The 113,464-nt window shown below is 72.0% G+C and carries 108 protein-coding genes, 1 pseudogene and 1 riboswitch (2 of these 110 cut by a window edge); of the genes and pseudogenes, 28 read left to right on the top strand and 81 right to left on the bottom strand.

Annotated elements, in window-relative coordinates:
- The 18 genes from lspA to C2L59_RS27655 all read right to left on the bottom strand — a co-directional run.
- Positions 1–23: the 5' end (the start) of a signal peptidase II gene (gene lspA, locus C2L59_RS27565; RefSeq protein WP_233223731.1), read on the bottom strand. The gene continues 520 nt to the left of window position 1, outside the view; the window shows 23 of its 543 coding nt (coding positions 1–23); it begins with the start codon at positions 21–23; the stop codon falls past the left edge of the window.
- A 131-nt stretch (positions 24–154) separates the two neighbouring features.
- Positions 155–760, bottom strand: coding sequence for a hypothetical protein (locus tag C2L59_RS48225; RefSeq protein WP_199199276.1), 606 nt, complete (start codon positions 758–760; stop codon positions 155–157).
- Between the two features lie 16 nt (positions 761–776).
- Positions 777–2,111: an aminotransferase class V-fold PLP-dependent enzyme gene (locus C2L59_RS27575; RefSeq protein ID WP_103352433.1), complete on the bottom strand. Its 1,335-nt coding sequence runs from the start codon at positions 2,109–2,111 to the stop codon at positions 777–779.
- A 39-nt stretch (positions 2,112–2,150) separates the two neighbouring features.
- A riboswitch (SAM riboswitch) is annotated at positions 2,151–2,265 on the bottom strand.
- Positions 2,266–2,343: 78 nt separating this feature from the next.
- A complete protein-coding gene (locus C2L59_RS27580; protein WP_103352434.1) occupies positions 2,344–3,822 on the bottom strand; it encodes a potassium/proton antiporter in 1,479 nt (492 codons plus the stop codon).
- 96 nt (positions 3,823–3,918) lie between these two features.
- Complete coding sequence (locus C2L59_RS27585) at positions 3,919–4,602, bottom strand: helix-turn-helix transcriptional regulator (protein WP_103352435.1); 684 nt, start codon at positions 4,600–4,602, stop codon at positions 3,919–3,921.
- Positions 4,603–4,723: 121 nt separating this feature from the next.
- Entirely contained in the window at positions 4,724–6,349 is a 1,626-nt protein-coding gene (locus C2L59_RS27590; RefSeq protein WP_103352436.1) for a penicillin-binding transpeptidase domain-containing protein, read from the bottom strand.
- 74 nt (positions 6,350–6,423) lie between these two features.
- Positions 6,424–9,591, bottom strand: coding sequence for an isoleucine--tRNA ligase (gene ileS, locus C2L59_RS27595; RefSeq protein ID WP_103352437.1), 3,168 nt, complete (start codon positions 9,589–9,591; stop codon positions 6,424–6,426).
- Positions 9,592–10,200: 609 nt separating this feature from the next.
- On the bottom strand, positions 10,201–10,773 hold the full coding sequence (locus tag C2L59_RS27605; RefSeq protein WP_103352438.1) for a hypothetical protein: 573 nt from the start codon (positions 10,771–10,773) through the stop codon (positions 10,201–10,203).
- 115 nt (positions 10,774–10,888) lie between these two features.
- Complete coding sequence (locus C2L59_RS27610) at positions 10,889–11,743, bottom strand: DivIVA domain-containing protein (protein ID WP_103352439.1); 855 nt, start codon at positions 11,741–11,743, stop codon at positions 10,889–10,891.
- Between the two features lie 52 nt (positions 11,744–11,795).
- Positions 11,796–12,071, bottom strand: a complete 276-nt coding sequence (locus C2L59_RS27615) for a YggT family protein (protein WP_013224824.1) — start codon at positions 12,069–12,071, stop codon at positions 11,796–11,798.
- Between the two features lie 115 nt (positions 12,072–12,186).
- Complete coding sequence (locus tag C2L59_RS27620) at positions 12,187–12,789, bottom strand: cell division protein SepF (protein ID WP_103352440.1); 603 nt, start codon at positions 12,787–12,789, stop codon at positions 12,187–12,189.
- A gap of 97 nt (positions 12,790–12,886) precedes the next feature.
- Positions 12,887–13,597: a YggS family pyridoxal phosphate-dependent enzyme gene (locus C2L59_RS27625; protein ID WP_103352441.1), complete on the bottom strand. Its 711-nt coding sequence runs from the start codon at positions 13,595–13,597 to the stop codon at positions 12,887–12,889.
- The gene (gene pgeF, locus C2L59_RS27630) at positions 13,594–14,298 is read right to left on the bottom strand and encodes a peptidoglycan editing factor PgeF (protein WP_103352442.1); all 705 of its coding nucleotides are present in this window, start codon (positions 14,296–14,298) and stop codon (positions 13,594–13,596) included. Before pgeF ends, C2L59_RS27625 begins: the two co-directional genes overlap by 4 nt.
- 179 nt (positions 14,299–14,477) lie before the next feature.
- On the bottom strand, positions 14,478–15,782 hold the full coding sequence (gene ftsZ / locus C2L59_RS27635; RefSeq protein ID WP_103352443.1) for a cell division protein FtsZ: 1,305 nt from the start codon (positions 15,780–15,782) through the stop codon (positions 14,478–14,480).
- A gap of 243 nt (positions 15,783–16,025) precedes the next feature.
- Positions 16,026–16,781 (bottom strand): anti-sigma factor, encoded by a 756-nt coding sequence (locus C2L59_RS27640; RefSeq protein ID WP_103352444.1) that lies wholly within the window; start codon positions 16,779–16,781, stop codon positions 16,026–16,028.
- A gap of 11 nt (positions 16,782–16,792) precedes the next feature.
- Positions 16,793–17,398, bottom strand: coding sequence for an ECF RNA polymerase sigma factor SigK (sigK, locus tag C2L59_RS27645; protein WP_103352445.1), 606 nt, complete (start codon positions 17,396–17,398; stop codon positions 16,793–16,795).
- Complete coding sequence (locus C2L59_RS27650; protein WP_103352530.1) at positions 17,391–18,125, bottom strand: DUF1365 domain-containing protein; 735 nt, start codon at positions 18,123–18,125, stop codon at positions 17,391–17,393. The genes sigK and C2L59_RS27650 overlap by 8 nt, the downstream gene beginning before the upstream one ends.
- A complete protein-coding gene (locus C2L59_RS27655; protein WP_103352446.1) occupies positions 18,119–19,387 on the bottom strand; it encodes an NAD(P)/FAD-dependent oxidoreductase in 1,269 nt (422 codons plus the stop codon). Before C2L59_RS27655 ends, C2L59_RS27650 begins: the two co-directional genes overlap by 7 nt.
- An 82-nt stretch (positions 19,388–19,469) precedes the next feature.
- On the opposite strand from C2L59_RS27655, the gene C2L59_RS27660 reads away from it, so the two are divergent.
- Both C2L59_RS27660 and C2L59_RS27665 read left to right on the top strand, forming a co-directional pair.
- Positions 19,470–20,735, top strand: a complete 1,266-nt coding sequence (locus C2L59_RS27660) for a cyclopropane-fatty-acyl-phospholipid synthase family protein (RefSeq protein WP_103352447.1) — start codon at positions 19,470–19,472, stop codon at positions 20,733–20,735.
- Positions 20,735–21,496 carry a DUF1295 domain-containing protein gene (locus C2L59_RS27665; RefSeq protein WP_103352531.1) on the top strand — a complete coding sequence of 254 codons (762 nt, stop codon included), beginning with the start codon at positions 20,735–20,737 and terminating at the stop codon, positions 21,494–21,496. Before C2L59_RS27660 ends, C2L59_RS27665 begins: the two co-directional genes overlap by 1 nt.
- On the opposite strand, the gene C2L59_RS27670 is transcribed toward C2L59_RS27665, so the two are convergent.
- On the bottom strand, positions 21,483–21,989 hold the full coding sequence (locus C2L59_RS27670) for a DinB family protein (RefSeq protein ID WP_103352448.1): 507 nt from the start codon (positions 21,987–21,989) through the stop codon (positions 21,483–21,485). The two genes, C2L59_RS27665 and C2L59_RS27670, sit on opposite strands and share 14 nt — an antisense overlap.
- Before the next feature lie 76 nt (positions 21,990–22,065).
- Here C2L59_RS27670 and C2L59_RS27675 point away from each other — a divergent pair, with 76 nt between their 5' ends.
- Entirely contained in the window at positions 22,066–22,533 is a 468-nt protein-coding gene (locus tag C2L59_RS27675) for a MarR family winged helix-turn-helix transcriptional regulator (RefSeq protein WP_103352449.1), read from the top strand.
- A complete protein-coding gene (locus C2L59_RS27680) occupies positions 22,520–22,954 on the top strand; it encodes an OsmC family peroxiredoxin (RefSeq protein WP_103352450.1) in 435 nt (144 codons plus the stop codon). The genes C2L59_RS27675 and C2L59_RS27680 overlap by 14 nt, the downstream gene beginning before the upstream one ends.
- Before the next feature lie 40 nt (positions 22,955–22,994).
- Here C2L59_RS27680 and C2L59_RS27685 read toward each other — a convergent pair whose 3' ends face one another.
- Entirely contained in the window at positions 22,995–23,525 is a 531-nt protein-coding gene (locus C2L59_RS27685; protein ID WP_103352451.1) for an ABATE domain-containing protein, read from the bottom strand.
- 80 nt (positions 23,526–23,605) lie between these two features.
- Here C2L59_RS27685 and C2L59_RS27690 point away from each other — a divergent pair, with 80 nt between their 5' ends.
- A complete protein-coding gene (locus C2L59_RS27690; RefSeq protein WP_103352452.1) occupies positions 23,606–24,775 on the top strand; it encodes an MFS transporter in 1,170 nt (389 codons plus the stop codon).
- Here C2L59_RS27690 and C2L59_RS27695 read toward each other — a convergent pair.
- Complete coding sequence (locus C2L59_RS27695; protein ID WP_103352453.1) at positions 24,772–25,662, bottom strand: LysR family transcriptional regulator; 891 nt, start codon at positions 25,660–25,662, stop codon at positions 24,772–24,774. The genes C2L59_RS27690 and C2L59_RS27695 overlap by 4 nt on opposite strands.
- A gap of 83 nt (positions 25,663–25,745) precedes the next feature.
- Between C2L59_RS27695 and C2L59_RS27700 the strand changes: the two genes are divergently transcribed.
- Positions 25,746–26,600 carry a DMT family transporter gene (locus C2L59_RS27700; protein ID WP_233223727.1) on the top strand — a complete coding sequence of 285 codons (855 nt, stop codon included), beginning with the start codon at positions 25,746–25,748 and terminating at the stop codon, positions 26,598–26,600.
- Here the strand turns inward: C2L59_RS27700 and C2L59_RS27705 are convergent.
- The 17 genes from C2L59_RS27705 to C2L59_RS27785 form a co-directional block, all read right to left on the bottom strand.
- Complete coding sequence (locus tag C2L59_RS27705) at positions 26,597–27,427, bottom strand: NAD(P)H-binding protein (protein WP_103352454.1); 831 nt, start codon at positions 27,425–27,427, stop codon at positions 26,597–26,599. The two genes, C2L59_RS27700 and C2L59_RS27705, sit on opposite strands and share 4 nt — an antisense overlap.
- Positions 27,428–27,504: 77 nt before the next feature.
- A complete protein-coding gene (locus C2L59_RS27710) occupies positions 27,505–28,338 on the bottom strand; it encodes a cell division protein FtsQ/DivIB (RefSeq protein WP_103352455.1) in 834 nt (277 codons plus the stop codon).
- 4 nt (positions 28,339–28,342) lie between these two features.
- Positions 28,343–29,740, bottom strand: a complete 1,398-nt coding sequence (murC, locus tag C2L59_RS27715) for a UDP-N-acetylmuramate--L-alanine ligase (protein WP_103352456.1) — start codon at positions 29,738–29,740, stop codon at positions 28,343–28,345.
- Positions 29,733–30,857 (bottom strand): undecaprenyldiphospho-muramoylpentapeptide beta-N-acetylglucosaminyltransferase, encoded by a 1,125-nt coding sequence (gene murG / locus C2L59_RS27720; protein ID WP_103352457.1) that lies wholly within the window; start codon positions 30,855–30,857, stop codon positions 29,733–29,735. The genes murC and murG overlap by 8 nt, the downstream gene beginning before the upstream one ends.
- Positions 30,854–32,356 carry a putative lipid II flippase FtsW gene (ftsW, locus tag C2L59_RS27725; RefSeq protein ID WP_103352458.1) on the bottom strand — a complete coding sequence of 501 codons (1,503 nt, stop codon included), beginning with the start codon at positions 32,354–32,356 and terminating at the stop codon, positions 30,854–30,856. Before ftsW ends, murG begins: the two co-directional genes overlap by 4 nt.
- Complete coding sequence (murD, locus tag C2L59_RS27730) at positions 32,343–33,749, bottom strand: UDP-N-acetylmuramoyl-L-alanine--D-glutamate ligase (protein WP_103352459.1); 1,407 nt, start codon at positions 33,747–33,749, stop codon at positions 32,343–32,345. Before murD ends, ftsW begins: the two co-directional genes overlap by 14 nt.
- A 1-nt stretch (position 33,750) precedes the next feature.
- Complete coding sequence (gene mraY, locus C2L59_RS27735) at positions 33,751–34,833, bottom strand: phospho-N-acetylmuramoyl-pentapeptide-transferase (RefSeq protein ID WP_103352460.1); 1,083 nt, start codon at positions 34,831–34,833, stop codon at positions 33,751–33,753.
- Entirely contained in the window at positions 34,830–36,332 is a 1,503-nt protein-coding gene (gene murF, locus C2L59_RS27740; protein ID WP_103352461.1) for a UDP-N-acetylmuramoyl-tripeptide--D-alanyl-D-alanine ligase, read from the bottom strand. The genes mraY and murF overlap by 4 nt, the downstream gene beginning before the upstream one ends.
- On the bottom strand, positions 36,329–37,873 hold the full coding sequence (locus C2L59_RS27745) for a UDP-N-acetylmuramoyl-L-alanyl-D-glutamate--2,6-diaminopimelate ligase (RefSeq protein ID WP_103352462.1): 1,545 nt from the start codon (positions 37,871–37,873) through the stop codon (positions 36,329–36,331). The genes murF and C2L59_RS27745 overlap by 4 nt, the downstream gene beginning before the upstream one ends.
- 206 nt (positions 37,874–38,079) lie before the next feature.
- On the bottom strand, positions 38,080–40,008 hold the full coding sequence (locus tag C2L59_RS27750; protein WP_103352463.1) for a penicillin-binding protein 2: 1,929 nt from the start codon (positions 40,006–40,008) through the stop codon (positions 38,080–38,082).
- Complete coding sequence (locus C2L59_RS27755) at positions 40,008–40,712, bottom strand: hypothetical protein (protein WP_103352464.1); 705 nt, start codon at positions 40,710–40,712, stop codon at positions 40,008–40,010. The genes C2L59_RS27750 and C2L59_RS27755 overlap by 1 nt, the downstream gene beginning before the upstream one ends.
- Positions 40,709–41,656 (bottom strand): 16S rRNA (cytosine(1402)-N(4))-methyltransferase RsmH, encoded by a 948-nt coding sequence (gene rsmH / locus C2L59_RS27760; protein ID WP_103352465.1) that lies wholly within the window; start codon positions 41,654–41,656, stop codon positions 40,709–40,711. The genes C2L59_RS27755 and rsmH overlap by 4 nt, the downstream gene beginning before the upstream one ends.
- A gap of 214 nt (positions 41,657–41,870) precedes the next feature.
- Positions 41,871–42,302, bottom strand: a complete 432-nt coding sequence (gene mraZ / locus C2L59_RS27765) for a division/cell wall cluster transcriptional repressor MraZ (protein WP_103352533.1) — start codon at positions 42,300–42,302, stop codon at positions 41,871–41,873.
- Between the two features lie 532 nt (positions 42,303–42,834).
- A complete protein-coding gene (locus tag C2L59_RS27770) occupies positions 42,835–43,566 on the bottom strand; it encodes an ESX secretion-associated protein EspG (protein ID WP_103352466.1) in 732 nt (243 codons plus the stop codon).
- A complete protein-coding gene (locus C2L59_RS27775) occupies positions 43,563–44,120 on the bottom strand; it encodes a PPE domain-containing protein (RefSeq protein ID WP_103352467.1) in 558 nt (185 codons plus the stop codon). The genes C2L59_RS27770 and C2L59_RS27775 overlap by 4 nt, the downstream gene beginning before the upstream one ends.
- 14 nt (positions 44,121–44,134) lie before the next feature.
- Positions 44,135–44,737 carry a DUF3558 domain-containing protein gene (locus C2L59_RS27780; RefSeq protein WP_370444787.1) on the bottom strand — a complete coding sequence of 201 codons (603 nt, stop codon included), beginning with the start codon at positions 44,735–44,737 and terminating at the stop codon, positions 44,135–44,137.
- Positions 44,715–45,065 carry a hypothetical protein gene (locus C2L59_RS27785; protein WP_103352468.1) on the bottom strand — a complete coding sequence of 117 codons (351 nt, stop codon included), beginning with the start codon at positions 45,063–45,065 and terminating at the stop codon, positions 44,715–44,717. The genes C2L59_RS27780 and C2L59_RS27785 overlap by 23 nt, the downstream gene beginning before the upstream one ends.
- A 294-nt stretch (positions 45,066–45,359) precedes the next feature.
- Here C2L59_RS27785 and C2L59_RS27790 point away from each other — a divergent pair, with 294 nt between their 5' ends.
- From C2L59_RS27790 to C2L59_RS27800, 3 genes are all read left to right on the top strand, one after another.
- Positions 45,360–46,427, top strand: coding sequence for a MoxR family ATPase (locus C2L59_RS27790; RefSeq protein WP_199199277.1), 1,068 nt, complete (start codon positions 45,360–45,362; stop codon positions 46,425–46,427).
- Positions 46,428–46,452: 25 nt separating this feature from the next.
- Entirely contained in the window at positions 46,453–47,727 is a 1,275-nt protein-coding gene (locus tag C2L59_RS27795) for a DUF58 domain-containing protein (protein WP_103352470.1), read from the top strand.
- Between the two features lie 70 nt (positions 47,728–47,797).
- On the top strand, positions 47,798–50,353 hold the full coding sequence (locus tag C2L59_RS27800; protein ID WP_103352471.1) for a DUF3488 and transglutaminase-like domain-containing protein: 2,556 nt from the start codon (positions 47,798–47,800) through the stop codon (positions 50,351–50,353).
- A 387-nt stretch (positions 50,354–50,740) separates the two neighbouring features.
- Here the strand turns inward: C2L59_RS27800 and C2L59_RS27805 are convergent, their stop codons facing one another.
- The 3 genes from C2L59_RS27805 to C2L59_RS27815 form a co-directional block, all read right to left on the bottom strand.
- Complete coding sequence (locus C2L59_RS27805; RefSeq protein WP_103352472.1) at positions 50,741–51,145, bottom strand: DUF3040 domain-containing protein; 405 nt, start codon at positions 51,143–51,145, stop codon at positions 50,741–50,743.
- Positions 51,146–51,396: 251 nt separating this feature from the next.
- Positions 51,397–52,623: a DNA polymerase IV gene (dinB, locus tag C2L59_RS27810; RefSeq protein WP_103352473.1), complete on the bottom strand. Its 1,227-nt coding sequence runs from the start codon at positions 52,621–52,623 to the stop codon at positions 51,397–51,399.
- A gap of 106 nt (positions 52,624–52,729) precedes the next feature.
- Positions 52,730–53,455, bottom strand: a complete 726-nt coding sequence (locus C2L59_RS27815; RefSeq protein ID WP_103352474.1) for a methyltransferase domain-containing protein — start codon at positions 53,453–53,455, stop codon at positions 52,730–52,732.
- A gap of 106 nt (positions 53,456–53,561) precedes the next feature.
- On the opposite strand from C2L59_RS27815, the gene C2L59_RS27820 reads away from it, so the two are divergent.
- From C2L59_RS27820 to C2L59_RS27840, 5 genes are all read left to right on the top strand, one after another.
- Positions 53,562–54,455, top strand: a complete 894-nt coding sequence (locus tag C2L59_RS27820; RefSeq protein ID WP_103352475.1) for a ParA family protein — start codon at positions 53,562–53,564, stop codon at positions 54,453–54,455.
- Positions 54,456–54,458: 3 nt separating this feature from the next.
- Positions 54,459–55,268 carry a DNA-formamidopyrimidine glycosylase family protein gene (locus C2L59_RS27825; RefSeq protein WP_103352476.1) on the top strand — a complete coding sequence of 270 codons (810 nt, stop codon included), beginning with the start codon at positions 54,459–54,461 and terminating at the stop codon, positions 55,266–55,268.
- Positions 55,269–55,393: 125 nt separating this feature from the next.
- Positions 55,394–56,440 carry an adenosine deaminase gene (gene add / locus C2L59_RS27830; RefSeq protein ID WP_103352477.1) on the top strand — a complete coding sequence of 349 codons (1,047 nt, stop codon included), beginning with the start codon at positions 55,394–55,396 and terminating at the stop codon, positions 56,438–56,440.
- 467 nt (positions 56,441–56,907) lie between these two features.
- Positions 56,908–57,468, top strand: a complete 561-nt coding sequence (locus C2L59_RS27835) for a GNAT family N-acetyltransferase (RefSeq protein WP_103352478.1) — start codon at positions 56,908–56,910, stop codon at positions 57,466–57,468.
- 65 nt (positions 57,469–57,533) lie between these two features.
- On the top strand, positions 57,534–58,571 hold the full coding sequence (locus C2L59_RS27840) for a quinone-dependent dihydroorotate dehydrogenase (protein WP_103352479.1): 1,038 nt from the start codon (positions 57,534–57,536) through the stop codon (positions 58,569–58,571).
- Here C2L59_RS27840 and C2L59_RS27845 read toward each other — a convergent pair.
- The 7 genes from C2L59_RS27845 to rimO all read right to left on the bottom strand — a co-directional run bounded on the left by C2L59_RS27845 (position 58,543) and on the right by rimO (position 65,697).
- Positions 58,543–59,949, bottom strand: a complete 1,407-nt coding sequence (locus tag C2L59_RS27845; protein ID WP_103352480.1) for an amidase family protein — start codon at positions 59,947–59,949, stop codon at positions 58,543–58,545. The two genes, C2L59_RS27840 and C2L59_RS27845, sit on opposite strands and share 29 nt — an antisense overlap.
- Positions 59,950–60,338: 389 nt before the next feature.
- Positions 60,339–61,331 (bottom strand): hypothetical protein, encoded by a 993-nt coding sequence (locus C2L59_RS27850; RefSeq protein WP_103352481.1) that lies wholly within the window; start codon positions 61,329–61,331, stop codon positions 60,339–60,341.
- Between the two features lie 31 nt (positions 61,332–61,362).
- Positions 61,363–62,202 (bottom strand): PspA/IM30 family protein, encoded by an 840-nt coding sequence (locus tag C2L59_RS27855; RefSeq protein ID WP_103352482.1) that lies wholly within the window; start codon positions 62,200–62,202, stop codon positions 61,363–61,365.
- Positions 62,203–62,436: 234 nt separating this feature from the next.
- Entirely contained in the window at positions 62,437–62,895 is a 459-nt protein-coding gene (locus C2L59_RS27860; RefSeq protein ID WP_199199278.1) for a helix-turn-helix domain-containing protein, read from the bottom strand.
- 99 nt (positions 62,896–62,994) lie between these two features.
- Positions 62,995–63,498, bottom strand: coding sequence for a CinA family protein (locus C2L59_RS27865; RefSeq protein WP_103352535.1), 504 nt, complete (start codon positions 63,496–63,498; stop codon positions 62,995–62,997).
- A gap of 133 nt (positions 63,499–63,631) precedes the next feature.
- Positions 63,632–64,273: a CDP-diacylglycerol--glycerol-3-phosphate 3-phosphatidyltransferase gene (pgsA, locus tag C2L59_RS27870; RefSeq protein ID WP_103352484.1), complete on the bottom strand. Its 642-nt coding sequence runs from the start codon at positions 64,271–64,273 to the stop codon at positions 63,632–63,634.
- A complete protein-coding gene (gene rimO / locus C2L59_RS27875; protein ID WP_103352536.1) occupies positions 64,270–65,697 on the bottom strand; it encodes a 30S ribosomal protein S12 methylthiotransferase RimO in 1,428 nt (475 codons plus the stop codon). Before rimO ends, pgsA begins: the two co-directional genes overlap by 4 nt.
- A 97-nt stretch (positions 65,698–65,794) precedes the next feature.
- Between rimO and C2L59_RS27880 the strand changes: the two genes are divergently transcribed.
- Positions 65,795–66,304, top strand: coding sequence for an amino-acid N-acetyltransferase (locus C2L59_RS27880; RefSeq protein ID WP_103352537.1), 510 nt, complete (start codon positions 65,795–65,797; stop codon positions 66,302–66,304).
- 90 nt (positions 66,305–66,394) lie between these two features.
- Positions 66,395–66,829 carry a phospholipase gene (locus C2L59_RS27885; RefSeq protein WP_103352485.1) on the top strand — a complete coding sequence of 145 codons (435 nt, stop codon included), beginning with the start codon at positions 66,395–66,397 and terminating at the stop codon, positions 66,827–66,829.
- A 9-nt stretch (positions 66,830–66,838) separates the two neighbouring features.
- Here C2L59_RS27885 and C2L59_RS27890 read toward each other — a convergent pair whose 3' ends face one another.
- Both C2L59_RS27890 and C2L59_RS27895 read right to left on the bottom strand, forming a co-directional pair.
- The gene (locus C2L59_RS27890) at positions 66,839–67,273 is read right to left on the bottom strand and encodes a hypothetical protein (RefSeq protein WP_233223728.1); all 435 of its coding nucleotides are present in this window, start codon (positions 67,271–67,273) and stop codon (positions 66,839–66,841) included.
- A gap of 40 nt (positions 67,274–67,313) precedes the next feature.
- Entirely contained in the window at positions 67,314–69,809 is a 2,496-nt protein-coding gene (locus C2L59_RS27895) for a DNA translocase FtsK (protein ID WP_103352486.1), read from the bottom strand.
- Between the two features lie 156 nt (positions 69,810–69,965).
- Between C2L59_RS27895 and C2L59_RS27900 the strand changes: the two genes are divergently transcribed.
- The 4 genes from C2L59_RS27900 to C2L59_RS27915 all read left to right on the top strand — a co-directional run bounded on the left by C2L59_RS27900 (position 69,966) and on the right by C2L59_RS27915 (position 73,877).
- Complete coding sequence (locus tag C2L59_RS27900; RefSeq protein ID WP_233223730.1) at positions 69,966–70,781, top strand: 1-acyl-sn-glycerol-3-phosphate acyltransferase; 816 nt, start codon at positions 69,966–69,968, stop codon at positions 70,779–70,781.
- Between the two features lie 34 nt (positions 70,782–70,815).
- Positions 70,816–71,430, top strand: a complete 615-nt coding sequence (gene wrbA, locus C2L59_RS27905; protein ID WP_103352488.1) for an NAD(P)H:quinone oxidoreductase — start codon at positions 70,816–70,818, stop codon at positions 71,428–71,430.
- A 49-nt stretch (positions 71,431–71,479) separates the two neighbouring features.
- A complete protein-coding gene (locus tag C2L59_RS27910; protein ID WP_103352489.1) occupies positions 71,480–72,427 on the top strand; it encodes a DMT family transporter in 948 nt (315 codons plus the stop codon).
- Between the two features lie 67 nt (positions 72,428–72,494).
- Positions 72,495–73,877, top strand: a complete 1,383-nt coding sequence (locus tag C2L59_RS27915; RefSeq protein WP_103352490.1) for an amino acid permease — start codon at positions 72,495–72,497, stop codon at positions 73,875–73,877.
- On the opposite strand, the gene C2L59_RS27920 is transcribed toward C2L59_RS27915, so the two are convergent.
- Positions 73,855–74,451: an SEFIR domain-containing protein gene (locus C2L59_RS27920; protein WP_103352491.1), complete on the bottom strand. Its 597-nt coding sequence runs from the start codon at positions 74,449–74,451 to the stop codon at positions 73,855–73,857. The genes C2L59_RS27915 and C2L59_RS27920 overlap by 23 nt on opposite strands.
- Positions 74,452–74,596: 145 nt before the next feature.
- Here C2L59_RS27920 and C2L59_RS27925 point away from each other — a divergent pair, with 145 nt between their 5' ends.
- Positions 74,597–76,912, top strand: a complete 2,316-nt coding sequence (locus C2L59_RS27925) for a tetratricopeptide repeat protein (protein WP_103352492.1) — start codon at positions 74,597–74,599, stop codon at positions 76,910–76,912.
- On the opposite strand, the gene C2L59_RS27930 is transcribed toward C2L59_RS27925, so the two are convergent.
- The 11 genes from C2L59_RS27930 to thyX all read right to left on the bottom strand — a co-directional run bounded on the left by C2L59_RS27930 (position 76,897) and on the right by thyX (position 90,183).
- Positions 76,897–77,388 carry a hypothetical protein gene (locus C2L59_RS27930; RefSeq protein ID WP_103352493.1) on the bottom strand — a complete coding sequence of 164 codons (492 nt, stop codon included), beginning with the start codon at positions 77,386–77,388 and terminating at the stop codon, positions 76,897–76,899. The two genes, C2L59_RS27925 and C2L59_RS27930, sit on opposite strands and share 16 nt — an antisense overlap.
- Positions 77,372–79,717: a TIR domain-containing protein gene (locus C2L59_RS27935; RefSeq protein WP_103352494.1), complete on the bottom strand. Its 2,346-nt coding sequence runs from the start codon at positions 79,715–79,717 to the stop codon at positions 77,372–77,374. The genes C2L59_RS27930 and C2L59_RS27935 overlap by 17 nt, the downstream gene beginning before the upstream one ends.
- Entirely contained in the window at positions 79,714–80,598 is an 885-nt protein-coding gene (locus C2L59_RS27940; RefSeq protein ID WP_158263116.1) for a TIR domain-containing protein, read from the bottom strand. The genes C2L59_RS27935 and C2L59_RS27940 overlap by 4 nt, the downstream gene beginning before the upstream one ends.
- Positions 80,599–80,706: 108 nt before the next feature.
- Complete coding sequence (locus C2L59_RS27945; RefSeq protein WP_199199279.1) at positions 80,707–82,350, bottom strand: substrate-binding domain-containing protein; 1,644 nt, start codon at positions 82,348–82,350, stop codon at positions 80,707–80,709.
- A 321-nt stretch (positions 82,351–82,671) separates the two neighbouring features.
- Positions 82,672–84,369, bottom strand: a complete 1,698-nt coding sequence (locus C2L59_RS27950; RefSeq protein WP_199199280.1) for a ribonuclease J — start codon at positions 84,367–84,369, stop codon at positions 82,672–82,674.
- The gene (dapA, locus tag C2L59_RS27955; RefSeq protein WP_199199281.1) at positions 84,366–85,442 is read right to left on the bottom strand and encodes a 4-hydroxy-tetrahydrodipicolinate synthase; all 1,077 of its coding nucleotides are present in this window, start codon (positions 85,440–85,442) and stop codon (positions 84,366–84,368) included. Before dapA ends, C2L59_RS27950 begins: the two co-directional genes overlap by 4 nt.
- Before the next feature lie 91 nt (positions 85,443–85,533).
- Positions 85,534–87,009 (bottom strand): serine/threonine-protein kinase, encoded by a 1,476-nt coding sequence (locus tag C2L59_RS27960; RefSeq protein WP_103352497.1) that lies wholly within the window; start codon positions 87,007–87,009, stop codon positions 85,534–85,536.
- Positions 87,010–87,225: 216 nt separating this feature from the next.
- The gene (locus C2L59_RS27970) at positions 87,226–87,660 is read right to left on the bottom strand and encodes a hypothetical protein (protein WP_103352499.1); all 435 of its coding nucleotides are present in this window, start codon (positions 87,658–87,660) and stop codon (positions 87,226–87,228) included.
- A gap of 5 nt (positions 87,661–87,665) precedes the next feature.
- Positions 87,666–88,907, bottom strand: a complete 1,242-nt coding sequence (locus C2L59_RS27975) for an Nramp family divalent metal transporter (protein ID WP_199199282.1) — start codon at positions 88,905–88,907, stop codon at positions 87,666–87,668.
- Between the two features lie 128 nt (positions 88,908–89,035).
- Positions 89,036–89,431: an ACT domain-containing protein gene (locus C2L59_RS27980; protein ID WP_103352501.1), complete on the bottom strand. Its 396-nt coding sequence runs from the start codon at positions 89,429–89,431 to the stop codon at positions 89,036–89,038.
- Positions 89,431–90,183, bottom strand: a complete 753-nt coding sequence (gene thyX / locus C2L59_RS27985) for an FAD-dependent thymidylate synthase (RefSeq protein ID WP_103352502.1) — start codon at positions 90,181–90,183, stop codon at positions 89,431–89,433. Before thyX ends, C2L59_RS27980 begins: the two co-directional genes overlap by 1 nt.
- 119 nt (positions 90,184–90,302) lie before the next feature.
- On the opposite strand from thyX, the gene C2L59_RS27990 reads away from it, so the two are divergent.
- Together C2L59_RS27990 and C2L59_RS27995 are read left to right on the top strand one after the other, a co-directional pair.
- On the top strand, positions 90,303–90,815 hold the full coding sequence (locus C2L59_RS27990; RefSeq protein WP_103352503.1) for a toxin-antitoxin system HicB family antitoxin: 513 nt from the start codon (positions 90,303–90,305) through the stop codon (positions 90,813–90,815).
- 12 nt (positions 90,816–90,827) lie between these two features.
- The gene (locus C2L59_RS27995; protein WP_103352504.1) at positions 90,828–91,742 is read left to right on the top strand and encodes a DUF4097 family beta strand repeat-containing protein; all 915 of its coding nucleotides are present in this window, start codon (positions 90,828–90,830) and stop codon (positions 91,740–91,742) included.
- A gap of 174 nt (positions 91,743–91,916) precedes the next feature.
- On the opposite strand, the gene C2L59_RS28000 is transcribed toward C2L59_RS27995, so the two are convergent.
- Both C2L59_RS28000 and C2L59_RS28005 read right to left on the bottom strand, forming a co-directional pair.
- Positions 91,917–92,915 carry a polymorphic toxin type 15 domain-containing protein gene (locus tag C2L59_RS28000; RefSeq protein WP_103352505.1) on the bottom strand — a complete coding sequence of 333 codons (999 nt, stop codon included), beginning with the start codon at positions 92,913–92,915 and terminating at the stop codon, positions 91,917–91,919.
- Between the two features lie 206 nt (positions 92,916–93,121).
- Positions 93,122–94,336: a winged helix-turn-helix domain-containing protein gene (locus tag C2L59_RS28005; RefSeq protein ID WP_103352506.1), complete on the bottom strand. Its 1,215-nt coding sequence runs from the start codon at positions 94,334–94,336 to the stop codon at positions 93,122–93,124.
- Positions 94,337–94,439: 103 nt separating this feature from the next.
- Between C2L59_RS28005 and C2L59_RS28010 the strand changes: the two genes are divergently transcribed.
- Positions 94,440–94,997, top strand: coding sequence for a GNAT family N-acetyltransferase (locus tag C2L59_RS28010; RefSeq protein WP_103352507.1), 558 nt, complete (start codon positions 94,440–94,442; stop codon positions 94,995–94,997).
- Positions 94,998–95,063: 66 nt separating this feature from the next.
- Here the strand turns inward: C2L59_RS28010 and C2L59_RS49330 are convergent.
- A pseudogene (locus C2L59_RS49330) lies at positions 95,064–95,525 on the bottom strand (GtrA family protein); the annotation flags it as partial.
- Between the two features lie 87 nt (positions 95,526–95,612).
- Between C2L59_RS49330 and C2L59_RS28020 the strand changes: the two are divergent.
- Positions 95,613–96,131 carry a hypothetical protein gene (locus C2L59_RS28020; protein ID WP_103352508.1) on the top strand — a complete coding sequence of 173 codons (519 nt, stop codon included), beginning with the start codon at positions 95,613–95,615 and terminating at the stop codon, positions 96,129–96,131.
- Between the two features lie 59 nt (positions 96,132–96,190).
- On the opposite strand, the gene C2L59_RS28025 is transcribed toward C2L59_RS28020, so the two are convergent.
- The 12 genes from C2L59_RS28025 to C2L59_RS28080 all read right to left on the bottom strand — a co-directional run bounded on the left by C2L59_RS28025 (position 96,191) and on the right by C2L59_RS28080 (position 108,754).
- Complete coding sequence (locus tag C2L59_RS28025) at positions 96,191–96,649, bottom strand: tetratricopeptide repeat protein (RefSeq protein ID WP_199199283.1); 459 nt, start codon at positions 96,647–96,649, stop codon at positions 96,191–96,193.
- Positions 96,646–97,386, bottom strand: coding sequence for a 4-hydroxy-tetrahydrodipicolinate reductase (gene dapB / locus C2L59_RS28030; RefSeq protein WP_103352510.1), 741 nt, complete (start codon positions 97,384–97,386; stop codon positions 96,646–96,648). Before dapB ends, C2L59_RS28025 begins: the two co-directional genes overlap by 4 nt.
- On the bottom strand, positions 97,383–98,747 hold the full coding sequence (locus C2L59_RS28035) for a pitrilysin family protein (RefSeq protein ID WP_103352511.1): 1,365 nt from the start codon (positions 98,745–98,747) through the stop codon (positions 97,383–97,385). Before C2L59_RS28035 ends, dapB begins: the two co-directional genes overlap by 4 nt.
- A gap of 78 nt (positions 98,748–98,825) precedes the next feature.
- Positions 98,826–101,078, bottom strand: a complete 2,253-nt coding sequence (locus C2L59_RS28040) for a polyribonucleotide nucleotidyltransferase (RefSeq protein ID WP_103352512.1) — start codon at positions 101,076–101,078, stop codon at positions 98,826–98,828.
- Positions 101,079–101,310: 232 nt separating this feature from the next.
- Positions 101,311–101,580, bottom strand: coding sequence for a 30S ribosomal protein S15 (gene rpsO / locus C2L59_RS28045; RefSeq protein WP_003084034.1), 270 nt, complete (start codon positions 101,578–101,580; stop codon positions 101,311–101,313).
- A gap of 143 nt (positions 101,581–101,723) precedes the next feature.
- Positions 101,724–102,227 carry a 2'-5' RNA ligase family protein gene (locus C2L59_RS28050; RefSeq protein WP_103352513.1) on the bottom strand — a complete coding sequence of 168 codons (504 nt, stop codon included), beginning with the start codon at positions 102,225–102,227 and terminating at the stop codon, positions 101,724–101,726.
- Positions 102,227–102,700: a helix-turn-helix transcriptional regulator gene (locus tag C2L59_RS28055; RefSeq protein WP_091315600.1), complete on the bottom strand. Its 474-nt coding sequence runs from the start codon at positions 102,698–102,700 to the stop codon at positions 102,227–102,229. Before C2L59_RS28055 ends, C2L59_RS28050 begins: the two co-directional genes overlap by 1 nt.
- Positions 102,701–102,797: 97 nt before the next feature.
- A complete protein-coding gene (locus C2L59_RS28060) occupies positions 102,798–103,766 on the bottom strand; it encodes a bifunctional riboflavin kinase/FAD synthetase (RefSeq protein ID WP_199199284.1) in 969 nt (322 codons plus the stop codon).
- 27 nt (positions 103,767–103,793) lie between these two features.
- Entirely contained in the window at positions 103,794–104,699 is a 906-nt protein-coding gene (gene truB / locus C2L59_RS28065; protein ID WP_103352514.1) for a tRNA pseudouridine(55) synthase TruB, read from the bottom strand.
- 169 nt (positions 104,700–104,868) lie between these two features.
- Entirely contained in the window at positions 104,869–106,191 is a 1,323-nt protein-coding gene (locus tag C2L59_RS28070; protein ID WP_103352542.1) for a nitrate/nitrite transporter, read from the bottom strand.
- Positions 106,192–106,362: 171 nt separating this feature from the next.
- Positions 106,363–107,682, bottom strand: a complete 1,320-nt coding sequence (locus C2L59_RS28075) for an MATE family efflux transporter (RefSeq protein WP_103352543.1) — start codon at positions 107,680–107,682, stop codon at positions 106,363–106,365.
- 82 nt (positions 107,683–107,764) lie between these two features.
- Positions 107,765–108,754 (bottom strand): bifunctional oligoribonuclease/PAP phosphatase NrnA, encoded by a 990-nt coding sequence (locus C2L59_RS28080; protein WP_103352515.1) that lies wholly within the window; start codon positions 108,752–108,754, stop codon positions 107,765–107,767.
- A gap of 25 nt (positions 108,755–108,779) precedes the next feature.
- On the opposite strand from C2L59_RS28080, the gene C2L59_RS28085 reads away from it, so the two are divergent.
- Positions 108,780–109,811, top strand: coding sequence for a TRM11 family methyltransferase (locus tag C2L59_RS28085; protein ID WP_199199285.1), 1,032 nt, complete (start codon positions 108,780–108,782; stop codon positions 109,809–109,811).
- A 3-nt stretch (positions 109,812–109,814) separates the two neighbouring features.
- Here the strand turns inward: C2L59_RS28085 and C2L59_RS28090 are convergent, their stop codons facing one another.
- Both C2L59_RS28090 and C2L59_RS28095 read right to left on the bottom strand, forming a co-directional pair.
- Positions 109,815–110,960, bottom strand: a complete 1,146-nt coding sequence (locus C2L59_RS28090; RefSeq protein ID WP_103352517.1) for a flotillin family protein — start codon at positions 110,958–110,960, stop codon at positions 109,815–109,817.
- 20 nt (positions 110,961–110,980) lie between these two features.
- Positions 110,981–111,208 (bottom strand): hypothetical protein, encoded by a 228-nt coding sequence (locus C2L59_RS28095; protein WP_103352518.1) that lies wholly within the window; start codon positions 111,206–111,208, stop codon positions 110,981–110,983.
- A 154-nt stretch (positions 111,209–111,362) separates the two neighbouring features.
- Between C2L59_RS28095 and C2L59_RS28100 the strand changes: the two genes are divergently transcribed.
- Both C2L59_RS28100 and C2L59_RS28105 read left to right on the top strand, forming a co-directional pair.
- Positions 111,363–111,905 (top strand): TetR/AcrR family transcriptional regulator, encoded by a 543-nt coding sequence (locus C2L59_RS28100; protein ID WP_103352519.1) that lies wholly within the window; start codon positions 111,363–111,365, stop codon positions 111,903–111,905.
- On the top strand, positions 111,902–112,519 hold the full coding sequence (locus C2L59_RS28105; protein ID WP_103352520.1) for a class I SAM-dependent methyltransferase: 618 nt from the start codon (positions 111,902–111,904) through the stop codon (positions 112,517–112,519). The genes C2L59_RS28100 and C2L59_RS28105 overlap by 4 nt, the downstream gene beginning before the upstream one ends.
- Here C2L59_RS28105 and C2L59_RS28110 read toward each other — a convergent pair.
- Together C2L59_RS28110 and C2L59_RS28115 are read right to left on the bottom strand one after the other, a co-directional pair.
- A complete protein-coding gene (locus C2L59_RS28110) occupies positions 112,516–113,277 on the bottom strand; it encodes a DinB family protein (RefSeq protein WP_103352521.1) in 762 nt (253 codons plus the stop codon). The genes C2L59_RS28105 and C2L59_RS28110 overlap by 4 nt on opposite strands.
- A gap of 19 nt (positions 113,278–113,296) precedes the next feature.
- A protein-coding gene (locus C2L59_RS28115; RefSeq protein ID WP_199199286.1) for a hypothetical protein crosses the window boundary here: on the bottom strand, positions 113,297–113,464 show its 3' portion. Its footprint extends 159 nt past the window's final position; only the last 168 of its 327 coding nucleotides appear in the window; its start codon lies beyond the right edge, outside the window; it ends in the stop codon at positions 113,297–113,299.

Genomic DNA, 113,464 nt, shown 5'->3' on the forward strand with positions numbered 1-113,464 from the left:
CCGACCCGCCGCTTCGGCAGCAGCGGCTTCGCCGGGACCTCCGGGTTCTCGGGCGCGTCGGCCGCGGGATCGGGGGCGGCCTCGGCGGCCGCGGCGGTGTCGGGTTCGGAGTGGCTGGGCTCGGTGCTCACCGGTCCATTGTCCACGGCGCTGGTCAGCCCGCGTCGGCGGCGGTGTCGTGACGGCCGCGCAGCAACGCGGCGAAGGCGGCGGCGAGCAGGATCACGGCCGAGCCGAGCACGCCCACCAGGTCCGCCGAGAGCACCACCGCCACCAGGGCGTACGCGGCCGCGGTGAGCAGCAGGAACCGGCTGCGTTCGAAGGCGGCGAGCAGCAGCAGGCCGAGCGTGGCCAGCAGCGGGCCGCGCAGCCCGTCGCCGAGCCGGAACTGCCACGACCCGACCAGGTCGAGCAGGGGGACGGCGAGCAGCGCACCGGCCGTGCCCAGGACGAACCACCCGGGGCGGGCGGGCCGCCGGGCGAGCGCGTACCAGACCGCCGTGCCGGCGACCGCCACGCCGAGCGCGACCAGCCACGCGGGCCCGGCCGGCAGCCCGCTGCCGCCCGTGTGGAAATCCAGGGGCATCCGCAGCGCGCGGCCGTACTCGATCGCACCGGGCGGAACGGCCGGTGCGAGGAGGAGGTTCGCGGACGCGCTCTCGGCCCGGCTGCGGCGCGCCAGCAGCTGCGCCGCGGCCAGGCCGATCTGCACGAAGCTCAGCAGTGCCAGCGGAAACCAGAAACGCGGCCCTCTCCCCATCGACCCAGGCTAACGCTCAGCAGAAGGGCGGCAGCTCCCGCGGGTCGCCGACCGGCGCCCAGCGGCCGTCCACCTTCGCGTACTTCCAGCGAGCCCCCCGCGCGACGATCTGCCGCAGCGCCAGCACCACCCGGTCGACGTGTTCCTCCGTGCTGCCGAGACCCAGGCTGACGCGGACCGCCTGCTGCCCGTCGCCGCCGGTGACGCCGATCAGGCGCTTGGCCGCGATGTGGGCGCAGAAGGCGCCGTCGCGGACGCCGATGCCGTACTCGGCGGACAGCACCGCCGCGAGCCAGCCCGGGTCGAACCCGTCGACGACGAAGCTGACCGTGCCGACGCGGTCGACCGGGGCGTCGAACAGCCGCAGCTCGGCGCAGCCCGGGATGCCCGCGAGCCCCTTGCGCAGCCGGGTGAGCAGCGCCTGCTCGTGCGCCACGACCGCGTCCCAGTTGCCGCTCAGGGTTTCGCACGCGACGCCGAGCGCGTACACGCCGACGGTGTTGGGCGAGCCGGCTTCGTGGCGCTCGGGCCCGGTGTTCCAGACGACCGCGTCCTCGGTGACGAGCTTGGTGGCGCCGCCCCCGGCGAGGTAGGGCCGGGCCGCGCGCAGCCAGTCGGCGCGGCCGATCAGCGCGCCCGCACCGAAGGGCGCGTACAGCTTGTGACCGGACAGGGCGACGTAGTCGACGTCCAGGTCCCTGATCGAGATCCGGCGGTGTGGGGCCAGCTGGGCGGCGTCGAGCGCGACGCGGGCGCCGTGCTTCCGCGCCACCGCGGCGATTTCCGCCACCGGGAGCAGCTCACCGGTCACATTGGACGCTCCGGTGACGACGACCAGCCGCGGTCCCTGCGGGGCGGCCGCGAGCGCTTCGTCGACGGCGGCCACCGCGGCGAGACGGGTGCGCGGGGTCGGCAGCCGGCGGACGTTCGGCCCCGGCCACGGCAGGAGCGCGGCGTGGTGCTCGGTGTCGAACACGATCACCGTGGTGTGCCGCGGCAGGCTGCGGGCGAGCAGGTTGAAGGCGTCGGTCGTGTTGCGGGTGAACACGACGGTGTCGGTGCGCCGCGCGTCGACGAAGCGGCGCAGAACATCGCGGGTGCGCTCGTAGAGCTTGGTGGACACCTGCGACGCGAAGCCGGCGCCGCGGTGGACGCTGGCGTACCAGGGCAGGAACTCGTCGACCTTCGCGCGGACGGCGTCGAGACAGGGCGCGCTCGCGGCGTGGTCGAGGTTGGCGTAGCCGATGTCCCCGCCGGTCACCAGCGGGACGCGCAGCGCCGCCCCGGCGACGGCCGGGATGTCCTGCGGCGCAACGGTTTCGGTCTGGGTGCGGTCGATGGCGAGAGTCATCGGGGTGCCTCCTCGGCGATCCGGGGGACCCCGGCGAGGGGCCCGCGCTTGCCCGTCGCACGGCGCGACCGGCCCGGTCTTCACCCGGGGCACCCCACCGCGGTAGGAGGGTTGCCGGCCAGCAAGCCGGGGCTTCGCGCTGGCACTCATGACCTGGTTCGAAAGGTAACCGAAAGGGCGCCCGGCGGCCAACCCCCGTCGCACATTCTGAGACGCCGGTCACAGAGCGTGCTCAGAGCCCGGACTCGCCCCGCCAGCGGGCCAGGCGCCCGGCCCGGTCGACCGCGCGTAGCCGGCGTTCGACGGCGTCGCGGACGGCGCTGGTCGTCACGACCAGCAACTGGTCGTTCTCCTGCAGCCGGCTGGTCTTCTGCGGCGTGAAACCGGCGCCGGCGCGCACGACCAGGCTGATCGTCGCCCCGACCGGCAGGCGCAGCTCGGACAGGTACACGCCGTGCAGCTTCGACCCCGGCTGGATCCGGACCTGCAGCAGCTCGGCGCCCAGCTCGTCCAGCGGCGCGGAGTCGACCTCGATCTCGTGCGCCTCGGACTTCTTGGCCAGCCCGAGCTTGCGCGCGAGCGGCCCGAGCGTCGCCCCCTGCACCAGCGTCAGCACGATGACCAGCACGAACACCGCGTCGACCAGCCGCTGCGCGCCCGGCAGGCCCTGCGAGAGCGGGATCATGGCGAGCACGATCGGCACGGCCCCGCGCAGCCCGGCCCACGACAGGAACGCCTGGTCCCGCCACGGCAGCCGGAACGGGAGCATGGACAGCACGACGGAGATCGGCCGCGCCAGCAACAGCACGACGGCCCCGGCGACCAGACCCGGCACGATCGCGTCGAGCAGCCGGCCCGGCGAGGCGAACAGGCCGAGCAGCACGAACAGCCCGATCTGCGCCAGCCAGCCCAGCCCCTCGGCGAACGACAGCGTGTCCGACCGGTGCGGCAGCCGCGAATTGCCGAGCACCAGCGCGGCGACGTAGGTGGCGAGCAGCCCGGACGCGTGCAGCAGCTGCCCGGACGAATAGGCGACGACGCACACCGCGACCGTGGCGAGCGGGTAGAGGCCGGTGGCCGGCAGCGCGGCCCGGCGCAGCGCGAGCCCGCCCAGCCAGCCGAAGGCGAGGCCGATGACCAGGCCCGCCCCCAGTTCGTAGACCACCAGCAGCGGCAGCGTCCAGTCCACAGTGGTGCCTTCGGCCAGCACCACGACGGCGATGTAGGCGGGCGCGTCGTTGATTCCCGACTCGAGTTCGAGCGCGCCGGTGAGCCGTTTGCCGATGCCGGCCGTGCGCAGGACGGAGAACACCGCGGCCGCGTCGGTGGACGCGAGCACGGCGCCCCACAGCAGCGCGAGCCGCCAGTCGAGGCCCAGCAGCCAGTGCAGGGCCGCGCCGGTGACCGCGACGCTCACCACGACGGCCACTGTGGACAGTGCGATGCCGATGCCCAGCGCGGGTTTCACCGCCGACCACCGGGTCGTCAGCCCCCCTTCGGCGAGGATCATGACGAGGGCGGCGAGCCCGAGTGACTGGGTCAGCTCGGGGTTGTCGAACCGGATGCCGAAGCCGGCTTCGCCGAGCAGCACGCCGATCGCGAGGTAGAGCAGCAGCGAGGGGAGGCCGAGCCGGATGGACACGCGCACGGCCAGCACGGAGGCGAGGAGCACGATGCCGCCGACGCCGAGCAGCACGGGGAGTTGGTCCATGCCGCCTCCTCCCGGGTGCCGTGAGGCACTCAGAATAGTGAAGCGGCCGGGTTAACTCGTTCGTGTACCGCTGCCCCGCGACGGACACCCGGTGTGTTAAGGCCGGACCAACGCGGGAAGATCGACGCCCAGGGCGGCGAACGGCTCCCCCGCCGTCGGCAGCACCTTGACCGCGCGGTGGCCGTCGCGGCTCACCCAGCCGGCCTCGACGGCCCGCTCGAGCAGGGCCGCGGGCAGCGCGCCGGCCAGGTGGTCGCGGCGCTCCGTCCAATCCAGACAGTCACGCAGCAGCGGCCGCCGCCCGGCGGCGACCGGCACGCCGAGCTCGCCGAGCACTTCGCGCCCGCGCGGGGTCAGCGTCAGGCCGTCGGCGGTGGCGACCAGGCCGGTGGCCAGCATGCCGTCGCGGAGCGCGACGCCGAGTTCACCGGCGAGGTGGTCGTAGCAGGTCCGCGCGAACCCGAGCCGCCGCGCCCGCAGCGACGACTTCAGGCCGGTCACCGGCCGGTGCTCGGCGTGCTGGGCCAGGTGCTCGATCAGCTCGGCCACGCGCGGGTCGGCGATCCGGACGTAGCTGGCCCGCCCCTGCTTGACCCGGACGACGAACCCGGCGCCGGCCAGCCGCGTGACGTGCTCGCTCGCCGTCGACAGCGCGATCCCGGCGGCCTTCGCGAGCTCACCGACGGTCCAGGCCCGCCCGTCGAGCAGCACGAGGCACATGGTGGCCCGGCTCGGATCGGCGAGCACCGCGGCCACCTCGGCCAGCGCGATCGTCTCCATGCCCCCACGCTACGACCCCGACACTTCGCCCGCCCCCGAACCGACAAGGTCGGCTCGCGCACCCGGACAGTCGGCTCGACCGGCCGACCCCCTGGGTACGCGAGCCGACCGGCTGGGTACGTCAGAGGGCCTTGAGGAACTTGGTGGCCACCTGGACCGCCGGGCCCGAGTCGTTCGAGTTCTCCAGGACCACCGCGAACGCCACCGTGCCGCGGTAGCCCACGAACCAGCCGGTGGCTTGCTTGCCGTCGCCGAACTGGGCCGTGCCCGTCTTGCCGTAGACCTCGCCCGCGGCCGCGGCGGCGTGCCCGGTGCCGCTGGTCACCACCGCGCGCATCAGCTTCCGGACCTGGGCGAGCACCGGCGCCGGGGGCGGCGAGTAGCCCTTGACCACCGTGGTCTCCCGGTCGCGCCACAGCCTGGGCGTGATCGCCGTGCCGGCCGCCACCGTCGCCGCCATCACCGCGCCGCCGAGGGCGCTGGCCTGGATGCGGCCCTGGCCGAACCCGTCCTCGACCTGCTCGTCCTTGCTCGCCGCCGGCTCGACCTTCCCCAGCTCGGTGTCGATGCCGGGAACCTCGAAGTCGGCGTTGAGGCCCAGCTCGTCGGCGGCCTTCTGCAGGCCGTCCGCCGGCAGGGCGAGCGCGAGCTGCCCGAACGTCGTGTTGCAGGAACGCGCGAACGCCGTCTGCAGGTTCGTCGCGCCCAGCTCGAAGCCCTCGTTCTTGACCGTCCGCGTGCCGATCGTCGCCACTCCCGGGCAGTCGACCGGCGCACCGGCGTTGAGCCCGCTCTGCTGGATCGCCGCCACCGACGTCGCGATCTTGAACGACGACCCCGGCTCGTACAGGCCGTTGAGGGCCTTCGGCGCGTTCCCGGCGGCCGCGTTCTGCGCGACGGCGAGGATGCCGCCCGACCCGGTGTCGAGGGCGACGAGCATCGCCGAGCCCCGGTAGCCGTCCACCGCGGCCTGGGCCGCGTCCTGCGCCGCCAGGCTCAGGCTCGACACCACCGGCTTTCCGCCGGCGGCGGAGGCCTGCCCGAACAGCGTCTCGACGTTCTTGCCGGCCGCGTCGACGCGGGCGACGGCGAAACCCGCGCCGGCCGGGGCGGTGACCTGCCCGGTGAGCGCCGTGCGCAGCAGCGGCGCCGGGTTGCCGTCCACCGGCCGGACGCCGCCGGTCCCGTTGATGACCAGCGGCTTGCCGTCGCGGTCGGCGACCGCGGTGGTGTCCTCCGCAGCCGTGCTGATCACCAGCCGCTGGCCCGCTTCCAGCTTCGGGTGCAGCAGCGACGGGGCCCAGTGGACCAGCCACTTCCCGCCGCCCTGCGCGAGCTCGAACGGGACGTCGTAGGTCCAGACCCGGCCCGGCTTCAGCGTCCACGACAGGCTGAACGTGCCGCCCGTCTTCTTCGCTCCGGCCGGCGTCGGCTGCAGGACGGTCAGCTTGGCGGCCACCGACGCCGGGTTCAGCGTGTTGCGCGTGCTGCGCAGGGCCACCGCCGCGGCCGCGTTGTCGTCGGTCAGCCGGGCGGCCGCGTCGGAGTTGTTCTCGGACAGGTCCTGCAGGTACTCGGTGATCGCCGAGTTCGGGTCGAGCGCGCCGGGGCTCGCCACGGCCGTCGCCCCGGCGGCCGCCTCCGGCGTCGATCCCCCGCTGTCGAGCAGGAACAGCGCCGCCACGACGATCACGACGACCAGCAGCGCGCCGCCGATCAGGATGCCGCGTCTCCGGCCAGGACTCATTCCGGTTCCCCTCCCCCAAGGAGCCACCCGCGGGTGGCCGGTCGAGTCTGCACCCTACCGGCCACCCCGGGCAATCAGGCCTTCACGACCGCCGCGGTCACCTTCGTGCCGTCGCCGACCGTGCCGGCGAAGCCCTCGCCGGCCGGGCCGTAGGTCACCGACGTGGAGAGGGTCTCCGACGCCAGGAACTCCTGGTGCACCTGCGCCGCCTCGACGACCTCGGCCGGCGCGTCGATGGTCAGCGCGATCCGGTCGGCGACGTCGAGCCCGGCGTCGCGGCGGGCCTGCTGCACGACCCGGACCAGGTCGCGGACCAGGCCCTCGGCCGCCAGCTCCGGCGTCACCCCGGTGTCGATCAGCACCAGCCCGGACCCGCCGGGCAGCTCCGCCGCCGCGCCGCCGCCCTTGGCCACCAGCCGCCGTTCGAACTCGCCTTCGCGCAGCGCGACGCCCGCCGCGACCACGGTGCCGCCCTGGAACGACCAGTCGCCCGCCTTGACCGCCTTGATCACCGTCTGCACGTCCTTGCCCAGCCGCGGCCCGGCGGCGCGGGCGTTCACCACGACCTCGAACCCGCCGTGCGCGGCGACGTCGGTGGTCAGCTCGACCGCCTTGACGTTCACCTCGTCCCGCAGGATGTCGGCGAACGCGGAGAGGGGTCCGGCGTCCTCGGCCGCTACGACCAGCGACGACAGCGGCAGCCGCACCCGCAGCTTGTTCGCCTTCCGCAGCGACAGCGCCGACGACGCCACCTGCCGCACCCGGTCCATCGCGGTGACCAGCGCCGCGTCGGCGGGCAGGTCGTTCGCGTTCGGCCAGTCGGTCAGGTGCACCGAACGGCCGCCGGTGAGGCCGCGCCAGACGACCTCGGTGGTCAGTGGCAGCAGCGGCGCCGCCACCCGCGACGTCACCTCCAGCACGGTGTGCAGCGTGTCGATGGCGTCCTGGTCACCGGCCCAGAAGCGGTCCCGCGAGCGGCGGACGTACCAGTTCGTCAGCACCTCGAGGAAGTCCCGCACGGTCTGGCAGGCGCCCGCGACGTCGTAGCTGTCCATCGCGTACTCGACGTCGGTGACCAGCTCGTGCGTCTTCGCCAGGACGTACCGGTCGAGCACGTTCGGCGAATCCGTGCGCCACTTGCCCTCGACGCCTTCGGCGTTCGCGTACAGCGCGAGGAAGTAGTACGAGTTCCACAGCGGCAGCACGGCCTGGCGGACGGCGTCGCGGATGCCCTTGTCGGTGACGACGAGGTTGCCGCCGCGCAGGATCGGGCTCGCCATCAGGTACCAGCGCATGGCGTCCGAGCCGTCGCGCTCGAACACCTCGTTGACGTCCGGGTAGTTGCGCAGCGACTTGGACATCTTCGCGCCGTCCGAGCCGAGCACGATCCCGTGCGACACGCAGGCGCGGAACGCCGGCCGGTCGAACAGCGCCGTCGCGAGCACGTGCAGCAGGTAGAACCAGCCGCGCGTCTGCCCGATGTACTCCACTATGAAGTCGCTCGGGTAGTGGTGCTCGAACCAGTCGGCGTTCTCGAACGGGTAGTGCACCTGGGCGTACGGCATCGACCCGGAGTCGAACCAGACGTCCAGGACGTCCTCGACGCGGCGCATGGTCGACCGCCCGGTCGGGTCGTCCGGGTTCGGCCGGGTCAGCTCGTCGATGTAGGGCCGGTGCAGGTTGTCCAGCCGCACGCCGAAGTCCGCTTCCAGCTCGTCGAGCGAGCCGTAGACGTCGGTGCGCGGGTACTCGGGGTTGTCGGACTGCCACACCGGGATCGGCGTGCCCCAGTAGCGGTTGCGCGAGACCGACCAGTCGCGCGCGTTCTCCAGCCACTTGCCGAACTGGCCGTCCTTGACGTTCTCCGGGTACCAGGTGATCTGCTGGTTGAGCTCGACCATCCGGTCCTTGAACTGCGTCACGGCGACGAACCACGACGACACCGCGCGGTAGATCAGCGGGTTGCGGCAGCGCCAGCAGTGCGGGTACGGGTGGTCGTAGGTCTCGTGCCGCAGCAGCAGCGCACCCTGCTGTTCCGCGGATCCGGTGCCGTTCTTCAGGTCGCGGATGATGTTCGGGTTGGCGTCGAACACCTGCTGGCCGGCGTAGTCCGGCACGGTCGCGTCGAACCTGCCCTGCGCGTCGACCGGCGTCACCGGGGCGATCCCGGCGGCGTCGGTGACGACCTTGTCCTCTTCACCGTAGGCGGGCGCGATGTGCACGACGCCGGTGCCGTCTTCGGTGGTGACGTAGTCGGCGGCCAGCACCTGGTGCGCGTGGTCGGCGCCGAGGAAGTACGGGAACGGTGGGGCGTAACGGGTTCCGAGCAGCTCGGCGCCCGTGTGGCGCGAGACGACCGCCGGCTCTTCGCCGAGTTCACGCGCGTACGCGGCGACGCGCGCTTCTGCGAGCAGGAACCGCTTGCCGGGGAAGTTCTCGCTTTCCACGACGACGTAGGGCACCTCGGGGTGCACCGCGGTGGCCATGTTGGACGGCAGCGTCCACGGCGTCGTCGTCCAGATCAGCAGGTAGGTGCCGTCGAGGTCGGTCTCGTTGCCCTCCAGGCGGAACCCGACCGTGACGGCCGGGTCCTGCCGGGTCTGGTAGACGTCGTCGTCCATCCGCAGCTCGTGGTTGGACAGCGGCGTCTCGTCGCGCCAGCAGTACGGCAGGACGCGGTAGCCCTCGTAGACGAGTCCCTTGTCCCACAGGCGTTTGAACGCCCAGAGCACCGACTCCATGTAGGTGACGTCGAGCGTCTTGTAGTCGTTGTCGAAGTCGACCCAGCGGGCCTGGCGGGTGACGTACTCGCGCCACTCGTTCGTGTAGCGCAGCACGGACTCGCGCGAAGCCTCGTTGAACTTCGCGATGCCCATCTCTTCGATCTCGGACTTCTCCGTGATCCCGAGCTGGCGCATGGCTTCGAGCTCGGCGGGCAGGCCGTGGGTGTCCCAGCCGAAGCGGCGCTCGACCTTGCGGCCCTTCATCGTCTGGTAGCGCGGCACCAGGTCCTTGACGTACCCGGTGAGCAGGTGGCCGTAGTGCGGCAGGCCGTTGGCGAAGGGCGGGCCGTCGTAGAAGACGTACTCGTTGTCGCCGTGCTCGCCCGCGGGCCGCGCGTCGATGGTCGCCTGGAACGTCCGGTCCGTCTCCCAGTAGGCGAGGACCTGCTTCTCCAGCGCGGGGAAGGACGGCTGCGAGGGAACGCCTGCGCCGTCGTCGAGCTGGGCCTGGGGGTACATCCGGATGCTCCTCGGTTCGTCGCTCTCGTACGGACGACCGGCTCCCGGTCACCCACACGGGGACGAGACGCCTGGCGGCGTTCCGCGGTACCACCCCGCTTGCCCGGCACCTGCTCCCGGGCCGCTCGTTCGACGGCTGTCACGGGCCGCACCCGTCCGGTTCTACTGAGAGCGTGAAGCTCGGTTCTTCCGGAGGCTCCCCGGTGATGGCCGGATCGACGCCTGTTGCTTACCAGGTTAACCGGCCCGCGCAACCGGGTTGTCACGAGGGGCACGTACCCCGGCGAGGGCGCGGCCGTCACGACCCGGCTCGTGGAGGCGGGCTAAGTGCGCCGTCGTGCGCAGGCCCACCGCGCGCTCACCCTCACCTCGGACGGCGCGGCGGCCCTGGAGACCCACCTCCGCCTGGGTGACCTTGCCGCCTGACGGACAGCCCGGCCGGTGCACGAACTCGTCACCTACGTGATTGAGCCCGTAATTCGTGTGATTGAGCCCGTAACTCGCGAGTTCCGGCTCCAATCACGCGATTCACGGCCCGAATCACGCGAGTTCCGGCGGGAATCACACGTGACCCGCGGGGCATCACGCGTGATTGGCGAGGCATCACGGTCAGCGGTGGGTGGCGACCAGGGTTGCGTCGGGGGTGCAGGTGGCGCAGGGGGTGAAGCCGAGCTGGCGGGCCTCGCCCACGCCGATCGGGATCAGGTCGCGGGTGCCGAGCCAGGCGCAGGTGCGCAGGTGGTAGCGGGGGTGCTCGTCGATGACCACGACTTCGTCCTCGAGGTCGGCCAGGACGGCGACGTCGGACTCCGGGGTCTCTTCGACGCCCGGCTCCGGATCGGCCTTTGTTTCGGTCTCGGCCGAAGCGTCGGCGGGTTCCTCGGTGGGTTCCTCGGCCGGTTCGGGGGTGTCGGCCGGGTCGCCCAGGTCGCCGGCCGCCGGGATCAGGGTGGTCTGTTCCTCCTCGGCGGGCTCAGCCGCAGGGGAAGAAGCTGCTGGAGGATCCGCGGCGACGGGGGCCGCGGAACGGCGGCGACGGCGCAGCCAGTCGGCGACCAGGATCAGCCCGGCGAGCACCGAAAGCCCGATGGAAACCCACGCCCACAGCGAAGAAGCGGTGATCAGCGCCGTGACGAGCAACCCCAGAGCCGCCAGCACGAGGACCAGCACGATGTACAGCACGCTGCATTACAACACGAACCGGACGGACGCGGTCCACGACCCGCCCACCTGTCACCCCGGATCGGCTCCGCACTCCGGACCCACCCCGCCACCGGGGTGGGTCCGGAGGACAAACTCAGCCGGCTTCGGCCCGCGGGCCGAACGAGTAGCCCTGGCCGCCGCTCGTCGAACCGGACGATTGCCCCGAGTTCGAGGACGCCGACGCCGGGGCCGCGGAGCCGCGGTCGTCGAGTTCACGCAGCTGGGACTCGAGGAACCCGCGCAACCGCGTGCGGTATTCCCGCTCGATCGTGCGCAGCTCCTCGATCTTCTTGCCCAGCCCGCTCTTCTCGGAGTTCAGGCTGTTCATCGTCTCGGTGTACTTCCGCTGGGACTCGCGCTCCAGCGTGGTCGCCTTGTCGCGCGCCTGGCGCTCCAGGGTTTCGGCCCGGGTCCGCGCGTCGTTCAGCATCGTGTCGACGCGGGTGCGGGCCTCGTTCACCATCGAGTCGGACTTCGCCCGGGCGTCCGAAAGCAGCTGCTCGGACTTGGTGCGGGCCTCGGCCAGCATCCCGTCGGACTCGGTCTTCGCCTCGGCGGTGAGCCGGTCGGCCATCTCCTGGGCCAGGCCCAGGACCTTGGCGGCCTGCACGTTCGGCTCGGTGCTGTCGGCGACCATCGAGTGGGCCTGCGTCTGCTCCATGGCCGACTGCGGCGGCGGCACCGGGGCCAGCCGCCGCGACGGCTCTTCCCGCATCGGGGGCGCCCCGACGTTCGCCTTGGCGCTTTCCAGCTCGCTGCGGGTCGACTCGAGTTCCGCGTCCAGCTGTTCCATCTGCTGGCGCAGCTCGTTGTTGTCCTCGATCAACCGGGCCAGCTCGGTCTCCACCAGGTCGAGGAACGCGTCCACCTCGTCCTCGTTGTAGCCCCTCTTGCCGATGGGCGGCTTGCTGAACGCGACGTTATGCACGTCAGCGGGGGTCAACGACATCAGATCACCTCACGCACTCCATGGCCTGCAGGGTCCACCCAAGTTTCCCCGATCAACTTGGAGTCGCCAGTTGCATCGCGAAGAACACAACCAACAGCAGCACCATAATCGACAAGTCCAGTCCGACGCCGCCGATCCGGACCATCGGAATGATCCTTCTGAACAAGCGGACCGGCGGGTCCGTCACTGTGTAGATGGTCTCGAGCGTGACCGCAACCCCCCCGGCCGGATGCCACTCACGCGCGAAGGTCCGGACGAGTTCGACCACGATCCGCGCCGTCAGCAGCAGCCAAAAGGCGAACAGCACGTACCAGACGACCAGCCACACAGCTTCCACGTACCTACTCTAGCCGGGCGTCCTCCTCGAAGACGCAGTTGAGGGGGCCGACCCCGGATCGGGTCGGCGAAGTCACGTCTGCTTGCGCTCAGCGGTACGGCCGACTTCAGCCCCGCAAAAACAATCCGCCCTCGGCAATCCGCCGGCGGTCTTCCGCCGTGACGTCCACATCGGGCGGTGAGAGAAGGAACACCTTGTTGGTGACCTTGTCCATCGACCCTCTGAGCGCGAACGCCAAGCCGGCGGCGAAGTCGACGAGCCGCTTCGCGTCCGCATTCTCCATCTCGGTGAGGTTCATGATCACCGGGATGCCCTCGCGGTAGTGCTCCCCGATCGCCCGCGCCTCCGCGTAGCTCGTCGGGTGCAGCGTCGTGATGCGGCTCAACGGGTCACGCACCGGCTGGCGGACGACCGGTTCGGTGACCGGTCGCAGGCGTGCCACCGGCTCCGGCTGCCGGTCCATGGCGAGCGCGCCGTGGACGGCCGGCTCGGAGCTGACCACGGAGCGTGACCGGCTGCGGCTGACGGGCTCGTCGTACGTGTCGTCGACGTCGCGATACCGTGAACGCGACGACCTCGGTGCCGGCTCCTCGTAGGAGTCGTAGTCGTCGTCCGCGTAGCCGCGGCGGTAGTCGTCTTCGACGTCATAGCCGTCTTCGTCAGCGGGCACCATCCCGAAGTAGGCCTTCAGCTTCTGCAGCGCGCTCATGCCTCTCCCTAGCCCTAGCCGCTCCCGCACCGACTGTTCTCCACGCCGTCAGTGCCCCGCGCGGGCGGCCACGAAACGTGACGACCGCGCGAGCTCCCTACGGCGAGGCTAAACCGCGTCCACCGAGCAGCGCGGTTCCGACACGCACACAGGTGGAGCCGTGCGTGATCGCCTGCTCGAGATCATGGCTCATCCCGGCGGACACCTCTGCGGCATTCGGGTGATCTTTGCGGAGGGCCTCCCCCGCGCGAGCGAGCCGTTCGAAGGCCGCCGCCGGGTCCGCACCCAGCGGCGCGACGGCCATCAGGCCGCGAAGCCGCAGCTCTTCCGCCTGCGCGATCCGGTCGGCTAGTTCGTTCAGCTCGCCGAGCGGGCAGCCGCCGCGCCCGGGATCGTCGTCGAGGCTGGCCTGGATGAGCACGTCGAGGGGTTCATCACGTATCTGGGCGGTTTGAACCGCACGCACCGCTTTGGCGAGCGCGTCGGCGAGCCGCGCCGAATCGACGGACTGCACCACGTGGGCCCACCCGGCCACCGACCGCGCCTTGTTCCGCTGCAGCCGGCCGACCATGTGCCACCGCAGCCCGGGGACCTCGGCGGCCTTCGGGCCGGCCTCCTGATCGCGGTTTTCCCCGACGTCGGTGACGCCGAGCTCGGCCAGCAGCGCGACGTCGGACGCGGGGAACGTCTTGGTGATCGCGATCAGCCGGACCTCGTCGCGAGCCCGCCCGGCCGCGCGACACGCGGCGGCGATCCGGCCCTCGACCTCGGCCAGGTTCTCGGCCAGCTCGGCCTTGCGGGAAGTCACGCTTCGACCCAGGTGATGCCGGCGATGCGCCCGGTGGTCCCGTCGCGGCGGTAGCTGAACAGCGTTTTGTCCTCGTTCGTGCACCGCGGGTCGACGCCGATCTTGCCGACGCCCAGGTCGGCGAGCTGCCGCCAGAGCCCGGCGCGCAGGTCGAGCCCGGGCGTGCCCTTGCGGGTCTTGCACGCGCTGCCGGGGACGTGTTTTTCGACGTCGGCGGCCATTTCGGCGGGGACCTCGTAGCAGTCGCCGCAGATGGCCGGGCCGAGCAGCGCCTCGATCCGGTGCGGCTGCGCGCCGGCCTCCTGCATGGCCTCGACCGCCGCCGGGACGACGCCGACCCGCGTCCCCACCCGGCCCGCGTGCACCGCGGAGACCACCCCGGCCTCGGCGTCGGCCAGCAGGATCGGCACGCAGTCGGCGACCAGCACCACGAGCGCGACGCCCGGGGTGGCCGTCACCAGCGCGTCGGTCGCTTCGGCCGCGGCGGTCTCGGTGCCGTCCACGATGGTCGCCGTCCGGCCGTGGACCTGTTCCATCCAGGCCAGCTTGTCCTCGGCCAGCCCGAGCTCGGCGGCCAGGCGCTTGCGGTTGGCGTAGACGTTCCCCTCGTCGTCGCCGACGTGGTCGCCCAGGTTGAAGGTGTCGTAGGGCGGCCGCGACGCGCCGCCCGCCCTGGTCGTCACCACTCGCCGAACCCGCACGAAATCCTCCTGAAAGTCGCTGAGCCCCGTCCCCGAGCGCCCCAATGTGGCGTTGGTTGCGTCCAACGCACCGAACGCCACATTGGGGCGCCGGCCACCTGTCAACACGAGCGGCCGAAACCGCTGAAGGCCGCCACCCACGACTCTAGTTCGCGGGTGGCGGCCTTCAGCGCTGGTGGCTAGCGCCGCATGAACGGCGGGACGTCGACCTCGTCGTCCGACGGATCGTCGTGCACCGGCATCGCGCGCCCGGGCAGGCTGCCCTGCGTGGCGTTGGAACCGAGCGGCGAGTAGCCGCGCGAACCGCCGCCGGGCTGCGGGAGCCCGCCGGACGGCTGGTTGCCGGCGGACGGCAGCGGCGAGTGCGTCCGCGGCGGCGCCACCGGGTAGCCGGAGCTGCCCGCCGACGGCACCGGGGTGGCGCCCGACGGCGGCGACGACGGGTTCGAGACCTGCCCCGCCGCAGCCGAGGCCGTGGTCGACGACGCCCGCGAGCCGGAGCCGAAGGTCGACGGGTCCAGCTTCTTGTGCGTCGGCGCGCCGGCGTCGAAGCCGGCGGCGATCACCGTGACGCGGACCTCGTCGCCGAGGGAGTCGTCGATGATCGTGCCGAAGATGATGTTCGCGTCCGGGTGCGCGGACTCCTGGACCAGCGACGCGGCCTCGTTGATCTCGAACAGGCCCAGGTCGGAGCCGCCCGCGATGGACAGCAGCGCGCCGTGGGCGCCGTCCATCGACGCCTCCAGCAGCGGCGAGTTGATCGCCTTCTCCGCCGCCTGGATGGCCCGGCCCTCGCCGCGCGCCGAGCCGATGCCCATCAGCGCGGAGCCCGCACCGGACATGACGCTCTTGACGTCGGCGAAGTCCAGGTTGATCAGGCCCGGCGTGGTGATCAGGTCGGTGATGCCCTGGACACCGGAGAGCAGCACCTCGTCCGCGGAGCGGAACGCGTCCATCAGCGACACGCCGATGTCGCCGAGCTGCAGCAGCCGGTCGTTCGGGATCACGATGAGCGTGTCGCACTCGTTGCGCAGCGACTGGATGCCGTCTTCGGCCTGCTTGCCGCGCCGTTTGCCCTCGAAGGTGAACGGGCGGGTCACCACGCCGATGGTCAGCGCGCCCAGCTTGCGGGCGATCTGCGCCACGACCGGCGCGCCACCGGTACCCGTGCCGCCGCCTTCACCGGCGGTCACGAACACCATGTCGGCGCCCTTGATGACCTCTTCGATCTCTTCGCGGTGGTCTTCGGCGGCCTTCTGGCCGACCTCGGGGGCGGCGCCCGCGCCGAGGCCACGGGTCAGCTCGCGGCCGATGTCCAGCTTGACGTCGGCGTCGGACATGAGCAGTGCTTGTGCGTCGGTGTTCACCGCGATGAACTCGACACCCTTGAGGCCGACCTCGATCATGCGGTTCACGGCGTTCACGCCGCCACCGCCGATGCCGACCACCTTGATCACCGCAAGGTAGTTGTGCGGGGGCGTCATCGAAGTCCGCCTTCCTGATCGTTAATACCCGTACAGCCCGCCGGCCGGTGATCCACTCTCAACCTCAACCCCAGCTTGAGAGTTATGTCAACTGCCGACGTTAGGCAGGACGGTAGGCACCAGGCACGCTCTAATCCAGTAGGCACGCCGTGTGTCGCAAAGGTGTTTTGCCACAACACGTTCGAGCGCGCAAGAGCGGGGAGCCGGGAACACCGCCCCGGCCCGATCTGCTATGGCGCAAGATCAGGCCGGCATCGGCATGCTCATCAGGACGTCGGTGGGGCTCCCGGTGGGCGATCCGCCGGCCTGCTCGAGGCTGACCGCGACCTTGTCGGCGTCGCCGACGCCGTCCGCCACGACCAGGGACCCGTCCTCGGTGGCCTGGATGACCCCCGCCGAGCGCGGCGCGGCCGAGCCGGTGATCAGCCAGGCCTCGTAGACCTTGCCGCCCGCCTGCGCGGGCAGCCCGGCGTCCATCACCATCACCCGGTTCAGCGTCCGCGAGGAGACGACCGTGACGCCGCCGCCGCTGGGCGCTTCGCCGTGCCCGGTCTTCGCGTCCGGCGCGGCGAGCAGCGCCGCCACCGGCTCGAACCGCTGCTTGGCCTGGTCGAGCCGGCTCTGCGCGGACTGCAGCTCCTGCTGCTGGGTCAGCGCGATCCCGCCGAACACGCCGCCCGCGGCGAGCCCGACGACGGCGGCCGCGGCCGACACGACCACCGCCCACCGCGGCGCCCGCGCCGACCGGCGGGACCGCTCGGGCGAGCCGGGCCGGGTCCGCGGCGGCAGCTGGCGGGTGGCGTGCATGGCCGCCAGCACCCGGTCCTTGAACTCCGGCGGCGGCTCCTCGGCCATCGCCGCGCCCAGCCGGGCCGCGGTCGCGCGCAGCTCGGCGACCTCCTGCGTGCAGGACTCGCACTGCTCGAGGTGGCGGGCGAACTCCGCGCGCTCGACGTCGTTGACGGCGTCGAGCGCGAAGGCGCCGGCCAGGGTGTGCATCTCCGGCGTGCTCAAGCGGTCACCCCCAGGCAGTCCCGCAGGCGGATCAGCCCGTCCCGCAGCCGCGTCTTGACGGTGCCCTGCGGCGTCGACAGCACTTCGGCCACCTCGCGATACGTATAGCCCTGGTAGTAGGCGAGCAGCACCGATTCGCGCTGCAGTTCGGTCAGGAAGGACAGGCAGCGGCGTACCTGGGAGCGTTCGAGCCGGGCGGTGACGGATTCGGCGACCTCGTCGAACGGCCGGCCGCGGGCGGCCTCGAAGGTCGCCTTCTGCTCCCGCTCGGTGCTGGCGCGCGCCGAGCGGACGCGGTCGACCGCGCGGCGGTGCGCCAGGGTCATCGCCCAGTTCAGCGCCGAGCCGCGCTCGGGCGCGTACCGGGTCGCGGTGCGCCAGAGCTCGACGAGCACCTCCTGGGCGACTTCTTCGGACTGGGCCGCGTCCCGCACGATCCGCCGGACGAGCCCGTAGATCGGCCCGGCGAGCTGGTCGTAGAGCAGCTCGAAGGCCCGCTCGTCCCCCTTCGCGACGCGCACCATGAGCTCCTCGGCGGTGGGACCGGCCGGGGTTTCGGAGGGCACCGGCGCCAGGGGGCGCGGGCGGGCCGGCTCATCCATGCAGCTGTCCTCCGGCGTTCTGCGGGGTGCGCGGCACGACCGCGGCCTTCCGCAGCCACAGCGTGACGCCGTGGCGGCGGATCAGCGCGGACACCCGCTGCGGGAGCAGGGGCCGGGCCAGCACGAGCCGGGCCAGCCACCGCGGGTTCACCGGGCGGCGAACTCCCCGCAGCGTAGCGACCAGCGGCGTGGTGGTGCCGCGGCGCAACGCCACGGTGAGGTCGAGCAACCCTTCCGGGCGAGGCAGGCGCATCCGGTACTCGCCGTCCATCTCCTGGAACGGCGAGACGTAGAACTCCTTGGCCGCGCGGGCGCGCCCGGCGTCGTCGGGGTGCAGCAGGTAGGCGTGCCGGCCGCCGTAGGTGTTGTGCACCTCGGCGACGACGCACGCCAGCCGGCCTTCGGGGTCGTGGCACCAGTAGACGCTGATCGGGTTGAACACGTACCCGAGCACGCGCGCGGCGGCCAGCATCACGACCCGCCCGCCGCGCAGGTCGACACCACGCTCGGCCAGCCACGCGTCGAGCTTCTCGCGGATGCCGCGCGGGTCCGTGGCCGCGAAGTGGTCGCGGCGGTCGAACCGGGCGAAGGGCCGCAGCCACCACGGCAGCCGCGGGAGGTCGTCCAGGTCCACCCGCCACAGGTACACGCGGTGGGCGAAGGCGTGCGGCGGGTCGATCCGCCGCACGTGCGCGACCGTGGCGTCGTAGAGCGCGTTCGTCACCAGGTCACCCCGAGGCTTTCGGCGGCGCGGGCCCCCGCGGAACAGCCGTCTTCGTGGAAGCCCCAGCCGTGGTAGGCGCCCGCGAAGGCGAGCACGCCGTCGTTGAGTTCCGGCAGCCGCCGTTGCGCGGCCACGGATTCCGGCGTGTAGACCGGGTGCTCGTACCGCATCCGCGCAACCAGGTGCGCCGGTTCGGGACCGTCGCCGGGGTTGAGGGTGACGACGTACCCGGTCGGCTCGTCGAGGCGCATCAGGCGGTTCATGTCGTAGCTGACCCGGACCGCGCCGGTCGGCGCGCCGCAGGCGGGCGCGCGGTAGTTCCAGCCGGCCCGGGCGCCGGCCAGCGACGGCAGCACGCTCGTGTCGGTGTGCAGCCAGGCTTCGTTGGCCGAGTACCGGAACGCGCCGAGCACCTCGCGTTCGGCGCCGGTCGGGTCGGCCAGCAGGGACAGCGCCTGGTCGGCGTGGGTGGCGACGACGACCTTGTCGACGCGGTGCGGCGTGTCGGCGTCGTCGCGGATCTCGACCCCGCCCGCGGTCCGCAGCACCGACCGCACCGGCGTGGACAGGTGGACGGCGGTGAGCTGCTTCGCCGCCAGCTCGACGTACGCGCGGGAACCACCCACGACGGTCCGCCACGCCGGTGAATCCTGCACCGAGAGCATGCCGTGGTTGCGGAGGAACTCGAACAGGTACCGAGCCGGGTACCGGAGGGTGTCGGAGCGGCCGGCCGACCACACCGTGGAGACCAGCGGCAGCATGAAGTGGTCGACGAAGTAGCGGGTGTAGCCGCCGATGGCGAGGAACGCGCCGAGCGTGACGTCCCCCGCGTCGTTCGCCGCCAGCAGCCGCTTCGCGTGCCGGTGGAACCGCTTCACCTCGGCCAGCATCCGCAGATACCGGCCGCGGAAGGCGTTGCCGCGCTGGGCGAACAGCCCGGGCAGCCCCTTCGCGCCGGCGTACTGCAGGCCGCAGCCGTCGCAGCGGATGCTCATCGACATCTCGGTGTCGCGCGTGGCCACCCCCAGCTCGCCGAACAGCTTCAGCAGGGTGGGGTAGGTGCGCTCGTTGTGGACGATGAAGCCGGAGTCCACGCCGACCGTGCCGCCGTGGGTGCTCGGCACGTCGTGCGTGTGCGCGTGGCCGCCCAGGCGGTCGTCGGCCTCGAACAGCAGCACCTCGTACTTGCGTTGCAGCAGGTAAGCCGCGGTCAGTCCGGCCACTCCGCTGCCGATGACGCCGATGCGTTCTCCCGTGATCTCCACACCGGTCCTTCGGGACCGCGGCCCGGCCGGATTGGCGGCCCGGGCGACCAATCCACGCGGGCGGGGAGAGCGAATCCCGGGCATGCCGAACACCACCGCGCACCGTCTCGCCTCGTTCGCCGAAAAGCTCCTCGGCGGACCCCTGCCCGTCGGCCTCCGCACCTGGGACGGCACCCGCGCCGGCCCGGACGACGCACCCACCGTCGTGCTCCGCAATCGCCGCGCGCTGCGCCGCCTGCTCTACGCGCCCGGCGAGCTGGGGCTCGCCCGCGCCTACGTCACCGGCGACCTGGACGTCGAGGGCGACCTCGCCGACGGCTTCCGCCGGATTTGGGCCCTCACCCGCGCGGGCGAGCTGAACCGCGTCGAGCTGGGGCCGCGCGACTGGGCCGAGGCCGTCCGGCTGGCCGCCCGGCTCGGGGTCGCGGGGCTGCCGCCGAAGCCGCCCGCCGAGGAGGCCCGGCTGTCCGGGAAGCTGCACAGCCTGCTGCGTGACCGCTCCGCGATCGCCCACCACTACGACCTGGGCAACGCCTTCTACCAGCTGCTGCTGGACGAGTCGATGGCCTACTCGAGCGCCTACTTCACCGCGGAGGCGCAGAGCCTCGAACAGGCGCAGCACGACAAGCTGGAGCTGATCTGCCGCAAGCTGGGGCTGCGGCCGGGCATGCGGCTGCTCGACGTCGGCTGCGGCTGGGGCTCGCTGCTGGTCCACGCGGCCAAGCACCACGGCGTCGAGGCCGTCGGGATCACGCTGTCGGCCGAGCAGCTGCAGCACGTCCGCGGCCGGCTCGCCCAGCACGACCTCGAAGACCGCGTCGAGGTGCGCCGCCAGGACTACCGCGAGCTGCCGGACGCGCCGTTCGACGCGGTGGCGTCGATCGAAATGGGCGAACACGTCGGCGAGGTCAACTACCCGGCCTACGCGGCGACGCTGCACCGCATGGTGAAGCCGGGCGGGCGCGTGCTGCTCCAGCAGATGTCGCGCGGCACCGTCGCCCCGGGCGGCGGCGCGTTCATCGAGCGGTACATCGCACCGGACATGACGATGCGCCCGGTGGGCCGGACGCTGGACCACCTGGAGTCGGCCGGGCTCGAGGTCCGGGACGTGCACGCGCTGCGCGAGCACTACGTGTGGACGGTCCGGGCCTGGGCCGCCACCCTGGAGGAGAACTGGGCCGACGTCGTCGCGCTGATCGGCGAGACCGGCGCGCGGGTCTGGCGGCTGTACCTGGTGGGCGGGGCGCTGGCGTTCGAGGAGAACCGGATGGGCGTGGACCAGATCCTGGCCGTGCGGCCCGACGAGCACGGCCGGTCCGGCCTGCCGGCGACCCGGGAGTGGTCCTGATGCCCCAGCTGCTGGTCACGGCCGTCGTCACGCTGGTGGCGGTCGCGGTGACGTTCGGGATCGCGCGGGCGCGCGGGCGCTACGACACGATCGACACGTTCTGGGGGCTCGGGTTCGCGCTCGTCGCGGTGGTGGCCTTCCCGTTCGGCGACGGTCCGCTGCCGCTGCGGCTCGTGGTGACCCTGCTGACCGTGGTGTGGGGCGTGCGCCTTTCGGTGCACCTGCACCTGCGCAACCACAAGCTGCCCGAGGACCCGCGGTACGCGCGGATGGGCCACGGGCCGCTGAAAATGTTCGTGCGCGTGTACTTGTTCCAGGCGGTGATCCTGTACTTCGTGTCGCTGCCGGTGCAGTTCGCGGTGGACGGCACGGGCATCGGCGTGCTCGGCGGCCTGGGCATCGCGGTGTGGGCCCTCGGTTTCGCGTTCGAGACGATCGGCGACGACCAGCTGCGCCGCTTCAAGGCCGACCCGGCGTCGAAGGGCAAGGTGCTGGACACGGGCCTGTGGCGCTACACGCGGCACCCGAACTACTTCGGCGACGCGTGCGTGTGGTGGGGCCTGTACCTGCTGGCCTGTTCGACGTGGCCGGGCGCGCTCACCATCCTTTCCCCGGTGGCGATGACGTTCACCCTGGCCCGCGGAACGGGAAAACCCATGCTGGAGAAGGGAATGGCCCGCACGCGCCCGGCGTACGCGCACTACGTCGAGCGGACCAGCGGGTTCTTCCCGTTGCCGCCGAAGAAGGTCACTCCCCGGTAAGCCCGTCGGTGAGCTCGCGCAGCACGTCGAGGTGCCCGACGTGCCGCGCGGTCTCCTCGATCATGTGCGTGAGGACCCAGCGGACGTTGAAGGTTTCGCCCTTGTGGGTCACCTGGTCGTCGAAGCCGTGCTCCGCCACGATCTCGCGGCTGCGCGCGCATTGTTCCTCGTAGTCGCCGAGCAGGGTGTGGAGAGTGGTGCCGGGCGGAATTCGGAACTCCGCGTCCGGATCCTGTTCGAGCTTCTCCTCCCAAGTGTCCTCCGCACCGTCGACGACGACACCGAACCAGAACCGTTCGTTCAGGGTGAGGTGCGCAACGAGCCCGGCGACGGTCATCAGCTCGCTCGGCAGGTGCACCTGCCGGGCCTGGTCCTCGGTGAGGCCCCCGGCCTTCCACGCGACGGTGGCGCGGTGGTGGTCGAGCAGGCTGGTGAGGATGTCGCGCTCGCCACCGGTGAGCGGCACCTTCGGGCGCTGGGGTCGTTCGGTCATGGGCGGAACTCTGCCAGAGGGGTCCGACACTCCAGACACCTTGCTCACGATGTAATCGTGGACTAGGTTTACGGACGTGCCGGACGAATTCCTTCTAGACGAGCAAACCTGCTTCGCGCTCTACGCGGCGTCGCGCGCAGTAACGGACGCCTACCGTCCCCTGCTCGGCGAGCTGGGCCTCACCTACCCGCAGTACCTGGTGCTGCTGGTGCTGTGGGAGTCCGACGCCCGGCCGGTCAAGGAGATCGGCGAGGCGCTGCACCTGGACTACGGCACGCTTTCCCCGCTGCTCAAACGACTCGAGGCCAACGGGCTGATAACGCGGGCCCGCCGGCCCGCGGACGAACGCACCGTGGTGATCAGCCTGACCGACGAGGGCCGGGCGGCGCGCACCCGCGCGGCGGACGTCCCGTCGGAGATCGGCTGTGCACTGGGCCTGGAGGACACCGAGCGGCGGCAGCTCATCGCCACCCTGCGGCGGCTGACCGCGTCGGCCACCGCGTACGCATCCGATCATCGAGGAGGCTCTTATGCCCAGCCGTGACGCGACCACCCACTGGGTCGGCGGACTGCAGAACGGAAAGGGCGAGGTCACCCTGGACTCGTCCAACGCCGGCACGTTCAGCGTGTCGTTCCCGACCCGGGCGGGCAACCCGGACGGCCAGACGAGCCCGGAGGAGCTCATCGCGGCGGCGCACTCGTCGTGCCTGGCGATGAACCTGTCGGGCGTGCTGGAGGCGCAGCAGATCACGGCGGACTCGATCGACGTGAGCGCCGAGGTCACCCTGGGGCCGGCCAAGGGCGGCGGCTTCGAGATCAGCGGGATCGCGATCACGCTGCGGGCGTCGATCCCCGGCGTGAGCGCGGAGCAGTTCGCGGAGTACGCGGAGACGGCCGAGAAGACCTGCCCGGTGACGAAGGCACTGGCCGGGACGACGATCACCATGGACGCGGCGCTCGCCTGACGCGGGACGGCCCCTCGCCGGACCGGCGAGGGGCCATGCGTCAGGAGACCTTGGCTCGATAAGTCGACTTCTTCGCCTGGTTCCCGCACACGCCCATCGAGCACCACCGGCGCGTTCCCGGCCGGCTCGTGTCCAGGAACAACGCCCCGCACCGGTCCCCCGCGCACCGGCGGACGCGGGCGAACTCCGGCGACGTCACCAGCTCCAGCGCGTCCCGCGCCACCAACGCCAGCATCGCCGACGCCGGATCCGGGGCCTGCCAACGCAGTTCGCCCGACGCTGTCAGCGAAGGCGCCGGCACCGGCATGGCTGCGAACCGGTTCAACCGCTGCCGCGACGACGGCCGCAGCGAACCCGTCAGCAGCTCGTAAACCGCTTCGCGCACGCCGCGCGCGTCACGCACCGAAGCCGGCAGGACGGGCGACGAAAACGGTCCGAACTGGTCGATCCACGCACCCCAAGCCGGCTCGTCCGGCAGTTCCTCCGTCTCCGCCGGCGTCCCGCGGTAGCGAAGCGTCCGGATGAAGTCGAGGCACAGGCGGCCCGCGCCGGAGCGGAATCTGTCCGTCATACGCGTCACAGTACGCCGGAACCGGTTTGACTGGTACCGTCGGGAACCGATCAAACCGGTTCAACCTCCTGGGGGCACGCATGACCGAGACCGAGCAGAAGGCCCCGCCCGGGTGGCTCGTGCTGCTGTTGGCCGTCTCTTGTGGACTGACCGTCGCCAACCTCTACTACGCCCAGCCGCTGCTCGCCGAGCTGCGCCAGACCTTCGGGGTCGGCGAGGCCGCCGCCGGGGGCGTCGTCACCGCCACGCAGATCGGGTACGCCGCCGGGATGCTGCTGCTCGTGCCGCTCGGGGACCGGCTCGAGAACCGCGGCCTGGTCGCGACGCTGCTCGCCGTCGCCTGCGCCGGCCTCGTCGTCACCGGGATCGCGCCCGGGTTCGCCGTGCTGCTCATCGCTTCGCTCGCCGTCGGCGCCACGTCGGTCGTCGTGCAGATCCTCATCCCGTTCGCCGCCGACATCTCGCCCGACGGCATCCGCGGCCGGATCGTCGGCCGGGTGGTCAGCGGGCTGCTGTTCGGCATCCTGCTCTCGCGCGTGATCGCCAGCTTCCTCGCCGAGATCACCGGCTGGCGGGTCGTCTTCCTCATCTCGGCCGCCGCGATGGCCGTGCTCGCCCTCGTGCTCCGGTTCATCCTGCCGCCCCGCGCGCCCAAGACGGACGTCCCCTACGGGCAGCTCCTCCGCTCCACCTTCGCCATGGTGCGCAAGCACCCGCCGCTGCGGCACCGCGCCCTCTACCAGTCGGTGATGTTCGGCGCCTTCAGCGCGTTCTGGACGACCATCGCCTTCGTCCTCACCGCGCCGCCGTTCAACTACTCCCAGCTCGGCGTGGGTCTCTTCGCCCTGGCGGGCGCGGCCGGCGCCGCGGTGGCCCCGCTGGCCGGGCGGTGGGCGGACCACGGCCGCGGCCGGCCGCTCACGGCGGGCGCCTTCGTGCTCTGCGCCGCGGCCTTCGCACTCGCCGGCTTCGGCGCGCACAGCGTCATCCTGCTGGCGATCGCCGCCATCGCCGTCGACACGGCGGTCCAGACGACGCTGGTCGTCGGCCAGCACACGATCTACCAGCTCGACCCCTCGGCCCGCGCCCGCATCAACAGCGTCTACCTGGGCACCTTCTTCATCGGCGGCGCGATCGGCTCCCAGGCGGGCTCGATCGCCTACCACCTCGGCGGCTGGACGGCGGTCGTCGTGTTCGCGGGCGTGCTGCCGCTGCTCGGGCTGGCCGGCATGGCCCGCACCCAGGTCTAACCCGCCAGCAAGCCCAGCACCAACGCCAACGGCGGCCACGCCTCCCGCCCCCGGCTGGTGCAGGCGAACGCCCGCTGCCGCACGTCCGGCCCGGCGAGCGGCAGCAGCGTGACCCCCGGCTTCGTGGGCCGGCCCGCCGGCAGCAGGCCCACCGCCGGGGCCGGGCCGGTCGCGATCAGGTCCTCCACCAGCTCCAGGCTGTCCGCACGGTGGGTCACGGCCGGCGTGAACCCCGCCATCGCCGCCAGGCGGCGGACCACGTCCTCGTCGGCGCTGTTGCGGGAGTTGACGATCCAGCCGTGGTCGCGGAACGCCTCGAAGACCGCCACCGTTCCCTCGCCGCGGACCCGGTCCGCGTCCGCGGCCGGGACCCCCAGCCCCCACCGCGCTGTCCACAGTGGACGTACCGCGACCGCGGGGTCCACGCCGGCCGGGGCGAGGTCGTAGTCGTAGGTGAGGGCCAGGTCGATGTCGTCGGCCAGCAACGCGGCGAACGCCTCCAGGGGCTCGTACTCGCTGATCCGCAGCTCGACCCGCGGGTGGTGGGCGGCCAGCGCCGCCGCGGCCGGCAGCACCGAGCGCCGGACCGCCGTGGCGAACCCGGCGACCCGCACGGTGCCGGCCGGCTCGGCGTGCGGGTCGAGGTCGGCGCGCGCGGCCTCCACCGCGGCGAGGATCGTCACGGCGTGCTCGGCCAGCCGCCGGCCCGCGGGGGTGAGGCGCACGCGCCGGCCGTCCGGTTCGAGCAGGGGCACGCCGGTTTCCCGGGCCAACACGGCGATCTGCTGCGACACCGTGGACGTCGTCGTCCCGAGCACGTCCGCCACCGCCCGCATCGAGCCGTGCCGGGACAGCTCGAGCAGGAACCGGAGCCGGCGGGTGTCCACGCGGTCATTGTCCACGAATCGCGAACGGTATGTCCACGATCACCACGTGGACACGAACGGTCCGGCTCGGCTTTGCTGGTCCCGTGCCGTCCACGTCCCGCGCCGGAGCGACCCTCGCCGTCGCCGCCATGCTCTGCGTCCAGCTCGGTCTCGCCGTCTCGGTCGGGCTGTTCGACCGCGTCGGGCCCGAAGGGGCGGCATGGCTGCGCCTGGCGTGGGCCGGGGTGCTGCTGCTCGTCGTGGTCCGGCCGCGGCCGTCGTCGTTCCGCGGGAGCACCTTCCTGACCTGCTGCGGGCTGGGTGTGGTCACGGCCGGGATGACCATGCTGTTCATGGAAGCCGTCGCCCGGCTGCCGCTGGGCACGGCGAGTGCGCTGGAGTTCCTCGGCCCGCTGGCCGTCGCCGTCACGCGGGGCCGCGGCGGCAAACGGCTGTGGCCCGTCCTCGCCGCGATCGGGGTGCTGTTGCTGACCCGGCCGTGGCACGGCGGCGCGGACTTGGCGGGCGTCGGCTTCGCGCTCGCGTCCGCGGTCTGCTGGGCCGCCTACATCCTGCTGACGCAGCGGGTCGGCGACGAGGTGGCGGGCGTGCGCGGGCTCGCGGTGTCGATGCCGGTGGCGGGCATCGTGGCGACGCTCGTCTACGGTCCGGGCGTGCTCGGCCACCTGACCTGGCCGTTGCTGCTCATCGGCCTCGGCCTGGCGGTGCTGCTGCCGGTGGTGCCGTTCGCGCTCGAAATGCTCGCGCTGCGGCGGCTGACCGCCCCCGCGTTCGGGACGCTGATGAGCCTGGAACCGGCCATCGCCCTGGCGATCGGGTTCCTCGTGCTCCACCAGGTCCCGGACGCGGGGGCGGCGGCGGGCGTGGTGTTCGTCGTGGCGGCCGGGATCGGCGCGGAGCGGACGGGGACGCGGGAGCCGGTCAAGCAGCCGGCCTAGGCGAACACGTCCCGCCGCGCGGCCACCCACTCCGCGTACGTCGTTCCCTTGCGTCCCAGCAGCTCCTCGACGACGCCGGTCGGCACCTGCGGGTTCCGCAGGGTCTCCGCGAACCCCTCGAGCAGCCAGCCGACGGCCGTTTCCGGGACGCCGTAACCGATCCACTGCGCGCGTTGCTCCGCCGGCGTCAGCTCGCGGAAGCGGATTTCCCGGCCCAGCACCGACGCGAGGGTCTCGACCTGGCCACGGAGGCTGATCGCCTCGGGTCCACTGAGGACGTAGGTGACCCCGACGTGCCCGTCCGAACCCAGCACCCGGGCGGCCACCGCCGCGATGTCGCCGAGGTCGATGGGGGTCTGGGTGGCGTCGCCGTAGGCCAGCGCGACCTCGCCCGCCCGGACCAAGGGCGCCCAGTCGAGCGTGTTGTTCATGAACACGCCGGGCCGCAGGAAGGTCCACGCGAACCCGGCGTCCCGCACGGCGGCCTCGACGGCGGCGTACTCGTGGCCGCTGGAGCCTTCGTGGTCGTCGCCGACGCTGCTGCCCGACAGGGCGACGACCCGCTCGACGCCGGCTTCCGACGCCAGCTCGCAGAACCGCCGGACGGTCCGCGCCATCGGCGCGAGGTACACCGCCGACACGCCCTCGAGCGCGCCCGGCAGCGTCGACGGCCTCGCCAGCGAGCCGACGACCACCTCGGCTTCGGCCGGCAGCCGCGCGCGTCCGGGGTCGACAGTCAGCGCCCGCACCGGCACGCCGGCGGCCAGGAGTTCGTCGACCACCAGCCGCCCGACGCTGCCGGTCGCACCCGTCACCAGGATCGTCATGAGCACCCTCCTCTTTCTCGTATGCCGTACGAAATAGTACGGCATACGAGAACCCGGACGCACACGAAATCGGACCTTCAGGAGGTGATGGTGGGCAGCTCGGGCGCCGCGACGTCGTAGACCTTGCCGTCCTGGGTCAGCAGGGCCGCCAGGACCTTCGCCTTGCGGTCCGTCTGCTCCGCGGTTCCCCAGCGGACGATCTTGCCGCTGGCCAGCGTGAACTCCACGCTCGCCGGCGTCTTCGCCGTCGCCGTCGTGACCTGCTTGAGCAGCTGCTCCGGGATCACTCCGAGGACCGCCGTCACCGCGCGGGTCACCGGGTCGTCCGCCGACACCTTCGGCAGCTTGAGCTCCGGCAGGCCCGCCGGGCGCGCGGCGACCGTCTTGAACACCACGCCGCCGCCGTCGACCAGGTGGACGCCGTCGCCGCCCGGGCCGCTGTCGAAGAACGCGATCGCCGTGCGCTCGGTCACCGTGATCTCGACCGTGTTCGGCCACGACCGCGACACCTCGACCGTCGCGATCCCCGGCATCGCCGCCACCCGGTCGCGGATCTCGTCGGTGCTCAGCCGCAGCATCGGCTTGTCGGCCGGGACCGCCGCCACCGTGCGGATCTGGTCGGCCGGCACCGTGCGCGAGCCGCTGACCGCCACGTCCTGCACCCCCAGCATCGAGCTGAAGAACAGCAGGTACACCGTGGCCACCACGGTGAGCACGGACAGCAGCGCGACCCACCGGCGGCGGATCTCCACCTGCCGGTTGGGCCGGCTTCGCGGCGAAGGCCGCGCGGCGACGCGGGTCCGGCGGCGCTCTTCCTCGGAGCGCCGCCCCCGGCGTTGCCGGGCCAGGGCGGCACGATCCGGTGTCTCCGCCTCGGCGGAGGACGGACGGCGTTCCCTGGTCGGACTCATGGCCTCAGCGCTTGTCCAGCTCGGCGAGGATCTCCGGACCCAGCTGCGTCACGTCGCCGGCGCCCATGGTCACCACGAGGTCGCCCGGCTTCGCCAGCCCGGCCACCAGCGGCGCGGCCCGGTCGAACGCCGGCTCGTAGTGCACCGACGCCGTCACCCGGTCGGCGATCAGCGCGCCGGTGACACCCGGTTCGGGCTCCTCCCGCGCGCCGTAGACGTCAAGCACGACGACCTCGTCGGCCTGCGACAGCGCCTCGGCGAACTCCGCCGAGAACGTCTTCGTCCGCGAGTACAGGTGCGGCTGGAACACCACGATCACCCGCCCGGACCCGGCCGCCGTCCGCACCGCGCGCAGCTGCGCGGACACCTCGGTCGGGTGGTGGGCGTAGTCGTCGTAGACGCGGACGTCGCCGGCCCGGCCCTTGAACTCGAACCGCCGCCGCACGCCGCCGAACGCCGCCAGCCCCGCGACCATGCCTTCGACCGGCGCGCCGAGCTCGATCCCGGCCAGCAGGGCCGCGAGCGCGTTCAGCGCCATGTGCTCACCCGGCACGGCCACCCGGACGTCGACCGGCTCGCCGCGCAGGGAGACCCGCACGATCCCGCCGTCGGGCTGCGGCTGGTAGGACGTGATCCGGGCGTCGTCGACGCCACCGACCTCGCGGCCGTACCGCTGCACCCGGACCCCGCGCTTCTCGGCTTCGTCGCCCAGCGCGGCGGCGCCCTCGTCGTCGGCGCAGACGATCAGCAGCCCGTCCGGATCGAGGCGGTCGAGGAAGTCGGTGAAGACCTTCGTGTACGCCTCGGCCGTGCCGTGGTGGTCCAGGTGGTCCGGCTCGACGTTCGTCACCACCGCGACCGACGGCGAGTAGGCCAGGAACGAGCCGTCGCTCTCGTCGGCCTCGGCGACGAACACGCCGCCCTCGCCGTGGTGGGCGTTGGCGCCGGACTCGTTGAGGTCGCCGCCGATGGCGAACGACGGGTCGAGCCGGCAGTGCTGCAGCGCCACGGTCAGCATCGACGTCGTCGACGTCTTGCCGTGCGTGCCCGCGATGCAGGCGACGCGGTGGCCCGCCATCAGCCCGGCCAGCGCCTGCGCCCGGTGCAGCACCGGGATCCCGGCCTCGCGCGCCGCGGCGAGCTCGGGGTTGGTCTCCTTGATCGCCGTCGAGACGACCACGGCCGACGGCGGCTCGGACAGGGCCGAGATGTTCGCCGCCGCCTGGCCGACGAACAGCTCGGCGCCCTGAGCGCGCAGCGACAGCAGCGCGCGCGACTCCTTGGCGTCCGAGCCCGACACGAAGGCGCCCCGGGCCAGCAGGATCCGCGCGATACCGGACATGCCGGCCCCGCCGATCCCGATCAGGTGCGCCCGGCGCAGTTCTTCAGGCAGTTCAGGCACCGGCGGCCTCCAGAACGATGCGGGCGAGGGTCTCGTCGGCCTCGCGGTGGCCCATGCCGGCCGCCGCCGCGCTCATCTTCGCGACCCGGTCGGCGTCGGTGACCAGCGGGACGACGAGCTCGGCGACCTTGGCCGGCGACAGGTCGGCGTCGGCGACCATCAGCGCGGCCCCCGCGTCGACGGCGGGCCGGCCGTTCGACGCCTGTTCGCCGTTGCCGATCGGCAGCGGGACGAACACCGCGGGCAGCCCGACCGACGTCACCTCGGCGACGGTCATCGCGCCCGAGCGGCAGATCGCCACGTCGGCCGCGGCGTAGGCCAGGTCCATCCGCTCCAGGTACGGCACCGGCACGTACGCCGGCTTGCCCGGGAACTCCTGCACGACCAGCGTGTTCTTCGGGCCGTGCGCGTGCAGGACGCCGACGCCGGCGTCCGCGAGGTCCTTCGCCGCCCCGGACACCGCGGCGTTGATCGACTGCGCACCCTGCGAGCCGCCGAAGACGAGCAGCGTGGGCGCGTCCGGGTCCAGGCCGAAGTGCTCGCGGGCCTCGGCCCGCAGCGCGGCCCGGTCCAGCGCCGTGATCGACCGCCGCAGCGGGATCCCGACGACCTCGGCGTTCGGCAGCGTCGTCCCCGGCACGGCGACGGCGACGCGCTTGGCGAACCGCGCGCCGACCTTGTTGGCCAGGCCGGCCGACTTGTTGGCTTCGTGCACGACGATCGGGACGCGCCCGCGCGCCGCGAGGTACGCGGGCAGGGCGACGTAACCGCCGAAGCCGACCACGACGTCCGCGCCGACCCGGTCCAGCACCTCACGGGTCTTGCGCACCGAGTCGCGGACCTTCAGCGGCAGCCGCAGCAGCTCCGGTGTCGGCTTGCGGGGCAGCGGCACCGGCGGGATCAGCTCCAGGTCGTAGCCGCGGGCCGGGACGAGCTTGTTCTCCAGGCCGCGCTCGGTGCCCAGCGCGATCACCGTCGCGTCCGGGCGCAGCCGCATGACGGCGTCGGCCAGGGCGAGGGCGGGTTCGATGTGTCCTGCGGTGCCACCTCCGGCGACCACGACCACGGGCCCCTTGCCCGCGGCGGATCGCTCGGTTCCCTTGACGGGCTTACTCACCTATGACCTCTCCGGTTCGCGGTACTCCGGGTACCACGGCTCGCTGTTGTCCGCGCGGCCCCGCCGCGAGACGTGGCCGTGCTCGTCCGTGCCGCGCTGCGGCGCACCGGTTCGCGGACCGACCTCCGTCGCTCCTGTGCCGGGGCGGGCCGGGCCGCACGGGGCGCCGGCCTGGCCGCCTTCGCCCCGGGCCGCCCCGTCCCCTTGCGGGTGGCGGGCGGGCGGTACGGGTCGGGCGCGGGCAGCCGCAGCAGGCGTCCGAATTTACCCGGCCCCTGTGTGCGCAGCGCGGCCACCGCCTCCGGTTCGTGCCGGGCGGCGTTCGCGAGCACCCCCATGATGAGCATGGTGATCACCAGGGACGTGCCGCCGTAGGAGATGAGCGGCAGCGTGACGCCGGTGACCGGCAGCAGGCCGACGACGTAGCCGATGTTGATCCCGGCCTGGGCGACCAGGAAGACCGTCAGCGTGCCGGAGACGATCCGGATCCACGGGTCGATGTTGCGGGTGGCGATCCGCAGGCCGACGACGGCGACCCCGCCGAAGAGGGCGAGCACCACCACGCAGCCGATCAGCCCGAGCTCCTCGCCGATCAGGGCGAAGATGAAGTCGTTCTGCACGTTCGGCAGGTAACCCCAGTTGGACGTGCCCTGGCCGAGGCCCTTGCCGAGGAACCCGCCGTCGGCCAGCGCGAGCTTGGCCTGGTTGGCCTGGAAACCCTCGGCGGTCGTGTCGGCGTCCGGCGAAAGGAACGACATGACCCGGTCGAGCCGGTAGGGCGCGATGACGGCGAGCACGAGGATGCCGGCCAGGCCACCCGCGAGGATCACGCCGAACAGCCGTTTCGGGGCGCCGGCGAACCACAGCAGCGCCAGCAGCACCACGGCCAGGGTGACCGTGCCGCCGAGGTCGGGCTGCAGCATGACCAGGGCGAACATCAGCAGCGCGATCGGCACCACGGGCACCAGCAGGTGCCGCCACTGGTGGATCACGTTGTACTTGATCACCAGGATGTGCGCGCCCCAGAAGGCCAGCGCGACCTTCGCCGCCTCGACCGGCTGGAAGGTGAACTCGCCGATCTTGAACCAGCCCTGCGAGCCGTTGACCTCCGAGCCGAGCGGGGTGAGCACGAGCACCAGCAGGCCGAGGCAGATCACCGTCGCGGTGGCCGACATCCGCCGGATCCGCTCCAGCTTGACCCGCAGGCCCAGCCAGAACACGACCGAGCCGAGCGCGACGAAGACCAGGTGCTTGACGAACAGCGAGTACACTCCGCTGCCGGTCTTCGGGTTGTAGGAGGCCACCGAGGACGCCGAGAGCACCATGACGATGCCGATGACGGTGAGCACGCCGGTGAGGGCGAGCACGAGGTGGAACGACGCCAGCGGCCGCGAGAGCCACGCGGTCAGCGCGGTCCGGACCGCGACGAAGCCGCTCTCCTTGCGCTCGCGGCGCGGCCGCTTCGGCGGTGCTCCGGGCTTGTTTTCAGCTGTCGTCACTCGGCTCCCCCGCTGCGTCGTCGCGAAGGACGTGCACCGCCGCGGCGAACGCGTCGCCGCGCGCGCCGTAGTTCGGGAACATGTCCAACGACGCCGCGGCGGGTGCCAGCAGCACCACGTCACCGGGCCGGGCCATCGCGCTGGCCGCACTCACCGCCGCAGTCATGGGTTCATCGTCACCCGGACGGAGGCTGTTCACCGGGACATCCGGCGCGTGTCGCGCAACCGCGGCGGCGATCACGGGTGAATCCACGCCGAGGAGCACGACCCCGCGCAGGCGGCCGGCGATGCTGCGCACGAGTTCGTCGACGGAGGCGCCCTTGAGCTGGCCCCCGGCGATCCACACGATGCTCTCGTGGGCGCGCAGGGACCCGGCGGCGGCGTGCGGGTTGGTCGCCTTCGAGTCGTTGACGTACCGAACCCCGGCCACTTCGGCGACCTCCGCGGCCCGGTGCGGGGCCGGCTGGTACTCGCGCAGGCCCTTCAGCACCGCGTCCGGCGAGACGCCGTGGGCGCGGGCCAGCGCGGCCGCGGCGAGGGCGTTCGCGACGTTGTGCGGGCCCGCCGGGCGGACGTCGGAGAGGGTGGCGAGCGCCTCGGCACTGTTGTCCGGGTCGGCGACGAAGGCGCGGTCGACCAGCAGGTCCTCGACCACGCCCAGTTCGCCGGTGCGCGGGGTGTCGAGCTGGAAGCCGACGCGGCGGGCGCTCTCGGGCGCGTGCCCGTCGGCGATCCGGGTCGACCAGTCGTCGTCGGCGTTGTGCACCGCGACCTTGGCGCGGGTGTAGACCCGGCCCTTCGCGGCCGCGTACTCGGCCATCGAGCCGTGCCAGTCGATGTGGTCCTCGGCCAGGTTGAGCACCACGGCCGCGTCCGGGGCCAGTGTCGAGGACCAGTGCAGCTGGAAGCTCGACAGCTCCACGGCCAGCACGTCGTAGCCGGCACGGACCGCGTCGAGCGCCGCGTAGCCGATGTTCCCGCAGGCCACGGCGTTGCTGCCGGCGGCCTTGAGGATCGACTCCAGCATGCCCGCGGTGGTCGTCTTGCCGTTGGTGCCGGTCACGACCAGCCAGGCCGGCGGGTGTTCGCGCAGCCGCCCGACGCGCCAGGCCAGCTCGACGTCGCCGATGACCTCGACCCCCGCCTCGGCCGCGGCCACGAGCAGCGGCGACGTCGGCCGCCAGCCCGGGCTGGTGACGACCAGGACGACGTCGGCGGGTGGCTCGGTCAGGCCCGGCACCAGCTCGGCGCCGAGGCCGTCCAGCTCGGCCAGGCGTTCGGCGTTGCCGTCGGTGACGGTGACGCGCGCACCCAGCTCGACCAGCACCGGCACCACCGACTTGCCGGTGACCCCGGCCCCGGCGACGAGAACGTGACGACCGGCGATTTCCATGTCAGCCGCCGAGACCGAGCTGCTCGCTGTAGAACAGGCCGAGCCCGAACATGCAGCAGACCGCCGAGAGCAGCCAGAACCGGATGATCACCGTGGTTTCGGCCCAGCCGGCGAGCTCGAAGTGGTGGTGGAACGGCGCCATCCGGAACAGCCGTCGCCGGGTCGTCCGGAACACCGCGATCTGCGCGACCACCGAGATCATTTCGACCATGAACAGGCCGCCGATGACGATGGCGAGCAGCTCCGTGCGGGTCGTCATGGACAGGCCGGCGACCAGGCCGCCGAGGGCCAGCGAGCCGGTGTCGCCCATGAAGATCTTCGCCGGGGCCGCGTTCCACCAGAGGAACCCGACGCAGGCGCCGGTTGCCGCGGCGGCGACCACGGCCAGGTCCAGCGGGTCGCGGACGTCGTAGCAGGCCGGCGCCGGGCCGTTGGCGCAGGACAGCCGCTCCTGCCAGAACGAGATGACCACGTAGGTGGCCAGCACCATCGCCGCCGCGCCGCCGGCCAGGCCGTCGAGGCCGTCGGTGAAGTTCACCGCGTTCGACCAGCCGGAGATGACGATGTAGCAGAAGATCACGAAGATCACCGACGGGAAGGTGATCAGCGCGAGGTCGCGGACGTAGGAGAGGCTCTCCGACGCCGGCGTGATGCCGTGCTCGTTCGGGAAGTTCAGCGCCAGCACCGCGAACGCGACGGTGACGACCAGCTGCCCGACCAGCTTCGCGGTCTTGTTCAGCCCCAGGTTGCGCTGCTTGCGGATCTTGATGAAGTCGTCGAGGAACCCGACGATCCCCAGGCCCACCGCGAGCATCAGGACGAGCAGCCCGGAGGCCGTCGGCGCGCCGCTGCGGGAGTTGAACATCCAGTTGATCAGGTGCGCGGCGAAGTACCCGACGACCATCGCGATGATGATCGCGACCCCGCCCATGGTCGGGGTACCGCGCTTGGACTTGTGTCCCTGGGGGCCTTCCTCGCGGATCTCCTGGCCGAAGCCCTGCCGGGAGAAGACCCGGATCAGGTAGGGCGTCAGCATGATGGAGACCAGCAGGCCCGCCGCGGCCGCGATCAGGATGCTGATCACGCGTCACCACCGTTCGAGCGATTCTCGGAGTTGTCGGTTTCCCGGGGTTCGAGCAGGGCCTCGGCGACCCGCCAGAGGCCGGCGGCCTTGGAGGCCTTCACCAGCACCACGTCCCCGGGGCGGAGCTGATCATGCAGCAGGGCGATCGCGGCCTCGACGTCGGGTACCAGTGCCGACTCCTCGCCCCAGGAGCCTTCCTGGTGCGCGCCCTGGTGCATGGCCGCCGCCTCGGGGCCGATCACGACGAGCTTGGCGATGTTGAGCCGGACGACCAGCCGGCCGATCTCGTCGTGCGCGGTGATCGCGTCCGCGCCGAGCTCGCCCATCACGCCGAGCACGGCCCAGGAGCGACGGCCGGAGTCCCGCGTCATCGCGGCGAGGGCCTTCAGGCCGGCCCGCATCGACTCGGGGTTGGCGTTGAAGGAGTCGTTGAGGATCGTGACGCCGTCTTCGCGGGTGACGACCTCCATGCGCCGCGCCGAGCGCCGCTCGGCGGCCGACAGCCGCGCGGCGATCTCCGCCGGCGACGAGCCCAGCTCCAGGGCGATCGCGGCGGCCGCGAGCGCGTTGCTCACGTGGTGCTCGCCGTGCAGCGGCAGCCGCACGTCCGCCTCCCCGGCCGGGGTGACCAGCCGGAAGGACGCGCGGGCCTGGTCGTCGAGCGTGATGCCGGTCGCCCGGACCTGCGCGGACGCGCTTTCGCCGAAGAACACCACGCGGGCCTTCGTGCGGCTCGCCATGGCCGCGACCAGCGGGTCGTCGAGGTTGAGCACCGCGACGCCGTCTTCGGGCAGGGCCTCGACCAGCTCGCCCTTGGTCTTCGCGATGCCCTCGCGCGAGCCGAACTCGCCGACGTGCGCGCTGCCGACGTTGAGCACCGCGCCGATCCGCGGCGGGGCGATCTCGGCAAGGTGGGCGATGTGGCCCGGCCCGCGCGCGGACAGCTCCAGCACCAGGTGCCGGGTCTCCGCGTCGGCGCGCAACGCCGTCCAGGGGTGGCCCAGCTCGTTGTTGAACGACCCGGGCGGCGCGACCGTCGGGCCCAGCGGCTCCAGCAGCTGCGCGATCAGGTCCTTCGTCGACGTCTTGCCGGACGAGCCGGTGACGCCGACGACGGTCAGGTTCCCCTCGGCCAGGCGCTGCACGACGAACCGGGCGAGCTTGGCCAGCGCGGCCAGCACCGCGGCGCCGGAGCCGTCCTTGTCGCCGGTCAGCGCGACCGACCGCTCGTGGGCCTCACCCGCCGCGAGCGGCGGGACGACGATGGCGGGCGCGCCGACCTCGCGGGCGGCCAGCACGGCCACCGCGCCGGCTTCGACGGCCTGCGCGGCGAAGTCGTGGCCGTCGACCTTCTCCCCCGGCAGGGCCGCGAACAGGCCGCCGCGCGTGAGCTTCCGGGTGTCGAACTCCACGGTGCCGGTCACCTGCGCGCCCGGATCGGCGCGGTGCAGCCGGCCGCCGACGACGTCGGCGATCTCGGCCAGGCTGAGCACGATCACACACTCACCTCGAGTTTGTTGCGGATGGCCGCGGCCAGCTCGTCGCGGTCGGAGAACGGGTGCACGACGCCGCCGGCCTCCTGGCCGGATTCGTGCCCCTTGCCGGCGAGGAAGACGATGTCGCCCGGCTCGGCCAGCGCGACGGCGTGCGCGATGGCCTCGCGGCGGTCGCCGATCTCGACGACCTCGCCGCCCTCGGCGGGGCCGACCGCGCGGGCACCGGCCAGCATGGCGGCCCGGATGGCCGCCGGGTCTTCGGAGCGCGGGTTGTCGTCGGTGACGATCAGGACGTCGCTGCGGCGGGCCGCGGCCTCGCCCATCATCGGGCGCTTGGCGGTGTCCCGGTCGCCGCCGCAGCCGAGCACGGTGATGATCCGGCCCTCGGTGCGGGCCCGCAGCGCGTCCAGGCCCTGGGCGACCGCGGCCGGCTTGTGGGCGTAGTCGACGACGGCGGTGAACCCCTGGCCGACGTACACCCGCTCCATCCGGCCCGGCACCTGCACCTCGGCGAGCCCGGTGACGATGTGCTCCAGTGACACGCCCGCGGTGCCGAGGATCGCGGCGGCGAGCACGGCGTTGGCCACGTTGAACTCGCCCGGCAGGGGGATCCGGGCGGGCGCGCTGACGCCGCCCGGGCCGTGCAGGGTGAACGTCTGCTCGCCGTGCGGGGTGGCCTGCAGGTCGGTGGCCTTCCACGCGGCCTCGGTGCCCGGGTCGGTGGTCACGGTGATCGTCTGCGGCGTGAGCAGGGCCTGGCCCCACGCGCTGTCGGCCACGACGACCTCGTGCGTCGAGCGGCCGTCGAACAGCAGCGCCTTCGCCTCGAAGTACTCCTGCATGTCCTTGTGGAAGTCCAGGTGGTCCTGGGAGAGGTTGGTGAACGCGCCGACCGCGAACCGGGTGCCGTTGACCCGGCCCAGCGCGAGCGCGTGGCTGGAGACCTCCATCGGCACGTGCGTGACGCCGCGTTCGAGCATCACCGCGAGCAGCGCCTGCAGGTCCGGCGCCTCGGGCGTGGTGAAGCCGCTGACCAGGCGTTCGCCGGCGATCCGGGTCTCCACCGTGCCGATCAGGCCGGTGGTCAGGCCGGCGGCCTGGAGGCCGGCGTCGACCAGGTAGGACGTCGTGGTCTTGCCGGAGGTGCCGGTGACGCCGAGGACGGCCAGCTTCAGGGAGGGCTCGCCGTAGATCCAGGCGGCGATCTCGCCAAGGGCGGCGCGCGGGTCGGCGTGCACCAGGATCGGGACGCCGGCGTCGCGCAGGGCGGGCCGCTCGGCGCCGGCGGCGTCGGTGAGCACCGCCACGGCCCCGGCGGCGACCGCCTGGTCGCTGAAGTCGGCACCGTGGGCGCGGGCGCCCGGCAGGGCGGCGAAGAGGTCGCCGGGCAGCACGTGCTGCGCGCGCAGCGTGGTGCCGGTGACGGTGAGCTCGGCCGCGTCGGGCGAGCCGGCGATCAGCCGGGCGTCCGCCCTGGCGAGCAGCGTCGCCAGCGGGACCGGGTCGATGCGCGCCGGGCGGGGCGGCGCGGGGACCGCTTTCACCGGGCTTTCCGGCACCTGGGAACTGGACGAGGACACGGACACGGCCAAGAGGCTACCGGCGGCCGTTCCGGGGCCCCGCACGCGGTACGGCGATTGCGCACGGCTGAGGCACATGTGCTAAACGGCTCCCTGGACCTTGTTGCCCCGCAACGGTTTCCCCGCAGCCAGCCCATGTGGACACTCTGCCGCGGCCGGTCGAGCGAGAGCTAGGGGGTGATGATGAGCGGGACCTCCGGCGACGGGCCGTCCGACAACGGGATCTGGTACCGCTGCGTCAGGTACGACGCGATGGTGTGGAACAGCGGTGCCGCGGAGTGCCCCACCGGCAGCGTGGTGTCCGGGGCGTCCAGCCGGATCCCGACCACGAACCGCGGGTGGTCGGCGGGCAGGATGCCCGCGAAGGTGATGTTGTACAGGTGGTCGCTGTAGGCCTTCGTCCGCGGGTCGACCTGCTGGCCGGTGCCCGTTTTCCCGGAGATCTGGTAGCCCTCGACCGCCGCCGTCGGCGCGGTGCCCTTCTGCAGGCCCTTGCCGTTCTGGGCGACCGCGCGCATCATGTCGCGCACCGTCTTGGCGGTCTGCGGGCTGACCACCTGGACCGCCTTCGGCGCCGGCTCGGGCACGGTCGTGCCGTCCGGGTTCACCTTCGCCTTGACGATCCGGGGTTCGACGCGCAGGCCGTCGTTGGCGATCGCCTGGTACATGCCGGCCATCTGCAGGATGGTCATGGAGAGGCCCTGCCCGATCGGCAGGTTGCCGAAGGTGGTCGCCGACCACTGGCTGCGCGCGGGCACGGAACCCGCGCTCTCGCCGGGAAGGCCGACGCCGGTGCGCTGGCCGAGGCCGAACGACTTGAGCAGGTTGGCGTACCGCTCCTCGCCGATTTTCTGCGCCAGCAGGAGGGTGCCGATGTTGGACGACTTGGCGAAGATGCCGGTGGTGGTGAACGTCTGGGTGCCGTGCGTCCAGGCGTCGTGCACCGTCTTGTCGGCCACCTGCAGCGCACCCGGCACCTCGACCGTCGACTCCGGCGTCGCGACGCCGTACTCGATCGCCCCGGTCGCGGTGACCAGCTTGTTGACCGACCCGGGTTCGAACGGCGTGGTGACGGCCGGGTTGCTCAGGTCTTCGGGGGTCCAGGAGTTCTGGTCGTTGGGGTCGAACGTGGTGTCGTTGGCCAGCGCGTAGACCTCGCCGGTCTTGGCGTCCAGCACGACGGCCTGGCCGCCCTTGGCGTGGGAGTTCCGGACGTAGTCCGCCAGCTGGCGCTGCACCTCGTACTGGAGGTCGGAGTCGAGCGTGAGCTCGAGGTCCGACCCGGGCACGGCGGCCTGGATGTCGCGCTCGGTGCCGGGGATGACGACGTTGTCGCTGCCGTTCTTCGTGTTGACCAGCATCCGGCCCGGCGTACCCGACAGGTCGTTGTCCCGCAGCAGCTCCAGCCCGACCAGGCCGTGCAGGTTGTGCTTGGACACGTCCTGGTCTTCCGAGCGCCAGTTCGCGGCGCCGACGATGTTCGCCGCCAGGCCGCCACCCGGGTACTCCCGCAGCGCGCGCTTCTCGACGCCGATCCACGCGAAGTGCTTGACGATGTCGGCGGCGATCGACGGCTCGACGTTGTTCACCAGGTAGGTGAAGGACGCCTGCTTGTGGAACAGGTCGAGCAGCTGCTGCTCGGTGATCACGTTCGGCAGCTTGCCCGAGATGTACTTGGCGGCCGCGGCGGTTTCGGCGTCGAACGTCTTCGCCGTGCCGGGGTTCTTGACCGCGTAGTCGTCCATGCTCTTGCGCAGCGCCTTGAGGTTCACCGAGAGCGTGCGCACCTCGACGCTGAACGCCAGCTTGGCGCCGTTGCGGTCCACAATGGACCCGCGCTGGGCCGGGATGTCGATGGTCTGGGTGCGCTGCCGCTCGGCCGCGGCCGACAGCGCCGCGGCGTCGAACCACTGCACCTGCACCAGTTTCACGCCGGCAACGAGCAGCACGGCGACCAGGATCAGGCGCACCGCGGAGAACCGGCTGCGGTGGCCGCCGTTGGCGCGGCGCGCGGCCGCGCTGCGGGTCCCGGCGGCGTACGTCCGCCGCGCGCTGCCCGCGGCGCGCACCCGGACCTGGCTCCGGCCCGAGGAGGCCATCACTGGCCGGCCGCCGGCTGCTCTTCGGCCGGCACGGCGGGCTGGTCGCCCTCGATCGGCGCGCCCTGCTGCGACTGCGTGCCCGCGGCGGGCGCGGCGGGCGGCGCGGCCGGCACCACCGGCGTGTCCGCCTGGGCCTTCTTGGGCTCGCCGACGAGCGAGGTCCGGCCGTCCGGGCCGACGACGATGCGCGCCGGATCACCGCCGGGCACCATGCCCAGCTGCTGGGCCGCGGGGGCCAGGGAAGCGGGCGACTCGGCCTTCGCGACGTCGCGCTGCAGCTGCTCCTTCTGCTCGGCCAGGTTGGCGTTGGTGGTGCGCAGCTGCTCGAGCCGGTAGGAGTCGGCGATCGCCTGCGTGGTCAGCCACAGCGTGGTCGCCACGCCGGCGGCCAGCAGCGCCATCATCATCAGCACGAACGACGCCCGCGACTTCGGCAGCAGCAGCCGGAGCTTCGCCGGGGGCTTCGGCTCGGCGGCCGTGGCCTTCGGCTCCGGGCGCGGTTCGCGCTCCTTGAGCAGGTCGGCGCGCTGGGCCCGGCGGGCGTAGGCGCGCTCGGCCGCGGACGTGCGGCCCCGCGACGCGCGCCGGCCGGGTTCGGGCGCCTTGGGGTCCGGCTCGACGGTCGTCGAGGTGCGGGCGGCGTCGCTGCGGCCCCGCGTCGCCGGCGCGGCCCGGCGGCGGGACTTCGCGGGAGCGGTCATCGCGGCTCTCCGATCCTCTCTGCGGCCCGCAGGCGCACCGAAGCGGCCCGGGGGTTTCGTTCGATTTCCGCTTCGCCGGCCTTTTCGGCGCCGCGCGTCAGGAGCTTCAGCTCCGGTCCGTGGCCCGGCAGTTCCACCGGGAGCCCCTCCGGGGTGCGGGACTTCGCGAGTTCGGCCAGCGCCTGCTTGACCAGCCGGTCTTCCAGCGACTGGTAGGACTCGACGACGATCCGGCCGTGCACCGCGAGCGCGCCCAGCGCGGCGGGCATGGCCCGCCGGAGCACTTCGAGTTCGCCGTTGACCTCGATCCGCAGCGCCTGGAACGTGCGCTTGGCCGGGTGCCCGCCGGTCCGCCGGGTCGCCGCCGGGACGGCGTCGTAGAGCAGCTCGACCAGGCGCCCGCTGGTGGTGAACGGCTCCTTCTCGCGCGCCGCGACGACCGCCTTGACGATCCGCTGCGCGAAGCGTTCTTCGCCGTATTCACGCAGGATGCGGACGAGCTCGCCGGGCGCGTAGGTGTTGAGGACGTCGGCGGCGGTGAACCCGGTCGTCGGGTCCATCCGCATGTCCAGCGGGGAGTCCTTGGCGTAGGCGAACCCGCGTTCGGCGCGGTCCAGCTGCATCGACGAGACGCCGAGGTCGAACAGGATGCCGTCGGCCTTGGCGATCTTCAGCCCTTCGAGGGCGTCCGGGAGCCCGTCGTAGACCGTGTGCACGAAGTCGACGCGGTCGCCGTGGCGGGCCAGGCGTTCTGCCGACTTCTCGAGCGCGGCGGGGTCGCGGTCCAGCGCGACGAGCCGAAGCCGCGGGAACGCCTCGAGGAGGGCATCGGAATGCCCGCCGAGGCCGACGGTCGCGTCCACGAGGACGCCGTCGCGGTCGGTGAACACGGGAGTGAACAGCTCGACGATCCGGTCGAGCAGCACCGGGACGTGCTCGGTCATCGTTCCCTCCCCCTTTCTCGCCTGGGCGGCCCGGGGGAAATATGGCGGATGCCGTCAGGTCCCTGTCCGCCCGCTGCTGACCTGGTACCGGGGAAGGTGCACCAGGGCCATTGAGCGGACAGAGGCCTCACGGCATCCGGGTGGGCTTCCCCTCTTCGCGCGGGCGGCGAACCTCTTCGTCCCCCGACGACGAAGGTGCACCGCGACCGCACGCCTAGAAGACGCCCGGCAGTACTTCCTCTCGAGCCTTCGCGTAGCTGTCTTCGTGCTCCTCCAGGTACGCCTGCCACGCTTGGGCGTCCCAGATCTCCAGCCTGGTGATCGCCCCGATCACCACGCACTCCTTGCTGAGCCCCGCGTAGCGGCGGAGCTCGGGCACGATGGTGATGCGCCCCTGGCCGTCCGGACGTTGCTCGTCCGTGCCGGCGAACAGGTAGCGCTGGTAGGCCCGGACCGCCTCGTTCGTGAACGGGGCGTCGGCGACCTTGCGCGCCATCTGTTCGAATTCGGCGCGAGGGAAGACGAAGAGGCAGTGGTCCTGCCCCTTGGTGACCATCAGCCCACCCGCCAAGGCGTCACGGAACTTCGCGGGCAGCGCGAGCCGCCCTTTGTCGTCCAGCTTCGGGGTGTGGGTGCCGAGGAACACGGCCTCCACCTCCCTACCGTCCACGGTGGCGAACCACCCCGGACGGCCACGGGGCTTCCCTTCCGCCCCACTGGGCACCACCGTACCCCACTTTTCACCACAGTCAACGCGACAAACGCGCGGACCACTCCGTCGAGTGTTCCGTTTGCGCAGGTCAGCAGGGTGGGCCCTGGTGGGGGGTGTGGTGGGGGACGGTGGCCAAGATCCCCCTCGCCGGGGGCCGGAGCAACCTCAGCTGTTCCCCATGCGTCCGCATAACGGCCGCGAAAGAACCCTCCACCCCCCGGCGGACCCCCGTGGGGGGCAAGGTGGGGAATCCGGGTGGGCCCAGTGGGGGCAAGGTGGGGAACCGCGGTGGGGCTCAGTGGGGACCCCCGCGTGACGGAACCCGGATCTCACGTGTTCCGGACCGTAACTCGCGTGATTGGAGCCGGAACTCGCGAGTTACGGCTCCAATCACGCGAGTTACGGCTTCAATCACGCGGGTTACGTCCCTGATCACGCCAGTTGCGGCCCGGATCACGCCCGGCGGTCAGTCCTCGGGGGTGAGGAGGGCGGCGATGCGGGTGGTGAGGCGGGGGCTGTCGACCGGGGTGACCGTGACCCACTCCTGGCCGCCGCGGCCCGGGGTCTTCGTCGCGCAGTAGGCGCCGACGTCGGTGTCGAACCACGTCAACCCGCCGACCCGTGCCACCCGCCCGGACGCCGACCGGCGGCTGACGCTGAACTGCCCCGCCGCGTACACCGGCCGGGCCTGGATGGCCAGCACCTCCTCGAGCTGGGCCGACGCCGCCCCCGACACCGCGTCCTCGACGCCCGAGAGCGTCGACGCCGGCAGGCTGATGCCATAGCCCGGGCCGGCCGCGAGCTCGGGCAGGACGTCGACGATCGCCGTGCAGAGCTCGGCTTCGCGGATCGAGTCCAGGGCGATCGTCTGCTCCGGCTGAGTGGCCAGCACGCCGCGGCGGCCGCGGACCGCTGTCACCGCGCGGAACGGCGCCGACGCCGTCATGTCGGCCAGCGCCTCGCACGCGACGAACACGTCCGCCGCCGCCAGCAGCTCCAGGCGCGCGGCCAGGGCCGGCTCCAGCCGGGAGCCGTCGTGCAGGCCGCGGCCGGCGAGGTTGTCGTAGACCGCCTGGCGCACTTCGGCGCGTTTCGCGTCGGTGCCGCCGACGCTGCGGACGGTCAGCGGTTCCGGCGGGCGGTCGTGGCCGAGGTCGGTCCAGAGGATGTCGAACGCCGACGCCGAAAGCCGGATCAAGCCCGCCCCAGCGACGGCGGGGCGGGGAACGCCTCCGCGGGGACGTGGCCGCGCAAGGCCGCGTCACGCGTGCGCAGGACGTCGATCGCCTTCTGCCGCGCGGCTTCCGCCTCGGCCCGGCGGGCCGCCATCTCGCCGGCGAGCCCGGCCAGCACCAGCACGTTCCCGGAGGACGCGGCGTCGCGGATCATCGACGCCGGGTCGTACGTCACCGGCGGCGGCATGTCGGCGCGGGCCCGCGCGGCCACCTCCGCCTGCGCGTCGACGGACCGGCCGACCGAAGCCGAGACAGCGGCCGAGTGCGACAGCCACCGCGCGGCCCGGCCGAGCGCGGCGCGCGCCGCGTCCCCCGCTTCGCCCCGCCAGTGCTCGTCCGAGGAGGCGACCAGCGCGGCGACGTCGGCGGTGGACTCCTGCAGCCGTTCCGCGAGCCCGCTCCAGCGCGCGCCCGCCTCGCCGGCGGCGACCGGGTCGTTGCCGCGCTCGACCTCCGCGGCCATCGCCTCGTGGCTGTAGGCCTCGTACCGCGCGGTGGGCACGGGGGGTTCGGGCACGGCGCACCTCCTGGTCAGGGCAGCTTGGGTTCGACCAGCCCGGCCACCGTGCCCGCGCGCCGGCACGCGAGCGGGGTGTCCGAGAAGGCGGTGTTGCTGACGTCGATCTGCACGCTGGCCCCGTCGCCGACGCCGAGCAGGACCGCACAGGTCCCGTCCGCGGCCTTCTTGTCGGCGACCTTCAGGCCCGGGTGGCGGCCGACGGTGGTCTTCGTGGCGTTCTTCTTGGCGACGTCGAGCTCGGCCAGGCCGTGGTGTTCGTCGAAGGTGACGGTGACGCCGAAGGTGCCGGGCACGGTCCAGTCGCAGGCCCGCGCCCCGGCGATGTCCTTGGGCTTGCCCAGCTCGGTGACGCCGGCGGCCGAGCGGTCCTGCGGCGAGAGCAGGGTGCAGGGATCGAGCGCGCCGAGCGCGGTGGGCGAGGCGGACGGCGGGGGCACCGCGGGGGCGCTCGCCTGCGCGGAGGCGTGCCCCACGGCGGCGGGTGGCGCGCTCGCCTGCCCGCACGCCGTCAGTAAGAGAAGGAGAGGAGCAAGGAGGAACCCGCGCGGCACCCGACGGCCCCGCGCACCCGTCCCGTCCCCCCGCAGCCGCTCACCCACCGGTGCAGTCCACACCTTCCGCGGCCTGCTCGTCGGCGTGCTGGTACTTCGCCAGCGCCTCGCCGATCCGGTGCTTCAGCGTCTCCAGCTCCTTGCCGAACGCCGTCAGCTGCTGCACCGCCGAGCCCTGGCCGCCGATCCCGTACTCGGCCATGAACTCGCCGATCTCGCCCGCGTACCCGCCGCCGAGCGGCACCGTCCGGCCGAGCACCTTGGCTTCGCGGACCATCTCCCCCACGACGTCCTGCAGCTGGCCCAGCTTCGCGTAGGCGTCCGTGGCCAGCTCGGGCGCGACCGCGAAGCCGCGCACGTCGAAGGGCGGCTGCGTTCGCACCTCGCTCATAAGCGGTTACGCCTCTCCGTAGCCGGGCGACCTCGAACCGCAGCATACGACAGAGCAGGGTGTCAGCGGGAGCACCCAGAATCGGGTGAAAGCGCACCCGTTCGGGGTATCGTCCCTGCTTGCGCAGTGTCATCACCCGCGGTGCCGGAGGTGCTCGCGGGGTTCCGCCCCCCGGTTCGCCCGGGTTTGACACACTGGGTGGAAGGCTGGTCGCTGCGCGCGGACAGCAGCGAGGGGGCCGTTCGGCCCGGCGGTGCGCACAACGCGCGCGGCCATGCGCCACCAGGAGGTCGAGTGACGTCGAGAATCCAGTCTGCCGCGCCCGGATCGGGCGAGCAGGCATCCGGGCGGCCGCCTTATCCGGCGGAGCCCTCGGGCAACGGCCGGACCCACGGCCGCCCCGGCAGAGTGCCGCTGGACGAACTGCACGAGACCGCGCGCCGGATCGCCGCCAACGTGGAGCGGGTGCTGGTCGGCAAACCCGACGTCATCCGGATCGCCCTCGTCACCCTGCTCGCCGAAGGTCACCTGCTGGTCGAAGACGTGCCCGGCGTCGGCAAGACGTCGCTGGCCAAGGCCCTCGCCCGGTCGATCGACTGCACGGTCAGCCGCATCCAGTTCACCCCCGACCTGCTGCCGAGCGACGTCACCGGCGTCTCCATCTACAACCGCCAGTCCGGCGAGTTCGACTTCCGCCCCGGCCCGGTGTTCGCGAACATCGTGGTGGGCGACGAGATCAACCGCGCGTCGCCGAAGACGCAGTCGGCGCTGCTGGAGTGCATGGAAGAGCACCAGGTCACCGTCGACACCACGACCTACCGGCTCGAAGAGCCGTTCATGGTGATCGCCACGCAGAACCCGATCGAGATGGAAGGCACCTACGCGCTGCCCGAAGCCCAGCGCGACCGCTTCACCGCGCGGGTCTCCATCGGCTACCCCGACCAGCAGGCCGAGCTGGCCATGGTCGACGAGCACGCCGGCCACAACCCGATCGAGGACCTGCAGCCGGTGTCCGACGGCGAGACCGTGCACCGGCTGATCGAGACGGTCCGCGGCGTGCACATGGCCCCCGAGGTCCGCCGGTACGCCGTCGACGTCGTCGCGGCCACCCGGGGAGTCCCGGAGATCCGGCTCGGGGCGTCGCCGCGGGCCACGCTGCACCTCGTCCGCGCGGCGCGGGCGCAGGCGGCGCTGTCGGGCCGCGACTACGTCGTGCCCGACGACCTGCACACGGTGGCGGTCCCGGTACTGGCGCACCGCCTGATGCTGACCACCGAGGCCCACGCGGCGCGGCGGTCGGCGACCGACGTCGTGCGCGCGGTGCTGCACCGGGTGCCGGTGCCGCAGGGTTCCCGGCCCTAGTACTGCCGAAAGGGAAGAGAACGGCATGCTGCGTGCCCTGTCCGGCCTGACCACCCGCGGCCGCTGCCTCCTGGCCGCGGGGATCGCCGCCGCGGTGTGCTCGTTCGTGCTCAACGAACGCGACCTGCTGCGGGTGGCGGTGTTCGTGGTGGCCCTGCCGCTGCTCGTCGCGGTGTTCATCTCGGCGACGCGGCTGCGCATCGGCGCCACCCGGGCGCTGCGCCCCGAGCGGGTGGCGGTCGGCGGCCACGGCGAGGTGCAGCTGGAGCTGTGGCGCAGCGGCCGGCTGCCGGCCGGCGAAATCCTGCTCGAAGACGGCGTGCCGTACGCGCTGGGGTCGCGCCCGCGGTTCGTCGTCGAACGCCTCCCGCACGACCGCCGGGTCGCGCTGCGCTACCCGCTGCAGCCGGTGCTGCGCGGAATCCAGCAGGTGGGGCCGCTGCGCGCGACCATCACGGACCCGTTCGGGCTGTGCGAGTTCGAGCGCGAGCTGATCGGGCATTCGCGGCTGGTCGTGGTGCCCCGCGTGGTGTCGCTGTGGGGCCTGCCGAGCGGCGCGGGCATCGGCGTCGGCGACGACGGCACAGTCCGGCTGCACGCCGGGCAGGGCGAGGCCGACGTGATCGTCCGCCAGTACCGCCAGGGCGACGACCTGCGGAAGGTGCACTGGCGCTCGACGGCCCGCCGCGACGAGATCATGGTCCGCGTCGAGGAACGCCCGTGGCGCGGCGGCACGACGGTCCTGCTCGACCACCGCGCGGCCGCCCACCACGGCGCCGGCCCGGCGGCGAGCCTGGAGTGGGCGGTGTCGTTCGCGGCGTCGGCGGCCCTGCACCTGCGCCGGTCGGGACACCGGGTCCGCCTGGTGAGCGAGCACGGCGCCACCCTGGCCGACACCCCGGGCGACGGCGGCGACCACTACGACCACGTGGTCCTCGACGCGCTGGCGGCCCTGCAGCCGGCCCACCAGCGCGACATCACGCTGGCCGGCGACCCGGCGGAGGGCCAGGAGCTGATCGCGGTGCTGGGCACGGTGAGCACGGAGGCGGTCCACGAGCTGACCCAGTTCCGCCCGCGCGGCATCCGCAGCCTGGCGGTTCTGCTGGACACTCCGACGTGGTCGGCGGGGGTGACGGCCCCGGAGCAACGAGCGGCGGCGACGGAGGATTCGGCCGCCCTGCTGCGCGCGGCGGGCTGGGGCGTGGTGATCGCCGGCCCGGGCTCACCGATGCCCCAGGTGTGGGCGGACCTGTGCCGCAGCGGCGCCCGGCGCGGCACGCTGATCGGAGGCCCGCGATGAGGACGACAGCGCCACCACGGGCCGGCCGCGTTTCCCCTTCCTGCCACTGCGTCCTGATCGGGGACCCGCGATGAGCACCGCCGCACCCCCGCGGCCGACCGATCGGCCCGCACCCCGGCCGGAACGTCCGCTTTCCGCCTGGCGCAGCAGCATCCTGGCCCCGGTCGCCGCCGGTGTCGCCACCCTGTGCGCCGCCACCTCGGTCACCAGTGTCGTCGCCGGGCTCGCCTGGTTCGGCTACCTCTTCGTCGCCGTCCTGCTCATCGGGGCCACCGGTCTCGCGCTGCGCTCGCTGCAGGTGCCGACCGTCCTCGTCGGCCTCGGGCAGCTGCTGGTGCTGCTCTTCCTGATCACCGGCGCGTTCACCACGCACGGCATCCTGCAGGTGATCCCCGGTCCCGAAGCGTTTTCCGAGATCGGGACCACGCTTTCGGCCGCCGCCGAGCAGATCCGCGTCGGGCTGCCGCCGGTCGAGGGCAGCCAGCCGATCCTGTGCCTGGTCACCATTCTCATCGGGCTGGTCGCCGTCCTGGTCGACACGCTGACCGTCGCCGCCGCGGCGCCCGCCGCGACCGGGCTCGTGCTGCTCTGCGTCTACGCCGTGCCGGCCGCGCTGAGCGAGGAAATGCTGCCGTGGTGGACGTTCCTGCTCGGCGGGGCGGCGTTCGCCGGCCTGCTGGCCGTCGACGGCAACCACCGGCACCGGCGCTGGCGGACCCGCGAAGCGCCCGGGCCCAGCGGCAAGCCGGGCGTGCTGTCCGCGCCCGTCGCCGTCGTGTGCGCGGCGATCGTGCTCGGCCTCCTGGGCGGGGCGATCACCTGGGTCGGCACGGTCGGGCGGATGCCGTTCGGCGGCAACGGGAACGGCGCCGGCGCGGGTTCCGGCGGGTTCGGCATCCAGCCGTTCACCGAGCTGCGCGGCATGCTCGACCAGGGCTCCAACCGCGAGCTGTTCAAGGTCCGCGGCCTCGGCACGGACCGGCGGCTGATGCGCGCGATGACGCTGGACACCTACTACCCCAACAAAGGCTGGGGCCTGCACGACGAAGGCCGTTCGCAGCAGGGCGTCCCGGTCGGGCCGCAGCTGCCGGCCGCCCCGGGCGACGACGGCAGCGGCGCCGCACGCAAGATCGACGTCGAGCCGGCGAGCTGGCGCGACAACTGGCTGCCGATGTACGGCGCGCCGCGGGTGATCGACGGCGCGGGCAGCGGTTACCTCTACGACCAGATCAGCGGCACGGTGTTCACGACGCGCAGCGAAGCACCGCCTTCGTACACGGAGTACGCGTCGCTGAAGGAACCGACGGCGGCCGAGCTGCGCGTCACCCCGCAGGTCGACGACCTGCCGCCGCGCTACACCCAGATCGACCAGGTCGACCAGCGCGTCCGCGCGAAGACCGAGCAGCTGATCGCCGGCGCGGCCAACGACTTCGACCGCGCGTCGGCGATCTGGCGGTACTTCACGGCGCAGAACGGGTTCGTCTACGACACGAAGACCGCGCCGGCGAACGACGCCGACGCCCTCGCGGACTTCATCCTCAACGGCAAGCGCGGATTCTGCGAGCAGTTCGCGTCGGCGATGGGCGTGATGCTGCGGGTCGCGGGCATCCCGTCGCGGGTGGCGATCGGCTTCACGCCGGGCGTGCAGGTCAACGACTACCTGTCGATCAGCACACAGGACGCGCACGCGTGGGTCGAGGCGTACTTCGGCGACCGGGGCTGGGTGACGTTCGACCCGACGCCGCTGTCCGACGGCCGCGGCATCACCCCGTCGTACCTGCAGGCCGGCCCGCAGGACGGCACCCAGCCCGACGACACCCAGGTGGCGCCGAGCACGGTCCAGTCGAGTGCGGCCCCGACCGGCGTCCCGCGCGACACCGAGCAGAACCTCCCGGCCCAGGCGGCGAAGGACGCTTCGGGCAGCGACGGCTGGCTGTTCGACTTCGCGCTGGTGCTGGCTTTGCTGGGTGCGGGCGCGTTGTTCGCCGCGGCGCTGCTGCGCCGGATGCTCCGCGCGGCCGTGCGGAAACCGCCGCCGCCTTCGTCGCCGCCTGTGGAGCCGGAGAGGGAAGGCGCGCTGCTGGTCCGGGCGCCGGCACCGGTGGCGGCCCCGTCCCGGACGCAGGCCCTGCTCGGCTGGCTCCCCCTGCTGGCGGCCGGGCTGTGGATCGCGGCCCTGGGCCTGCTGGCGGCGACGGTGGCCTGGTGGCTCGGGGTGCTGGTGGTACTGGTGTCGCTGCTGGTGGCGGGCCCGGCCCTGATCCGCGAGGCCATCCGCCGCCGGCGCCTGCAGCGCATAGTCCAGCACCAGCCGGGCGCGGCGGACGCGGCTTGGGCGGAGCTGCGCGCGGAGTGCGCGGACCGCGGCCTGCCGATCCCGACCAGCGACACGGTCCGCGTGGCGAGCCAGAAACTGGCGGCGAAGCACCACCTCGACGACGAAGGCCGCGAAGGGCTCCGGACGGTCATCGGAGTGCTGGAGCGATCGTGGTACGGCGAGGACGACACGCCCCAGCCGGAGCTCCCCACGGCTTTCGAGGGCCTCCGGCGAAGCCTGCGCCGGAACGCCCCGCTTTCGTGGAAGGGCCGCTTGTTCCCCCGTTCGGTCTTCCGCAACCGAGACTGAACGCGCCCCTCCAGGGCATCACCCGTGATCGGGAAGGCATCACGGTGATGCCCCGCCAGTCACGCGAGAAGCCTTTCCAATCACGCGAGTCCCGGCTCGGATCACGCGAGTTCCGGGCTCAGTCACGCGAAATCCGGGTTGGATCACGCGAGTTCCGGGCTCGGTCACGCGAGATCCGGGTTGGATCACGCCAGGCCAGGACCGAAGCCGCAGTTCCAGGCTCGGGTCAGGCGAAATCTAGCTCCGGCCCGCGTCCACCTCGCGCTCACCCGTGTGGGGGTCACCCACTGTCACCCCGAGCATCGCCGCGCCCGGACGGGTGGGTCAGCACACAAGAAGATCCGCGTCCCGCCGTTCGGCGGGACGCGGATCTCTGGTCTTGCGGCGCTACTGCTCCTCGAAGCGCTGGCGGAAGCGCTCCTCCATCCGCTGGGTGAAGGAACTCCGGCGGCCCGGCTGCTTGCCTCCGCGCGCCCCCGGTCCACCGCCCTTGCCGTCTCCTTCGGCGCCGTGCCGAATCGATGTGACGGCCAACATGACCCCGAAGAACATCACGAGGAACCCGAGCACGCTGATCAGCGGGATGTCGGCCACCCGGAACTGCGGCACCACCACGCCCAGCACCAGCAGGGCCACGCCCACTACGAACAGGGCGATGCCCTGAATACGCCGTCGGCGAGCGGGGCGACGCAACCGGGTGCCACGCACCGTGGATGCGAACTTGGGGTCCTCGGCATAGAGCTCGCGCTCGATTTGATCGAGCAGCCGCTGCTCATGCTCGGAGAGTGGCATCTTTCCTCCTCCGGCACAGCTGTCGCGGGCGCCGGGCCGCGCAACGTCCTGGACCCAACAGCCAACCCCAGGCGGGGTGGCACTGTCCAGGATACGAGGCCCGCGCCCGCACGACTACCCGATCCCGCATCCAGAAGGGATCGAATTGGGCTAAATCCGGCCCGCGGGGCGTTGCGGACCGTCACCGTCGCCGGTCGTGACCGTTTTACCGCGTGCTGCGTGGTGTGGGGGAACGCCGACCGTACGCAAGATCACGGCCGGTGATCAGTCACCCGGGGCGTCAGCAGCGACGCCGGCCGCACCGCGGCGGAGCCGAACTTCGACCTCGCCACGTCCGCCGCCACTTCCGCGTCCCGCCAGCGCGGCGCCGGGGATTCGAACACCAGCTGCTCCCCCGCCTCCCCCGTGTCCAGCCCCTCGACCCGGACCCCGATCAACCGCACCGCGCCGGTCGGCGCGTGCTCAGCCAGCAAAGCCACCGCCACCTCGTGGATCTCCCGCGCCACGTCCGTCGCCGAGACCAGCGTGCGGGCCCTCGTGATCGTCCGGAAGTCCGCGAACCGAACCTTGATCGAGACCGTCCGGCCGCGCACGCCCCGCGCCCGCAACGTCGCCCCCACCCGCTCCGACAGCCGAAGCAGCTCCAGGCCCAGCGAAGCCCGGTCGTGGCGGTCGACGTCGAACGTGTGCTCCGCGCCGATCGACTTCTCCGGCGCGTCGATCACCACCGCGCGCTCGTCGAAGCCGTGCGCCAGCCGGTACAGGTGCTCGCCGAGGGCCGCGCCCAGCGACTTCTTCAGCCGCTCCGGCGGAAACGCCGCCACGTCCGCGATCGTGTCCAGGCCCAGGCGCCGCAGATTCTCCTCGGTCCGCTCCCCGACGCCCCACAGCGCCGACACCGGCAGCGGGTGCAGGAAGGCCAGGGTCTCCGCCGCCGGCACCACCACCATGCCGTCCGGCTTCGCCATCCCCGACGCCAGCTTCGCGACGAACTTGACCTTCGCCACCCCCACCGAACAGGTGATCCCGTGTTCGGCCTCGACCCGCGCCCGCAGCTGCGCGCCCAGCGAAGCCGGCGTCGCGCCCAGCCGCCGCAACGCCCCGCTGACGTCCAGGAACGCCTCGTCCAGGCTCAGCGGCTCCACCAGCGGCGTCAGCTCGCGGAAGATCCCCATCACCCCGCGGGACACCGAGCCGTACAGCCCCGACGTCGGCGGGATGTTGATCAGGTGCGGGCACAGCCGCTTCGCCGTCGAGAACGGCATCGCCGAGCGCACGCCGAACTTGCGCGCCGGGTAGTTGGCCGCGGCCACCACGGCCCGCGGGCCGCCCCCGGACACGACCACCGGCTTGTCCGCGAGCTCGGGCCGGGTCCGCAGCTCGACCGACACGAAGAACGCGTCCATGTCGACGTGCAGCAGCCCGCACCCGGTGTCGTCCGGCACCGGCTCGCCCGGCCGGACCCGGAACCGGCCCATCCCGCCCGGCAACTCGGCATTTCGTCCCACTCCCGGGACGCTACCGGCCACCACCGACAGTTTTCGATCACCGGCGGGCGCGACGGCCGAAACCCGCCGGAAGAGGTCAGGCGAGCCGCGCGACCGCGTGCAGCCGGCCCGCGATGTCCAGCAGCGCCGGCGACCCCGCCGCCACCCGTTCGAACGCGGCCAGCTCGTCTTCGCGGACGTCGCCGGGCACCAGGTCCGAGATCACCCGGTCGCCCTGCAGCAGGGTGACCGCCAGGCCGGCAGTCTCCAGGCCGGTCCGCAGGCCGGCGGCGGAAAACCGGCGCTGCACCGTGTCACCGGGGACGACCCCGTCCGCGCTCTCGAGCAGCCGCTGGGCCTCGCCGACGCGGCCCGCCAGCGCGCGGTGCAGCACCGCCGCGTGCCGGTTCGCCACCAGCACCGACACCGCGCCACCCGGCGCGACCGCCGTGGCCAGTGCGGTGAGCACCGCGGCCGGGTCGTCGACGATCTCCAGCAGCCCGTGCGCCAGCACCAGGTCCGCCGACCCCGCCTCGACGTGCCTGCCGAGCGCGTCGGAGTCGTCCGCGACCACCGTGATCAGCTCGGCGACGCCTTCCTCCTCGGCGCGGCGCTGCAGCGTGGCCAGCGCGTTCGGGCTCGGCTCGACGACCGTCACCCGGCAGCCCGCCGCCGCGAACGGCACCGCCCAGCCGCCGCTGCCGCCGCCCACGTCGACGACGCGGGGGTGCTCGGCGCCCCGGGCGCGGGCGGCCTCGATCTCGGCCTCGAGCACCCGGCGGACGGCGCCCGAACCCCGGGCGGCCACGGTCTCCGTCTTCATGTCGCACAGGGTAGTGCCCGGCCCGCGCCGTCTCCCGGGCTCCTCCCTTCGAGTGAACGCCCCTTGCCCGGCGGCGCCGTCCGCCCGCACCCGTAGGCTGGAGAACGTGCACACGGTCGCCGTACTCAGCCTCAAGGGAGGCGTCGGCAAGACGACGGTCGCTCTCGGTGTCGCGTCCGCCGCCCTGCGTAGGGGCACCCGGACCCTGGTCGTGGACCTCGACCCGCAGGGCAACGCCACCACCTCGCTCGACCCGCCGTTCACCGACGCCACCCTCGCGGACGTGCTCGAGACCCCCACCCGGGAGATGCTCGAGCGGGCGATCGCGCCGAGCGTCTGGAGCGAAGACGTCGACGTCCTCGTCGGCGCCGAAGAGCTGGAGCTGCTCAACGACCCCGATGCCGACAGCGAGCGCCTGGCGAACTTTTCCCGCGCCCTGGACGAGCTGCACCGGGAGCCGTTGCACGAGACGCCGTACGAGCTGGTGATCCTGGACTGCCCGCCGTCGCTGGGGCGGCTGACGAAGTCGGCCCTGGTCGCCGCGGACAGCGCGCTCATCGTCACCGAGCCGACGATGTACGCCGTGGCCGGCGCGTCCCGGGCCCTGGAGGCGATCGAGAAGATCCGCAAGGAGCTCAACCCGCGGCTGCGCCCGATCGGCGTGCTGGTGAACAAACTGCGCGTGCGTTCCTACGAACACCAGTTCCGGATCGGCGAGCTGCGCGAGAACTTCGGCTCGCTGGTGATGCCGACGGCGATCACCGACCGGCTGGCCGTGCAGCAGGCGCAGGGCGCGTGCAGCCCGATCCACGAGTGGCACTCGCCCGGCGCCCAGGAGATCGCGCTCACGTTCAACATGGTGCTGGCCAAGATCCTGCGGTCCAACCGGGCCGGGCGCCACCGCGTCGCCGGCGAGGACCCCGAAGGCCCGGACTGGCCCGAAGGCCCGGCACCGGAAACCCCCGAGGCACCGGCCGAGGTGTCCGAATCCGCGGGGTGAGCCGTGCCCGAAGGTGACACCGTCTACCTCGTCGCCCGGCGGTTCGACCGGGCGATCGCGGGGAAGACGTTGCTGCGCGGGCAGTTCCGCGTACCGCAACTGGCCACTGTGGACCTCGCTGGGCGCGACGTGCTCAGCGTCGGGACGGTGGGCAAGCACCTGTTCACCCGCTTCTCCGGCGGCCTGACCCTGCATTCGCACCTGATGATGGACGGCATGTGGGACGTCTACCCGGCCGGCGGGAAGTGGCGCCGGCCCGGTCACCACGCCCGCGTGGTGCTGACCGCGGCCGACGTCCAGGTGATCGGCTTCCGCGTACACGACCTCCGGCTCGTGGCCACCGAAAAGGAACGCGACCTCGTCGCCCACCTCGGCCCGGACCTGCTCGATCCACAGTGGACGGACGAGCACGCGGCCCGCGCGGCGGCGGCCCTGGCCGCCGACCCGGCCCGCGAGCTCGGCATCGCCCTGCTCGACCAGCGCCTGATGGCGGGGGTGGGCAACCTCTACAAGTGCGAAATCGCCTTCCTGCTCGGCGTGACCCCGTGGACGCCGATGTCCGAAGTGGACGCTGCGCAGACGGTCGCGCTCGCCCGCAAGCTGCTGCTGGCCAACGCCCGCTCCGGGCGGTTCGACCAGAGCACCACCGGCCACTTCGACCGCAACCGCAAGAACTGGGTCTACGAGCGGACGCGCCAGGGCTGTTACCGCTGCGGTGGCAAGCTCCTGGTCCGCACCCAGGGCCACGACGTCCACCGGCGGCCGACGTGGTTCTGCCCGAAGGACCAGGCGGGCCCGTACCCGGAGCAGTAAGCTGGCTCACGTGACGACGTTCCAGCTCCCGCTCTACGGGGCCGACACCGAACGCGGCGACCTCGCTCCCTGAGCCGCGCGCGCTCCTTCCCGTCACCCTTTCCGCACGTCCAGGGAGCTCAGTCATGCCCGGAATCCCCACCGGGCAGGCGCTGCGCGCGTTCGCGCACGCCCTGCCCAAGGTCGAACTGCACGTCCACCTGGTCGGCTCGGCGAGCCTGCCGGCCGTTCTCGAGCTGGCCCGGCGGCGGCCCGCCGCCGGCGTCCCCACCGACGAACGCGCCCTCGCGGAGTTCTTCACCTTCCGCGGCTTCGCCCGCTTCCTCACCGTCTACCTCGCGGTCACGTCGCTCGTGCGCGACCGCCACGACGTCCTTACGCTCGTCGCGGGCCTGGCGGCGGACCTCGCCGCGCAGAACTGCCGCTACGCCGAAGTCACCGTGACGCCGTACAACCACCTGCTCGACGGCGTGCCCGGCGACGAGCTGCTGTCCGGGCTGGAAACCGGGCGGGCGCGCGCCGCCGAACTGGGCGTGGAACTGGCGTGGTGCTTCGACATCCCCGGCGAGAAGGGGGTGCGGGCCGGCCGGGAGACGCTCGTGTTCGCGCTCCGCGAACGGCCCGCGGGCCTGGTGTCGTTCGGCCTCGGCGGCCCGGAACCCGGCGTCGGGCGCGCGCAGTTCGAGCCGTTCTTCACGCGGGCGCGGGAAGCCGGGCTGCACAGCGTCCCGCACGCCGGCGAGACCACCGGGCCGGCCACGATCTGGTCCGCGCTGCACGACCTCGGCGCCGAGCGGATCGGCCACGGCACCAGCTGCGCGGCCGACCCCGCACTGCTCGAACACTTTGCGGCGCACCGGATCCCGCTCGAGGTGTGCCCGACGTCGAACGTGCGGACCGGTCAGGTCCCGGACATCGCCGCGCACCCGGTGCGGCGGATGCCCGACCACGGCGTGGTCGTGACGCTCAACACCGACGACCCGCCGATGTTCGGCGCCACGCTCACCGGTGAGTACGTCGCCGTCGCCGAGGCGCTCGGGCTGACCGCCGCCGAGCTGGGCCGCCTCGCGCAGAACGCCGTCGACGCGTCGTTCCTCGATCCTTCGGCGAAGGCGCGGCTACGGACCGAGATCACAGAAATGACGTTGCACAGCACCGCGAACTTCACCTAGCGTGGAAGTACACGAGAAAGGAGGTGGTCCTAAGTTGTATTCCAACAGGACTCGTGAGGTGACTGTCCGCTAGCGGATGGTACGTGGAGGACTTTGAGCAGCGATACAACCGAGCCACCTTCGGCTCATCGCCTGCTTCACGTGGTGCCTGATAGCGAATACCAGGCAGTCACCGTGCCCCCGGGGTTTCCGAGCACCAGTCCGGCTCGGGCTCAGGCGTTTGACGGCGCTTGAGAGCAGCCCCGGGGGTCCCTTCATGACCGATCTGGCCAAAAGCAGGCCGCCCTCCGAGCGGCACGCAGCTGTTGCTGCGAAAGTGTTCGGCCGTGGCTGTGGCCGGATCGGTAACGATCGTTACAGCGTTCATTTGTGCAGGTGTCACCACCGGGCGTGGCCGGACGACCGTCCGGCGATCAGCGTTCCGCTGTTCGGTCCCCCGGACGGCTGAACCTCGCTAGCCTGGACGCATGCTCAGGCCCGACTACCCGATCACCACGGAACGCCTGCTCCTGCGCCCGTTCACGCCCGACGACCTCGACGCGCTGAACTCCTTCCAGTCCCGCGCCGACGTCGCCCGCTACCTCTACTGGGGCCCGCGCAGCCGCGCGGAATCCGCCGCCGCGCTCGCCAAACGGGTGCACAGCTCGACGTTGACGAAGGAAGGGCAGTTCCTGGCCGTGGCGGTCGAGCTGGCCGCAACCGGGCAGCTGATCGGCGACCTGAACCTGGAGTGGCTCAGCAGCGAACACCGGCAGGGCGAGATCGGGTTCGTCTTCCACCCCGACCACCACGGCAAGGGCCTGGCCGCGGAAGCGGCCACCGAGCTGCTGCGGCTGGGCTTCGAGGACCTGGGGCTGCACCGCATCATCGGCCGCTGCGACGGCCGGAACACCGCCTCGGCCGCGCTGATGGAACGCCTCGGCATGCGCCAGGAGGCGCACCTCAAGGAGAACGAGATCGTCAAGGGCGAGTGGACCGACGAACTCGTCTACGCGATGCTCGAGGACGAGTGGAAGGACCGCGATTAGTGGTCACTTTCACGTGAAAGTGACGCTCGGGTCGCGGCGCGCGGGCGATTTGGCAGCATAGGGGCGTGTTCTTCGACAAGATCGTCCGCCCGGCGCTGTACCGGCTGTCCTACCACGACCCCGAGCTGGTGCACGAGCGCACGATCGCCGTCCTGGCCCGGCTCGGCAAGGCCGCACCCGCGCTCGGCGGCGCCCTCCGCGTCGACGACCCGGCCACCGTGCTGGGCCTGCGCTTCCCCAACCGCGTCGGCCTGGCCGCCGGGATGGACAAGAACGGCCGCGCGCTGCCCGCGTGGGCCGCGCTGGGCTTCGGTTTCGTCGAGGTCGGCACGGTGACCCGGCTGGCGCAGCCGGGCAACCCCCGGCCGCGGCTGTTCAGCCTGCCCGCCAGCGACGCGGTGATCAACCGCATGGGGTTCAACAACGACGGCGCGGAAACCCTGGCGGCGAAGCTCGCCCGCGACGGCAAACCCGGTGTCCCGCTGGGGATCAGCATCGGCAAGTCGAAGGTGACGCCCCTTGAAGACGCCGTCGAGGACTACCGGTTCTCGCTGCGCGCCCTGCACCCGTACGCCGACTACTTCGCGGTCAACGTCAGCTCGCCGAACACGCCGGGGCTGCGGCAGCTGCAGGACCGCACCGCGCTCGCCGAGCTGCTCGGCGAGCTGCGTTCGACGTCGCTCGAGCTGGCCGGGAGCGGCTCGCCGACGCCGGTGCTGGTGAAGGTCGCGCCCGACCTGACCGACGACGCGCTGGCCGAACTGCTGGAGGTCGCGCTCGACCACGGCGTCGCCGGGATCGTCGCCACGAACACGACACTGGCCCGCGACGGCGTCGCGCCCGCGGAGAGCAGCCTGGCCGGACAGGCGGGAGGGCTGTCCGGCCGGCCGCTGACCACCCGCGCGGCGGAGGTCGTGCGGTTCGTGCACGACCACACCGGCGGGAACTTGCCGATCATCGGCGTCGGCGGGATTATGGGCCCGGACGACGCGATCCGGCTGGTCGACGCAGGTGCGTCACTCGTGCAGCTCTACACGGGCTTCGCGCTGCACGGGCCGGGTCTGGTGCGCCGGGTCAGCCGGGGTCTCGCAGCCCGGCGGTAGACGCGAAGCGCAGGTAGCCGCGCCAGGACTCGTAGCGGTCCAGACCGGGTCCGTCCGCCGCGAGGCACCGGACGGCCAGCGGGGTGGTGCCGTCGTCCAGCTCGACGCGGTCGAGCACGAACGGCTCCTTCAGCGCGGCGGCGAACCGCTCGAACGCGGCCGGGGACAGGCGCCAGCGCTCGCCGTCGAGGCTCGCGCCGCCCGGGAGCACGCCCGGCTGCGGCGGCTCGGTGGGCAGCAGGACCATCCGGTAGGCCTCGGTGGTCCGGACCGGTCCGGTGAAGCGGCCGCCGAGCCCGGTGAGCTCGGCGTTGAGCGGCTGCCCGCGCAGGTGGGCGCCGAACACGACGACGTCCTCGCCCGGCTCCGGGTAGGGCGTCATCGGCTCGTCCGTGCACACGGACGCCAGGTCGAGGGCGATCTGGTCCTCGAACGCGCGCGTCAGGAAGGTGACGCCGAACGGGCGGCGGTCGCCCGGCAGCACCGGGACGGTCACCGTGGCCACGTCGAGGAGGTTCGCGAAGGCGGTGCAGGCGGCCAGCCGATGGCCCACGCCGGCCGGGTCGCCCAGCGCCTCGGCGATCTCCGGGTGGTCCGGCACGGTCGGCACGACGAGGGCGTCGAAACCGTCGAAACCCCGCTCGGGTACGGAGATCGGGGTGAGCACCGCGCCCGCCGCGGTCAGCCGGGCGACGACGGTCTCGAGCGCGAGGCTCGCCGCCTCGCCGAGCGGAAGGCCGGCGGCGTAGGCGATCCGCGGGTGCTCGCCGGCGCCGAGGCGGACGTCGGCGGGCCAGGAGCGGTCGCCGCCGGTCATCAGGGTGAGGGCGCGGTGGGCCGCGACCAGGCCGTTCGCGTACACGGAGACGGTGTCGGCGGCGGGCAGCAGGCCGCGCGTCGGCTTCACCGCGACGACGGCGTTCAGGGCCGCCGGGACCGCGCCGCCGGTGCTCAGGGCCAGGTCGACGACGCCAAGCGCGACGGCGACCGCGGCACCGTTGCCGCCCGCCTTGGTGCGGTCCCAGGCCGCGGAGAGCGTGGCGGCGCCGGTCTTGCCGAGCACGACGGCGCCGGCCGAGGTGAGCCGCGCGACGACCGGCGCGCTGGTTTCCGGGACGCCGTGGCCGGACGGCAGTTTCGCGACGTCGATCCGGTCCTGGACGGCGATGACCGTGCCGGCCAGCGGCAGGTGCTCCCCCGCCTTGACGCGTTCGTCGACGGCCTTGGCGTCGACGAGGACGTCTTCGACGGCGCGGAGGGTGGTCCAGAGTTCGGGACGGCCGGCTTCGGTGAGGCGTTCGAAAGCCGCGATGACGCGCTGGGACGAGGTGGGCGGGGTGGTCGGCACGGGATCCGGGTCCGGCGGGAGCGTGTTCACGGGGCGTCCTTTCCTCGGCGGTCGAGAAAGTCCACTGTGTACGGTCGGCGCCGGCGAACCTCAGTCCACGGCGGGCCTCCCGGCGAGTGACACCTCTTCATGCATGACAGAAACGTTAGGTGGCGGACGTTTCCGTAGCCATCAGATTCCGATTACGCGCGGGTTTCGGCACCAAGAGGTGAACAGGGCGCGACGCCGGGGTGAAACGCACGATCACGCACGCGCGGTGACGAACACCCGGTTCCCCCGGTTGGCCGCCCTCGAACGGCCCAGTTCGCGATCCGAATGGCCCAGCGAACCCCGAATCCGCGTGATCGAAGCCGGATCCGGCGTGATCGAGGCCGGATCCGGCGTGATTGAGGCCGGAACTCGCGTGCCTGGAGGACGGGTCAGGAGAGTTCGCGGAGGGCCATGGCGAGGCCGGCGAGGCGGTCGGTGGCGTCGGTGAGGGCCTGCTTGGAGGTGACCAGGCCGTCGCTGGAGGCGGCGACCGTGTGGCCGGCCGCGGCGACCAGGCCGCGGTAGCCCTCGAGGCCGTCGTCGAGCTGTTCGCGGAGCTTGCCGACCGCCGCGTCGAGGGCCGCCTGCTCGCGGGCGGGCGCGGAGTCGCGGCCGCGCTCGATCGCCTGGATGCGGGCCGCAAGGCCGCGCAACGCGGCCGCCGCTTCGGTGGCCGTCTGGCGGGCGTCCGCGACCGAGATCTCGGAAACGGGCGGTGTTCCTACCGAAGACGGCACCGACAGCTGGCGCAGCAGCTCGCCCAGGGAGGCTTCGCACTCGGCGAGCCGTTCCATCGGCTCGCGGGCCGCCGAGCGGGCCGGTGGCAACGGCGGCGGTCCGGCCGGGGCCGCCGGGATCGGGGTGCGCTTGAGGTCACGCAGCTTCAGGCCGGAGCGGACGCTGAACGTGCCGAAGATGACGGCTCCCGCGAACGCGGTGATCGCCTGCGGCATCATCGCGGCGCTGGTCGGGCTGAGCCAGCCGACGGCGGCGGCCACCGTCACGACCGCGCACAGGATCGTCAGGATGATCCACAGCGTCATCGCCTTCGACGTGCGGCGCTTGCGGCGTTCCAGCTTCGCGGCCGGGTGGTTCCAGCGGTCCCACTTCGCGCGGGCCTCGGCGAACGCCGGGACCTGGTTCGCCATCGAAGACAGCGACGCCGTCATGTCGGGCCGCCGGACCGGCGGCCGCTGCAGCGGGTTCGGCCGGGGCCGCGGAGGTGCCGCCTTCCCGCCGGCCTGCTCGGCCGGCGGGAAGTACTTCTGCACCTTTTGGAGCTTTTCCTGGGCGCGCACGGCGTAGTCGGGCAGCTTCTCGATGTGCTTCTCCAGCTTCGCGCTCAGCTCACTGAAGTCGCGGCGTCGGCCCTGCTGCCCCATCTGCGCGCCCCCTCGGAACGGTCCGGCCCGGTCAGGCCGGGTTCTTGCCCTGCTCGGCCTGCACGCGCGCCTGGATCTCGCGCTGGATGTCGGCCGAGCTGCTCGCCGGCTTCTGGGCCGCGCCGCCGTCGGTCACCTGGGCGACCGAGTCACCGTGCATCGACGCGCGGATCTGCTGCAGCCGCGACTGGCCGGCCATCTGCGTGGTGGAGGCCTGAACCTCCATCATGCGCCCCTGGACCGAGTTCTGCGCGAGCTCCGCCGAGCCGAGCGCCGTGGTGTAGCGCTTCTCGATCTTGTCGCGGACCTCTTCCAGCGACGGCGTGTTGCCCGGCGCGGCCAGCTGGCTCATCTGGTTCAGCGAAGCGGAGACCTGCTCCTGCATCTTCGCCTGCTCCAGCTGCGAGAGCAGCTTGGTGCGCTCGGCCAGCTTCTGCTGCAGCATCTGCGAGTTGCGCTCCACGGCCTTCTTGGCCTGGGCCGCCGCCTGCAGCGACTGGTCGTGCAGCGTCTTCAGGTCTTCGATGCTCTGCTCCGCCGTGACGAGCTGCGTCGCGAAGCTCTCCGCGGCGTTCTCGAACTCGGTGGCCTTCTGCTCGTCACCCTTGGCGCGCGCCTCGTCGGCCAGGACCAGCGCCTGCCGGGTCGAGGCCTGCAGTTTCTCGACCTCGCCGAGCTGCCGGTTGAGCTTCATCTCCAGCTGCCGCTGGTTGCCGATCACGGAGGCGGCCTGCTGCGTCAGCGCCTGGTGGTTGCGCTGCGCCTCCTCGATGGCCTGCTGGATCTGTACCTTCGGGTCGGCGTGCTCGTCGATCTTCGACGAGAACGCCGCCATCATGTACTTCCAGAACTTCACGAACGGGTTGGCCATCTCCTCCGCCTGCCTTCTTGCGTCCCACGGGCCTTGGTACTCGGGGTGGTGGGGCGTCGCTCCCCTGCACTAGCAACGCACCGACCCCGGCGTCGGGTTCCATCGTGTCAGGTCGGCCACGTCCGTTCCAGGCGACCCCGGGGGATTTCAGGGTTCGCCCCTGATCACCCCCCGGGTAAACGCCGACGGCCCCGGGCGGGTTGCCCGGGGCCGTCGGCGTGTTTCGCGCTGGACCTACGCCGCGATCGTCGAGGCCAGCTTGGGCTGGCCGATCGTCGTGCGCAGGGTGGTGTTCATCCGTGGCGCCGGGGAAACCCGCAGGTCGGCGAGGTCGTTGCCGATCAGCTCCGACATCAGGCGACCGCCTTCGATGCCGGCCGCCGAGGCCTCGGCGCCGCGCTTCTCCCGCGGCGCGCCGTCCACGATCCGCTCGTCGACCGGTGCGACCTCGACGTTGTCGAGGGCCGAAACGTCCGCCGCCACGTTGTGCAGCAGCTCGCCGAGCGGAAGGTCCAGGGCCTGGCAGATGGACGCGAGCAGTTCGCTCGACGCCTCCTTCTGGCCCCGCTCCACCTCGGAGAGGTAGCCGAGGCTGACCCTGGCGGCGCGGGAGATGTCGCGCAGCGTACGACGCTGGTTGGTGCGGGCATGACGGAGCCGATCACCGATCGCCTCACGCAACAGCACGGTCATCACGCGCCTCCCTTCCGAACAAGTACCCCCTACGTTACCCAGAGCGGTGCCCCGGGCGCAGGAGTTGGGGTGTCCGTACGCCAAGGGCGAACGCCCGTTTCACGTCAGATGTTCCCCGAGCAGGGCGAATGCGGCCAAGACCGACTCGGTCCTGATCAAATCGCGGCCGCCGGAGAGGGCCAGGGTCCGGACTGTGCGTGTTCCCGGCCCGGCCAGCCCGACGTGCACGGTACCCGGTTCGACGCCGTCCTGCGCGGACGGACCCGCCACGCCGGTGAGCCCGAGGCCCCAGGTGGCGCCGCAGCGCTCCCGGGCCCCCTCGGCCAGCTGCGCGGCGACCTCGGGGTAAACGGCGCCGTGCTCGGCCAGCAGCCCGGGGTCGACGCCGGCCAGGGCGGTCTTCAGTTCGGTGGCGTAGACGACCAGGCCGCCGCGCAGGACCGCGCTCGCTCCCGGCACGCGGGCGAGGGTGGCGCAGACGAGCCCGGCGGTGAGTGACTCGGCGGCCGCGACGGTTTCACCCCGTGAGGTGAGGGTGGCGACGAGGACGGCGGCCTGCTCATCCCCGGCGACGGCCGCACGCGCAACCGGCTTGCGGGGCACAGCGGCGATCTGCTCATCCTCGGCGGACGGCGCGACCGGCTCGCCGGCCCCGGCAGCGGTCCGCTCGCCGCCCGCGGCAGGCGCAACCGGCTCGCCGGCCCCGGCAGCGGTCCGCTCGGCACCCCCGGCCACGTCAGCTCCCGGTGACCCGGCGCCCGGCGGCCCGCAGCCGCACCGCCCGGACCAGGTAGTCCACCCCGGTCACCACCGTCAGCACCAGGGCCAGCCCCATCAGCGCCCACCGCACCGGGTCCGCCCCCACCGGCAGCGGCAGCAGGTACGCCACGATCGCCGCGATCTGGGCCATCGTCTTGGCCTTCCCGCCGCGGCTGGCCGGGATCACGCCGTGGCGGATCACCCAGAAGCGCAGCAGCGTCACGCCGATCTCGCGGACCGCGATGACGATCGTCACCCACCAGCCCAGCTCGCCCAGGACGCTCAGGCCGACCAGCGCCGCACCCGTCAGCGCCTTGTCCGCGATCGGGTCGGCGATCTTGCCAAAGTCGGTGATCAGGCCGTACTTGCGGGCCACCCAGCCGTCGAGCTGGTCGGTGGCCGAGGCGATCGCGAACAGCCCGGTCGCGATCGCGCGCCAGGTCGTGTCGTGGCCGTCGCCGACGAACAGGGCGATCACGAACAGCGGCACCAGGACCAGGCGCGAAAGCGTCAGGAGGTTCGCGAGGTTGAGCGTCGGGACCGGGGTCGGCGCCGGGACCTGGGCGGGAGCGTCGCGCGTCAGGCCCTCGTCGGCGGCGTCGCTGGGGAGCGCACTCACCGGTCGGCGTCCGGGGCCGCGCGGACGATCAGGTCCACGCCCGCCGAATCCACGACCTCGCACCGCAGGAAGTCACCCACCTGCGTCTTCTCCGGCGCGTCCAGGATGACGCACTCGCCGTCGACCTCCGGGGCCTGGTGCGCCGCGCGGCCGGTGAGCTCGCCGTCGTCGTCCAGCTCCACCAGGACGTCGACGAACGTGCCGATCCGGTCCTCGGCGCGCTGCGCGGTCAGCTCCTCGACCAGCGCCGAGATCCGGGTGACGCGCTCCGCGACCACGTCGGGGTCGAGCTTGCCGTCGTAGGTTTCGGCTTCGGTGCCGTCCTCGTCCGAGTAGCCGAAGACGCCGACGGCGTCGAGCCGCGCGCCGGTCAGGAACCGCTCGAGCTCGGCCAGGTCGTGCTCGGTCTCGCCCGGGAAGCCGACGATCACGTTGGTCCGGATACCCGCTTCCGGCGCGTACTCACGGATCTGCGCGGTCAGCGCGAGGAACGAGTCCGTCGAGCCGAACCGGCGCATCCGCCGCAGCACCTGCTCGCTCGAGTGCTGGAAGGACAGGTCGAAGTACTCGGCGACGCCCGGCGTGGTCGCGATCGCCTTGACCAGCTGCGGGCGCGTCTCGGCCGGCTGCAGGTAGGAGACGCGGACGCGCTCGATGCCGTCGATCCCGGCCAGCCGCGGCAGCAGCCGCTCCAGCGCGGTGGCGCCGTCGCGGCCGAAGTCCTTGCCGTAGGACGTCGAGTTCTCGCTGACCAGGAACAGCTCCTTCACGCCGTGCTCGGCCAGCCACATCGCCTCGGCCACGATCTCGTCGGGCTGCCGCGAGACGAACGAGCCGCGGAACGACGGGATCGCGCAGAACGAGCAGCGCCGGTCGCAGCCGGAGGCGATCTTCAGCGCGGCCACCGGCGAGTCGTCGAGGCGCGTGCGCAGCACCCGCGGGCCCCAGCCGTGGCCGGGGACCTCGACGGTCTCCGCGGCGGCGGGCCGCTCGACCGGGCTGATCGGCAGCAGCTTGCGGCGGTCACCCGGCGTGTGCGAAGCGATCTTGCGGCCCGCGACGACGTCGTCGAGCCGGTCGGAGAGCGCGGCGTAGTGGTCGAAGCCCAGCACCGCGTCGGCCTCGGGAAGGCTGTCGGCGAGCTCGTGCCCGTAGCGCTCGGCCATGCAGCCGACCGCGACGACCTTCTTGCCCGTGTCGGACGCGGCCAGCAGCGTGTCGACGGAGTCCTTCTTGGCCGATTCGACGAAGCCGCAGGTGTTGACCACCACGACGTCGGACTCCTCGGGATCGGCCGCCAGCTCCCAGCCGCCGGCCGCCAGCCGGCCCGCGAGCTCCTCCGAGTCGACCTCGTTGCGGGCACAGCCCAGGGTCAGCAGGGAGACGCGTCGGGTGGCAGCTGGGTCCGCGGCAGGGGAAGGCACGACGTTCAGGGTAGCCGCCGGTCCCGGGCGGGCCGACGACGGCGTAGCCCGGTTGTGTCCCCACGCGTACGGGGACGATGTGGCAGGGTGGACGATCGTGCCGTCCGACTCGCCCCGCCCGACCGTCCGCCGCGCCCGCATCGCCGACGTCCGCAAGATCAAGGCCCTGGTCGACTCGGACGCCGGTCGCGTCCTGCTGGAGAAGGACCTGGTCACGCTGTACGAGGACGTCCAGGAGTTCTGGGTCGCCGAGGTGGGTGACGAGGTGGTCGGCGCGGCCGCGCTGCACGTGCTCTGGGAGGACATCGCCGAGCTGCGCACCGTCGTGGTCGACAAGGCCGTCCGCGGCCAGGGTGTCGGGCGGGTGCTGGTCGCCCGGCTGGTCGACGAGGCACGTGAGCTCGGTCTCAGGCGGCTGTTCGTGCTGACCTTCGAGACGACCTTCTTCGCCGGCCACGGGTTCGTCGAGATCGACGGCACGCCGGTGTCCCACGAGGTCTACGAGGAGATGCGGCGCTCACACGACACCGGCGTCGCGGAGTTCCTGGACCTGCCCTACGCCAAGCCGAACACCCTGGGAAATTCCCGCATGCTGCTCGAACTGTGAGGGAAAACCTCCTTTCGGGCGGTGACGTGCACCACCGTGCTACCGGAAGCTGATCGGGCATTCGTCCACCGATCGACGAGGAACACACTGATGCGCACGACGCTGCGGAACCTGGGGGCCACCTTGGCGGTGGCCGTATCCGTCGGCGCGGGTGCCCTCTTGGGCACCGGCACCGCGGCGGCCGTCGACATTCCGACGGTCACCGACCAGTACCTCTTCTCGACGTCCCTCTCCGGCTTCGAAACGATCCGGAACTCCGCGCCCTACGCCGGCCAGCTCGACTGGTCGTCCGACGGCTGTTCGTGGTCGCCGGACACGCCGTTCGGCTGGCAGTTCCTGCCGGGCTGCCACCGGCACGACTTCGGCTACCGCAACTACAAGAAGCAGGGCCGGTTCACCTCGGCGAACCGGCTGAAGATCGACGACAACCTGTATTCGGACCTGAAGAGCGTCTGCGGATCCAACATCGCCTGCAAGGGCGCGGCCTGGACGTACTACCAGGCGGTCCGCAAGTTCGGCGGCTGAGGACACCGCTCAGCTGATCCGGACCGTCGCCTCCCCGGCGTCCTCGCTCACCGCCACCAGCTCGATCCGGCTGGCGGCGAACGAGGTCGCCTGCGGGCCGGTGCGCGGGCCGCTGTGGAGCTCGGCCGTGGTGCTTTCGCCGCGGCCGGGCTCCTTCAGCAGGAACGCCAGCGTGGCCTCGCCCTGCCAGATGCACGTCATCCCGGGCCGGCACCGCGAGTCCTCGACCACTCTGGTGTAGCGCACGGTCAGGTCCTTCCCCTGCACCGCGGCCTCCTGGCCGAGGCGCAGCGTGACGTCCTGCCCGGCGGCCGCGCTCACGGCCGGCGATGACGGCGGCGCGGCGGGCCCGGCAGCAGGCTGCCCGGCGGCGACGGAGCTCCCGGCGCCCACCGTGACGACGGCGAAGGCGAACAGTCCGGCTACGAATCGCGGTAGGTCCACGTGCTCAGGACGGAACCGGGCGAGCGCGGGTTGCACCGCTCTACTCCTCGTCTTCGCCGGCGTCGGCGTCCACCGGGCCGCCGCCGCGGATCATGAACAGGACGCCTTCGAGCTCCTCCGGCTTGATCAGCACGTCGCGGGCCTTCGAACCCTCCGACGGGCCGACCACGCCACGGCTTTCCAGCAGGTCCATCAGCCGGCCCGCCTTGGCGAACCCGACGCGCAGCTTGCGCTGCAGCATCGACGTCGAGCCGAACTGGGACGTCACGATCAGCTCCGCCGCCTGCAGCAGGACGTCGAGGTCGTCGCCGATGTCCGGGTCGATCTCCTTCTTCTCGCCGGCCTTCTGCGCGGTGACGCCGTCCTGGTAGTCCGGCTGCGCCTGCTCCTTGGCATAGGAGACGATCGCAGATATTTCTTCGTCCCCGACGAACGCGCCCTGGATGCGGACCGGCTTCCCGGCGCCCATCGGCAGGTAGAGCGCGTCGCCCATGCCGATCAGCTTCTCCGCGCCCGGCTGGTCGAGGATGACCCGCGAGTCGGTCAGCGACGACGTCGCGAACGCCAGCCGCGAAGGCACGTTGGTCTTGATCAGGCCGGTGACGACGTCGACCGACGGCCGCTGGGTGGCCAGGACCAGGTGGATCCCCGCGGCGCGGGCCTTCTGGGTGATCCGGACGATCGCGTCCTCGACGTCGCGCGGAGCGGTCATCATCAGGTCGGCGAGCTCGTCGACGATCGCCATGATGTACGGGTACGGCCGGTACTCGCGCTCCGAGCCCGGCGGCGCGGTGATCTCGCCGGACTTCACCTTCTTGTTGTAGTCGTCGATGTGCCGGACCTTGTTGACCTGCATGTCCTGGTAGCGCTGCTCCATCTCCTCCACCAGCCAGGCCAGCGCGGCGGCGGCCTTCTTCGGCTGGGTGATGATGGGCGTGATCAGGTGCGGGATGCCCTCGTACGGCGTCAGCTCGACCATCTTCGGGTCGATCAGGATCATCCGGCACTCGTCCGGCGTCGCGCGCGCGAGCAGCGACACGAGCATCGAGTTCACGAAGCTCGACTTACCGGAACCGGTGGAGCCCGCGACCAGCAGGTGCGGCATCTTCGTCAGGTTCGCGGTGACGAAGTGGCCCTCGATGTCCTTGCCGAGGCCGATCACCATCGGGTGGTTGTCCTTGACCGTGGTCGGCGCCCGCAGGACGTCCCCCAGCCGGACCATCTCGCGGTCGGAGTTGGGCACCTCGATGCCGACCGCGGACTTGCCCGGGATCGGCGCCAGCAGGCGGACGTTGTCGGTGGCCACCGCGTAGGCGATGTTCTTGGTCAGCGCGGTGATCTTCTCGACCTTCACGCCCGGACCGAGCTCGACTTCGTAGCGGGTGACCGTCGGGCCGCGGGTGAAGCCGGTGACCTGCGCGTCGACGTTGAACTGCTCCAGCACGCCGGTGATCGCCTCGATCATGGCGTCGTTGGCCTTGCTGCGGGACTTCGGCGCGTCGCCGAGCTTCAGCAGGTCGGGCGGCGGGAGCTGGTAGTCGCCCTCGACCGTGCGGGTGACCGCGAGCGGCGGTTCCGGAGCCTTCTTCGGCTTCTTCTCGACGACCTCGACCGGCGGTTTGGGCACCGCCTTGGGCGGCTTGATCGGCGTCGGCGCCTCGGCCAGCATCGCGTCGATGTCCAGCTGCTCGGCGGCGGCCTCGCCGGACTGGCGCCGCCGGGACGGCTTGCGCAGCCGCGCGGCCTTCGGGTCGGCTTCGGTGACTTTCTCTTCGTCGGTGGCGAAGCCGGAGCGCTGCGCCTCGGCTTCGGCGAGCTCCTCCTCGTCGAGGCCCCAGTTGCGCAGCCGGTGCGGGATCTCGCGGACCGGCGTGCCGGTGAACACGAGCACGCCGAAGAACAGCGCGAGGATCAGCAGCGGCACGGCGACCCAGGTGGTGACGCCCATGGTCAGCAGGCCGCCGGAGAACGCGCCGACGATGCCGCCGGCGTACATCCGGCCGTCGTTGGTGTCCGGGAGCGCGGTGAAGATGTGCAGCATCCCGAGCACGGACAGGACGACCATGATCGTGCCGACCACCATCCGCGGCCGCGTCTCCGGGTGCGGCTCGGACCGCATCAGCGCGACGGCGACGACGACCAGCACCAGCGGCAGCGTGACCGCCCCGGCGCCGAGGACGGTCCGGGTGGCGATCTCCACGCCGATGCCGATCGGCCCGGCCGCCCGCCACCAGACACCGACGGCCGCGACGATGCCCAGGCCGATCAGGCCCAGCGCGAGGCCGTCGCGGCGGTGTTCGGCTTCGAGCTCACGGGTGCGGCCGACCGTGCGGGCCAGCGTGCCCAGGCCCTTGGCCAGCAGGTTCCAGGTCCCGCGGACGCCCTTCCCGAAGATCCCGGGCGTCTTGCGGCGGGCCCGGGGCGGCGGTTTGCGAGCGGACGACGTACGTGGCTTCGCGGGTGTACGCGGCTTACGCGCCGCTGTCCCCTTCGCGCCGCTGCCAGTGCTTCTCTTCCTCGTCGCCGACCCAGCCATGCTGGTTACGGTAACCGGCCGTCGCCGATCGCCTCGTGCGCCACTCTCGGCTCAGGGTGAACTTCTGCCTCACCACCGCGCTTGAGCGGCCATCCGGGTGAACCGATCCGGCCAGTGCGCAAACGGGTGAAATCGGCGTCTGCCATGCTCTGCCCCATGCTCGCGCTGCGCACCGACGAACCGCCCCGCCGTGCTCCCGCCATCTGGCGGACCATGCTGAACATCGACCGCGGGCTGGTGAACCTGGTCGGGCGGCTGACCGTCACCGGCCGGGTGCCCGCCCAGCTGCGGGGCCGGCCGCTGCTGATGGCCGCGAACCACATCGGCGTGTTCGACGCGTTCGTGCTGATGGCCGCGTGCAAGCGGATCGGCATCAACCCGCGGTTCATGCTGGCCGGCGGCATCCTCGACGCGCCGGTGATCGGGCCGGCGCTGCGGGTCAGCGGGCACCTGCGGGTCGACCGCAAGCACGCCGGCACCGCCGTCGGGCAGTTCGCCGAGGCCGTCGAGGCGATGAAGACCACGCGCGAGCCGATCATCGTCTACCCGGAGGGCCGGATCAGCCACGACCCGGGTCTGTGGCCGGAGCGCGGCAAGACCGGCGCCGCGCGGCTGGCGCTGGCGGCGGGCGTGCCGGTGATCCCGATCAGCCAGTGGGGCGCGCACGAGGCCGTCTACTGGGGCACCGAGACCGTCAACGGCCCGGCCGACCTGGTCCCGCTGGCGCGCTCCGGGCTCAGCGCTCCCCTGCGCCGGCCGCGGTTCCGGGTGCACTTCGGCGACCCCGTCGACCTGGCGGACGTCGAGCCGGAGCGGCCGGGCGCCGGGGTGCGCGCGCACGCGAAGATCATGCAGGCGATCGCCGACGGCCTCGTCCCGCTGCGCGCGGGCGAGCTGGACCGGCCGCGCTTCCACGACCCGACGCGGCCCACCGACACGGTCAGCCCCTGGAAGCCGCCGTCCGCATCCTGAGACGTCCGGCCGGGCCCGCCTAGAGTCGGCGGACGTGAGCACACGGATACTCGTCGTCTACTACAGCTCGACCGGGAACACCGCCGCCCTCGCCGGGTCGCTCGCCGCCGGGGCGAGCGAGACCGGTGCGGACGTGCGGGTGCGGACCGTGCCGGAAACCGTGCCCGCCGAAGCGATCGCGCAGAACCCGCGCTGGCGGGCCTGGGTCGACGCCGGCCCGCACCACGAGCTCGCCACGCTCGGCGACCTCGAGTGGGCCGACGGCCTCGCGGTCGGCAGCCCGACCCGGTTCGGCGGCCCGGCCGCCCAGCTCAAGTCCTATTTGGACAGCACGGGTGGCCTGTGGGCCAAGGGAAAGCTCGCGGACAAGGTGGCGACGTCGTTCACGACGGCGTCCACCGCGCACGGCGGCCTCGAGTCGACGCTGCTGGCCATCAACAACGTCTTCTACCACTGGGGCGCGATCGTCGTCCCGCTCGGCTACACCGACCCGCACCTGATGCAGTCCGGCAACCCCTACGGCGGCTCGTTCGTCTCCCGCAAGTCGGCCGCACCGGACGACGTCGCCCTCGACGCACTGCGCCTGCAGGGGCGGCGGCTGGCCACCATCACCACGCACGTCGCCACCGGGCTGAAGCGCGCGGAGTAACCGGGAAAAGAGTTTCGGCGGTAACGTCCGGGCACCTAGAGTCGCGACGGTGACCACCGAGCTCCCCGTCCTCGCGCCACCCCGGGTCGCCCACCGCGGCCGCGGGACCACCTACGTCCTGCTCGCCGCCCTGTTCTTCAGCACGTCGGGCACGCTGGGCAAGGCCGTGATGACGGCCGGGATCACGCCGCAGCAGGTGGCCGCGGCCCGGATCGGGCTGGCCGGGTTCGTGCTGCTCGCCGGGGTGGCGCTGGTGGCGCCGCGGAAGCTGCGGGTCCGGCGGGCGGACCTGCCCGTGCTCGTCGGTTACGGCCTGCTCGGCGTGGCCGGGGTGCAGCTGCTCTACTTCGTCGCCGCGGGCCGGATCCCGGTCGGCATCGCGATCCTGCTGGAGTTCGTCTCGCCGGTGCTCATCGCGCTGTGGGTGCGGTTCGTGCGCCGGCACCGGCTGCCGCGGCCGGTGTGGGGCGGCATCGCGCTGGCCATGGCCGGGCTCGCGCTGGTCGCGCAGGTCTGGGAAGGCGTCACGCTGGACGGGCTCGGCCTGCTGGCCGGCTTCGGCGCGGCGCTGTGTTCGGCGGGGTACTTCCTGCTCGGCGAACGCGCGGTGGCCGGCATCGACCCGCTGGGCCTGGTCACCTGGGGCATGGTGATCGGCGCGGTCGCGATCAGCTTCGCCGCCCCGCCGTGGACGTGGCCGGCCGGGCTGCTCGGCGCGCCGGTCGGCTTCGGCGCCGGGCACCCGCCGGTGTGGCTGCTGCTGGCCCTGCTCGTGCTGGTCGCGACGGTGCTGGCGTACGTCTGCGGCATTTCGTCGCTGCGGCACCTGCCGGCGTCGGTGGCGAGCGTGCTCGGGCTGGTCGAACCGGTCATCACGACGGTCGCGGCGTGGGTGCTGCTCGGCGAGGAGCTCGCCTGGCCGCAGCTGCTGGGTTCGGCGATCCTGCTGGCCGGCGCGTACATCGTGCAGCGGAAGTCGGAAATCCTCACCGGTTGAGCTTGCGCAAATCCTGCACCGGATCGGCCCGGGGTGCGAAAATCCATGCTCACCCCGGGAGGGCACCTTGGCGACGAAGTCCGGGCTGCGGCCCGATCTGCGGCAGCGGCACGTCCGGATGATCGCCCTCGGCGGCATCATCGGCGCGAGCCTGTTCATCGGCAGCGGCGCGGTGATCCACACCGTCGGCCCGGCCGCCGTCCTGTCCTACGCCATCGGCGGGCTGCTCGTGGTGCTGGTGATGCGGATGCTCGGCGAAATGGCCACGGCGGCGCCGGCGCTGGGCTCGTTCATGGAGTACGCGCGCGATTCGCTCGGCGGCTGGGCGGGTTTCACGATCGGCTGGCTGTACTGGTACTTCTGGGTCGGCGTGGTCGCGTTCGAGGCGGTCGCCGGCGCAAAGATCCTGCAGGGCTGGCTCCCCGGCGTGCCGCAATGGGTGTTCTCGCTGGCCCTGATGCTGCTGCTGACGGCGACGAACCTGGCGTCGGCGCGGTCGTTCGGCGAGACGGAGTTCTGGCTGGCGTCGATCAAGGTCGCCACCATCGTCGTGTTCCTGCTGCTGGGCACGCTGTTCGTGCTCGGCTTCTGGCCGGGCGCGCCCTTCTCGGCCGGCAACATCGGTCTCGACGGCTTCGTCGCCAAGGGCCCGTTTTCCGTGGTGCACGGCGTGGTGATCGTGATCTTCTCGTACTTCGGCGCGGAAATCGTGACGATCGCGGCGGCGGAGTCCGACCAGCCGGAGACGGCGGTCCGCAAGGCGACGTCGACGATCGTCTGGCGCGTGATCGTGTTCTACGTCGGCTCGGTGGCCTTGCTGGTGATGATCACGCCGTGGCGCGAAATCCCGAGCGAAACAAGCCCGTTCGCGGCCGCGTTCGGCCGCTTCGGCGTCCCGGCGGCGTCGACCCTGGTCAGCGCGGTGGTCCTGACGGCGGCGTTGTCGGTCCTGAATTCGGGGCTGTACACGGCATCCCGCATGCTGTTCGCGTTGCGCCGCCACGGCTGGGCCCCGAGCTGGATCGCGGACACGAACACCCGCGGCGTGCCGTGGAAGGCCATCCTGGCCTCGACGTCGGTCGGCTACGTGGCGGTGGTGATGAGTTACGTGTCCCCGGACAAGATCTTCTCCTTCATCATCAACTCGGCGGGCGCAGTGGCATTGTTCGTGTACGCAATCATCTGCGGCTCGCAGCTCCGCATGCGGCGTTCTCTCGAGGCGTCGGCGCCGGAGAAGCTGAAGCTGCGGATGTGGGGCTATCCGTGGTTGAGCTGGGTGACGCTGGTGCTGACGCTGGTGGTGGTGACATCGATGCTGTTCGTGGATGAAGACACCCGGGCGCAGGTGTACTTGAGTTTGCTCAGCTTGGCGGTGATCTTGGGCGTTTACGCCCTCATCCGCCGGCGATCCGGCCGTCCTTCGGCTCCTATGGGCGAGCCGGGAAAGTGATCAACGGTCCGAGCGGTGGACGGAGGTGGGTCTCCTGGCCTGTCACCGTCCGCAGGAGGCTTTCCGCTCCCGCGGGCGTCAGATCCGTGACGACGTAGTGGTCAGCCGTCGACGGCTGAAGGAACAGCGGTATTTCGCGCCAGGAATGGCCCGGCAGTACGACGGGCAGCAGTCTCCGGGTCCACGTCGCGCGGTCTTGCTGCAGGAGTTCGCGCAGCAGACACATCTCGGACTGGCCACCGAGGTTGCGGTGGGCGGGCGCCTGACCGTCTCCGACCGTGGGGGACGACGGCGACGCCACGACGAGCACGAAGTCGGCCGCCGCGATCGACCGTGCTGCCCAGGCGTACCAGTCCTGCCGCCGGCCGGTGAACCATCGGTCGAGCTGGGCGTCGACTCCGCAGGAACGAAGAAAAGCGGCGAAGCGGAGGACATCGGTCTTGTGCCGCTCCGACTCGTGGAGGTAGGCGACGAAGGCGGTGGGGCGGCGATCAACGTCGAGGCTTGCAGAGCGGGACGAGTGGGGACGGAGCCCGGAAGAAGCCGGGGGAACCTCTTGGCTGACGATGTCCATGTTCGTAGGGTCTCTTCACCGGGAATGTCCGGCGAGCGGTGTCCGGTGACGGGGGCTGCCGGACGTTCACCGGACCGAGGCTCCGACCACCGGATGTCCGGGCAACTCGTCCGGCACGGACGACCTAGCGGGAGGGAGGGCACCGATGAAGCCTCCTGCGATCGGCGAGCACCACCTGCGGTTCCAGCGGGCGGTGGCACGGGCGGTGGTTCAGCTCGGCGGGGACCGGGCGGCCGAAGAAGCCAGTGCGGTCGGCAAGAGCACGTGGTACGACACCCGGATCGGGAAGTCGGTTCCCGGCGAGCGCACCTGGCCGGCGATGCGAGCCCTCCTGGTCTCCGTCCCCAGCACCGTGACCCGGGTGGACGACTGGGACGAGCTGTACGACCTGGTGGTGCCCGCTCGAAGCCGAACTGGCCGCAAGCCACGTCGGGGGCCACTCGCTGCGCCGCCCAGCCCGCTGCCGCCGGGGCCGGCGATGTTGATCGGACGCGGCCGGGAGTCGGCGGAACTGGACAGGCTCCTCCTCGGACCAGTCGGCGCGACGGTACCCATCGCGCTCATCGTGGGGCCTCCGGCGGTAGGCAAGACAGCGCTCGCGCTCGACTGGGCGCGACGGCAAGTCCGGCACTTCCCCGACGGTGTCCTCTACGCGGACCTGCAGGGCTGGAGCCCGGGTCGGCCGGCCGCGGCCGAAGAGATACTTCCGGGGTGGCTGCACGCACTCGGCGTTGACCCGGCGTCATTGCCGGGTCCGCTCGAGGGCCGGGCAGCCCTGCTCCGAACGGCTCTCGATGGCAAGCGGAAGCTGATCGTCTTGGACAACGCGCGGGACGAAGAGCAGGTGCGCCCGTTGCTGCCTGGCTCCGCTTCGTGCTCGGTTCTCGTTTCCAGCAGGCAGCAGCTATCCGGCCTCGCCATCCACCAAGGTGCGGAGGTGCTGCACATCGAACCGCTGTCCGCGGCGGACGGGATCGCCCTGGTGCGCACCAGGCTCGGGGAGGAGGCAGACCGGGAACCCAGCCAGGTCGCGCGGCTGGTCGACTTGTGCGGCCGATTACCCCTGGCGCTGATGATCGCCGTCCAAACGATCAAATCCCGGCCGGACACCGACCTCGGCCGGCTCGTCGACGAGCTGGCCGACGAGCGAAAGCGCCTGAGCGTGCTCCACGGCGAAGACCCACGCTCCGATCCCCGCACGGTGTTCTCCTGGTCCTACCGGCAGTTGACGCCTGACGTCGCCGCCACGTTCCGGCGGCTGGGCCTGTTCCCCGGACGCGATCTGACGCCCCAGGCACTCGCCGCGCTCGCCGGCGTTCCCACGGAGACGGCCACAGGGCACGTACGCGCCCTTGTCCGCCTGAATCTCGTCGGTAACGACGAGCGGGGCCGCATCGAACCCCACGACCTCATCCGCCTTTATGCGGCCGAGGTCGCGCTGCGGGAGGAAGAGAACAGCGCGATCGTGGATGCGCGACGCCGGCTGTATCACTACTACCTGCAGGCCGCGCACCGCGCGGACGCGCAGGTGGAACCGTTGCGCTATCGGGTTCCGGTCCCGGAATGGACGGGTGCCCCGCAGTTCGACGGTCAGCCCGCCGCCCTGGCTTGGTTCGACACGGAACTGGCGAACATCGTCACCCTGTGCTCCACCGACGTCATCGAATTCGACGAAGCGCGGTGGAAGCTCGCCTTCCTGACTCGTGGGTACTTCTTCCTCGCCAAACGGATCCATGAGTGGGTCCTCAGCCACCGGCACGCCTTGCAGGCCGCAGTCCGGTCCGGCGACCGGCAGGCCGAGGCCTTGACCCGCAGCAACCTCGGCGTCGCTCTCCACGAGCAGGGAGACGACGCAGCGGCGTTGCCGGAGTACGAGCGGGCCGGAGAGCTGTTCGCCGAGGTCGGTGACCGGCACGGAACGGCCAACACCTTGGCACATCGTGCCTCGGCGCTCCGGCGTGCAGGCGACTTCGCCGGTTCGCTCAGCCTCAGCCGCCAGGCGCTGGCCTGGTACCGCGAAGCAGGTAATCTGCGCAACGTCGCCATCACCTTGCGCGGGATCGGCTTCGCAGAGGTCGAAGCCGGCCAAACGGACGACGCCGAGCCCGCATTGCTCGAGTCCGTCCAGTTGTGCGCGGAATTGGGCCTGCACATGGACGAAGCGCGTGCGTGCACCACGCTCGGCCGACTTTACTTGGCGACCCAGCAATACTCAGCCGCGGAGGAGTTCTTCTGCCGGGCAATCGATGCCGGCGTCATCTCGGGCAGCACCTTCGAGCAGGCGGTGGCCACCCGTGGCCTGGGCACGCTGGCCGCGGCCGTCGGGGACGTGGAGAACGCCGAGGTCCACTGGGAAGCGGCGCTGCGCACGTTCGAAGCACTGGGTTCAGTGAAAGCGGCCGAGGTCCGCGACGACCTCGCGAGCCTGGCCCGTGGGCGGCCGGATCACTCCGCGGACTGAGCCATCGCCTCGTCGACCCACTCGCGGATCAGTTCGGCGATCCGCACGTCGTGGCGGCCCACCCGCGGATCGTTCTCGGCAGCGGCGTCGTCCAGCCCCTCGTAGGCGTCTTGAGCGAGCACCGCCGCCGCTTCCAACTGGCTGTCGATGTGGTCGGCGAACGCCAGTGCGTAGGCGAGGTAACTCGTCGCGGTCATGGTGCGCGGATCATCAGGACCGAACGCCGCCACGCGACTGTCCTGCAGCGCGATGGCCTTCTGGATCAGGTCGACTTCACGGTCCACCTGGTCACCGTCGAGCCGGACGCCCGCCTGCGTCACGCCGTCCGGCAGCTCCGCGGGCGACAGCGCCGTGGTGCCCGCGCCGGCGCCGCGCACGAGGTTGGCCAACGTCGCCATGGTGTCGGGGTGGCCGGGCCCTTGGCTTTCGAGGCGGCGCAACCAGAGGAGCACGAAGGCGTCATTCGGATCGCTCATTGAGTTCCTCTCGCAGGATCAGCTCGTTTTCCCAGGCGTCCAAGGTAGCGGGATGCTCCGTGCCGAGCAGCTGCGCACGGCGGCGGTGGAGGTCGCTCATGAGCCGCAAAGCCTCGTCCCGGTTTCCGAGGCTCCGGAGACTCAACGCCAGGCCGTTGAGCGCCATCAGATGCAGCTCTTCGTCCGGTGGAGCGATCTTCGACCAGCGGGCCCACGCTGCGTCCCAATACCGGTGCGCGACCCGCCGATGCCCATCCGGTTCCGTCGCCGGGCCGGCGAGGTGCCCGCGCGCGATGGCCAGATTGCACAGGGTCCGGAGCGTGGCGGTGTGATTCGCTCCCAGCCCGTCACGGCTCCGCCGGTAGACCGACCGCAGGAGTTCGTGCGCTTCCCCGTCGCGACCGGTCTTCATCAGGGCCAGACCCAGGTTGTTCTGGGCGATCAGAGTCTCCAGAGCCCCCACACCCAGCTCGGATTCCAGCAGCTCCGCGACCCGTTCCTTCAACGACAGGGCCTCGGAGAACCGGCTCTTGGCTTCCAGAGCGACAGCGAGTCCGCTGTCGACGACGCAGCGGGTGAACCAGTCGACGCCGGCGACCGCGCACGCTTCAGACGCCGATTCGTAGAGCCGGAGCGCCTCATCGGTCTGTCCTGACTCGATCTCTGTCCTGCCCGCCTCATTGGCGAGGTGGAGCTCGTCCGATCCGACGGTCCAGCTGTCGCCGCCGACGAGCAGCCCTGCTACGGCCCGCACATGCGGCAGGTAGGCAGCAACTTCACGGTGCCGGTATGCGTCGCGCGTGCTCTCGACCGCCGAAACGAGCGCGGCCAGCGCAGCGTTCCGGAACCTCTCGCGGCTCTTCCCGGGGGTCACCAAGGCACGGATGGCGCGCGCTATCGACCGATGCATGGTGGCGCCGGCATCACCGGCTTGCAGGAGGCCACGGGCGGAGGCTTGCCGCATTCCCTCGGCTAAGCCGGTTTCTCGGGCTGGCGCACCGTAAAAGACCGCCTTGACAAGGAGGTCTTGCGGAATAGGCGCCGAGCCAAGGACGCTCGCGGCGCACAGGACGTCCTGCGCCGCCGCATTCAGGCTCCCGAACGAACGCAAGAGGATCCGGCTGAACGGACGTCCGACACCCACCGGGATGTCGGCGAGCAGCCGGGAATCCTCCAACGGTTCCCGGCTGCTGGGCGTGGACAGATCCGCCAACAGCCGGGGATAGCCGGTGAATTCCGGTGCCGTCGTCAGCCCGGCGGCCAGCTTCAGGCTGAGTGGGTGGCCGTCGAGAAGCGTCACGATCCCCCGGGCAGCCTTCTGCTGATCGGGTGCCGCCGGACGGTACTCGGTCAGCACCTCGACCGCGTTCTCGCGGGCGAGCGGGTCAAGGGCAAAGCCTCGCTTCGAGAGCGTCCGGAATTCCGCACGTGTCGTGACCAGAACCCGGCCCGTTCTCGTCGGCGGCAGGAATTGCTGCAGCCGTTCGCGGCCCACATCGGTGGGTACGTCGTCCAGGATCCAAAGGTACGGCTGGTCGAGGCCGACCAGATAGTCGGTGACCTTCTCCATCGTTTCCCGGAAACGGGCCTCCGGCGCCTGACTCCCGAGTGCGCCCCGCCCCTCGCTGCCGCCGAGTTCGAAGAGGAACACCCCGGCGGGGTGGTCCCGGGCGAACAGCCTGGCGTACTCCAGGCACAAGGTGCTCTTGCCCTGTCCCCCGATGCCACTGACGGTGAAGATCGGACGGCTGCGATCGCTGTTCTTTTCCCGCGATCGGAGTCCCGCGTGGATCCGCCACAACTCGGCGTACCGCCCGTGGAACGACGGCCCGGACGGCTCGTACGGGTACCAATCAGCGGATGGCACGGAAGGTGCGTCGCCGAAGAAGCCTTGATGCCGGTCGACGTTGGACACGATGCTGTCGACGAGCTCGTCCGGCGGAAGGTTGCTGTGGGGTAGCCGGTACACGGTCAGCTGCGGCGGCATCACGTAGTCGGGCGGAATGCCTTGGACGACGGCCATGACCCGTGAGGTCGCACCTTCGTCCAGCCGGTAAGCGGCGCTCAACGCGAAGTGGAGTTCCTCGCGGCAATGCGGACTGATCGGGAAGTTCTTCGTGACCAGCGCGACCAGCGAGCGGGATCGCGACAAAGCGTCCTCGATCGACGGAGTGAGCGGCGCCCAGGTCGGCCCGTCGATGACATCGAGGAACACCCGCTTGCCCCGGCGTTTCAGAGCCTTGTACAGGGCTGCCGCGGCGGTGTAGTCCTCGGATTTGTAGCAGAGGAAGACGTCGTACCACTGCTCACCCGACGGCACGCCGGTCACGCAGGGATGCCGTACTCGACGTGGACGTGGACGCGGGTGAACTTCTCCGTGATGTCCCAGGCGGTGAGCTCGAAGCCCCGTCGTTCGCCTCCCGTCAGGTCCTGCACGCCACCGCTCGCCGAACCGATGGATTTGCCTTCGCCGTCGTAGAGGGTGGCCTTCAAGCCCAACGTGAGCTCGGCATCGTGGTCGAGGTTGACGACGTCGCCCCGGACAGTCAGCGGCGACCGCTTACGCGGATTGACCGTGATGTTGACGAACTCGATGTTCCACTTGCCCGGAGAGCTGCTGATTTCGATACCCGCCTCGTCCCGAGGCGAAGGCGCAGCCTTTCCGAGCTGGGGACGTGGTACATGATCAGTCGTGGGCGGGGTGAGATCACCGTCGTTCAACCAGTCCGGCCCGCTCAAGTCGACTTCGCATCCCACGCTCTCCAGCCGACGGGCCAGCAAGAGCCGCTTGTCCGCAGAGTTGTCGAGCCGAATCCGGAACCGGCCTTCGAGATCGGTGAACGGGCGTACCTTCCCGAACTCGACCACCACGGTGTGCTCCGGGTACCGGCCGAACGCCATACCCGCTTCGAAGAGCACGTTCGGCCGAGCCTGTCCGGTCGGCTGCCGGTCCGAATCGGCGTCGTCGTCCGCGTGCTCGGGCTTCAGGTACGCCACGTCGTCGGGGGTGAGGAGCACGATGATCGCCCGGTCCGGGCCGATCGCCTTATCGAGGGCGGCACCGATCACAGGTGAGCCGTCGGCGACTTCGGCCAGAGCCTGTGACCACTCGATCGGCTCCAAACCGATCGCCCGCAGGAAGATGTAGAACTCCCGGCGAGCGCGCTTGTCCCGGCCGTGGATCACGAAGACGCGTCGTTCCAGACTCATGAGCTGCCATGATTTCACACGGAAAGTACGAGTCCGGACACGGCCCGTCAGTAGCCCAGGTGCCTCCTCCGGCAACGGACGTTCGGGCCGCACGGAACGCATGAGCAGCTAGCCGCCGGCGATGCGGCTCAAAGCCCCGAAGAACACGTCCGTGATCTTCGCCGGGTCCGGGGCCACGAACGCCTGGCCGCCGGTCGCCGACGTCAGTTGGTTCAGTTCCGTCTTGTCCGCGTCCGGGCCGATGCCCACTCCGATCAGCGGGATCGGGCGGCGGGGGTTCTGGAGCTTGGCCAGCTCCGTCAGCATGTCCGCCCGCGAGATCCCGTGCGGGTCCTCGTTGCGGCCGTCCGTCATCACGATCACCAGGTTCAGCCGGCCCGGCTCCCATTCGCGGCGGGCCGTCCGGTACGTGTCCAGGACGCTGTCGTACAGCCCCGTTCCGCCGTTCGCCGTGGCCTTCACCTGGGCCAGTTTCTCCAGGGCTCCGCTCGCCAGGTGCTGGGCCACCGGGGCCATCGGGAGCAGCTCGCGGTAGTCCTTGTCGCCGTCCAGGTGGGTCGAGAACGCCAGCATGCGCAGCTGGGTCGCCGGTTTGAACAGGCGCAGGGCCTTCGCCGCCGCCTGCATCGTCACCTGCATGCGGTTCAGGCCCGTGCCCGGGACCTGGGCGTTCATCGATCCCGACACGTCGATCAGCACTTGGACCCGCGCGCTCAGGTTGATGCCCGCCCACTGGTTGAGGAGTTCGTCGACGACCGGGGCCGGGGGCAGGTTCGCGGTCCGGAAGCTCTCCGGTGCCACCCTCGGGTCGTCCGGGTGGTCGCGCAGGGCCTGGCCGCCCGCCGCGCGCAGGCCCGTCTTCGCGATCGCGTCCGCTCCCGGGTCGCCCAGCACCGCGTCCCGCAGCGCCTGGACGATCGGGCGCTGCCGCGGGGTGATGCCGCCCAGCTCCGTGAACGGGTAGTCCAAAGTGGGCACGGCCGCCGAGTAGACGGCGACGAGCGGTGATTTCGGGTCCTCGACATTGTGGCGCAGCAGGGAATTCTCCGACGCCGGGAACGCCGTCACCGCGGCCGTGCCGCCGCCGTCGCTCGAGCCCGGCAGCCGGGCGATCAGGTCCGGCTCGCCGCCGAGCGTGTTGGCCGAAAAGCGCCGCAGCAACGCGGCGTACGCGGCCGACGGCTCCGGCGCCGTCTTGACCGTGTCCCGCAGGCCGAGCAGGGCCACCGCGCCGACCGGGTCGCGGGCCGGGTCCGGCATCCCCGGGACGGCGCCCGGCGCGGCCAGGACCTCCGCCCAGGTCGGGGCCCGGTCCGGCCAGCCGAGGCCCTTGGCGGCGTCCGCGGGGACGGCCAGCACCACCGGCGAGCTGGCCACCGACGCGCCGCTTTCGGGGACGTCGGCCGCGCCGAGCTGGTGGGCGCGGCGCAGCGCGAGCGTCGAGTCCGGCACCCATACCTGCGGCCGCGGGCTGCCGTCGGAGATGGCGAGCCCCTCGGCGGCCTGGGTGGCCTCCCTGGTCTGGACCTCGACGCTGCCGCACGGCACGTCGAGCCCGCGTGCGACCAGCGACAACGCGGGCGCGATGTCCGCGGACGCGGTGACCAGGACGGTGGTGGGCTGCTCGCACGCCGGCCGGGCCCGCACGGCCGACACCGTCACCCACGCCGCGGCGCCGAGGACGAGCACGACACCGGTCGCGACGGCGGGCAGGAGCAGCCGGCGTCGTCTGCCGTCCGAGTGACGTCCCATCGGCGCGGCCTCTCTGCGCGAGGCGGGGTGGGATCAAGGTTATCCCGCGGCAAAGCCGCCGCATGTGCGCCGGACGGCCTAACAACGCCTCAACCCCGGGAGGGATCCGCCTCCTTCCGGAGGGGGATGTCCCCGCGTCCCGCGGCCGGAACACTGGACCGCATGAAGCCGACCCGAGGCGATCGACGCAGGGCGCGCCACGCCCTGCTCCGCCAGACCGTCACCGTGGCCTTCGCCCTGCTCCTGGCCCGGGTGACGCCCTGAAAACGCGGAACGCCTTCGCCACCGAAAAGGGGGAGGCGAAGGCGTTCCGCGCGGAACTCAGACCGGGATGACCGTCGGGACGATCATCGGACGGCGGCGGTAGGTGTCGGCCACCCAGCGGCCGACCACCCGGCGGACCGCCTGGGCGATCCGGTGCGTGTCGGTGATGCCCTCGGCCTCCGTGCGCGCCAGCTCCATCTCCACCAGCGGCACGACGGCGTCGAGCGCCTTCGGGTCGTCGGAGAAGCCGCGGCCGGACACCGTCGGGCTGCTGACCGCGCGGCCGGTGCTGGAGTCCACCGCGACGCTGATCGAGATGAACCCGCCCTCGCCGAGGACCAGGCGGTCCGACAGCGTCGACTCGCCGACGTCGCCGACCGACAGGCCGTCGACGTACACGTGGCCGACCTCGACGCGGCCGGTGCGGGACGCCTTGCCGTCGACCAGGTCGACGACCACGCCGTCCTCGGCGATGACCACGTTCTCCGCCGCGACGCCGGTGCGGATGGCCAGCTCGCCGTTCGCGCGCAGGTGCTTCCACTCGCCGTGGACCGGCATCACGTTGCTCGGGCGCACCGCGTTGTACAGGTAGAGCAGCTCCCCCGCCGACGCGTGGCCGGACACGTGCACCTTCGCGTTGCCCTGGTGGACGACGTTGGCGCCGAGCCGGGTCAGGCCGTTGACCACGCCGAACACCGCGGTCTCGTTGCCCGGGATCATCGAGCTGGCCAGCACGACGGTGTCGCCCGCGCGGATCGAGATCTGCCGGTGCTCGCCGCGCGCCATCCGCGACAGCGCCGAGAGCGGCTCACCCTGGGACCCCGTCGAGACGAACAGGACCTTGCTCTCCGGCAGGGTGCTCGCCTGGTCGAGGTCGACCAGCAGGCCGTCCGGGACGTTCAGCAGGCCCAGCTCGGCCGCGATCCCCATGTTCCGGACCATCGACCGGCCGACGAACGCGATCCGCCGGCCGTGCCGCTGCGCCGCGTCGAGGACCTGCTGGACGCGGTGGACGTGGCTGGCGAAGCAGGCCACGATCACGCGCTGGTCCACGCGCCGGATGACGTCGTCGAGCACCGGGCCGATGTCGCGCTCGGGCATGACGAACCCGGGCACCTCGGCGTTGGTCGAGTCGACGCAGAACAGGTCCACGCCCTCGTCGCCGAGCCGGGAGAACCCGGCCAGGTCGGTGAGGCGCCCGTCCAGCGGGAGCTGGTCGAGCTTGATGTCGCCGGTGTGCAGCACCACGCCCGCCGGGGTGCGGATGGCCACGGCCAGCGCGTCCGGGATGGAGTGGTTGACCGCGAAGAACTCGAGGTTGAACACGCCGACGTCGCGGCGCTCGCCCTCGCGGACCTCGATCAGCTTCGGCCGCTGCCGGTGCTCCTTGGCCTTGGCCGCGAGCAGGGCGTTGGTGAACTTCGAGCCGTAGATCGGCAGGTCCGGCCGCAGGCGCAGGAGGAACGGGACGGCACCGATGTGGTCCTCGTGCCCGTGGGTGAGCACCAGGCCGTCGATGTCGTCGAGGCGGTCCTCGATCGCACGGAAGTCGGGCAGGATCAGGTCGACGCCGGGCTGGTCGTCCTCGGGGAAGAGCACCCCGCAGTCGACGATGAGCAGCCGGCCGCCGTACTCGAAGACGGTCATGTTGCGCCCGACCTCGCCGATACCGCCCAGCGCGACGACGCGCAGGGCCCCGGCGGGCAGTTCGGGCGGGGCGTTGGTGGGGCCTGGACCAGGGGGAAGTGAGCTCACCGAGGCAGGGTCCCAACGCTGGTGTGCGAGGTCGGCGCGATGTAGGCCGCTCGCGAATCTGCTTGTGCCACCCGCTCACCATGCCAGTCCTGGGCCGCCGTGTCGCCCAGCGGCACGCCGCCCTGGGCAAGATCACCGGCGATCAGGGCCGTCTGCTCGGTGGTCGGCGCCACGATCGGCAGCCGCGGGTCGCCGATGTCGAAGCCGCGCAGCCGCAGCGCCGCCTTGCTGAACGCGACCCCGCCGACCCGGGACATCGCGCGCAGCACGGGCAGCATGGCGCGGTGGTTGGTGCGCGCGGTGGAGGTGTCGCCGTTCTCGTAGGCGTCGATCATCGCGCGGATCCGGCCCGCGACGACGTGACCGATCACACTCACCACGCCGACCCCGCCGACCGAGATCCACGGCAGGTTCAGGCCGTCGTCGCCGGAGTAGTAGGCGAGGTGGGTGTTGGCGATGACCTCGGAGCCGGCGATCAGGTCGCCCTTGGCGTCCTTCACCGCGACGATCCGGGGGTGCTCGGCCAGCCGCAGCAGCGTGTCGACCTCGATCGGGACGACCGAACGCGGCGGGATGTCGTAGAGCAGCACCGGCAGCCCGGTGCTGTCGGCGACCGCGGTGAAGTGCGCGTACAGCCCGGCCTGGCTGGGCCGCGAGTAGTACGGGGTGACGACCAGCAGGCCGTGTGCGCCGGCCGCCTCGGCCTGTTTCGCCTGCTCGATGCTGTGCGCGGTGTTGTTGGTGCCCGCGCCGGCCACGACGGTCGCCTTGTCGCCGACCGCCTCGACCACGGCGCGGATGAGCTCCTGCTTCTCCGCGTCGCTCGTGGTCGGGCTCTCGCCGGTGGTGCCGTTGACCACGAGGCCGTCGTTCCCCAGCTCCACGAGGTGCTCGGCCAGCTCCTGCGCCCGCTTCAGGTCCAGCGCGCCGTCGGCGTCGAACGGGGTGGCCATCGCGGTGAGCACGCGGCCGAACGGCCGTCCGGGCGCTGCGGTGACAACCGGAGCTTCGCTCCGGGCCGGGGGCTCCGCCACCCGGTCCCCCGGACGGCCTGTGGCAGGTGGGTTGGACATGGGGAAGACGGTACCTCGCCGGTCCGACGAAAACCGCGTCGACCTGGTCACCAGGAGAATTTCCCGGGGCCGGCCGTTCGTCGCGGAACTTCTACTTGACCTTGGTCACGATCGGGGCCGAGATCGGGCCGCCGTCGGCCTTGGCGAGGACGCAGTAGAACTCGCGCGTCGGGTATTCGCCGGACTTGTCGGGCACGCTCTGCCACTCCCCCTGAGTCGGGACGAGCGCGCGGTACTTGAGGGCGTCGCGCTGGGTGGCGGGGACGATCGAGGAGCGGAAGGAGGACGCGCAGCGCGCTTCGGCGACCGCCGTGACGGCGTCGAGGCCCGGGTAGGCCGCGATCTCCGCGTCGCTGTCGGACCAGCTCGTGGTGCCGATGGCGTCCCCGCTGTCGTAGATTTCGAGGGTGTGGCTCTTCTTGCAGTCGCCGCTGTTCTCGTCGCTGATGACGCCGCCGTCCTGGACCGGGGCGTTGTAGCAGAGGTAGCTGGAGCTGGCGTCCACGCGCATCCGGCCGCCGAGGCCGAAGGTCATGGTCGGCAGCTTCTGGGCGTCCGGCGCCGGGGTTTCGAAGGCCTTGCCCGCGAAGAAGCCGCCGATCAGGGCGGCCACGACCAGCACCGCGGCGACCGCGAGCCACAGCGCGCGGTGCGTCTTGCCCGGCGGCTGCGGCGCGGGGGCGCCGAGCATCGCGGTGCCGCGCGGCGGCGTGGGCCGCACGCCCTGCGCCGTGGTCAGCAGGTTCTGGGCCTGGGCCGCGGTCAGCCGCGCGTCCGGGTTGGTGACGAGCAGGCCGAGAATCGCGGCGGCGATCGGACCCTGGCCGCGGGTCAGGTACGGGATCTCGGTCATGATCGCGTGCAGCGTCGCGGCGGTGGTCGCGCGCTCGAACGGGATCGAGCCTTCGACGGCGAAGAACAGCGTCGCCCCGAGGGACCACAGGTCGGACGCGGGCAGCGCTTCGCGGCCCTCGACGCGCTCGGGCGCCATGAAGGCGGGCGAGCCGACGATCATGCCGCTGGTGGTGAGCCGCGGGTCGTCGACGGCGTGCGCGATGCCGAAGTCGGTGAGCTTCACGCGCCCGTCCGGCGCGACGAGGATGTTCGCGGGCTTGACGTCCCGGTGCACGATCCCGGCGGCGTGGGCGGCCTGCAGCGCGGCGAGCACCCGCTCCCCCAGCTGCGCGGCCTGTGCGGCGGGCATCGGGCCACGCCGGCGCACGAGGTCGGCGAGGCTGGGCGCTTCGACGAGCTCCATCACGATGAAGGTGGTCCCGCCGTCGGTGACGACGTCGTAGACGGTGACGACGGCGGGGTCGTTGAGCCGCCCGCCGGTGCGCACCTCGCGCAGCGCGCGCTCGGAGAAGACGGCGGCGGACTCGGCGTCGGGCAGCCGCAGTTCCTTGACGGCGACCTGCCGGCCGATGACCTGGTCCTGCGCCCGCCACACGACACCCATGCCGCCCCGCCCCAGTTCCCCGAGCAGGAGGTAGCGGCCCGCGACGACCCGCTGACCAGGCGTCATGGGCGCCTGCGGCGGATAGGGCCGGGTCTGTTCGTCGGTCACGGTGCTCCTTTTGGCGGCGGTCGCGCAGATGCTAGTCGGACCGCCGGAGGACGCTGCGGGTTCCGCGGAATTCGTGTCGCGGAAGGGTCGGCTCGCGTACCCGGAGGATCGGCTCGCGCACCCGGACGGTCGGCTCGCGTGCCTGGACGGTCGGCTCGCGCACCCGGACGGTCGGCTCGCGCACCCCGAGGGTCGGCTCGCGTACCTGGGTGGTCGTCAGCGGTGGGTCTCGCCGCGGTAGGGGATCCACCGGTAGCCCGGGGCGAAGCCGCTGAACTCGGTGCGTTCGCCGGCGGCGGTCCAGATGTCTTCGCTGACCACGAGCCCGGGGAAGGTCGTCAGGTCCTTTTCGGCCAGCAGCTCGGCGTGGGCGCGGAACCCGTCGGTCCCGACCCCGGCGAGCGCGTACCGGTAGACCGGCGGGGCGGTCCGCAGCAGCCAGTAGAGCCGGCGGCCGGCCGCCGTCATGGCCACCGCGTCCTCGGGCGAGCCGATCCCGGACCGGCTGAGCCCGTCCGGCGCCACCCCGCACCACCAGCCGGCGCCGTCGGAGAAGACGCGGACCGGCCAGCCGGCGAAGTGGCGGGCGAGGTCGTGGGCGTGGTTTTCCCGCTCGCCGCATTCGGCGTTGAGGGCGTAGATCCGGGCCATCGCGGTCAGCCGGCGAAGGTGAGGTAGATCAGGACCAGGTTCAACGCGATGATCACCGCCGCGATCACCCAGGCCGCGACCGTCGTCAGGCGGCGGTTGGCGTCCTGGCCCATCAGCTCGCGGTCCGCCGTCAACCGGATCAGCGGCACCAGCGCGAACGGGATCCCGAACGACAGCACCACCTGCGACACCACCAGCGCCGCGCTCGGGTCCGCGCCCAGGGCCAGCACCACGATCGCCGGGATGAGCGTGACCAGGCGGCGCACCACCAGCGGGATCCGCTTGTGCAGCAGCCCCTGCATGATCATCGCGCCCGCGTACGCGCCCACCGACGTCGACGCCAGGCCCGAGGCCAGCAAGCCGATCGCGAACATCAGCGCGATGCCCGGGCCCAGCGCCGTCGCCACCGCGCCGTGCGCGCCCTCGATGCTGTCCACGCCCTGCTGGCCCTGCAGGTTCGTCGCCGCCAGCAGCAGCATGCCCAGGTTCACCGCGCCCGCCAGCAGCATCGCCAGGCCGACGTCGGCCCGCGTTGCGCGCAGCAGCCGACGGCGCCCGGCGCCGTCGGCCCGGCCGTGGCGGTCGCGGACCAGGCCCGAGTGCAGGTAGACCGCGTGCGGCATCACCGTCGCGCCGAGCATCGCCGCGGCGATCAGGACGCTGCCCGTGCCGTCGAACCGGGGCACCAGGCCACCGGCCGTCGCCGCGGCCGAGGGCGGCTCGACGAACAGGCTCGCCAGGAAGCCGATCGCGATCACCGCGAGCAGGCCGGTGACAACCCGCTCGAACGTCCGCTGGCCGCCGCGGTCCTGAACCGCCAGCAGGGTCAGCGAAACCGCGCCGGTGATCAGGCCGCCGGCGATCAGCGGCAGGTCGAACAGCAGGTTGAGGGCGATCGCGCCGCCGACCACCTCGGCCAGGTCGGTGGCGATGGCGACGACCTCCGCCTGGGCCCAGTAGGCCAGCCGCGCGGGGCGGGACAGGCGGGCGCGCAGGGCCTCCGGCAGCGACATCCCGCTGACCAGGCCCAGCTTCGCCGAGAGGTACTGGACGAGCACGGCCATCAGGTTCGCCGCGACGATCACCCAGACCAGCAGGTAGCCGTAGCGGGCGCCGGCGCTGATGTTGGAGGCGACGTTCCCGGGGTCGACGTAGGCGATGGCGGCGACGAACGCGGGTCCGAGCAGGGCCGAGCCGGTGCGCAGGCGCGACACCAGTCTCGGGCGGACCGCCTCGGTCACAGCCATGAAGCCACCTCTCGAAACCCGGTTGTCGGGCACCCCAAAACCGGAGTTTAGGAGTGCCGAACTTTGTTTTTCAAGGGTGACGGCTCCCACCCCGGCCTCCGGGTACCCGGATCGGCCGCGGTGAAAAGTCAGGGGTGGGCGACCTCGTGGCCGGACTCGCGCAGCGCCGCGACCGCGTGGCCGAGATCGGTGGCGCGGACCAGGATGTGGTCGGTGTCGTAGGTCGACATCGAGAACAGCGCGACGCCGGCCGCGGCCAGCTCCGAGGCCAGCGCGGCGATGATGCCGGTCAGCGTGAACTCCAGCGGGCCGCGGACCGACAGCAGCCGCCAGCCGTCCTCGGCCGCCGTGGCGCCGGCCGGTTCGCGGCCGGCCGGGCAGATCACCGACAGTTCTTCCGGCGTCCGGGTCACCGAGACGAACGCTTCGCCCGGTTCGAACAGCCCGGCGGGCACCGCGGCGTCCGCGGGCAGCCGCACGACGGCGTACTCACCGGGCCGGACGTCGATCGCGAGTCGCTTCATCAGCCTTCCAGCACCTTCGGGCTCGTGGCGATCTCGGTGCCGTCCGGCAGCGTCGAGATGGTGAAGTCCGCGAACACGTTCTCCGCGGCTTTCTGCAGCTGCCGCAGGCATTCCACGGCGAGCTCACGGATTTCGACGTCGGCGTGCTCGGTGGCGCGCATCGCGACGAAGTGGCGCCAGGCGCGGTAGTTGCCGGTGACGACGATCCGCGTTTCGGTCGCGTTCGGCAGCACCGAGCGGGCGGCCTGGCGGGCCTGCTTGCGGCGCAGGGTCGCGGTCGGGACGTCGGCGAACTTCTCTTCGAGCCCGGCCAGCAGTTCGGTGTACGCCTCGACGCTCGCCCGGGTCGCGGCGAGGAACTTCTCGTGCAGCACCGGGTCGTTCGCGATCACCTCGGGCTCGACGAACTCGGCGTCGCATTCCGGGACGTACCGCTGCGAGAGCTGGGAGTAGGAGAAGTGGCGGTGCCGGATGAGCTCGTGGGTCAGCGACCGGGAGATGCCGCTGATGTAGAAGGTCACCGAACCGTGCTCCAGCACCGAAAGGTGGCCGACGTCGATGATGTGCTCGAGGTAGCCGGCGTTGGTCGCGGTGGCCGGGTTCGGTTTCTTCCACGACTGGTAGCAGGCGCGGCCGGCGAACTCGGCGAGCGCTTCGCCGCCGTCCGCGTCGGTCGACCACGGCACGTCCTCGGGCGGGAGGAACTCGGTCTTTGCGATCAGCTGCACTCTGGGCGACACGGTTGCGGCCACGTCAGCACTCCTTCTCCCGGCTCCCGCGCAGCCTAACCGCGTGGGCCCGGTCACTCCCGGGGGACATGTGACAGCACGGCCGCCTTGACTGACGTCACATATGACGTCATAGTGGTGTCATGGACCTGACCCCGTACATCGCCAATCTTCGCGAGGACCTCGCGAACACGGCTGCCGCCGGGGACGAGCACACCCGGCGGGCGGCCGCGCTGCTGTCTTCCGCGCTCGAACCCGCCGTCCGCCTCACCCTGATGAACGCCCTCGCCGACCTCGCGGCCGAGGTCACCGCCGCCCTCCCGGGCCAGGTGGTGGACGTCCGGCTCGACGGCCGGGACGTCCGCGTGGTCGTCACCGGCGCCGCCGAGGAGACGACGTCACGTGAGACACCACGTGACACCACACCGCCGCCACCGATCGACGGCGGTGACATCAGCCGGATCACGCTGCGGCTGGTCGAGCAGATCAAGGGCCAGGCCGAGCGCGCCGCCGCGGCTCAGGGCGTCTCGCTGAACACGTTCGTTTCGCAGGCGGTGCAGGGCGCGCTCGGCCACGGCGCCCTCGGCGGCGGCCACAAGCACCAGGGCAAGAGCGGCCGGAGCGGGTCGCACCTGCACGGCTGGGTCGAAGGCTGAGGGGACGAGACGATGAGTGAAGAACAGGCCACACCGGCCGGCGACGAACCGGTCCGGATCGACGAGTTCGAGACGGACGGGCCGCTGGAGCTCGACGTCAGCGTCACGATCGGCCGCGTCGAGATCGTCCTCGAGGGCGAGTCCGGCGCGCGCGTGGAGCTGCGGCACGACCAGGGCGAGCAGCAGCCGTGGGTGGCGGGCGTGAACAGCCTGCTGTCCTGGGTGGGCGAGCGCTTCGGCGACCAGCTGGGCGTCGACCCGGCGTCCTCCCCCGCCGAGGCGGTGCGCCAAAGCCGGATCGAGAAGCTGGGCAACCGCCTGGTCGTGCAGGCACCGAAGGCGTGGCAGCTGCGCAACGCCCCGCTGTCGGTGAAGGTGCACGCGCCGGCGGGCTCGCACGTCGAGGTGCGGGCGGGCGCGGCGGACGTCACGGTGACCGGCTCGGCCGGCCGCGTCGACCTGCTGACCGGCTCCGGCGAGGTGAAGCTCGAGCGCGCCGACGGCTCGGCGACGATCCGCACCGGCAGCGGCGCGGTCAAGCTGGGCCCGACGCTGGGCGGGCTGCAGCTGCGCAGCGGCAGCGGCCCCGTCGAGGCGGCGTCGATCGCCGGCTCCGCAACCCTGGCCACCGGCACCGGCGACGTCTGGCTGGGCGCGGTGTCGGGCGAGGTGATGGCCCGCACCGGCAGCGGCGACCTTTCGGTGGCCGACGCGGGCTCGGGCACGCTCGACCTGATCACCGGCTCGGGCGAAATCCGCATCGGCATCCGCGGCGGAACGGCCGCCGAGGTCGACCTGACCTCCAGCGGCGGCCGCGTCTCCAGCGAACTGGACGTCGCCGACACCGCCCCCGAGGGCGGCGTCACGCTGAAGGTCCGCGCCCGCACGGGCACCGGCAACGCCGTGGTGACGCGCGCGGCGGGCTGAGTAAAGGGAGAGGAACGGGCCGTTTCCGGCGGGGGTGCCGGGAACGGCCCGTTCGCGCATCGGCCCGGGCCCGGCCGCTCCGGCGCCGGGGCGAACCCGCGCGCGGGTCGGCCGTGCTACGCGCGGAGGTTGCCCTTCGCCGAGCGCATCCCGGTCAGCCGGCCCCCGGGCGTCCTACTCGGCCCAGGTCACCACCACCCTGAACCGGGTGGTCAGCAACGCCCACGACGCCGGCGGGTATTCCCGGAGCATTTGCTCCCGCAGCTGCACCATCCGGCTCGGCACAGTGACGACGGGCAGCTCGGTGCGTTCGTCGACCACCGTTTCCTTCGGCAGGCCCCACCCCGCGCCGAGCGCCGAGTTCACCACGCCCGGCCCCACGTACCCGGCGATGCGATCCGGGTGGCGGGGAAGGTGGCGGTCGCCTCCCGCGACCTGGTCCGGGTTGTGGAGGGGAGCGAGGCTTCGCCAGCTCCGGGCCAGCCCCTCCCAGGCGCCGCCGGCTCGGGCGTGCCGGGCGAACAGCCTTTCGATCTCGGCTCGGTGGTCCTCTTTCCACCGGCTCTGCGAGTTGGAGCGGCCGACCAGGTCCCGCGCCCAGTCCTCCTCCAGGCTGCTCAGCAGCGCGACGAGTTCCCGGGGCGAGCTGACCTGGGTGAGCCGCTTGCTGGCCTCGCCCAGCCTTGCGCGCCGGTCCTCCGCCCGGTGCTGCAGCGAAACCCTCTCGCGCTCCTCGTGGGCGCGTCGGTACAACTCCCGGTGCACCTTGTTCAGGTGTGCGGGCGTGCGCTGCCGTGTCCAGTCCAGGAGCCGGCTCTCCTCCTTGGGGGCGCCGAACAGATCGAGCTTGACGAACCAGCGGTCCAGCCGCTGACCGTTCAGCCGGAGCAGCTGGATCTTCAGCTGCCGGCGCGTCTCTTCGCGGAACCGGTTCTCCAGAGCGGGATCCTTGCGGAAGTGCGGCGGCACCCGGACCGTGAACTCGATGTCCTTCACGGGCGGCGTGCAGCGCGACGAGAACCTCTTCGTGATCGGGACGTCGAGCCGGCCGGGATCGGCCGCGCGGGCCGCGTTCTGCCTGGTGACCTTCAAGGTCGACCGCTGCACCACGGGGGTGTCCGACAGCAACCGCGCCACGGGCCGGTTGCCCACCGTGCGCTGGAATGCGAGCACGTCACGGAGATCGGCCGGTGGCGCCGCCGGCCGCGGCGTTCTCGGCACCGCCCGGTCACGGTCCCTCCTGCGAGTGATCCACTCCGACGATGTTCCTCCGAACGGCGCCCCCGCGAGATGTCCGTCCGGGCAGACAATCCCGCCCTCTCGTGCGGTCAGCCGAGGTGCCGCCGCGGCAGAACCGGCTGACCGCTTCCGGGTACGCCTCAGCGGACCAGCTTTCCCAGCGGTGCCGCCAAGCCGCCGCGGGGACCCACCACCACGCCCGACAACCCCAGCCACTCCGCCATGTGCCTCAGCTCCGCCGCCAGCTCCGGCAGGACCCGGGCCACGTCGGCCCCCTCCTCCGCGAACGCTCCCTGGACTCGCAGCACCCCCGCCGCGCGGTCGGACTTCAGGTCCACCCGGGCCACCAGGGAGCCGTCCAAAAGGAACGGGAACACGTAATACCCGTACACCCGCTTCGGTTCCGGGACGTAGATCTCGATCCGGTAGTGGAAGCCGAACAGCCGTTCCGTCCGGGCCCGCTCCCAGATCAGCGGGTCGAACGGGCACAACAGCGCGCGGCCCGTGACCGATCGGGGGGTGCGGGCCGCGGTGTGGCGGTAGGCCGGCTGCTTCCAGCCGCGGACCGCCACCGGCTCCAGCTCTCCCGATTCCACCAGCTCCGCCACCGCCTGGCGGGCCGGGGCCGGGCCGAGGCGGTAGTAGTCGCGCAGGTCCGTCTCCGTGGCCACGCCCAACGCGCGCGCCGAACGGGAGATCAAGCCCCGTGCGCCCTCCTCCGCGGACACCGAGCGCGCCAGGATCTCCGGGCGGACCACCCGCTCGGTGAGGTCGTAGAGGCGTTCGAACGAGCGCCGCGTGCCCGTGGTCAGCTGGCCGATGCCGAACAGGTACTCGCAGACGCGCTTGACCTCCGAGCGCTCCCACCAGGACCCCGGGCCGCGCCGCTGGGCGTCCGCCGCCACCGCCCGCTCGATGCCGCCCGCGCCGATCGGGCCCAGCTCCTTGACCACCGACAGGATCTCGTCCACCAGGCCCGGGGACTTCTCGATCAACGGGCCGTAGTGCCGCCACCAGCCGTCGCGCTTCGCGCCGGAGCGGATCAGGGGCCAGTCCTCGATCGGGAGCAGGCTCGCCTCGTGCGCCCACGTCTCCACCAGCATCCGCGGGCGGCGGGCCGAGTTCGCCCACGCCGCCTCGTCGAGCAACGCCGCGTCGTACGCGCCCAGCCGCGAGAACACCGGCATGTAGTGCGCCCGGACCGCGACGTTCACCGAGTCCAGCTGCAGCAGCTGCACCCGCGACAGCACCCGTTTCAGGTGCTGGCGCGAAGGCACGCCGGACGGACGCGGGTCGGTGAAGCCCTGTGCGGCCAGGAACGTCTTCCGGGCCGTCGCGACGCTGATCGTTTGCATGATGCCGTCATGGTGCCACCCACCACCGACAAAAACGGGCCCCCGGCATTCATCCATGCCCCACCACCGCCCTCGACGGAGGAGCTGCGCTAATTTCAGGCCCATGAGCGACGCCGCCGTCCGTCCCGCCGATCTGTCCGACGCCGCGGAGATCGCCCGCATCCAGCGTGACACCTGGCACGCCGCCTACGAGGACCTGCTGGGCAAGCAGGCGCTCGCCCAGCTGGACGCCACCGACCTCGCCGGCACCTGGACCGAGACCATCGACTACCCCGGCAGCCTCGTCTACGTCGCCACCGAAGGCGAGTTCACCGTCGGGTTCTGCGTCGCCGGCCGCGCGCCGGAAGACGAGGTCGCCGCCGCGGACGGCAGCCTGCCCGAGGACGCGGAGACCACCGGCCTGATCGCCACCCTGCTCGTCGAGCCGCGCTGGGGCCGCCGCGGGCACGCCGGCCGGCTACTCGCGACGGCCGCCGCGGGCCTGCGGGCCGACGGCGCCTCCCGCGGCATCGCCTGGGTCGCCCAGGGCGACCACGCCACCCTCGGCTTCTACCGCCGGGCCGGCTGGAACCCCGACGGCACCGTCCGCACCCTCGACACCGGCGACCGCATGGTCCGCGAGGTGCGCCTCACCGGCACGCTCGAGCTGTCCTTGAGCTGAGTCCCGGAAGATCACCCACCGCAGCACGGCGTACATGAACACGCCCTCGCCCGCGCCCGCGAGCAGCCGCGAGACGTGGTATTCGACGCCCAGCGCCGTCAGCCCCGCCCCCAAACCCAGCAGGAACACGACGTAATTGGCAGCAATCGCACCGAGGTAACGGGCGAGCTGGATTCCGACGGCGGCGTGGGAACGGAAGTTGAACGTCCGGTTCAGCACGAAGCTCAGCCCGAACGCGCAGCCGTACGCCAGCGTGATCGCCAGCCACACCGGCCAGCCGAGCAGGCCGTGGAAGAGGGTCAGCAGCGCGAGGTCGACGCCGAAGGTGAACCCGTTGATGACGCAGAAGCCGAGAAACGTCGGCGCCACGATCCGCGACAACCCCAGTGGCAGGAAGCGCACGACGGTCCGGCACAGGGCGCCGAAGCGGTCAGCGGGCGTACGGGGTTGCTCGGCGGCCACCCCGCCAGTGTTCCGGCGGGAGGTGGCCGGCAGCCGTCCGGCAGGTGATCTTCTGGTGCGGACCACCCGCCGAAGAGGGGGGCTAACCCCCGTGCGTGGAGATCTCGAACTGATAACTTGGAAGAACGCGAGAGCTTTTCAGGAGGTGACACGATGAGCTGGATCCTGCTGACGCTGGGCGTCGCGTTCGGTTCGGCCATCGTGCCCCTGATCAACGCCGAGGTCTTCCTGCTCGGGTTGTGCGCCAGCCAGCCGGGGCTGCACTGGCTGTGGCTCGGCGCGGCGGTGGCGGTCGGGCAGATCGCCGGCAAGACGCTGTACTACCTGGCCGCCCGCGGCACGATCAAGCTCCCGAAGCCGCTGCACGACCGGTTGCACCGGGAGCGCCCGATGACGCCGCGACGCGTGCGGTGGCAGCTGCGGACGAAGCGGCTCCGCGGGTGGGTCGAGCGGCTGCGCGAGCGGTGTCACCGGCACCCGCACTGGATGGCCGGGACGTACGGGGTGAGTTCCCTGGTGGGCCTGCCGCCGTTCATGGCGACGAGCGTGCTGGCGGGCCTGGTGCGGATGCGGCTCGCGACTTTTTTGACGACGGGTCTGGCCGGAAGGTGGATCCGCTTCAGTTTGATCGCGGCTTCACCCGCGGTGTTCGCGGGCTGGCTGCACCACTGAGCCAAGGGCCGGGCTCGCCTTCGCGACGGTGGCGGACCGAGGAGATCTCCGCGCCGAACCTACTCGGCACGGGCGCGTTCGGCGGCTTCCAGCTCGACGGCCTTCTTCATCGTCTCGCGCGCCCGGCGCCGGTCTCCCGCGATGTCGTACGCGTACGCCAGCTTGTACCAGACCCGCCAGTTCCCCTGGTCGGCCTCGACTTCCGCGCGGCGATGCTCGAACCACGCGTCGGCCGCTTCGCGATCGACGCGGCCCGAGGGGCGGCGCGGGAGGTCCGAGACGTCCGGGAGCTCGCCCTCGGCGTCCAGCCGGCGGGAAAGGCGCTGGACCTGCAGGCCGTTGCGCCAGGTCACCACCACGACCCAGAGGCCCAGCACCGGCAGCAGCAGCACACCCGCGCCCAGCGCGATGCCGGCGCCGGTGCCCGTCTTGAACAGGGCGAAGGCCCGATCCGCGAGCAGGAACAGGTAGACGACCAGCGCCGCCGTCAGCAGCAGCGCCACATTGCGGGCCCTCACAGGTCGAGGACGTTCTCCAGGCCGACCGTCAGGCCGGGACGCTTCAGCACCTCGCGCACGCCGAGCAGCACGCCCGGCATGAACGACGTCCGGTCGAGGGAGTCGTGGCGGATGGTCAGGGTCTCCCCCTCGCCGCCGAACAGGATCTCCTCGTGCGCGACCAGGCCCGGGAGGCGGACCGAGTGCACGCGGACCTCCTCGACCGTCGCGCCGCGGGCGCCGTCGAATTCCTCCGTCGTCGCGTCCGGTCCCGGGGTCACGCCCGCCGCCGCGCGCGCGGCGGCGATCATCCGGGCGGTGTGCGCGGCGGTGCCCGAAGGCGCGTCGGCCTTGCGGTTGTGGTGCAGCTCGATGATTTCGGCCGAGGCGTAGAACTTCGCCGCCTGGGCCGCGAACCGCATGGCCAGAATCGCGCCGAGAGCGAAGTTCGGCGCGATCAGCACCCCGAGCGACGGCTTCGGCGCCAGCAACGCCCGCAGCGAAGCCAGCCGCTCTTCGCTGAAGCCCGTCGTGCCGACGACCGCGTGGATGTCGTGCTCGACCAGGTACTCCAGGTTGCCCATCACGGCGTCGGGGCGGGTGAAGTCGACGACCACCTGGGCGTCGGCCAGCGGCGCGAAGTCGTCGCCCGCGTCCAGCGCGGCCACGAGCTTCAGGTCCGAAGCGCCTTCGACGGCGTTCACCACCGTCGCGCCCATCCGGCCGCGCGCACCGAGCACACCGACGTTGATGGTCATGAAGCGATCACCTCGTGCAGGTCGTCAGGAAGGTCGTCGGCGTGAGCGTACGGCCCGACGACCGCGGCCGCCGAGACCCCGCCCGGCCGCGCGAACAAAGTGCGAGCGAGGGCACACACGTCGTCGGTGGTCACCGCGTCGATGCGGGCGATCGTGTCGTCGACGCCCAGGTAGTGGCCGTAGTTGAGCTCGTTCTTGCCGATCCGGGACATCCGTGACGACGTGTCCTCCAGGCCCAGCACCAGCCCGCCGCGCAGCTGGCCCTTCGCCCGGGCGACCTCGGCGTCGGTCAGGCCGTCGACGCCGACCTTGTCGAGCACCTCGCGGATGACGCCGGCGACGTCGCCGAGCTTCTCCGGCTGGCAGCCCGCGTACACGGCCATGTGCCCGGTGTCGGCGTAGCTCGCGACCGACGAGTACACCTGGTAGGCCAGCCCGCGCTGCTCGCGGATCTCCTGGAACAGCCGCGACGACATGCCGCCGCCGAGGGCCGCGTTGAGCACCGACAGCGCGAACCGGCGGTCGTCGTGGCGGGACAGCGACCGCAGGCCGAGCATGACGTGCGCCTGCTCGGTGTCGTCGGTGTGCAGGGCCAGCTTGGGCACGGTCCTGATCCGGGCGCGGCCCTCGCGGGGCGCGAACGGCGTCGCGGTGCCGGCCAGGCGCTCCTTCAGGGCTTTCCGGACCAGCCGGAGCACCTGGTTGTGGTCGATGTTCCCGGCCACGGACAGGACCATCCGCGGCAGCGTGTACCGGCGCTTGTAGAAGTTCCGCAGGGCCGCGGGCGACATCTCCACGATCGACTTCTCGCTGCCGAGCACCGGGCGGCCGAGCGGGTGGTCGCCGAGGATCGCCGTCACGAACGTCTCGTGCAGCAGGTCCTCGGGGTCGTCGTCGCGCATCGAAATCTCTTCGAGGACGACGCTGCGCTCCATGTCCATGTCGCGGTCGGTGCACAGGGCGTCGAACACGACGTCGGTGACCAGGTCCACGGCGAGCGGCAGGTCGGCGTCGAGCACCTGCGCGTAGTAGCAGGTGTGCTCCTTCGCCGTGAAGGCGTTGAACTCGCCGCCGACGGCGTCGATCTCCTCGGCGATCTGGGTGGCGTCACGGTGTTTCGTGCCCTTGAACAGCAGGTGTTCGAGGTAGTGCGCGGCGCCGGCGACGGCGGCCGGCTCGTCGCGGGAGCCGATGCCGACCCACAGCCCGACCGTGGCCGAGCGGGACGCCGGGACGTGCTCGGTGATCACCCGCAGACCGCCGGGCAGGACGCTGCGCTTGACGACCGCACCGTCCGAAGTGGACTCCAGCGTGCGGGTGGTGCCGACGGGCTGCTCGTGCCCGGAAACCTGCCGTGCCATGGGTTCCTTACTCACCTTGCCGCGAAGGCCACCTCGGGACATCCCGAGGTGGCCTTCACGAACCAGAAACGAGCTGTCTTACTTGGCGTCGGCCTTCTCGGCGTCGGCAGCCGGCGCGTCACCCTCAGCAGGCTTCGCGTCGTCTTCCTTGACCACGATCAGGCTGATCTTGCCGCGGTTGTCGATGTCGGCGATCTCGACGCGGAGCTTGTCGCCCACGTTGACCACGTCCTCGACCTTGTTGATCCGCTTGCCGTTGCCCAGCTTGGAGATGTGCACCAGGCCGTCCTTGCCCGGCAGCAGCGAGACGAACGCGCCGAACGCGGCCGTCTTCACCACGGTGCCGAGGAAGCGCTCGCCGACCTTGGGCAGCTGCGGGTTGGCGATGGCGTTGATCAGGTCGATCGCCGCCTCCGCCGACGGGCCGTCGGACGCGCCCACGTAGATCGTGCCGTCGTCCTCGATGGAGATGTCGGCGCCGGTCTGCTCGGTGATCGAGTTGATCATCTTGCCCTTCGGGCCGATGACCTCGCCGATCTTGTCCACCGGGATCTTCACGCTGGTGACGCGCGGCGAGTAGGGGCTCATCTCGTCCGGGCTGTCGATCGCCTCGGCGATGACCTCCAGGATGGTGTGGCGAGCGTCCTTCGCCTGCTTCAGCGCGGCCGCGAGGACCTCCGACGGGATGCCGTCGAGCTTCGTGTCGAGCTGCAGTGCGGTGATGATGTCCTTGGTGCCGGCGACCTTGAAGTCCATGTCGCCGAGGGCGTCCTCGGCACCGAGGATGTCGGTGAGCGCCACGTAGCGGGTCTCGCCGTCGACCTCGTCGGAGACCAGGCCCATCGCGATGCCCGCGACCGGCGCCTTCAGCGGCACGCCGGCGTTGTACAGCGCCATGGTGGACGCGCAGACCGAGCCCATCGAGGTCGAGCCGTTGGAGCCCAGCGCCTCGGAGACCTGGCGGATCGCGTACGGGAACTCGTCCCGCTTCGGCAGCACCGGCACCAGGGCGCGCTCGGCGAGCATGCCGTGGCCGATTTCGCGGCGCTTCGGCGAACCGACGCGGCCGGTCTCGCCGGTGGAGAACGGCGGGAAGTTGTAGTGGTGCATGTAGCGCTTGTGCGTCTCCGGGGACAGCGAGTCGATCTGCTGCTCCAGGCGAAGCATGTTCAGCGTGGTGACGCCCAGGATCTGGGTTTCGCCGCGCTCGAACAGCGCCGAACCGTGGGCCCGCGGGATCACGGCGACCTCGGCCGCGAGCGACCGGATGTCGGTGAGGCCACGGCCGTCCATCCGGATCTTCTCCGTGAGGACGCGCTGGCGCATGATCTTCTTCGTCAGGGCCTTGAACGCCCCGCCGATCTCCTTGTCGCGGCCCTCGAAGGCTTCGCCCTCGCCGAGGCCGACCTTCTCCAGCACGGCGGCCTTGACCTCGTCGGTCGCGGCGTCGCGGTCCTGCTTGCCCGGGATCTGCAGCGCGCGGGCGAGGTCGTCGGTGGCGATCGCCGCGACGGCGTCGTAGACGTCCTGCTCGTAGGCCAGGAAGACCGGGAACTCACCGGTCGGCTTGGCGGCGACGTCGGCCAGCTTCTGCTGAGCCTCGCACAGCACCTTGATGAACGGCTTCGCGGCTTCGAGGCCCGCGGCGACCGCGGCCTCGTCCGGCGCCTTGCCGCCGGCGGCGATCAGGTCGAGCGTGTTCTCGGTGCCCTCGGCCTCGACCATCATGATCGCGACGTCTTCACCGACGATGCGGCCGGCGACGACCATGTTGAAGGTCGCCTTCTCCAGCTGCGACCAGGTCGGGAACGCGACCCACTGGTCTTCGATCAGCGCGACGCGGACGCCGCCGACCGGGCCGGAGAACGGCAGGCCGGCGATCTGGGTCGACGCCGAGGCGGCGTTGATGGCCAGCACGTCGTACGGGTCGTCCGGGTTGAGGCTCTGGACGGTGATGACGACCTGGATCTCGTTGCGGAGACCGTCGGTGAACGACGGGCGCAGCGGCCGGTCGATCAGGCGGCAGGTCAGGATCGCGTCGGTCGACGGGCGGCCCTCGCGGCGGAAGAACGCGCCCGGGATGCGGCCCGCGGCGTACATGCGCTCTTCGACGTCGACGGTGAGGGGGAAGAAGTCGAAGTGGTCCTTCGGGTGCTTCGACGCGGTCGTCGCCGAGAGCAGCATGGTTTCTTCGTCGAGGTACGCGACCACGGCGCCGGCGGCCTGCTTGGCCAGGCGGCCCGTCTCGAAGCGGACGGTGCGGGTGCCGAACCGGCCGTTGTCGATCACGGCTTCGGTCTCGTGCACGGTGACTCCGGTGGAGTCGGTCATGGATGTTTCTCCTCTTTGGTTCCTTCGTACGACGCGAGTCTCCCACCCTGGGACCCATTTCGCCTGAGGACGCTCGAGGAATGAGGCCGGTCTTCGATCGAAGCCCCCGGGACTCTTCCCGGAAGCCACTACCGAGGACCGGCGGAGAAGACCCTCGTGCGCGCTCGCGCCGTTCTTTCTTTTTCGGACCGAGGGGGAGCGGCCGTCGTGGCCACTCCCCCTCGGGTTCGAGCTATCGGCGCAGGCCGAGGCGCTGGATCAGCGCACGGTAACGCTCGATGTCCACCTTCATCACGTAGTTCAGCAGCCGGCGGCGACGGCCGACCAGCAGCAGGAGCCCGCGACGCGAGTGGTGGTCGTGCTTGTGAGCCTTGAGGTGCTCGGTGAGGCCGACGATCCGCTTCGTCAGCAGCGCGACCTGGGCCTCGGGGGAACCCGTGTCCGAGTCGTGCACGCCGTACTCGGCCAGGATCGACTTCTTCTCTTCGGTGGACAGCGCCACTTGTGTTGCTCCTCGAAATGATCAGTGCCGTGCGACCCCGGGCGTGGATGCACGCCGGGAAGACGGTCACGGCCGCCACGGACTGCAGCCGGACCCGGCCACGACGTTACCATTTGGCTGACGTCCGCCTCTGAGCAGGGCCTTCAGGCGTCGCCCAGCCCGCACGAGCGGGCCACCCGGTACCGGGGACCAGCCGGCGCGCGCTCGCTGGTCATCAGGACCACTTCCGCGGCCCGCCACCACCGGCTCGTGAAGCCGGCGAGCTTTCCGGTCCAACGCGCGGCGAGCCCGGGTTCTTCCCGGGAGAACCGCGCGAGCGTCAGGTGCGCCCGGTACGGCCTCGGTTCGGCGTCGGCGCCCGCGGCGTGCGCGAGCGGCGTCAGCTCCGGTCCGGCGACAGTCAACCACAGCACCCCGGGGAACGTCGCGGCCTTTTCCAGCCGGACGTCGACGGCCGGGCGCCCGGCCAGCCGTTCGCCCAGCCAGGCGGCGCGAGTCTCGACGTCGTCCGGCCCGTAGTAGGCGAGGGTGACGTGCCGGCGCTCCGGCGGCTCCCAGCGCAGGCCGTCGTCCGGGGTCCCGACGGCCGCCGTGATCGCCTCGACCACGTCGGCCGGCGGGAGCAGGGCGCTGAACAGGACCGGCATCAGGCGCCGTTGCCCGCCCGGCGGAGCAGGTCGGCGATGGCCGGGAACTCGTCGTCGAGGCGCTTGGCGGCCTCGCCGAGGTCTTCGTCCTCGGCCAGGTCGCGCAGGTAGGCGAGGACCTTCTGGTCTTCGTTGACCACCGGGATGTTGTCGCGGCCGACGGTGGGGCGGGAGTCGCGGACGTCCTCCATCGCGGCCAGCATCGCCTCGCGGTTGCCCGCGGCGACCTCGGGCACGAGGATCTTGCGCTCGAGCATGATCATCCTGGCCAGCACGACCGGGTTGCCGATCTTCGCCCGCCGCCCGCTCATCACCTGGCTGAGCATGGGGGCGCTGATCCCGAGGACTTCGGCCAGGAACGCCTGCGAAACGTCGAACGCGACGACGAGCCGGCGCACGCGGTCGCCGAGCGGCTCCCCGTACCACTCGCGCTGCAACGCGATGTTCCGCTGGACGATCTTGTGGTCCTCCACCAGTTCCGCTCCCCTAAACCTTCACGCGCACACCGTCCGTGAGCATCTTGCCATCGCGGTCACGTGCGTGGACGCGGAATCCCCTATTCGTCCCCGGTCAGGCGTCCGGGGGCACCTCCAGTGCCTTTCTCGTCTCCACCACGTCGTCGTCGATCTGCGCGACGAGCCCGGCCGAGTCGGCGAACCGCACCTGGTCGCGCAGCCGCGTCACGAAGTCGATGGCCACGTGCTGGCCGTAGAAGTCCTCGTCGACGTCGAGGACGAAGGCCTCGACGGTCCGTTCGCGCCCCGAGAACGTCGGGTTGGTGCCCACCGAGACCGCGGCGCGCAGCCGGCGCCGGGGGTCGGCCGACCGGGTGAACCACGCGCTGTAGACGCCGTCGGCCGGGACGGCGGCGAAACGCGGGGTCGACAGGTTGGCCGTCGGGTAGCCGAGCTCGTGGCCCCGGCCGTCGCCGCGGACGACGATGCCTTCCAGCCGGTGCGGGCGGCCGAGGGCCTCGGCGGCGGCGACCACGTCACCGGCGTCGATGCACGACCGGACGTAGGTGCTGGAGAAGGTGATGGCCGACTGGTCCTCTTCGGACAGTTCCTTGCCCTGCAGCTCGGCGCCGAACGCGGCGAAGCCGAACCGGCGGCCGAGGGTGCGCAGCAGCTCGACGTCGCCGGCCGCCTTGGCGCCGAAGGTGAAGTTGTCGCCGACGATCACCGCGGCCGCGTGCAGCCGGTCGACCAGCACCTCGTGCACGAACTCCTCCGGCAGCAGCCGGGACAGCTCCAGGGTGAACGGCAGCACGCAGAAGACGTCGACGCCGAGGCTTTCGACGATCTCGGCCTTCCGCCGCAACGTCGTCAGCTGCGCCGGGTGGCTGCCCGGGCGCAGCACCTCGGACGGGTGCGGGTCGAACGTCAGCATGACGCTCGGCAGGCCGCGCTCGGCCGCCGCCGCCACCGTCCGGCTGATCAGCTCCTGGTGCCCGCGGTGGACACCGTCGAACACGCCGATGGTGACCACGCACCGGCCCCAGCTGCCGGGGAGGTCCCCCAGTCCACGCCACCGCAGCACGTCACACTCCCGTCTCTCGAGCCCACCCTAGGCGGGCAGCAACACGACAACCGCGCGGGACACGCCCTGTTCGTCGGCGGCCAGGGCGAGCACCCGGCCGTCGGGGCCGAAGAGCCCGTAGGTGCCTTCGATGCCCGCCGCCGGGATGCGCTGGCCGTGGCGGACCGCCTTCGCCGTGGCGGCGTCGAGATCGCGGCGCGGGAACGCGGCGGCGACGGCGGCGTCGAGGTCGAGGCTCAGTTCGGGCTGCTCTTCGAGCTGGTCGAGGGTCTTCGCCTTGGCCAGGGTGAAGGGGCCGACCGTGGTGCGCCGGAGCGCCTGCAGGTGGCCGCCGACGCCGAGGTCCGCGCCGAGGTCGCGGGCCAGCGCGCGGACGTAGGTGCCGGAGGAGCACTCGACGACGGCGTCTACCTCCACGTGGTCCTCCTCGTGCCGGATGCCGAGGACGTCGAAGCGGTAGACGGTGACCGGGCGGGCCGGGATGACGACGTCTTCGCCGGCGCGGACGCGGGCGTAGGCGCGCTTGCCGTCGATCTTGACCGCGCTGACCGCGCTGGGGACCTGCTGGATGTCGCCGGTGAGCTTTTCGACCCCGTTCGCGATGTCTTCGTCGGTGATGTTTTTTGTCTCGGCTCGGCTCAGGACTTCGCCTTCGGCGTCATCGGTGGTGGTGCTGCTGCCGAGGCTGAGGGTGGCCAGGTAGGTCTTGCGGTCCAGGGCGAGGTGGCCGAGCAGCTTGGTGGCGCGTTCGATGCCGAGCACGAGCACGCCGGTGGCCATCGGGTCGAGCGTGCCGGCGTGCCCGACCTTGCGGGTCCCCATGATCCGCCGGGCGCGCGCGACGACGTCGTGGGAGGTCATCCCGGCGGGCTTGTCGACGATGAGCAGGCCGGGAGGCGGGGCGGGACGGCGGGGCGGTTTCGGGCTCGACACGCGGCAACCCTACTGGCCGGCTGTCGCGGATCGATCAGGCCGCCGGGTGCGCCCCCAATGTGGCGTTGGTTGCGTCCAGCGCCCCCAATGTGGCGTTCGGTGCGTCCAGCGCCCCCAATGTGGCGTTCGGTGCGTCCAACGCACCCAACGCCACATTGGGGTGCTTGGGTCAGGCCGCCACGATCGGTGTCTCGGGCAGGGCCGCGTCCCAGCGGCGGCGGGTGATGCGGACCGGCAGCTCCTCGCCGCGGGCCTCGGCCAGGAACAGGTGCGTCCGGGTCCGGCGCCACCACACCAGCAGCCGGAACGTGCCGAACGCCAGCACCGCGACCAGGGCCAGCAGCGACACCCGGAAGTTGCTGCCGGTCAGCTGCAGCAGCACGCCGACCGCGAGCGCGGCGATCGTCGTCGCCACGAAGCCGCCGACGTTGACCACGCCGGTCGCCGTGCCCACCCGGCTGAGCGGGTTGTAGTCGCGGGCGAGGGCGAAGCCGATCATCGACGCCGGACCGCCCAGGGCGAGGAAGGCGAACGCGGGCACCAGTACCGGCAGCGGCACCTGGCCCGGCCAGCCCAGCAGCACCGCCCAGACCACCGCGGCCCCGCCGATGTAGCCGCCGACCAGCGGCATCCGCAGCGACGGGCGGCGGCCGATCAGGCCACCGAGCGCCGGGCCGCCCGCCATCGACCCGAAGACGAACACCGTCAGCATCGCGCTCGCCGTCGCCTTCGACTGCCCTTGGCCCTGCACCAGCCACGGGACGCCCCAGAGCAGCGTCAGCGCGTTCGGCGCGAACATCGTGCTGAAGTGGACCCAGAAGGCCAGGCGCGTCCCCGGCGTCCGCCAGGCCTCGGCGACCTGGCCGGCGAGCTCGCGCGGGCGGACGGCTTCGCGGACCGGCGGCTGTTCGCCGGCCGGGACGTCGCGGACCCGCAACGTCACCACGACGGTGTAGAGGACGGTGATGGCGCCGACGGCGAGGAAGGTCGGGGTCCAGCCGGCGCTGTCGAGCACCAGGGCCAGCGGGACGGTCGCGGCGAGGTTGCCGATGTAGCCGACGGCGGCCGTGAACGACGTCAGCAGGGCGTACTGGCGGCCCGGGAAGTGGGCCGCGACCAGGCGCAGGACGCTGACGAAGGTGAGCGCGTCGCCGAGGCCGAGGACGGCGCGGGCGAGCAGGCCGAGGCCGTAGGAGTGCGCGACGCCGAGCAGGAGCTGGCCGGCGCCGAGGACCAGCACGGCGACGGTGAGGACGCGGCGGGGACCGTAGCGGTCGACCAGGACCCCGGTCGGGATCTGCATCGCGGCGTACACGCCGACCTGCAGGACGGTGAAGGTGCCGAGCGCGGCCGCGCCGACGCCGAAGCGCTCGGCGGCCTGCAGCCCGGCGACGCCGAAGGACGTCCGGTGGAAGACGGCGAGGAGGTAGACGGTGACGGCGGCGAGCCAGATCAGCCAGGACCGGGCGGTGGCACGGCCGGTGGCGGGCACGGGTTCCTCCAGGGGTTCGGCGATTCTCGGGCGCAGGACGCCCACGCTGCCGTCCCTGCTACTTGTATCGCCTAAGCAACCAAGAACCATAGCCGCGAGACGGGTGGTTTTGCCCACAGGTAACGGGCATCACCCGTGCTCAGCGGGGTCACACGCGTGTCCGGAGGGGCATCACACCGGGCGGGTGGCGCCGGTCACCGCCCAGTGGCCCGAGCGCCAGCGGACCAGGACCGCGGCCAGGCGGAGGACCATGAACAGGGACAGGCCGGTCCAGATGCCCGTGAGGCCCCAGCCGAAGCCGAGGGACGCCCAGATCAGCGGGAGGAAGCCCAGGGCCGCGCTGCCGAGGGTCGCGTTGCGGAGGAAGGCCGCGTCGCCCGCGCCGAGCAGGACGCCGTCCAGGGCGAAGACCACCCCCGCGATCGGCTGCAGGGCCACGAAGAACCACCACGCGTGCGGGATCTCCGCCAGCACGCCCGGGTCGGACGTGAACGCGTGCGGCAGCACCCACGACAGCGCCGCGAACAGCACGCCCAGGAAGCACCCCATCAGCAGGCCGTACCCGGTGATCTGCGCCGCGACCCCGCGCGCCTGCCGCGCCGAATTCGCCCCCAGGGCGGCCCCGACCAGGGACTGCGCGGCGATCGCCACCGAGTCGAGCACCAGCGCGAGGAACGTCCACAGCTGCAGCACCACCTGGTGTGCGCCGACCGCCTCGGTCGACGTCCGGGCCGCGACGGCCGCTGCCGAGACGAAGCACGCCTGGAACGCCAGGCTGCGCAGCACCAGGTCGCGGCCGAGGCCGAGCTGGGCGCGCATCACCGTGAAGTCCGGCCGGAGGCCGACCTTCTCCCGGGCCAGCGCCGCGAAGAACAGCGACGCCGAGATCACCTGCGCGACGACGTTCGCGATCGCCGAGCCCTCCAGGCCCAGCCCGGCCCCGTAGACGAGGACCGGGCACAGCACGGCCGAGATCCCGTTGCCCGCCAGCACGTACCGCAACGGCTTCGCGGCGTCCTGCACCCCGCGCATCCAGCCGTTGCCGGCCATGGTGACCAGGATCAGCGGCGCCCCGAACAGCGCGATCCGCAGCCACGACACGGCGGCCGACGCGATCTCGTCACTGCCCGAAAGCACCCGCGCGATCGGCCAGGCCAGCAGCTGCCCCGCGGCCAGCACGACGAGCCCGACGAAAACAGCCAGCCAGGTCGCCTGCACGCCTTCCCGGACGGCGTCGGCCCGGCGGCCGGCGCCGTGCAGCCGCGCGGTGCGGGAGGTCGTGCCGTAGGACAGGAACGTCAGCTGGCTCGAAACCTGCGCCAGCACGACCCCGCCGAGCGCGAGCCCGGCCAGCGACAACGCGTCGAGGTGACCGACCACGGCGGTGTCGACCAGCACGTACAGCGGCTCGGCGGCCAGCACCCCCAGCGCGGGCACGGCCAGCCCGAGCACGCGCTTCGCCGGAACCCGCTCGGTCTCCTCCACATTCACCACGAACCGGACTCTAACCGCCCCCACCGACCGTCCTGACCGGCGGGAACCCGGGAACTTTCCACCCCCGCCGTCCGACGCCCTACAGCAACGGCGCGCGCTCCAGCGCCTCCCGCAACCCCGCGAGGACCTCCTCCGCCGAGCCCGCGATTGTGCAGCCCGCGGCCTGCCGGTGCCCGCCGCCGCCGAACTCCGCCGTCACCGCCGAAACGTCCATCCCCTTGCTGCGCAGAGAAATCTGCCACTGCCCCGGCTGCGCCGGATCCTGCTTGAGCACCGCCGCGACAGCCGCCTCGCGGACCGAACGGACCACGTCGATGACCGATTCCACCTCTTCGCCGCGGACCGTGCGCGCCGCGTCGGCGCGCACCGCCGCGTGCACGAAACCGCGGCCCTGTGCGGCTTCCGGCTCCAGCCGGGCCTCGCGCAGCACCGACGACAGCATCGGCAGCCAGGCGAACGGGCGCTCGTCGACGATCCGCCGCACCACCGCCTCCGGGTCGACCCCCGCCTCCAGCAGGCGGGCCGCCATCCGGTGGGTGTCCGGGCTCGCCCGGCGGAAGCCGCTCGTGTCGGTGACGATCCCCGCGTAGAGCCCGCGCGCGATCGGCTCGTCCAGCGCGGCGCCCAGTTCCTCCAGGACCCGGAACACCAGGACGGCGCTGGCCTCGGCCCCCTCGTCGACGACGTGGCAGGTGCCGTAGCAGGTGTTGGTCGCGTGGTGGTCGATCACCAGCACCGCGCCGGCGAGCTCGACGCGCCCGGCGAGCCGGCCCAGCCGCTTCGGCGTCGGCGTGTCGACGCAGACGAGCAGCCCGTCGGTGTCCGGCAGGGCGTCCGGGTGGGTGAGCAGGCCGTCCTCGTCGAGCCACCGCAGCGTCTCCGGCGCCTCGTCCGGCTCGCCGAACGACACGCGCACCTTCGCGCCGCGTTGCCGCAGCGCCCGGCCGAGGGCGAGCGCGCTGCCCAGGGCGTCGGCGTCGGGACGGACGTGCCCGAGCACCGTCACGTCGGTCGCCGACGCGAGCAGCGCGGCCGCGTCCCGGATGTCCTGCGCCGAAGTAGGGGTCACGGTGCGTCACGCTACGCTCTGCGGGATGCCTGAGTACGCGATGCTGGTCTACCCCTCGGCCAACCGGGTCTACGCCGCCTCCGCCCCCGCGCTGCTGCGCGCCGAGCTGGCGGTGTTCGGCGCGCGCCTGGCGGCCGAGCTGTCCGCGATCGAGGAGGTCGAGCTCGGCGGCGTCGGTTACGTGCGCTTCACCAGCTCGGCGCCCCTGGACGGGCGCGATCTCGCGCTCCTGTCGAACCTCTCGTCGCTGTATGCCCTGTTCGAGCTGGGTGACGGTGTCCTCCGTCCGGTTCAGGTGACACCGCTGGCGAAGGCCGACTCGGACCTGCTGACCATCCAGAAGTACGCCGGCAAGACGAACGAGCTGTTCACCAAGCTGCTGGTGAACGTCACGCTGATGGCGACCGCGGACCCGTTCCCGGCCAAGCCCAAGTACCTGCTCGACCCGCTGTGCGGCCGCGGCACCACGCTCAACCAGGCGATGATGTACGGCCTCCACGCGACCGGCCTGGACGTCGACGCCAAGGACTTCGAGGCGTACGAGGCGTTCATCAAGACCTGGCTGCGCACCAAGCGCGTGAAGCACACCGCCGAGTCCGGGCAGCTGCGGCGCAACAAGGCCCGCCTCGGCCGCCGCCTCGACATCGAGTACGCCCTGGACAAGGAAGCGTACAAAACGGGCGACACGCGCAAGCTCACCTACTTCAACGCCGACACCCTGACCACCGACGAGGTGCTGCGGGCGAACTCGTGCGACGTGATCGTCACCGACGCGCCCTACGGCGTCCAGCACGGCAGCCACCGCGAAGCGGGTCTGCAGCGCAGCCCGCGCGACCTGCTCGCGGCCGCCGTTCCCGGGTGGACACGGGTGCTGAAGCCCGGCGGCGCGCTCGGCATCTCCTGGAACACGACCGTGCTGCCGCGGGAAGAGCTCGTCGAGGTGCTCCGGAAGGCCGGGCTGGACGTCCGTGAGGGCGGCCCGTGGGAGGAGTTCGCCCACCGCGTCGACCAGGCCATCCTGCGCGACCTGGTCGTCGCGGCCAAACCCGCGTCCTGAGCCTCAGGAGGCGGTGAGCTCCCCCGGCTTCGGCACCTGCCCGTTCTCCTCCGGCGCGGCCGGCGCGGGCGCCGTGCTCAGGCCGCGCTTGACCGAGTCCAAGATGGACAGTCCCTGGCCGACGAGCCCGGCGGCCATCTCGCCGAGGCCGTCGGCGCCGTTGAGGATGTTGACGTTTGCCCCCGACAGGCCCCGGCCGGCTTCCTTGACGATCTGCGGCAGCTGGTCGATGAGCATCCGGTCGAGCGCGACCCGGTTGTGCGACGCGGCCGCCTGCGCCTGCACCCGCATCTTCTCCGCCTCGGCGACCGCGAGGATGCGGATCCGCTCGGCCTCGGCGTCGGCGGGCTTGATCACCTCGGCCACCAGCTGCTGCTGCCGCAGTTCGGCTTCGCGCTGGGCCAGCTCGGTGCGCGCGTCGATGACCTCCTGCTGCGCGCGGGCCTGCGCGAGCGGGCCGGCCTGAGCGGCCTGGGCCTGCGCCGCTTCGACCTCGGCGCGGTACCGCGCCTGCACGATCGACGTCTGCCGGGCGTACTCGGCCTGCGTCCGCTGCGACTCCTGTTCGGCTTCGGCCGCGGTCTTGTTCGCCACGGCTTGGGCGATTTGGGCGTCCCGCTGGATGGCGGCGTTGTGCGGCGCGGCCATCGCGGCGATGTAGCCGAGCTTCATGTCGTCGATCGACTGGATCTGCAGGGCGTCGACGGTGAGCCCGATCTTCGCCATCTCCACCGCCGAGCCGTCCAGCACCTCGGTGGCGAGCTTCTGCCGCTCGGTGATGATCTCCTCGACGGTCATCGACCCGATGATGGACCGCAGGTGCCCGGCGAAGATCCGGCCGGTCAGCACGGACATCTGGTCCTGGTCGGAGAGGAACCGCTGGCCGGCGTTGACGATGCTCTCGGTGTCGTTGCCGACCTTGAACGCGATCACCGCCCGCACGGTCAGGGCGATGGCCTGCTTGGTGACGCACACTTCGGTCACTTCGGCTTCGCACATGGCAAGCGTGAGGAACCGGACTTTCCGGAAGACCGGCATGACGAACGCGCCGTGGCCCGTGACGACCCGGAACGGCGACGCGCCCTTGCTGTTCTTGCCCCCGGAGATCAGCATCGCCTCGTTGGGAGCCGGCACGCGATAACCGAACATCGAATGTCCTTCTGCGAACGCTATCGAGCGGGATCCGAGGCGTCCCACGCCACGACGTCGACCGTGCGCCGGCCCCGGGTTTCCACGACCAGGACGGTCGTGCCCTTCGGCAGCTCCGTGTCGGACCAGGCAAGGAAGGTTTCCAGGCCGCCCCTGATCCTGATCAGCACCTCCCCGGGGCCCCGCTGCCCGCGGGTGCCGACCAGGAGGACTCCGGTGCGGCCGGACGGGGAGAGATCGGAGTGCATGGTGCCGACCTCCCTCCGTGGCGGCCTCGGTGCGGGTTCACCCCCGCTCACTTCATTGTGCTCCCGCCGGACGCACGGCGTGGGCACTGTGAGGTTCCGATCAGGAAGGCAACCGGACGGGCCGCTCGGGCGTACGCGGCTATACTCGCGGATCGTGACCGTCGAGCAACGTCCCCTGCGCGCGGACGCCCGGCGCAATCGGGAGGCGCTGGTCGCGGCGGCGCGGGAAGTGTTCGGCGCCAAGGGCGTCGACGCCCCGCTGGACGAAATCGCCCGCCGCGCGGAGGTCGCGATCGGCACCCTCTACAACCGGTTCCCGACGCGGGCGGACCTCGTCGAAGCCGCGTTCCTGCCGACGCTGGAAGAGGCCAGGGCTGTGTCGGAGGCGGCCCTCGCGTGTGAAGACCCGTGGGAGGGTTTCGTCCTGTTCCTCGAACGGTCGGTGCGGATGCTGGTGGCCGACCGCGGCTTCACCGAGGTGTGCTCCCGGACGTTCGACCCGGCGTCGGGGCTGGAGAAAGCCAAGCAGGCCAACGCTTCCCGGATGAACCGGATCATCTCGCGCGCCCAGGAGGCGGGTCTCCTGCGACCGGACTTCCGCGGCGAGGACCTGGCGGTGGTGTTCGCCGGCGCCTCCGCGGCGCGGGACTGGCGGCGCGGGCTCGCCCTGGTGCTCGAGGGGCTGCGCCCGGGATGACCTGGCTCGCGGACACGGCCACCTCGTACGACACGGTGGCGTCGAGCTACGCCGAGTTCGTGTCGGACGCGCTGGACGAACAGCCGTACCTGCGGGCGGCGCTGACGCTGTTCGCCTCGCAGGTCGACGGACCGGCGGTGGACGTCGGCTGCGGCCCGGGGCACTTCACGGCGTACCTGGCTTCGCTGGGTGTCGACGCGTCCGGCATCGACCTGTCGCCGGGGATGGTCGACCTGGCCCGCCGGGCGCATCCGGAGCTGCGGTTCGAGGTGGGCTCGATGACGGACCTCGCGCTGCCGGACGCGTCGGTCGCGGGCGTGCTGGCGTCCTGGTCGCTGATCCACGTCCCGGACGACGCGGTGCCGGTGACGCTGAGCCACTTCCGCCGCGTCCTGCGCACGGGCGGCCTGCTGGTGATCGGGTACCACGTGGGGGCGGGAACGCGCCTGAAGACGCAGGGCTACGGCGGCCACCCGATGCGGGTCCACGTCCACCTGCGCCAGCCGTGGTGGCTGGCCCGGCGGGTGCGGGAGGCCGGGTTCACGGTCGAGGCGGAGTGGGCGCTGCGCCCGGAAGCCGAGGTGTCGCAGGCGATCCTGTTCGCGCGGGTCTAGGCGGTACGGCCCGCCTCGAGCACCGTGAGGTCACGCACGGCGTACCGGTGGTGCTCGGCTTCCTCCTTCAGCACCACCTTCAGGCAGCGGCGCACGACGTACTCCTCGTCGGGGTACATGCCGCCCGGCTTGCGGCCGCACACCCGGTCGAGTTCGGTGGCGGTGAGCCCGTCGACGACCCGCCGCATCGCCGACATACGGGCGAGCCGAGGCGCGAGCACCTCGTCGAGCGTCGGGGTGGCTTCGAGGGTGAGGCCGAGCTTTGCTGCCTCGTCCGGTGGTGTCCCGCCGGCGGGCAAGCCCAACGGGTGGTAGGGCGCTTCCTCCTCGAGCACGGCGCTGCCGAGCCAGGCGTCGCCGGCGAAGAGCAGGTGCCGTTGCGTCTCGACGAACGACCACTCGCCGCCGACCCGCTCGTGCAGCGCGGCCTCGGGCAGCAGCCTCGCCCGGTCGAGCGTCGCGCTCCAGGAGGACTCGATGGCGTCCCAAGCCGTTCGGTAGTCCTCGGGAGAAGCCGCGTTCCGCGCGAGCGCCCGCGCGGGGTGCCGGCGGTCGAGCTCGGCCTCGACGTAGGCGGTGACGTCGACGTCGTTGACGATCAGACGCTCGAAGTAGCCACCGAGGGAGACGTCGCGGCCGTAGCAGTCGACGATCTTCAGCCCGGTCACCTCGCAATCCCGGATTTCGAGGCCGGCGAGGTCGCACAGGTGGATACGGGCACCGCGGAACTGGTCGCTCTGGGCGTATTCGGAAACCATCGGAGCAGTCTCCCAGGACTCAGGCGAACGCCTGCTCGGCGAAGCTGAGACCGCCGCGTTCGGCCATGGTCAGCACCTGCCGGGGGACGTGCTGCGAGGGCCTGCGCACGTACTGCCGGAAGCCCCGCGCCCGGAACTTCAGCGCGAATTCGTGCCCCTCCAGGTGCCACGAGGGATACGGCCGGTC

This window comes from Amycolatopsis sp. CA-128772, from assembly GCF_002904295.1.
Classification (GTDB): Bacteria; Actinomycetota; Actinomycetes; order Mycobacteriales; family Pseudonocardiaceae; genus Amycolatopsis.

Excerpts from the sequence above, each read along its gene's own strand:
- C2L59_RS48225 (WP_199199276.1), bottom strand. The coding sequence starts at position 760 with ATGGGGAGAGGGCCGCGTTTCTGGTTTCCGCTGGCACTGCTGAGCTTC.
- C2L59_RS27575 (WP_103352433.1), bottom strand. The coding sequence starts at position 2,111 with ATGACTCTCGCCATCGACCGCACCCAGACCGAAACCGTTGCGCCGCAG.
- C2L59_RS27580 (WP_103352434.1), bottom strand. The coding sequence starts at position 3,822 with ATGGACCAACTCCCCGTGCTGCTCGGCGTCGGCGGCATCGTGCTCCTC.
- C2L59_RS27585 (WP_103352435.1), bottom strand. The coding sequence starts at position 4,602 with ATGGAGACGATCGCGCTGGCCGAGGTGGCCGCGGTGCTCGCCGATCCG.
- C2L59_RS27590 (WP_103352436.1), bottom strand. The coding sequence starts at position 6,349 with ATGAGTCCTGGCCGGAGACGCGGCATCCTGATCGGCGGCGCGCTGCTG.
- ileS (WP_103352437.1), bottom strand. The coding sequence starts at position 9,591 with ATGTACCCCCAGGCCCAGCTCGACGACGGCGCAGGCGTTCCCTCGCAG.
- C2L59_RS27610 (WP_103352439.1), bottom strand. The coding sequence starts at position 11,743 with ATGTCGTTGACCCCCGCTGACGTGCATAACGTCGCGTTCAGCAAGCCG.
- C2L59_RS27620 (WP_103352440.1), bottom strand. The coding sequence starts at position 12,789 with ATGAGCGCGCTGCAGAAGCTGAAGGCCTACTTCGGGATGGTGCCCGCT.
- ftsZ (WP_103352443.1), bottom strand. The coding sequence starts at position 15,782 with ATGACGCCCCCGCACAACTACCTTGCGGTGATCAAGGTGGTCGGCATC.
- C2L59_RS27640 (WP_103352444.1), bottom strand. The coding sequence starts at position 16,781 with ATGCACACCCTGGCCGGCGCCTTCGCGCTCGACGCCGTCAACGACGTC.
- sigK (WP_103352445.1), bottom strand. The coding sequence starts at position 17,398 with ATGGATGAGCCGGCCCGCCCGCGCCCCCTGGCGCCGGTGCCCTCCGAA.
- C2L59_RS27660 (WP_103352447.1), top strand. The coding sequence starts at position 19,470 with ATGCCGAACACCACCGCGCACCGTCTCGCCTCGTTCGCCGAAAAGCTC.
- C2L59_RS27665 (WP_103352531.1), top strand. The coding sequence starts at position 20,735 with ATGCCCCAGCTGCTGGTCACGGCCGTCGTCACGCTGGTGGCGGTCGCG.
- C2L59_RS27670 (WP_103352448.1), bottom strand. The coding sequence starts at position 21,989 with ATGACCGAACGACCCCAGCGCCCGAAGGTGCCGCTCACCGGTGGCGAG.
- C2L59_RS27680 (WP_103352450.1), top strand. The coding sequence starts at position 22,520 with ATGCCCAGCCGTGACGCGACCACCCACTGGGTCGGCGGACTGCAGAAC.
- C2L59_RS27685 (WP_103352451.1), bottom strand. The coding sequence starts at position 23,525 with ATGACGGACAGATTCCGCTCCGGCGCGGGCCGCCTGTGCCTCGACTTC.
- C2L59_RS27690 (WP_103352452.1), top strand. The coding sequence starts at position 23,606 with ATGACCGAGACCGAGCAGAAGGCCCCGCCCGGGTGGCTCGTGCTGCTG.
- C2L59_RS27705 (WP_103352454.1), bottom strand. The coding sequence starts at position 27,427 with ATGACGATCCTGGTGACGGGTGCGACCGGCAGCGTCGGGCGGCTGGTG.
- C2L59_RS27710 (WP_103352455.1), bottom strand. The coding sequence starts at position 28,338 with ATGAGTCCGACCAGGGAACGCCGTCCGTCCTCCGCCGAGGCGGAGACA.
- murD (WP_103352459.1), bottom strand. The coding sequence starts at position 33,749 with ATGGAAATCGCCGGTCGTCACGTTCTCGTCGCCGGGGCCGGGGTCACC.
- C2L59_RS27750 (WP_103352463.1), bottom strand. The coding sequence starts at position 40,008 with ATGGCCTCCTCGGGCCGGAGCCAGGTCCGGGTGCGCGCCGCGGGCAGC.
- C2L59_RS27755 (WP_103352464.1), bottom strand. The coding sequence starts at position 40,712 with ATGACCGCTCCCGCGAAGTCCCGCCGCCGGGCCGCGCCGGCGACGCGG.
- rsmH (WP_103352465.1), bottom strand. The coding sequence starts at position 41,656 with ATGACCGAGCACGTCCCGGTGCTGCTCGACCGGATCGTCGAGCTGTTC.
- C2L59_RS27785 (WP_103352468.1), bottom strand. The coding sequence starts at position 45,065 with ATGAGCGAGGTGCGAACGCAGCCGCCCTTCGACGTGCGCGGCTTCGCG.
- C2L59_RS27795 (WP_103352470.1), top strand. The coding sequence starts at position 46,453 with ATGCTGCGTGCCCTGTCCGGCCTGACCACCCGCGGCCGCTGCCTCCTG.
- C2L59_RS27800 (WP_103352471.1), top strand. The coding sequence starts at position 47,798 with ATGAGCACCGCCGCACCCCCGCGGCCGACCGATCGGCCCGCACCCCGG.
- C2L59_RS27805 (WP_103352472.1), bottom strand. The coding sequence starts at position 51,145 with ATGCCACTCTCCGAGCATGAGCAGCGGCTGCTCGATCAAATCGAGCGC.
- dinB (WP_103352473.1), bottom strand. The coding sequence starts at position 52,623 with ATGGGCCGGTTCCGGGTCCGGCCGGGCGAGCCGGTGCCGGACGACACC.
- C2L59_RS27815 (WP_103352474.1), bottom strand. The coding sequence starts at position 53,455 with ATGAAGACGGAGACCGTGGCCGCCCGGGGTTCGGGCGCCGTCCGCCGG.
- add (WP_103352477.1), top strand. The coding sequence starts at position 55,394 with ATGCCCGGAATCCCCACCGGGCAGGCGCTGCGCGCGTTCGCGCACGCC.
- C2L59_RS27835 (WP_103352478.1), top strand. The coding sequence starts at position 56,908 with ATGCTCAGGCCCGACTACCCGATCACCACGGAACGCCTGCTCCTGCGC.
- C2L59_RS27850 (WP_103352481.1), bottom strand. The coding sequence starts at position 61,331 with ATGGGGCAGCAGGGCCGACGCCGCGACTTCAGTGAGCTGAGCGCGAAG.
- C2L59_RS27855 (WP_103352482.1), bottom strand. The coding sequence starts at position 62,202 with ATGGCCAACCCGTTCGTGAAGTTCTGGAAGTACATGATGGCGGCGTTC.
- C2L59_RS27860 (WP_199199278.1), bottom strand. The coding sequence starts at position 62,895 with ATGACCGTGCTGTTGCGTGAGGCGATCGGTGATCGGCTCCGTCATGCC.
- C2L59_RS27885 (WP_103352485.1), top strand. The coding sequence starts at position 66,395 with ATGCGCACGACGCTGCGGAACCTGGGGGCCACCTTGGCGGTGGCCGTA.
- C2L59_RS27895 (WP_103352486.1), bottom strand. The coding sequence starts at position 69,809 with ATGGCTGGGTCGGCGACGAGGAAGAGAAGCACTGGCAGCGGCGCGAAG.
- C2L59_RS27900 (WP_233223730.1), top strand. The coding sequence starts at position 69,966 with ATGCTCGCGCTGCGCACCGACGAACCGCCCCGCCGTGCTCCCGCCATC.
- C2L59_RS27920 (WP_103352491.1), bottom strand. The coding sequence starts at position 74,451 with ATGGACATCGTCAGCCAAGAGGTTCCCCCGGCTTCTTCCGGGCTCCGT.
- C2L59_RS27925 (WP_103352492.1), top strand. The coding sequence starts at position 74,597 with ATGAAGCCTCCTGCGATCGGCGAGCACCACCTGCGGTTCCAGCGGGCG.
- C2L59_RS27930 (WP_103352493.1), bottom strand. The coding sequence starts at position 77,388 with ATGAGCGATCCGAATGACGCCTTCGTGCTCCTCTGGTTGCGCCGCCTC.
- C2L59_RS27940 (WP_158263116.1), bottom strand. The coding sequence starts at position 80,598 with ATGAGTCTGGAACGACGCGTCTTCGTGATCCACGGCCGGGACAAGCGC.
- C2L59_RS27945 (WP_199199279.1), bottom strand. The coding sequence starts at position 82,350 with ATGGGACGTCACTCGGACGGCAGACGACGCCGGCTGCTCCTGCCCGCC.
- dapA (WP_199199281.1), bottom strand. The coding sequence starts at position 85,442 with ATGTCCAACCCACCTGCCACAGGCCGTCCGGGGGACCGGGTGGCGGAG.
- C2L59_RS27970 (WP_103352499.1), bottom strand. The coding sequence starts at position 87,660 with ATGGCCCGGATCTACGCCCTCAACGCCGAATGCGGCGAGCGGGAAAAC.
- C2L59_RS27975 (WP_199199282.1), bottom strand. The coding sequence starts at position 88,907 with ATGGCTGTGACCGAGGCGGTCCGCCCGAGACTGGTGTCGCGCCTGCGC.
- C2L59_RS27980 (WP_103352501.1), bottom strand. The coding sequence starts at position 89,431 with ATGAAGCGACTCGCGATCGACGTCCGGCCCGGTGAGTACGCCGTCGTG.
- C2L59_RS27990 (WP_103352503.1), top strand. The coding sequence starts at position 90,303 with ATGGACCTGACCCCGTACATCGCCAATCTTCGCGAGGACCTCGCGAAC.
- C2L59_RS27995 (WP_103352504.1), top strand. The coding sequence starts at position 90,828 with ATGAGTGAAGAACAGGCCACACCGGCCGGCGACGAACCGGTCCGGATC.
- C2L59_RS28005 (WP_103352506.1), bottom strand. The coding sequence starts at position 94,336 with ATGCAAACGATCAGCGTCGCGACGGCCCGGAAGACGTTCCTGGCCGCA.
- C2L59_RS28010 (WP_103352507.1), top strand. The coding sequence starts at position 94,440 with ATGAGCGACGCCGCCGTCCGTCCCGCCGATCTGTCCGACGCCGCGGAG.
- C2L59_RS28020 (WP_103352508.1), top strand. The coding sequence starts at position 95,613 with ATGAGCTGGATCCTGCTGACGCTGGGCGTCGCGTTCGGTTCGGCCATC.
- dapB (WP_103352510.1), bottom strand. The coding sequence starts at position 97,386 with ATGACCATCAACGTCGGTGTGCTCGGTGCGCGCGGCCGGATGGGCGCG.
- C2L59_RS28035 (WP_103352511.1), bottom strand. The coding sequence starts at position 98,747 with ATGGCACGGCAGGTTTCCGGGCACGAGCAGCCCGTCGGCACCACCCGC.
- C2L59_RS28040 (WP_103352512.1), bottom strand. The coding sequence starts at position 101,078 with ATGACCGACTCCACCGGAGTCACCGTGCACGAGACCGAAGCCGTGATC.
- C2L59_RS28050 (WP_103352513.1), bottom strand. The coding sequence starts at position 102,227 with ATGCCGGTCCTGTTCAGCGCCCTGCTCCCGCCGGCCGACGTGGTCGAG.
- C2L59_RS28085 (WP_199199285.1), top strand. The coding sequence starts at position 108,780 with ATGCCTGAGTACGCGATGCTGGTCTACCCCTCGGCCAACCGGGTCTAC.
- C2L59_RS28090 (WP_103352517.1), bottom strand. The coding sequence starts at position 110,960 with ATGTTCGGTTATCGCGTGCCGGCTCCCAACGAGGCGATGCTGATCTCC.
- C2L59_RS28095 (WP_103352518.1), bottom strand. The coding sequence starts at position 111,208 with ATGCACTCCGATCTCTCCCCGTCCGGCCGCACCGGAGTCCTCCTGGTC.
- C2L59_RS28105 (WP_103352520.1), top strand. The coding sequence starts at position 111,902 with ATGACCTGGCTCGCGGACACGGCCACCTCGTACGACACGGTGGCGTCG.
- C2L59_RS28110 (WP_103352521.1), bottom strand. The coding sequence starts at position 113,277 with ATGGTTTCCGAATACGCCCAGAGCGACCAGTTCCGCGGTGCCCGTATC.